This window comes from Streptomyces sp. AC627_RSS907, from assembly GCF_019049165.1.
Genome location: NZ_JAGMUE010000017.1, coordinates 57,518 through 143,160, shown reverse-complemented (window position 1 = coordinate 143,160; position 85,643 = coordinate 57,518). Strand labels below are relative to the sequence as shown.

Annotated in this window: 85 protein-coding genes and 5 pseudogenes; 51 read left to right on the top strand and 39 right to left on the bottom strand. The window is 69.7% G+C overall.

Annotated elements, in window-relative coordinates; genetic code table 11:
• The first annotated feature begins 147 nt into the window (after positions 1-147).
• The 4 genes from KUM32_RS05885 to KUM32_RS05870 all read left to right on the top strand — a co-directional run bounded on the left by KUM32_RS05885 (position 148) and on the right by KUM32_RS05870 (position 4,187).
• On the top strand, positions 148-1,251 hold the full coding sequence (locus KUM32_RS05885) for an LLM class flavin-dependent oxidoreductase (protein ID WP_217140716.1): 1,104 nt from the start codon (positions 148-150) through the stop codon (positions 1,249-1,251).
• Positions 1,248-1,850 (top strand): FMN reductase, encoded by a 603-nt coding sequence (locus tag KUM32_RS05880; protein WP_217140715.1) that lies wholly within the window; start codon positions 1,248-1,250, stop codon positions 1,848-1,850. The genes KUM32_RS05885 and KUM32_RS05880 overlap by 4 nt, the downstream gene beginning before the upstream one ends.
• 81 nt (positions 1,851-1,931) lie before the next feature.
• Positions 1,932-2,675: a response regulator transcription factor gene (locus tag KUM32_RS05875; RefSeq protein WP_217140714.1), complete on the top strand. Its 744-nt coding sequence runs from the start codon at positions 1,932-1,934 to the stop codon at positions 2,673-2,675.
• Complete coding sequence (locus tag KUM32_RS05870) at positions 2,676-4,187, top strand: HAMP domain-containing sensor histidine kinase (protein ID WP_217140713.1); 1,512 nt, start codon at positions 2,676-2,678, stop codon at positions 4,185-4,187. It begins immediately after the preceding gene.
• 298 nt (positions 4,188-4,485) lie between these two features.
• Here the strand turns inward: KUM32_RS05870 and KUM32_RS05865 are convergent, their stop codons facing one another.
• Positions 4,486-5,436, bottom strand: a complete 951-nt coding sequence (locus KUM32_RS05865) for a VCBS repeat-containing protein (protein WP_217140712.1) — start codon at positions 5,434-5,436, stop codon at positions 4,486-4,488.
• A gap of 312 nt (positions 5,437-5,748) precedes the next feature.
• Complete coding sequence (locus tag KUM32_RS05860; RefSeq protein ID WP_217140711.1) at positions 5,749-6,705, bottom strand: DUF748 domain-containing protein; 957 nt, start codon at positions 6,703-6,705, stop codon at positions 5,749-5,751.
• A gap of 174 nt (positions 6,706-6,879) precedes the next feature.
• On the opposite strand from KUM32_RS05860, the gene KUM32_RS05855 reads away from it, so the two are divergent.
• The 3 genes from KUM32_RS05855 to KUM32_RS05845 all read left to right on the top strand — a co-directional run bounded on the left by KUM32_RS05855 (position 6,880) and on the right by KUM32_RS05845 (position 10,112).
• Positions 6,880-7,158 carry a heavy-metal-associated domain-containing protein gene (locus KUM32_RS05855; RefSeq protein ID WP_217140710.1) on the top strand — a complete coding sequence of 93 codons (279 nt, stop codon included), beginning with the start codon at positions 6,880-6,882 and terminating at the stop codon, positions 7,156-7,158.
• 101 nt (positions 7,159-7,259) lie between these two features.
• Positions 7,260-9,512 (top strand): cation-translocating P-type ATPase, encoded by a 2,253-nt coding sequence (locus tag KUM32_RS05850; RefSeq protein ID WP_217140709.1) that lies wholly within the window; start codon positions 7,260-7,262, stop codon positions 9,510-9,512.
• A 189-nt stretch (positions 9,513-9,701) separates the two neighbouring features.
• A complete protein-coding gene (locus KUM32_RS05845) occupies positions 9,702-10,112 on the top strand; it encodes a four-helix bundle copper-binding protein (protein WP_217140708.1) in 411 nt (136 codons plus the stop codon).
• Positions 10,113-10,181: 69 nt separating this feature from the next.
• On the opposite strand, the gene KUM32_RS05840 is transcribed toward KUM32_RS05845, so the two are convergent.
• Positions 10,182-10,724 (bottom strand): DUF4396 domain-containing protein, encoded by a 543-nt coding sequence (locus KUM32_RS05840; RefSeq protein WP_217140707.1) that lies wholly within the window; start codon positions 10,722-10,724, stop codon positions 10,182-10,184.
• A gap of 259 nt (positions 10,725-10,983) precedes the next feature.
• Positions 10,984-11,421 carry a hypothetical protein gene (locus tag KUM32_RS05835; protein WP_217140706.1) on the bottom strand — a complete coding sequence of 146 codons (438 nt, stop codon included), beginning with the start codon at positions 11,419-11,421 and terminating at the stop codon, positions 10,984-10,986.
• A gap of 262 nt (positions 11,422-11,683) precedes the next feature.
• Between KUM32_RS05835 and KUM32_RS05830 the strand changes: the two are divergent.
• Positions 11,684-12,807 (top strand): annotated as a pseudogene (locus KUM32_RS05830) (IS630 family transposase).
• Between the two features lie 21 nt (positions 12,808-12,828).
• On the opposite strand, the gene KUM32_RS05825 reads toward KUM32_RS05830, so the two are convergent.
• A complete protein-coding gene (locus KUM32_RS05825; protein ID WP_217140705.1) occupies positions 12,829-13,239 on the bottom strand; it encodes a hypothetical protein in 411 nt (136 codons plus the stop codon).
• 741 nt (positions 13,240-13,980) lie between these two features.
• On the opposite strand from KUM32_RS05825, the gene KUM32_RS05820 reads away from it, so the two are divergent.
• From KUM32_RS05820 to KUM32_RS05805, 4 genes are all read left to right on the top strand, one after another.
• Positions 13,981-14,724 (top strand): NUDIX domain-containing protein, encoded by a 744-nt coding sequence (locus KUM32_RS05820; RefSeq protein ID WP_217140704.1) that lies wholly within the window; start codon positions 13,981-13,983, stop codon positions 14,722-14,724.
• Positions 14,725-15,888 carry a 5'-methylthioadenosine/S-adenosylhomocysteine nucleosidase gene (locus KUM32_RS05815; protein WP_217140703.1) on the top strand — a complete coding sequence of 388 codons (1,164 nt, stop codon included), beginning with the start codon at positions 14,725-14,727 and terminating at the stop codon, positions 15,886-15,888. It abuts the gene before it with no gap.
• Entirely contained in the window at positions 15,885-17,897 is a 2,013-nt protein-coding gene (locus KUM32_RS05810; RefSeq protein ID WP_217140702.1) for a hypothetical protein, read from the top strand. Before KUM32_RS05815 ends, KUM32_RS05810 begins: the two co-directional genes overlap by 4 nt.
• A gap of 94 nt (positions 17,898-17,991) precedes the next feature.
• Positions 17,992-18,525, top strand: coding sequence for a hypothetical protein (locus KUM32_RS05805; RefSeq protein ID WP_374227487.1), 534 nt, complete (start codon positions 17,992-17,994; stop codon positions 18,523-18,525).
• Between the two features lie 132 nt (positions 18,526-18,657).
• Here the strand turns inward: KUM32_RS05805 and KUM32_RS05800 are convergent, their stop codons facing one another.
• Positions 18,658-19,362, bottom strand: coding sequence for a hypothetical protein (locus KUM32_RS05800; protein ID WP_217140700.1), 705 nt, complete (start codon positions 19,360-19,362; stop codon positions 18,658-18,660).
• Positions 19,359-19,787, bottom strand: coding sequence for a DUF6415 family natural product biosynthesis protein (locus KUM32_RS05795; RefSeq protein ID WP_254405076.1), 429 nt, complete (start codon positions 19,785-19,787; stop codon positions 19,359-19,361). The genes KUM32_RS05800 and KUM32_RS05795 overlap by 4 nt, the downstream gene beginning before the upstream one ends.
• Before the next feature lie 338 nt (positions 19,788-20,125).
• Here KUM32_RS05795 and KUM32_RS05790 point away from each other — a divergent pair, with 338 nt between their 5' ends.
• Positions 20,126-20,521 carry an ATP-binding protein gene (locus KUM32_RS05790; RefSeq protein ID WP_217140699.1) on the top strand — a complete coding sequence of 132 codons (396 nt, stop codon included), beginning with the start codon at positions 20,126-20,128 and terminating at the stop codon, positions 20,519-20,521.
• Here KUM32_RS05790 and KUM32_RS05785 read toward each other — a convergent pair.
• Together KUM32_RS05785 and KUM32_RS05780 are read right to left on the bottom strand one after the other, a co-directional pair.
• Positions 20,499-21,215, bottom strand: a complete 717-nt coding sequence (locus tag KUM32_RS05785) for a 2'-5' RNA ligase family protein (protein ID WP_308408598.1) — start codon at positions 21,213-21,215, stop codon at positions 20,499-20,501. The two genes, KUM32_RS05790 and KUM32_RS05785, sit on opposite strands and share 23 nt — an antisense overlap.
• Before the next feature lie 19 nt (positions 21,216-21,234).
• Positions 21,235-22,557, bottom strand: a complete 1,323-nt coding sequence (locus KUM32_RS05780) for a M48 family metallopeptidase (protein ID WP_217140697.1) — start codon at positions 22,555-22,557, stop codon at positions 21,235-21,237.
• A 183-nt stretch (positions 22,558-22,740) separates the two neighbouring features.
• On the opposite strand from KUM32_RS05780, the gene KUM32_RS05775 reads away from it, so the two are divergent.
• Entirely contained in the window at positions 22,741-23,622 is an 882-nt protein-coding gene (locus tag KUM32_RS05775) for a helix-turn-helix transcriptional regulator (RefSeq protein ID WP_217140696.1), read from the top strand.
• Positions 23,619-23,804 (top strand): annotated as a pseudogene (locus tag KUM32_RS44905) (DUF397 domain-containing protein); the annotation flags it as partial. The gene KUM32_RS05775 and the pseudogene KUM32_RS44905, both read left to right, overlap by 4 nt.
• 21 nt (positions 23,805-23,825) lie before the next feature.
• On the opposite strand, the pseudogene KUM32_RS44900 reads toward KUM32_RS44905, so the two are convergent.
• Both KUM32_RS44900 and KUM32_RS05765 read right to left on the bottom strand, forming a co-directional pair.
• A pseudogene (locus tag KUM32_RS44900) lies at positions 23,826-24,290 on the bottom strand (mobilization protein); the annotation flags it as partial.
• 110 nt (positions 24,291-24,400) lie between these two features.
• Positions 24,401-25,027, bottom strand: a complete 627-nt coding sequence (locus tag KUM32_RS05765; protein WP_217140695.1) for a hypothetical protein — start codon at positions 25,025-25,027, stop codon at positions 24,401-24,403.
• A 317-nt stretch (positions 25,028-25,344) separates the two neighbouring features.
• On the opposite strand from KUM32_RS05765, the gene hemL reads away from it, so the two are divergent.
• From hemL to ccsB, 7 genes are all read left to right on the top strand, one after another.
• Positions 25,345-26,661 carry a glutamate-1-semialdehyde 2,1-aminomutase gene (gene hemL / locus KUM32_RS05760; protein WP_217140694.1) on the top strand — a complete coding sequence of 439 codons (1,317 nt, stop codon included), beginning with the start codon at positions 25,345-25,347 and terminating at the stop codon, positions 26,659-26,661.
• On the top strand, positions 26,658-27,383 hold the full coding sequence (locus KUM32_RS05755) for a histidine phosphatase family protein (protein ID WP_217140693.1): 726 nt from the start codon (positions 26,658-26,660) through the stop codon (positions 27,381-27,383). Before hemL ends, KUM32_RS05755 begins: the two co-directional genes overlap by 4 nt.
• Positions 27,384-27,537: 154 nt before the next feature.
• The gene (locus KUM32_RS05750) at positions 27,538-28,839 is read left to right on the top strand and encodes a polysaccharide deacetylase family protein (RefSeq protein ID WP_217140692.1); all 1,302 of its coding nucleotides are present in this window, start codon (positions 27,538-27,540) and stop codon (positions 28,837-28,839) included.
• Positions 28,840-28,905: 66 nt separating this feature from the next.
• Complete coding sequence (locus KUM32_RS05745; protein WP_217140691.1) at positions 28,906-29,547, top strand: TlpA disulfide reductase family protein; 642 nt, start codon at positions 28,906-28,908, stop codon at positions 29,545-29,547.
• Between the two features lies 1 nt (position 29,548).
• Positions 29,549-30,319, top strand: coding sequence for a cytochrome c biogenesis CcdA family protein (locus KUM32_RS05740; RefSeq protein WP_217140690.1), 771 nt, complete (start codon positions 29,549-29,551; stop codon positions 30,317-30,319).
• Positions 30,320-30,323: 4 nt separating this feature from the next.
• Complete coding sequence (locus tag KUM32_RS05735; protein WP_217140689.1) at positions 30,324-32,051, top strand: cytochrome c biogenesis protein ResB; 1,728 nt, start codon at positions 30,324-30,326, stop codon at positions 32,049-32,051.
• Positions 32,048-33,157, top strand: coding sequence for a c-type cytochrome biogenesis protein CcsB (gene ccsB, locus KUM32_RS05730; protein WP_217140688.1), 1,110 nt, complete (start codon positions 32,048-32,050; stop codon positions 33,155-33,157). The genes KUM32_RS05735 and ccsB overlap by 4 nt, the downstream gene beginning before the upstream one ends.
• A gap of 94 nt (positions 33,158-33,251) precedes the next feature.
• On the opposite strand, the gene KUM32_RS05725 is transcribed toward ccsB, so the two are convergent.
• The 4 genes from KUM32_RS05725 to KUM32_RS05710 form a co-directional block, all read right to left on the bottom strand.
• Positions 33,252-34,658, bottom strand: coding sequence for a condensation domain-containing protein (locus tag KUM32_RS05725; protein WP_217140687.1), 1,407 nt, complete (start codon positions 34,656-34,658; stop codon positions 33,252-33,254).
• A gap of 132 nt (positions 34,659-34,790) precedes the next feature.
• The gene (locus tag KUM32_RS05720; RefSeq protein ID WP_308408597.1) at positions 34,791-35,141 is read right to left on the bottom strand and encodes a hypothetical protein; all 351 of its coding nucleotides are present in this window, start codon (positions 35,139-35,141) and stop codon (positions 34,791-34,793) included.
• Positions 35,138-35,845, bottom strand: coding sequence for a DUF6232 family protein (locus KUM32_RS05715; protein WP_308408596.1), 708 nt, complete (start codon positions 35,843-35,845; stop codon positions 35,138-35,140). The genes KUM32_RS05720 and KUM32_RS05715 overlap by 4 nt, the downstream gene beginning before the upstream one ends.
• 395 nt (positions 35,846-36,240) lie before the next feature.
• Positions 36,241-37,095 (bottom strand): LysR family transcriptional regulator, encoded by an 855-nt coding sequence (locus KUM32_RS05710; protein WP_217140686.1) that lies wholly within the window; start codon positions 37,093-37,095, stop codon positions 36,241-36,243.
• A gap of 80 nt (positions 37,096-37,175) precedes the next feature.
• Between KUM32_RS05710 and KUM32_RS05705 the strand changes: the two genes are divergently transcribed.
• Positions 37,176-37,697, top strand: coding sequence for a cupin domain-containing protein (locus tag KUM32_RS05705; RefSeq protein WP_217140685.1), 522 nt, complete (start codon positions 37,176-37,178; stop codon positions 37,695-37,697).
• On the top strand, positions 37,694-38,056 hold the full coding sequence (locus KUM32_RS05700) for a DoxX family protein (protein WP_217140684.1): 363 nt from the start codon (positions 37,694-37,696) through the stop codon (positions 38,054-38,056). The genes KUM32_RS05705 and KUM32_RS05700 overlap by 4 nt, the downstream gene beginning before the upstream one ends.
• 121 nt (positions 38,057-38,177) lie before the next feature.
• Here the strand turns inward: KUM32_RS05700 and KUM32_RS05695 are convergent, their stop codons facing one another.
• Entirely contained in the window at positions 38,178-38,531 is a 354-nt protein-coding gene (locus tag KUM32_RS05695; protein WP_217140683.1) for a PLD nuclease N-terminal domain-containing protein, read from the bottom strand.
• 88 nt (positions 38,532-38,619) lie between these two features.
• On the opposite strand from KUM32_RS05695, the gene KUM32_RS05690 reads away from it, so the two are divergent.
• The 12 genes and pseudogenes from KUM32_RS05690 (at position 38,620) to KUM32_RS44895 (ending at position 48,668) form a co-directional block, all read left to right on the top strand.
• Positions 38,620-40,077 (top strand): menaquinone biosynthesis decarboxylase, encoded by a 1,458-nt coding sequence (locus KUM32_RS05690; protein ID WP_217140682.1) that lies wholly within the window; start codon positions 38,620-38,622, stop codon positions 40,075-40,077.
• Entirely contained in the window at positions 40,074-40,979 is a 906-nt protein-coding gene (gene mqnP, locus KUM32_RS05685; protein ID WP_217140681.1) for a menaquinone biosynthesis prenyltransferase MqnP, read from the top strand. The genes KUM32_RS05690 and mqnP overlap by 4 nt, the downstream gene beginning before the upstream one ends.
• Before the next feature lie 114 nt (positions 40,980-41,093).
• Complete coding sequence (locus KUM32_RS05680) at positions 41,094-41,774, top strand: UbiX family flavin prenyltransferase (RefSeq protein WP_217140680.1); 681 nt, start codon at positions 41,094-41,096, stop codon at positions 41,772-41,774.
• A gap of 80 nt (positions 41,775-41,854) precedes the next feature.
• Entirely contained in the window at positions 41,855-42,310 is a 456-nt protein-coding gene (locus KUM32_RS05675) for an Lrp/AsnC family transcriptional regulator (RefSeq protein WP_217140679.1), read from the top strand.
• A 57-nt stretch (positions 42,311-42,367) separates the two neighbouring features.
• Positions 42,368-43,531: an aminofutalosine synthase MqnE gene (gene mqnE / locus KUM32_RS05670; RefSeq protein WP_217140678.1), complete on the top strand. Its 1,164-nt coding sequence runs from the start codon at positions 42,368-42,370 to the stop codon at positions 43,529-43,531.
• A 244-nt stretch (positions 43,532-43,775) separates the two neighbouring features.
• Positions 43,776-44,426 (top strand): UdgX family uracil-DNA binding protein, encoded by a 651-nt coding sequence (locus tag KUM32_RS05665; RefSeq protein WP_217140677.1) that lies wholly within the window; start codon positions 43,776-43,778, stop codon positions 44,424-44,426.
• A gap of 104 nt (positions 44,427-44,530) precedes the next feature.
• Entirely contained in the window at positions 44,531-45,055 is a 525-nt protein-coding gene (locus tag KUM32_RS05660; protein ID WP_217140676.1) for a GNAT family N-acetyltransferase, read from the top strand.
• Between the two features lie 122 nt (positions 45,056-45,177).
• Positions 45,178-45,483, top strand: a complete 306-nt coding sequence (locus tag KUM32_RS05655; protein WP_217140675.1) for a DUF4229 domain-containing protein — start codon at positions 45,178-45,180, stop codon at positions 45,481-45,483.
• Between the two features lie 140 nt (positions 45,484-45,623).
• Positions 45,624-45,725, top strand: coding sequence for a putative leader peptide (locus KUM32_RS45205; RefSeq protein ID WP_374227486.1), 102 nt, complete (start codon positions 45,624-45,626; stop codon positions 45,723-45,725).
• Between the two features lie 73 nt (positions 45,726-45,798).
• Positions 45,799-47,097: a dicarboxylate/amino acid:cation symporter gene (locus KUM32_RS05650; protein WP_217140674.1), complete on the top strand. Its 1,299-nt coding sequence runs from the start codon at positions 45,799-45,801 to the stop codon at positions 47,095-47,097.
• 233 nt (positions 47,098-47,330) lie between these two features.
• Positions 47,331-48,120: pseudogene (locus KUM32_RS05645) on the top strand (IS5 family transposase).
• A 23-nt stretch (positions 48,121-48,143) separates the two neighbouring features.
• On the top strand, positions 48,144-48,668 hold the full coding sequence (locus KUM32_RS44895) for a replication initiator (RefSeq protein WP_308408599.1): 525 nt from the start codon (positions 48,144-48,146) through the stop codon (positions 48,666-48,668).
• Between the two features lie 113 nt (positions 48,669-48,781).
• On the opposite strand, the gene KUM32_RS05635 is transcribed toward KUM32_RS44895, so the two are convergent.
• Positions 48,782-50,233 (bottom strand): recombinase family protein, encoded by a 1,452-nt coding sequence (locus tag KUM32_RS05635; protein WP_217140673.1) that lies wholly within the window; start codon positions 50,231-50,233, stop codon positions 48,782-48,784.
• 65 nt (positions 50,234-50,298) lie between these two features.
• Here KUM32_RS05635 and KUM32_RS05630 point away from each other — a divergent pair.
• Positions 50,299-50,442 (top strand): annotated as a pseudogene (locus KUM32_RS05630) (dicarboxylate/amino acid:cation symporter); the annotation flags it as partial.
• A 133-nt stretch (positions 50,443-50,575) separates the two neighbouring features.
• Here KUM32_RS05630 and KUM32_RS05625 read toward each other — a convergent pair.
• From KUM32_RS05625 to KUM32_RS05615, 3 genes are read right to left on the bottom strand one after another with little or no spacing between them, the layout of a single operon-like run.
• Complete coding sequence (locus KUM32_RS05625; protein ID WP_217140672.1) at positions 50,576-51,232, bottom strand: class I SAM-dependent methyltransferase; 657 nt, start codon at positions 51,230-51,232, stop codon at positions 50,576-50,578.
• A gap of 37 nt (positions 51,233-51,269) precedes the next feature.
• The gene (locus tag KUM32_RS05620) at positions 51,270-51,584 is read right to left on the bottom strand and encodes an AzlD domain-containing protein (RefSeq protein ID WP_217140671.1); all 315 of its coding nucleotides are present in this window, start codon (positions 51,582-51,584) and stop codon (positions 51,270-51,272) included.
• A complete protein-coding gene (locus KUM32_RS05615) occupies positions 51,581-52,408 on the bottom strand; it encodes an AzlC family ABC transporter permease (protein ID WP_217140670.1) in 828 nt (275 codons plus the stop codon). The genes KUM32_RS05620 and KUM32_RS05615 overlap by 4 nt, the downstream gene beginning before the upstream one ends.
• Before the next feature lie 68 nt (positions 52,409-52,476).
• On the opposite strand from KUM32_RS05615, the gene KUM32_RS05610 reads away from it, so the two are divergent.
• Entirely contained in the window at positions 52,477-53,052 is a 576-nt protein-coding gene (locus KUM32_RS05610; protein WP_217140669.1) for a helix-turn-helix domain-containing protein, read from the top strand.
• 180 nt (positions 53,053-53,232) lie between these two features.
• Here the strand turns inward: KUM32_RS05610 and KUM32_RS05605 are convergent, their stop codons facing one another.
• Positions 53,233-53,436 (bottom strand): cold-shock protein, encoded by a 204-nt coding sequence (locus tag KUM32_RS05605; RefSeq protein ID WP_004984723.1) that lies wholly within the window; start codon positions 53,434-53,436, stop codon positions 53,233-53,235.
• A gap of 289 nt (positions 53,437-53,725) precedes the next feature.
• Between KUM32_RS05605 and KUM32_RS05600 the strand changes: the two genes are divergently transcribed.
• The 4 genes from KUM32_RS05600 (at position 53,726) to KUM32_RS05585 (ending at position 63,654) form a co-directional block, all read left to right on the top strand.
• Positions 53,726-54,574 carry a menaquinone biosynthetic enzyme MqnA/MqnD family protein gene (locus KUM32_RS05600; protein ID WP_217140668.1) on the top strand — a complete coding sequence of 283 codons (849 nt, stop codon included), beginning with the start codon at positions 53,726-53,728 and terminating at the stop codon, positions 54,572-54,574.
• A gap of 75 nt (positions 54,575-54,649) precedes the next feature.
• Positions 54,650-56,590, top strand: coding sequence for a serine/threonine-protein kinase (locus KUM32_RS05595; protein WP_217140667.1), 1,941 nt, complete (start codon positions 54,650-54,652; stop codon positions 56,588-56,590).
• Positions 56,591-56,763: 173 nt separating this feature from the next.
• Positions 56,764-59,085, top strand: coding sequence for a PQQ-binding-like beta-propeller repeat protein (locus KUM32_RS05590; RefSeq protein ID WP_217140666.1), 2,322 nt, complete (start codon positions 56,764-56,766; stop codon positions 59,083-59,085).
• Positions 59,086-59,181: 96 nt separating this feature from the next.
• Entirely contained in the window at positions 59,182-63,654 is a 4,473-nt protein-coding gene (locus tag KUM32_RS05585; protein ID WP_217140665.1) for an FtsK/SpoIIIE domain-containing protein, read from the top strand.
• 69 nt (positions 63,655-63,723) lie between these two features.
• Here KUM32_RS05585 and KUM32_RS05580 read toward each other — a convergent pair whose 3' ends face one another.
• From KUM32_RS05580 to KUM32_RS05570, 3 genes are all read right to left on the bottom strand, one after another.
• Positions 63,724-64,293, bottom strand: coding sequence for a hypothetical protein (locus tag KUM32_RS05580; RefSeq protein WP_217140664.1), 570 nt, complete (start codon positions 64,291-64,293; stop codon positions 63,724-63,726).
• Positions 64,294-64,362: 69 nt separating this feature from the next.
• Positions 64,363-65,823 carry a hypothetical protein gene (locus tag KUM32_RS05575; protein ID WP_217140663.1) on the bottom strand — a complete coding sequence of 487 codons (1,461 nt, stop codon included), beginning with the start codon at positions 65,821-65,823 and terminating at the stop codon, positions 64,363-64,365.
• 9 nt (positions 65,824-65,832) lie between these two features.
• A complete protein-coding gene (locus KUM32_RS05570) occupies positions 65,833-66,147 on the bottom strand; it encodes an SAV_915 family protein (RefSeq protein WP_254405073.1) in 315 nt (104 codons plus the stop codon).
• 118 nt (positions 66,148-66,265) lie between these two features.
• On the opposite strand from KUM32_RS05570, the gene KUM32_RS05565 reads away from it, so the two are divergent.
• Positions 66,266-66,568, top strand: coding sequence for a hypothetical protein (locus tag KUM32_RS05565; RefSeq protein ID WP_217140662.1), 303 nt, complete (start codon positions 66,266-66,268; stop codon positions 66,566-66,568).
• Positions 66,569-66,687: 119 nt separating this feature from the next.
• Here KUM32_RS05565 and KUM32_RS05560 read toward each other — a convergent pair whose 3' ends face one another.
• Complete coding sequence (locus KUM32_RS05560) at positions 66,688-66,948, bottom strand: WXG100 family type VII secretion target (protein WP_217140661.1); 261 nt, start codon at positions 66,946-66,948, stop codon at positions 66,688-66,690.
• Positions 66,949-67,167: 219 nt separating this feature from the next.
• On the opposite strand from KUM32_RS05560, the gene KUM32_RS05555 reads away from it, so the two are divergent.
• The 3 genes from KUM32_RS05555 to KUM32_RS05545 are packed head-to-tail and all read left to right on the top strand — an operon-like array spanning position 67,168 to position 68,934.
• Positions 67,168-67,428: a WXG100 family type VII secretion target gene (locus KUM32_RS05555; RefSeq protein ID WP_217140660.1), complete on the top strand. Its 261-nt coding sequence runs from the start codon at positions 67,168-67,170 to the stop codon at positions 67,426-67,428.
• A 46-nt stretch (positions 67,429-67,474) separates the two neighbouring features.
• Positions 67,475-68,323, top strand: coding sequence for a hypothetical protein (locus tag KUM32_RS05550; RefSeq protein ID WP_217140659.1), 849 nt, complete (start codon positions 67,475-67,477; stop codon positions 68,321-68,323).
• Between the two features lie 53 nt (positions 68,324-68,376).
• A complete protein-coding gene (locus KUM32_RS05545) occupies positions 68,377-68,934 on the top strand; it encodes a hypothetical protein (protein WP_217140658.1) in 558 nt (185 codons plus the stop codon).
• Positions 68,935-68,967: 33 nt separating this feature from the next.
• Here the strand turns inward: KUM32_RS05545 and KUM32_RS05540 are convergent, their stop codons facing one another.
• From KUM32_RS05540 to KUM32_RS05515, 6 genes are all read right to left on the bottom strand, one after another.
• Complete coding sequence (locus KUM32_RS05540) at positions 68,968-70,407, bottom strand: PE-PGRS family protein (RefSeq protein ID WP_217140722.1); 1,440 nt, start codon at positions 70,405-70,407, stop codon at positions 68,968-68,970.
• 26 nt (positions 70,408-70,433) lie between these two features.
• Positions 70,434-71,114 carry a hypothetical protein gene (locus tag KUM32_RS05535; RefSeq protein ID WP_217140657.1) on the bottom strand — a complete coding sequence of 227 codons (681 nt, stop codon included), beginning with the start codon at positions 71,112-71,114 and terminating at the stop codon, positions 70,434-70,436.
• A gap of 100 nt (positions 71,115-71,214) precedes the next feature.
• Positions 71,215-71,988: a hypothetical protein gene (locus KUM32_RS05530; RefSeq protein WP_217140721.1), complete on the bottom strand. Its 774-nt coding sequence runs from the start codon at positions 71,986-71,988 to the stop codon at positions 71,215-71,217.
• Positions 71,981-72,316, bottom strand: a complete 336-nt coding sequence (locus tag KUM32_RS05525; protein ID WP_308408595.1) for a DUF6406 domain-containing protein — start codon at positions 72,314-72,316, stop codon at positions 71,981-71,983. Before KUM32_RS05525 ends, KUM32_RS05530 begins: the two co-directional genes overlap by 8 nt.
• 13 nt (positions 72,317-72,329) lie before the next feature.
• Complete coding sequence (locus tag KUM32_RS05520) at positions 72,330-73,826, bottom strand: C2 family cysteine protease (protein ID WP_217140655.1); 1,497 nt, start codon at positions 73,824-73,826, stop codon at positions 72,330-72,332.
• Entirely contained in the window at positions 73,826-74,236 is a 411-nt protein-coding gene (locus tag KUM32_RS05515; protein ID WP_254405070.1) for a hypothetical protein, read from the bottom strand. Before KUM32_RS05515 ends, KUM32_RS05520 begins: the two co-directional genes overlap by 1 nt.
• 301 nt (positions 74,237-74,537) lie before the next feature.
• On the opposite strand from KUM32_RS05515, the gene KUM32_RS05510 reads away from it, so the two are divergent.
• Both KUM32_RS05510 and KUM32_RS05505 read left to right on the top strand, forming a co-directional pair.
• Entirely contained in the window at positions 74,538-75,890 is a 1,353-nt protein-coding gene (locus tag KUM32_RS05510) for a PE-PGRS family protein (RefSeq protein ID WP_254405069.1), read from the top strand.
• A 31-nt stretch (positions 75,891-75,921) separates the two neighbouring features.
• The gene (locus KUM32_RS05505) at positions 75,922-76,524 is read left to right on the top strand and encodes a hypothetical protein (protein ID WP_217140654.1); all 603 of its coding nucleotides are present in this window, start codon (positions 75,922-75,924) and stop codon (positions 76,522-76,524) included.
• 32 nt (positions 76,525-76,556) lie between these two features.
• Here the strand turns inward: KUM32_RS05505 and KUM32_RS05500 are convergent, their stop codons facing one another.
• Positions 76,557-77,135, bottom strand: coding sequence for a hypothetical protein (locus KUM32_RS05500; RefSeq protein ID WP_217140653.1), 579 nt, complete (start codon positions 77,133-77,135; stop codon positions 76,557-76,559).
• Between the two features lie 89 nt (positions 77,136-77,224).
• Entirely contained in the window at positions 77,225-77,524 is a 300-nt protein-coding gene (locus KUM32_RS05495; RefSeq protein WP_254405068.1) for a hypothetical protein, read from the bottom strand.
• Positions 77,525-78,647: 1,123 nt separating this feature from the next.
• Here KUM32_RS05495 and KUM32_RS05490 point away from each other — a divergent pair.
• From KUM32_RS05490 to KUM32_RS05480, 3 genes are all read left to right on the top strand, one after another.
• A complete protein-coding gene (locus tag KUM32_RS05490) occupies positions 78,648-79,454 on the top strand; it encodes a hypothetical protein (RefSeq protein ID WP_217140652.1) in 807 nt (268 codons plus the stop codon).
• 189 nt (positions 79,455-79,643) lie between these two features.
• Positions 79,644-80,753 (top strand): mucin-2, encoded by a 1,110-nt coding sequence (locus KUM32_RS05485; protein ID WP_374227485.1) that lies wholly within the window; start codon positions 79,644-79,646, stop codon positions 80,751-80,753.
• Between the two features lie 79 nt (positions 80,754-80,832).
• Entirely contained in the window at positions 80,833-81,381 is a 549-nt protein-coding gene (locus tag KUM32_RS05480) for a hypothetical protein (RefSeq protein WP_308408594.1), read from the top strand.
• An 8-nt stretch (positions 81,382-81,389) separates the two neighbouring features.
• Here the strand turns inward: KUM32_RS05480 and KUM32_RS05475 are convergent, their stop codons facing one another.
• The 6 genes from KUM32_RS05475 to KUM32_RS05450 all read right to left on the bottom strand — a co-directional run bounded on the left by KUM32_RS05475 (position 81,390) and on the right by KUM32_RS05450 (position 85,072).
• Complete coding sequence (locus KUM32_RS05475) at positions 81,390-81,557, bottom strand: hypothetical protein (RefSeq protein ID WP_217140649.1); 168 nt, start codon at positions 81,555-81,557, stop codon at positions 81,390-81,392.
• Positions 81,554-81,967 (bottom strand): hypothetical protein, encoded by a 414-nt coding sequence (locus tag KUM32_RS05470; protein ID WP_217140648.1) that lies wholly within the window; start codon positions 81,965-81,967, stop codon positions 81,554-81,556. The genes KUM32_RS05475 and KUM32_RS05470 overlap by 4 nt, the downstream gene beginning before the upstream one ends.
• A gap of 313 nt (positions 81,968-82,280) precedes the next feature.
• Positions 82,281-82,511 (bottom strand): hypothetical protein, encoded by a 231-nt coding sequence (locus KUM32_RS43235; protein ID WP_254405067.1) that lies wholly within the window; start codon positions 82,509-82,511, stop codon positions 82,281-82,283.
• Positions 82,512-82,539: 28 nt separating this feature from the next.
• Positions 82,540-83,571, bottom strand: a complete 1,032-nt coding sequence (locus KUM32_RS05460) for a hypothetical protein (RefSeq protein WP_254405066.1) — start codon at positions 83,569-83,571, stop codon at positions 82,540-82,542.
• Between the two features lie 47 nt (positions 83,572-83,618).
• Positions 83,619-84,290, bottom strand: coding sequence for a hypothetical protein (locus KUM32_RS05455; RefSeq protein WP_217140646.1), 672 nt, complete (start codon positions 84,288-84,290; stop codon positions 83,619-83,621).
• 377 nt (positions 84,291-84,667) lie between these two features.
• Entirely contained in the window at positions 84,668-85,072 is a 405-nt protein-coding gene (locus KUM32_RS05450; protein WP_217140645.1) for a hypothetical protein, read from the bottom strand.
• Positions 85,073-85,643: the final 571 nt, after the last annotated feature.

The window sequence follows — 85,643 nt, the reverse complement described above, 5'->3', positions numbered from 1 at the left end:
GTCCGGAACGGGGCAGGGGGGCGGGGCAGGAACCGGGCAGGGGGGGTGGGGCCGGAACCGGGCAGGGGGCGGTGTCGGAATAACGGCCGGGGGACGGTCGTTCGACGGGTATAGTTGAACGGTCAACAATTTGGAGGTTGAGCGACCATGCAGTTCGGCATCTTCACCGTCGGCGACGTCACCCCGGACCCGACCACGGGGCGTACGCCGACCGAGCGTGAGCGCATCAAGGCCATGGTCGCCATCGCGTTGAAGGCGGAGGAGGTCGGACTCGACGTCTTCGCGACCGGTGAGCACCACAACCCGCCGTTCGTGCCGTCGTCGCCGACGACGATGCTCGGCTACATCGCGGCGCGCACGGAGCGGCTGGTCCTGTCCACCTCCACCACGCTGATCACCACGAACGACCCGGTGAAGATCGCCGAGGACTTCGCGATGCTCCAGCACCTGGCCGACGGCCGGGTCGACCTGATGATGGGCCGCGGCAACACCGGCCCGGTCTACCCCTGGTTCGGCAAGGACATCCGCGAGGGCATCAACCTCGCCGTGGAGAACTACGCGCTGCTGCACCGGCTGTGGCGCGAGGACGTCGTGAACTGGGAGGGCAGGTTCCGCACGCCGCTGCAGGGGTTCACCTCCACGCCCCGCCCACTGGACGGCGTCGCCCCGTTCGTCTGGCACGGCTCGATCCGCTCCCCGGAGATCGCCGAGCAGGCCGCGTACTACGGCGACGGCTTCTTCCACAACAACATCTTCTGGCCCGCCGACCACACCAAGCGCATGGTCGAGCTCTACCGCAACCGCTACGCCCACTACGGGCACGGCACCCCCGAGCAGGCGATCGTCGGACTCGGCGGCCAGGTGTTCATGCGGAGGAACAGCCAGGACGCGGTGCGCGAGTTCCGCCCGTACTTCGACGTCGCCCCGGTCTACGGGCACGGGCCGTCGCTGGAGGAGTTCACCGAGCAGACCCCGCTCACCGTCGGCTCGCCGCAGCAGGTGATCGAGAAGACCCTGGCCTTCCGCGACTACGCCGGTGACTACCAGCGCCAGCTCTTCCTGATGGACCACGCCGGGCTGCCGCTGAAGACCGTCCTGGAGCAGCTCGACCTGCTCGGCGAGGAGGTCGTACCGGTACTGCGCGCGGAGTTCGCCAAGAACCGCCCGGTCAACGTGCCGGACGCGCCGACCCACGCCTCCCTGCTGGCGAGCGCGAAGACCGCCGCCGAGAAGGAAGGAGCGCGGGCATGAAGCTCGTCGTCGTCTCCGCGGGACTGAGCGTCCCGTCCTCCACCCGGCTGCTGGCCGACCGGCTGGCCGCCGCGACCGCCGGGCGGACCTCGGCCGAGGTGCGGGTCGTGGAGCTGCGCGACCTCGCGGTGGAGATCGCGCACACCTTCACCAACGGGTTCCCCGGACGGGAGCTGTCCGCCGCCTTCGACGCCGTACGGGCGGCCGACGGCCTGGTCGTCGTCACGCCGGTGTTCTCGGCCTCGTACAGCGGGCTGTTCAAGTCGTTCTTCGACGCGCTGGGCGCCACGGAACCGGACGCCCTCGCCGGGAAGCCGGTGCTGGTCGCGGCGACGGGCGGTACGGCCCGGCACTCGCTCGTGCTGGAGCACGCCCTGCGTCCGCTCTTCGCCTACCTCAAGGCCGTCGTCGTCCCGACCGGCGTCTACGCCGCCTCCGAGGACTGGGGCGCCGAGGGACTGGACGGGCGGATCGAGCGTGCGGCGGGGGAGCTGGCCGCGCTGATGACCGGGCTGTCGACGGTCGGGAAGCCGGCCGGGGACACCACCGAGGTCGTGCCCTTCGAGGAACGCCTCGCCGCGCTGCGGCCCGCCGGGTGAGATCACGTTGACGTCCTCCCCGGCGTGAGGTCCGGCCCGGCCGCGCGGTCGCAGCGCCCCCGGCCTTGGCAGACTGGACCCGTGCCCCGGACTGTCCTGCTCGCCGAAGACGACCGCGCCATCCGCCACGCCCTGGAGCGCGCCCTCACCCTGGAGGGGTACCGGGTCACCGCGGTCGCGGACGGTGTCGAGGCGCTGGCGCAGGCCCGCCGGGGGCGGCCGGACGTCGTCGTGCTGGACGTGATGATGCCGGGCATGGACGGCCTCCAGGTCTGCCGTGCCCTGCGCGCCGAGGGCGACCCCACGCCGATCCTGATGCTGACGGCGCTGGTGGAGACCGCCGACCGTGTCGCGGGCCTGGACGCGGGCGCCGACGACTACGTCGTGAAGCCGTTCGACGTCGAGGAGGTCTTCGCCCGGCTGCGCGCCCTGCTGCGACGCAGGGGCCGTGAGGAGGCGGAGCCGGACACCGCCCCGGCGGCGTACGCGGCGCGGCCGGCCCCCGAGGGCGAGGAGCCGGACGGCCGGTACCTGGAGGCGGCCGGGCTGCGCATGGACCCGCGGGCCCGCCGCGCCTGGCGGGGCGGGCGGGAGCTGGAGCTGACCCGCACCGAGTTCGAGCTGCTGGAGCTGCTGGTCCGCAACGCGGGCATCGTGCTGGACCACTCCACCATCTACGACCGTATCTGGGGCTACGACTTCGGGCCCGGCTCCAAGAACCTCGCCGTCTACGTCGGTTACCTGCGCCGCAAGCTGGACCAGCCGGGCGCGCCGCAGTTGATCCAGACCGTGCGCGGTGTGGGTTACGTGCTGCGGGGGGACTGAGTGGGCCCCTCACCGCTCGGGCGGCGGCCCCGGCTGCTGTCGCTGCGCACGACGTTCGCGGTGTCGTTCGCGACGCTCACCGCCGTGGTGACGGTTCTGGTCGGGGTGCTGTCGTACAACGCCGCCGCGCGGCTGGTCCGGGTGGACCAGGAGACCGTCTTCGCGCAGGTCGTGCAGGACCTGCGGGCCGAGGTGCGCCAGCAGCGGATGTCGCCCGGTGACTTCTCCTCCTCCGCGCCGGGCCACGACGTCGTGCGCCCGGCCCGGACGGACGTGCAGGTGCTCGGACCGGACGGCGAGGTCTCGGACCCGGCCGGGCCGCGGCTGCCGGTCACCGACGCCGACCGGCGGATCGCGGGCGCCGCCTTGGCCGGGCGGCTGGTGCAGCACGAGGACGTCGACGTCGGCCACGACGCCTACCGGGTGGCGACCGTCTCCCTCGGCGGTGGCCGGGGCGCGGTGCAGGTGGCACAGGAGTTCAGCGACACGGAGGACCTGCTGCGGGTCCTGCAGCGGCGGACGCTGCTCCTGATGGCCGTGGTGGTGACCGCGGCGGGCCTGTTCGGCTGGTGGCTGGCCCGGCACATCACCCGCCGCCTGATCGCCCTGACCTCGGCCGCCGAGGACGTCGCCCGGACCCGTCGGCTCGGCATCCAGGTCCCGGTCACCGGCCATGACGAGGTGGGCCGCCTGGGCCGTGCCTTCGACCGCATGCTGGGCCGCCTCGCCCAGTCGGAGGAGGACCAGCGGCGCCTGGTCCAGGACGCGGGCCACGAGCTGCGGACACCGCTCACCTCCCTGCGGACGAACATCTCGCTGCTGCGCCGCATCGACGAGCTCCCGCCCGCCGCCCGGGAGGAGCTGGTCGCCGACCTCGGGCAGGAGGCCCGCGAGCTGACCGACCTGGTCAACGAACTGGTCGAGCTGGCGGCCGGCCAGTCCTCCGGTGAGCCTCCGCAGCGGGTCGACGTGGCCGGGATCGCGCGGGAGGTGGCGATGCTGGCCCGGCGCCGCACCGGACGGGAGATCGGTGTGCGTGCCTGTGGCGAGACGACGACCGACGGCAGGCCGGCCATGCTGACCCGCGCGATCTCCAACCTGGTCGAGAACGCCGCGAAGTTCGACCCCGGCGGTACCGGGCCCATCGAGGTCGCCGTCGCCGGACCCGTCCTTCCGCACTCCCGGCTCCTGCCGCACGCCCGGCCGCGCTCGGGCGGGGGGACGCCCGTGAGCGGGGGGTCTCCCACCGGTGCGATCCGCGTCGAGGTCCGCGACCGGGGCCCCGGCATCGCCGACGGCGACCTGGCCCGCGTCTTCGACCGCTTCTACCGCGCCACCGACGCCCGCTCCCGGCCCGGCTCGGGCCTCGGCCTGTCCATCGTGCGGGAGGTGGCGCTGGCCCACGGGGGCGCGCCGTTCGCCTCGCGGCGGGAGGGGGGCGGATCGGTGATCGGCTTCACGGTGGGCGGTGACCCGACAGGCGACGACCCGCCCCACGACCGACCGGCCTGAGCGACGACGGCCTCCGCCGGCCCGCCCCGGGAGGGGCCATCGCCCGCCTCGGCCCGCCGTCACCCGCCGCCTCCGCCCGCCGTCGCCCCCTCCGCACGCCGCCGGTCGACGAGTGGCCGCCCGCCGTGGCAGGGGACACGTGGTCGTCCGCGCCCGCCAGGGACGACCCCGGCCAGGGACGACCCCGGCCAGGGACGACCCCGGCCAGGGACGACGCCCGCCACGGACGCCGCCGTCCCGGGCCGGGCTCCGGGTGCCTGGACCCGGAGCCCGGCCCGGCGCCCGAGCGTCCCGCTCGTCAGAGCAGGTTGTAGATCTGGAACCCGTGGCCGATCTTGACCGGCTTCTCGTAGACGGCCCGGGCGTCGCCCGTGCCCGAGTACCGGTACAGGTCACCGTTCGGCTGACGTGCGACGAGGTCCGACCTGCCGTCGGCGTCGAGGTCGCCGACCGACAGCAGCCGGTCGTACGTGTTCCAGCCGCCACCGATCCTCGTGCGGTCGGCGAAGGGGGCCTTGTAGTCGCCGGTGCCCTGGTAGAGCCACAGGACGCCGGACGTGTCCCGGGCGACGATGTCGGCCTTGCCGTCGCCGGTCAGGTCGCCCTGGCCGGCGAGCTGGGTGTACTGGCCCCAGCCGCCGCCGACGCGCTGGCGCGCGGTGAGGGTGTTGTCCGGGTGGGCGAGGTACAGCCACAGGACGCCGGCCTTGTCGAGGCCGAGGAGGTCGGCCTCCTGGGCGCCGCCGAGATTGCCGGGGGAGAGCAGCGTGGGGTAGATGTCCCAGCCCTTGCCGATCTGCTTCTCGTGGTACTCGAGGTTGTCGTCGATCCAGCTGTACTGCAGGGTGCCGTCCTTGTAGGCGTTCCAGGAGCCGTCGCTCCAGCCGTCCTTGTCGTTGTCGACGTCGATGGAGTCGGCGAAGGCCGCGAAGCTGGACGCCACGTGTTCCCGGGGCTGGAAGCCGCCCTGCCTGTCCGTGAAGTACATGTACAGCTCGGTGGTCTGCTTGTGCACGCCGAGCATCGCGAAACTGGGCGTCTCCACCGGAACGGCCGCGAGGCCGCGCGCCTGTGGGCTCCGGGCTTCCCGGGTGGCCTGCTGCTCGGCCTCGGCGGCGGCACGGGCCCGGTCCGCTCCGGCCGGGTCGCCGGAGGCGGCGGCCGTACCGGCCGTGGCGGCCAGCGCGGCCGTGACGGCGGTGGCGGCGAGTGCGCCCCGAAGCGCGCGGCGACGTGCGGATCCGATCATCGAGTTCTCCTCTGTGCATCGGCCGACAGCCGGTTTGCGTACCGGCGCCGGCCACGAATCTCTCACGTGATCTTCATGGAGACGATCAGATTATGTGCCCGTAACTGCGGCGGGTCTTGGGGCCTGCCCGGCATCCGGACACCGTCGCGCACTGCCGGTGACCGGCAAGGTGCCGCTCGTCGGCCCAGTTCGGCCCAGTTCGGCCCAGTTCGGCCCAGTTCGGCCCAGGTCGTCCCTGCCGGAGCCGCCGGCCGTCGAACGGCGGGGCGCGCGGGGCGGGGAGGATGCGGGCGGGGAGCGGGCGGGGCGGGCTCAGTGCCGGTGGCCGCCGTCACCGTGCTCCTCGCCGGCCGCCGGCTCCGGCGCGCTGTCGAGCGTGGACGTCCCGGCGTGGACGGTGAAGGCCGCGGTGCGGACGGTGCCGTTGTGCTTGAAGTCGAGGAAGAGGCGGTACACCCCGGCGCTGGGGGCGGTCGTCGTGAAGGAGATGCCGGGACCGGACTCGGTGGTGCCGTCCCCGGGTTCGCCGTTCGGGTGGACGTGGAGGTAGGCGAGGTCGCCGGAGCGCAGGGCGACCAGGTGCCCGTAGGCGCCCAGGTAGGGCTCCAGGTCGGTGACCGGGCGGCCGTCGCGGCTGACGTCGAGGGTCAGCTCACCCGCCTTGCCGGGGCGCAGGGCGCCCTTCAGGGTGACGGTGTAGCCGTCGACGGTGGTAGTGGCGGCGGCTCCGGGCAGGTCCGCCGCCTCGTACGGGCCGGAGACCGCGAGGTCCGCGCCCAGGGTGAGGTCGGTGGCGCCCTCGGTGTTCGGGGTGAAGTCGGCGAAGACGCGGTACGTGCCGGCGGCGGGCAGGTCGACGGGGGTGCTCCAGGTGCCGTCGGCTGCCCGCGTGGGGTGCAGGTGCCGGTAGGTGGCCAGGTCGCGTGAGGCGAGGACGAGGTGGAGTTCCTTGCCGTGCTCGCGCCGGTAGGAGGTCACCTGCCGTCCGTCCTGGTCCCGCACGGCGAAGCGGAGTTCGCTCTCTTCCCCGGCGGTCACACGGGGTGTCCTGAGGTCAAGGGTGTATCCCGCCTCGGAGATCTGGAGCCCGGCGGGGGTGGCGTCCGTGTGTGCGCCGCGGCCGGAGCGTGCCGGGCGGTCGTGCTCCGCGTGGGCTGCCGGCGCCTGGTCCGCGGCGGTGGGGTCGATCGCCGCGCCGACCCCGTAGGCGGTGCCGAAGCCGGCCGCGAGCGCGGCAGCGAAGACAGTGATCTTTACGCCGGTGTTCATGAGTGCCCTCTCTCGTCGGCGTCGCCGCTCCTGCGGAAGTGACACGACTATATACCCCCAGGGGGTATGAACAAGTGACTGGTCGGCGTTTGCCAGGAGTACCCCCAGGGGGTATACATGGAGACGTCAGAGGTACCCCCCAGGGGTACAAGGCGTATCTCCCTTGGAGGACCCATGTCCTGCTGCACCCCCGACGGCCGCTGCTCCACCGGCACCGGCACCGCCACGGCCACCGCGGGCACCACCACCGTCTACACCGTCTCCGGGATGACCTGCGGACACTGCAAGGCCACGCTCACCAAGGAGATCGGCGGCCTGGACGGCGTGCTGGCGGTCGACGTCGACCTCGAGGCCGGCCAGGTCGCCGTCACCACCACGGACGAGCCCGACGACGCGCTGCTGGCCAAGGTCGTCGACGACGCCGGCTACGAGCTCACCGGCCGAGCGGCCTGACGGGGCCGCACACCCCGCCGGGCCCGCCCGAGGGCCCGGCCGCCCCCTTTCCCGTCCCCTCTTCCCCGTCCCCCTTCCCCTGATCAGCCCGAGGAGCAGTGATGGCCACCACGGTCCCCGACACAGCCGAGGTCGAACTCGTCATCGGCGGCATGACCTGTGCCTCGTGCGCCGCCCGGATCGAGAAGAAGCTCAACCGGATGGACGGGGTCACCGCCACCGTCAACTACGCGACGGAGAAGGCCAAGGTCAGCTACACCGGTGACGTGTCCGTCCCGGAGCTGATCGCCACGGTCGAGGCGACCGGTTACACCGCGCGCGAGCCCGAGCCGGTACGCGCCGAGCCCACGCCCGGCACGGAGGGCGCCGAGCCCGCCGACGACCTGCGGCCGCTGAGGGAGCGGCTGGTCACGGCCGTGGTGCTGGCCGTACCGGTCATCGCGATGGCGATGGTGCCGGCGCTGCAGTTCGCGTACTGGCAGTGGCTGTCGCTGACCCTGGCGGCGCCCGTGGTGACGTACGCCGCCTGGCCCTTCCACAAGGCCGCCCTCACCAACGCGCGGCACGGCGCGGCGACCATGGACACCCTCATCTCGGTCGGCACGTCGGCGGCGTTCCTGTGGTCGTTGTGGGCGCTGTTCCTCGGCTCCGCGGGCACGCCGGGCATGACGCACCCCTTCGAGCTGACCATCGCCCGCAGTGACGGCGCTGGGAACATCTACCTGGAGGCCGCCGCCGGGGTGACCGCCTTCATCCTGGCCGGCCGCTACTTCGAGGCCCGCTCCAAGCGCAAGGCCGGCGCCGCGCTGAAGGCCCTGCTGGAGCTGGGCGCCAAGGACGTCACCGTGCTGCGGAGCGGCCGGGAGGAGCAGATCCCGGTCGGTGAGCTGAAGGCCGGCGACCGCTTCCTCGTCCGCCCCGGCGAGAAGATCGCCACCGACGGCACGGTCGTCGAGGGCACCTCCGCGGTCGACGCGTCGATGCTCACCGGCGAGTCCGTCCCGGTCGAGGTCGGCGTCGGCGACGCGGTCACCGGGGCGACCGTGAACGCGGGTGGCCGTCTGGTGGTCGAGGCGACCCGGGTCGGCGCCGACACCCAGCTCGCGCGGATGGCGAAGCTGGTCGAGGACGCGCAGAACGGCAAGGCCCAGGCGCAGCGGCTCGCCGACAGGATCTCCGGGGTGTTCGTCCCCGTCGTCATCGCCCTGGCGGTGGCCACCCTCGGCTTCTGGCTCGGCAACGGCGCCGGACTGACCGCCGCGTTCACCGCCGCCGTGGCCGTCCTGATCATCGCCTGCCCCTGCGCGCTGGGCCTGGCCACGCCGACCGCGCTGATGGTCGGCACCGGGCGGGGCGCCCAGCTCGGCATCCTCATCAAGGGACCCGAGGTCCTGGAGTCCACCCGCAAGGTCGACACCATCGTCCTCGACAAGACCGGCACCGTCACCACCGGACGCATGACCCTGCTGGCCGTGCACACCGCCGACGGCACCGAGGAGTCCGAGGCACTGCGCCTCGCGGGCGCCCTGGAGCACGCCTCCGAGCATCCGATCGCCCAGGCGGTGGCCACGGGTGCGGCCGGTCGTGTCGGCGCCCTGCCCGTCCCGGAGGACTTCGCCAACGTCCCCGGCCTGGGGGTGCAGGGCGTCGTCGAGGGCCACGCCGTCCTGGTCGGCCGCGAGAAGCTCCTCGCCGAGTGGGCCATGGAGCTGCCCGCCGGCCTGGCCCGCGCCAAGGCCGACGCCGAGGCGGCGGGCCGTACCGCGATCGCCGTCGCGTGGGACGGCGAGGCCAGGGCGGTCCTGGAAGTCGCCGACGCCGTCAAGGCCACCAGCGCGGAAGCCATCACCCGGCTGCGCGCCCTGGGGCTGACGCCGATCCTGCTCACCGGCGACAACAGGGCCGTCGCCGAGGCGGTGGCCGCGGAGGTCGGCATCGACGAGGTCATCGCCGAGGTCATGCCGCAGGACAAGGTCGACGTCGTCCAGCGCCTGCAGCGCGAGGGCCGCTCGGTGGCCATGGTCGGCGACGGAGTCAACGACGCCGCCGCGCTCGCCCAGGCCGACCTGGGACTGGCCATGGGCACCGGCACCGACGCCGCCATCGAGGCCGGCGACCTCACCCTGGTCCGGGGCGACCTGCGTGCCGCGGCCGACGCCATCCGGCTGGCCCGCAAGACCCTCGGCACGATCAAGTCCAACCTGTTCTGGGCCTTCGCCTACAACGTCGCCGCCCTGCCGCTGGCCGCGGCCGGACTGCTCAACCCGATGATCGCCGGGGCGGCCATGGCCTTCTCCTCGGTCTTCGTGGTCGGCAACTCCCTGCGGCTGCGCGGCTTCAAGGCCGCGAGCTGAGACGTCTCCCCGGAGGAAGGGGGCGGGCCTGACGGCCCGCCCCCTTCGGCGTGCCCGGGGGCGGCACGGCGCGTCGGCGAGGACCTGGGGCTCGGCCCGTTTGCGGTGCGCGGCGGGGTGATACCCGGCAGGCACCGAGGCGACGGGCGCTGTTCGGTGCCCTGCCGGCAGCAGAAGAGGAGCGGCACCATGACCACCACCGTCAACGACATGCTCCGTACCTACCCCGCCGACCTGGGCGGGGTGGACCGGGAGGCCATGGCCAGGTGCATCGAGGAGTGCGTCGCCTGCGCGCAGGCGTGTACGGCGTGCGCGGACGCCTGCCTGTCGGAGGGCATGGTCGGCGATCTGACCAAGTGCATCCGCACCGACATGGACTGCGCCGACGTCTGCAACGCCACCGCGTCGGTGCTGTCCCGGCACACGGGCTACGACGCCAACATCACCCGGGCCGTCCTGCAGGCCTGCGCCACCGTCTGCAAGGCGTGCGCCGACGAGTGCGGCAGTCACGCCAACATGCACGAGCACTGCCGGGTCTGCGCCGAGGCGTGCCGGAGCTGCGAGCAGGCGTGCAACGACCTCCTGGTCAGCCTGGACTGAGACGACAACGCCACAACGCCGGGTGGCCCCTGGATCTCCAGGGGCCACCCGGCGTTGTGCCGGCGCGGGTCAGTGGTAGGCGTGGACGACGGCGTGTCCCTTGCCGCGGCCGATCATCCACTTGTTGACCGGCGTGGTGATCACGAACGCCACGGCGAAGCCGCCGAGCAGCGCGTACCAGAACAGTCCGTCCGACAGGTGCGCGTCCATCGCACCCGGGACGAGGGCGATGATCCCGTTGTCGACCAGCTCCATCACCGCGATGGAGACGGTGTCGGCAGCCAGCGCGACCTTGACCGCGGCCTTCAGGGACACCCCGGCGCGCACGACGGCGAAGAGGGTGAGGGAGTAGCCGAAGACGAAGGCCAGGGTGACGGCCAGGATCATCGTCGGCACGTTGCCCCACATCAGGGCGGTGCCGATGACCATGCCGAGGATCTCGCCGATGGCACACCCGGTGAGGCAGTGCAGCGTCGCCTTCGTCGCCGTGGCCCAGGTCGCGCCGTGCCCGTGGCCGTCGTGGTGGCCGGCGGCGTGCCCGCCGTGCCCGTGGTCGCCGGCAGGCGCCGCGTGGTGGTGCGCGGTAGCGGAGTGGTGCGTGCTGTGGTCCATGACCTTCATCCCCAGGTCCGGGTCGACGTCCCGCGAGGCCCTGGCGGCCTCACAGAACCCACGGTATACCCCCCAGGGGTATACCGACAAGGCCGTGACCCGGCCCTGGCCGAGCAGGCGGGCTCAGGGCTTTCCGGGGAGCGGCCGGGTCCGCGACGTCAGCGGGCGGGCCGCGCCGGACGGGCTCCCGGGGCCGCTGCCCGCGCACACGCACCGCCCGGGTGCGACCGGAGGCACGGCCGCACGGTCGCTCGGCGGCTCAGTACCAGGACGTCCGGCCGCGGTCCGTGCACAGCGCCCAGATGACGAAGACGGCCACGGCGATGGACACGATCGCCCAGACCGGCTGGTAGGGCAGCCACATGAACTGGGCGACGACGACGAGGGCGGCGAGCGCGACACCGACGCCCCGTGCCCAGTCGGCCCCCTTGAGGACACCCCAGCCGGTGGCGGCGATCAGGACGCCGAGGACCAGATGGATCCAGCCCCAGGCGGTGAGGCTGAACTCGAAGACGTAGTCGCCGACGCGGGAGTAGACGTCGTCCTTGGCGATGGCGGCGATGCCGGTCAGGACGCCGAAGACGCCTTCCGTCAGCATCAGCACCCCGGCGAACACGGTACCGCCGGAGGCCCAGCCACTCCTCGAACCGCCTCGTTGCCGCGTGGGACGTCCGGTGTTCTCGGCGGCGTCGGCCATGACTGTCTCCATCCGTCGGTACGCCCTCCGGGCGGGGACTTCGAGCATCGACGGACGACAGACCGACGGCGAGCGGTCGGGGGCCGTTCGGGTGGAGCCTGCCGCGGGACCCGGGCCGGCCGGCCCGAGCGACCCGCATCCGCAGCCGTACCCGAAGCCCGGTCTCACCGCGCCGCTAGTGCTCTGACCGCATAGGTTCGCCGGGTCGGTGTTCGTGGCGGTTGGATGTGGAGTGACGTCCGATCCGACCGCTGGAGGCGCGGTGGCCGAGCCTGTCCGTGTGCGCAGACTGACCGACCAGGAAGGGCAGAAGCTGCAGCAGATCGTTCGCCGGGACAGCACAAACTCGGTGCGCTATCGGCGCGCGATGATGCTGTTGGCCTCGGCCGGCGGGAACCGGGTGCCGGTGATCGCCCAGCTGGTGCAGGCCGACGAAGACACCGTCCGAGTTGTGATCCACCGCTTCAACGAGATCGGCCTGGCCTGTCTGGACCCTCGGTGGGCGGGAGGCCGTCCCCGCCTGCTCAGTCGTGACGACGAGGACTTCGTCATCCAGACGGCCACTACCCGCCCCACCAAACTCGGCCAGCCTTTCACCCGCTGGTCGCTGCGCAAGCTCGTCGCCTACCTGCGTAACGCCTCACGGCCGGGTGATTCGCATCGGCCGTGAGGCGTTACGCGGCCTGCTCGCCCGCCGAGGTGTCACCTTTCAGCGCACCAAGACTTGGAAGGAATCCCCGGACCCCGAGCGCGAGGCGAAGCTGGACCGGATCGAGAAAGTCCTTGACCGCTTCCCGGACCGGGTCTTCGCCTTCGATGAGTTCGGCCCCCTCGGGATCCGACCCACCGGCGGCAGCTGCTGGGCCGCGCAGACCAGGCCCGACCGGGTGCCGGCCACCTACCACCGCACCCACGGAGTGCGGTACTTCCACGGTTGCTACTCGGTCGGCGACGACACCCTGTGGGGCGTCAACCGCCGCAGCAAGGGCGCCGCCAACACGCTGGCCGCACAAGAAGTCGATCCGCGCCGCCCGACCCGACGGCGCCCCGATCTACGTGATCCTGGACAACCTGTCCGCCCACAAAGGCGCCGACATCCGCCGCTGGGCCAGGAAACACAAGGTCGAACTGTGCTTCACCCCGACCTACGCCTCCTGGGCCAACCCGATCGAAGCCCACTTCGGACCACTGCGGCAGTTCACCATCGCCAACTCCCACCACCCCAACCACACCGTGCAGAGACGGGCATTGCACGCCTACCTGCGGTGGCGCAACGCCAACGCCCGCCACCGCGACGTCCTGGCCGCAGAACGCAAAGAACGCGCCCGCGTCCGCAGCGAGAAGGGCATCCGCTGGGGCGGACGCCTCAGCGCATCCGCAGCCTGACACCGCCCAACGGTCAGTGACTCAGAAGCTTCGGAAGACGCCGTCCTTGTCGACGGCGCCGGCGAACTCCTCGAAGTCCATGTTCGCGCCCGAGAGGTTGTTCTCAATGCTCCACAGCTGGGCTACCACAACGCGGACACCACGCCCACGCTCACCCTGCAGGTCCAGCACGAGGAGCGGCCGTTCAGTCGAGGCGAGGGCTACAGAGTCCGCTAAGACAAGAAGCGGATGCTGGTATTCCACGGGGGTCAGGTCGAGGGCCTGGTCGGATGTCAAACCCTCGTACATCCGGTCATCGACGACTGCGACGTTGGCCAAGAAACCGTCCTTGCTGGGCGAGAACAGCGACGCCCGCAGAGCGTCCCACGCACCGTCTACCGAGAAGTCGGTGCGCACAATGAGGGCTTCCAAAGTGCAGGGGAACTGATTCATGCGCGGACAGTACCGCCAACCCGGTGAACCAATCCGGTCACAGCACTAACGACGCCGCTTTCGGCTCAGGGCCACACCAGGCAGTACGGCTGATGCCTCGCCTCGTGTGATGTCCCGCCTCGTGCAGTCGGTGACTGGAGTCCTGCCACTGGTGCAGTGAATAGGAGGGGAGCATTCCTGACCTGAGGGGTCCTCGGCCAAATATGCGCAAGTGGCTCGGTGAGCACTCGACCTGGAGCACGTGCCTTCCGCTTCTTGACGCGCGAGATGGAGCCCTTGGTATCGAAGAACTGGCGAAGACCATGCACTCCGGCTTGCGAGCGACCACTGCCATGGCCCTGGCCCCACAGTCCACCACCACTGGGCCATCGCTACCGCCCGAGCCGTCCTCGCCGACTACCACTTCCGCTATGTCCCAACTGGGCACCTTGGATCTGAGCCGTCACCTGTCTCCGCCTCCCAGCGGGCGAGGGCATCGACTTCTTCTGCCTCACCGACACGGACGCGCCCCCGTCCGCCCGACCGTCGGGGCAGGCAGCCCTGCACACCCCACTGGAACGTAAGTACCAATTTCCAAGCCGCTTCGAAGCAACCCCCAACCAGCAGGTCGCGATCGGCCAACAGCTGTAACTGCGGAGCGGACGACGAGCTGACCGCTTGGAGCGCCTCCGCCATGCGACGCCAGCGACCCCCACGGCTCCTTCTTGTCAAACTGACAAGAACGAGAGTACCGTATTCGGCATGCAAACTGACGCGTGGTCACCCCCACCTGTCCTGCTGACGGTCGATCTCGTGATCCTGACGCTGCGCGAGGGGCGACTGTGTGTCCTGCTCGTGGAGCGGGGCGAAGATCCTTTTCAGGGCATGCTGGCTCTACCTGGTGGATTCCTCAATCACGTTGGTGAGGAGATCCTGGACGCCGCCCATCGTGAGTTGAGTGAGGAAACCGCTCTGGGTGCCGGGTGGGTGCATCTTGAACAGTTGGCCACCTACGGGGACGCAGGCCGTGATCCACGGGGACGAGTCGTTTCCGTGGCTCACTTGGCGATCGCGCCGGGGCTGCCCGAACCGGTGGCGGGGACGGACGCCATGGATGCGGCATGGGTTCCCGCGGAAGCCATCCTGTCCGGTGAGGTGGAATTGGCCTTTGATCACCGCCGGATCGTGACGGACGGGATCGAACGCGCGCGCACCAAGCTCGAATTCTCGGCACTGGCCACGGCATTCTGCAGAGAACTCTTCACCATAGCCGAGTTGCAGCAGGTGTACGAGGCGGTTTGGGGCACTGAACTCGACACCCGCAACTTCTACCGGAAAATCCAGGCCGTAAAGGGGTTCGTCATCCCCGCTGGATCGGGACGTAGGACCACGGGAGGACGGCCCGCACGACTGTATCGTGCCGGGCCGAAGACGGTGTTGTCCCCACCGCTGATCAGGCCTGTGCCGTCCACGATGGAAGAGAGCGCAAGAGAGGAAGAGGAATAGATGTCGAAAGACTTGGTGGTGATCCTCACCGCCCTCAATCTCGAGTACCAGGCAGTGCGCCGAAAGCTGGCCGACCCGCAGGTGCACCGTCATGAGCGTGGGACGCGGTTTGAGGTGGGAACCGTGCAAGACACTTCATGTCGTGTCGCGCTCGGTCTGACGAACAAAGGGAATCATTCCGCCGCGGTGATCGCTGAGCGCGCGATACAGGAGTTCTCGCCGGTGGCCGTGTTGTTCGTCGGCGTCGCCGGTGCCCTGTGGGACACCGCCAGACTGGGCGACGTGGTGATGGCGACACACGTGTACGCCTACCACGGCGGCACCAGCGAGGACGACGGGCTCAAGGCCCGTCCCCGGGTGTGGGAGGCGGCGCACAGTATCAGCCAGCTCGGCTCGCATTTGGCTCGCGTGAACGACTGGGCCGATGACGCGCCCGGTCATGGGCGCGCGCCACAGGTTCGCTTCGGAGCGATCGCCGCCGGTGAGGTCGTACAGAACTCGAAGATCTCCGCTCAGGCGCGGTGGATCCGGCAGCACTACAACGACGCGCTCGCGATCGAGATGGAGGCCGCCGGTGTAGCGCAGGCCGGTCATCTCAACGGGGCACCTGTGGCCATCATCCGGGGGATCAGCGACCGAGCGGACGGTACGAAGAGCAGCGCGAAGGACCGTGACTGGCAACCACGTGCCGCGGCGAACGCGGCGGCGTTCGCCACACGGCTGGCCGTGGAACTAGTGGGAGAACAGGAGCAGATCGCAATGTCGCAGGCGGACAGGGCCTATACGGCCGACAGACTCAAAGAGCAGGTCATCAACACCGCCCATAACAGCACCGTTGGCATCATGGCCGGCTCAGTCAAGGAGAGTAGCGTCTACTTGAGCGCACATCCGAAGGCGACCAGTCCGGCGGACCTGATTACGGAACTGGGCGTTTTCCGTGAGCAGATGAAGCGTCACCACGTCGAGGGCGCCCTCGACGACGATACCTATCGAGAGGCACTGGCCGAGCTGGGCATTGCCCGCCGGGCAGCAACGGAGAACACTCCCGAGGCGCCCAAGAGGGCCACCCTGGCACTCAAGAGGTTACGCGGTCTGATCGCAGAGTTTCCCGAGCTGGTGGCCAAGCTGGCACCACTGGTTGTCGCGGCGGGTGACTTGTCATGAACGACGTCAGCAGTGTCACGCACAATTCGGCCGGATACGGCTCCACCGTCGGAATGCAAGCCGGGGTCGTACACAACGCTCACGTCTCCATCGGCCACCAGGATGCGTCGCCTCAGGAAAAGTACAAGGCCGGCGTGCGGCTCCTGGAGGACGGCGTCCCCAGCCGTGCTCGTGACTTGATCAGTGACGCGATCGCCAACGGACACGACACCGCGGAGGTCCGTTTTCACTGGGTACTTGCCATGCTCAGTGGACGCGCCTACGACGACCTCAGCACCGAAGAGATCCGGCGGCTGAACCGTGCCTCCGGGCTCGTACGGGCCTATGCCGAGGGAGAGTGGAAAGACACTCTGCGCGTCGCTTTCGAACTGCTGGAGATGCTCAGCATCCCGGACGGCGAAACAGGACGCGTACTTGAGCGGTTACGAGCCCTGCCACCCAGCCGGCGTGACACGATCCTCCATCACTTCGACCTGGTGCTCACCGGAGGGTTGAAAGACAGCCTGTGGGCCGAGCGCCGAGAGCGGGCCGAGGCGGCTCGCTTTGGCAACCACCGGGTCCAACGGGTCTGGGCCTACTTCGAACCCGACCCCATCGGGCCACGAGCCCTGCCGCCCCGTCCGAGCACCGCTGCTGCCGCCCAGGCGGCCCTCCCGGTCCGAGCTGGCCTGTTCGTCGTCGCCACCGCATTCCTCAGTATCTTGGCGCTGATCGCGGACCCGGCCGCGGCAGCCATCGAGTTACTGGTGGCGCTCGGTGCGGGACTGACAGCGGCTCACTTCGGCCACCGATGGTGGTTCCAAGAACTTCGGCTGAAGACCAAGAACCAAGTGTTCCAGATCCCGCACCCGCGCGATCCTGCCTCTGCCAGGGACGGGTTCACCAACAACGTCCGTCATTCGTTCGACCACTACTTCAGCACCCGCGTGCCCCATGGACTCGCCCCGCACGAATGGCTCGGTCTTACCGTCCACTTCCGTAACAGCCTCGTCGCCGAGATCGCGGTTCTCTACCGCGAAAGCCGGACCAGCGTGGACAGAGTCAACTGGCTGATCCGCTATCTTGCCGAGGAGGCCCGAAACCGTTACAGCAAAGGCACTCTGTTCGATCACCACCAGAGCCAGAGCCAGAGCCAGAGCCAGAGCCAGAACCAGGCGCCGGCGGGGGCGAAGGTGCTGTGCGTGGTCGCCCTCGTCGCTCTCGGCCTCACGACTCTGGTCCTGCTCGGAACAGTGGCCGCAGGTGCCGGAGTGTCGCAGCTGCTGCTGGCCGTCCTGGCCGTAGGCGGCGCGGTCTGGTCCGGACGCGCGGCTGGCTTCTCGTGGCTGGAGGCCCGAGGTGAGGACCACCGACTGGCCGAGGAGACCAAGGAATACCAGGAGCAACTGGCCGCGCGGCAAGCCGCGTACCAGAACTGGAAGTCGTTCCTGGACGCCACGCGACCCAGTGAGCTGGAAATGGAGATCTGGCTCGCCTGCGACAAGACGCTGTTCGTCGACGAAGCACTCCGCCATTACCAGCTCACCTGGCGCGATGTGATCACCCACACCATCCTGGTGACACCCGCGCGTCCCTACAAGCGAGGGCGGGTGAAGGGCGGTCCTTGGCGGTACTCGCGTTATAGTTTCCGCCTTTTCCTGGTCACACAGGATGGCGTTCGTGAAGTCAGCTCAGAATTCGATTTCACCGACGCGAAACGCGGTAACCGGCAGCGAAGCAACTATCGATTCGATGCGTTGTCCTCCGTGCAAGTCACGGAACGTAGCGAAGCCGGCTATGACCTGGAGCTTTTCCTCACCAACGGGCCGGCCAGGAACATTCGCGTCAAAGACGCCGACGCTCACCAACTCGCGCCGGACGAGAACGCCGAGGAAGTCGCAGAAATCAACCTCGATGCGGCTGGTTTCATCCACACCTTCCGCCTCCTGGAGGGGATCGCGGCAGACGGAAAGGTCTGGATCGAACGGCACAACCCTAAAAACCAGCCGTCCTTCCGCGCTGTCGGCTGAGTCTCCTGCGCCTCCGGAGCGGGCAGGGTCCGGAGCGCCGGATCCCTGCCCGTCCACTCATAGGCCCAGCCGGACCCCGAGCTTAGGAATGACCGTGGCTGCCACAGAAGACGTCACTGAGAGCAGACTGCTGCTGGCCGAGTACGACCGCATCAAGGAAGAGCAGAAAACGCGGATAGGATTCCGTGACAACCTGCTCTACTTCACGCTCGCCGCTTCCACTGCGGTTCTGGCCATCTTCGTACAGAGTAGGCAGGCTCAACTGCTACTCGCCGTCCCTGTGATCTGCCTGGTCCTGGGATGGACCTACCTGGTCAACGACGAGAAGATCTCGGCGGTCGGCTGCTATATCCGCGATCAGTTGGGGCCGCGACTGGCTGAGCTCAGTGGCGCCCACGGCGTCGTTTTCGGCTGGGAGATCTACCACCGCGGCGATTCGAGTCGCACCATGCGCAAGCGACTACAGTCCGCTGTGGATCTGTTCACGTACTTGGTCTTGCCGATGATCTGCGTGACCGCATTCTGGTGCTCTCCCGCTGTCCAGCCTTTACTTGTGATCGTCTCCCTCGCACAGACACTTGCCCTGGCCGTACTGGGCTGGCAGTTCCTGCGATATGCGGAGCGGTAGTGCTGCTCTGCCGCCCCGCTCCACCTTCAATTCGCCGTCCCCACCTGGGAGCTCCTCGGACCCGCCCCGCTCACCGGCCGCCTGTCCGTCGGCTGGCCGGCCGATGAGGCTGGAGGGCCCCGACGCGGGGATCTACGAGGCAGTGGCCAGATCGTTGAGCAGTCCATCGAGGCTGACGACGCGGAACGACTTGAGGCGGCGAACCAACTGGGAGGCGAGGAACGTCCCGATGTTCGGATGGCCGTACGGCAGTGGCGCGTCCGGTTGTGCGATGACCTTCACGCCCCGCTCGTCCCGGCCGTACAGAGTGCCGTGTACGCCGTACAGGGGTGCGCTCCTGACCAGGAGCACCGTCGGGCCGTCCTCCAGGTGCGGACAGAGCCTCGCGGCGGCACGGGTGTGCCTACGGCATACCGGAGGTTGATTGGTGAGGATGCTCGGCTGACTTGGATCGTGATCCCGGGGGCCGGCGAGAAAGATGAAGCCGAGGGGCGTGCGGGCGGGACCTGTGCAGACCTGGCAGGTCAGCGTCTGCATACACACCATCTGCCGGTGCGGGTGCATCAGCTTCCATTGCGGCTCACCGGAGATCCGGCCTTCGGCGTCGACAGGGTTCCACCCGCAGCGGGCCCAGAGCACGCCCCGCGGGTCTCGGTCCCGGGGGTCCTCGTCCGCGTAGTACAGCCACGGGCCGGAGGAATGGCGCGTAATGACGAGGTTGTCCGGCGCCGCGTCCTCCCCTTCCCTCTGGGTGATGTACGGGACCAGGGAGAGACTCTTGTCTCTCGACTCGACGGCCCGCGGGTTGTACGTGAGGCGGAGGGGCGGGAAGGTCACGGCGCCTCCCCGAGGCAGTGGCGGGCCACCAGGCGTTCGAGGAGTTCGTCGAGCGTCCACGCCATGCGCCGGAGGTGTCCGACGGCACGAGGGAGGTCGGTGGGTACTTCCTCGGTTCGGATGGTGCGCCCGCGCTCGATGAGGACGACCACCTGCCCGTCCTGCTCGGCCACCTTGGAGACCATGGCGAGGTGGACGACTCGCACCAGGTGGCCACGGAGGCGCTGCGCGTGCTCGTCGACCCCGTGTTCGGTGGGTGTGTAGTCGTCCAGGACGGCTGCCATGTCATCGAGCAGCAGCCCATCGACATACGGGGCCCAGCGCTGCGCCTTCTCCAAGATCTGCCTCAAACCGGCCTCGGTGAAGGGCGGTACGGCGGCTCGCACGGAATGGGACCAACCGGGACGGATGGCGGTGGCCGTCATCGCCCCGACTCCTCTGGCACAGCGAGGCGGAACCGGTAGGTACCTCGTACGGGGGCGGGCACGGTGATCTCCTCTACGCGACGTCGGCGATTCGGACGTCCCTGGAGAGGGCCGGCCATCGGCTTCGAGGTTCCCGTTGCGGTAGTGGCGTCTCCACGCCGTCGCCACGCCGTCTCCCCGCCGTCTGGGTGGCGGACAAGCGTCGGTCGGACGGCGTGGAGGCGCGCTGTGGACAAGCGGAACCTGTGGGGTACGCCCCATTCGTACGACCCACCGGAAGAGCGACCGCGATGCTGAACGACTCACGCCCGGCAGTCCACAGTTCTCCCACGCACTGCGTGGCCCTGGCCGGTCGGCGCGAGCCGCTTGCCGCGGCCCGTGATCGGGTGCGTACGGTGTTGGCTGGCGTCGTGCCCTGCGTGGACGACGTTGTGCTGGTCGTGTCCGAGCTGGTGGGCAACGCCGTGCGACACACGACGGCCGGCCCTGACTGTCTGACCATCGAGATCGACGGGGATCAGGTCGTCGTCGCGGTCCACGACCCGGAGCCTGACGACGGTCGTGTGCACCTGTCGGAGACGGCTGCCGATCTGCTTGCCGAGTCCGGCCGTGGGCTGTGGCTGGTGCAGACGCTGGCACGTCGGTGGTACGTGGAGACCACCGCCGTCGGCAAGGCGGTCGTTGCCGTCCTGCCGCGCGGGGAAACGGCAGTCAGCCGAGCGGCAGGCTCTTGACGACGTTCCACCGATAGGCGCGGTCCTCGCGTCGCAGCTCCACCAACTGCACTTCCTGGACGTGCAGATCGACTGGTGCAAGGCCCCGGAGTGGGGTGACGGCCTCGATGACCGGGGCAGCGGGGCGTGGCCGGTTGTTGTAGGCCAGGCTCAGGTGGGGGCGGAACAGCGCGGTCGGCTTGCGGGGCGCCAGCCCGAGCGAAGCCATGGACTCGCTGAGGGCCGAGTGCAGCGCCAGTACCGGGCCCCAAGGGGCGACCGTCAGGCGTACGGCTCCCCGAGAACCCGCGAGCGGGACCGCCCGCAGGCGGAAGGCCGCCGGGAGAAGCGGGGCCGCCGCGCTGATGACGTCATCGAGATGGCTCAGCGGCAGCGTTGCGGCGGAACCGACGCGTGTGAGCGTGATGTGCAACCCGTCGTCGGGGACCGGGTCCAGGCCGAGCCGCGCGAGGTGCTGCTGGCAGCGAAGAGCGAGGTCGGCCAACGCTGGGCTGCCGGGGAAGGTGAGCATCCAGTAGTACGCCCGGGTCTGTGCCGTCCAGCCGGGCCGGTCCCAGTGATCGACCATGGTCTCCACGGCGTCGAAGGCGGCCTGGTCGTGTGCCGCGATCACCGCCGGGTCACTCAGGTCGGCCGGGGGGTGGGTAGGGAAGGCTGCGGGATCGGCGCTGAGCTGGACGTGCGGCCAAGACACCCGGCGAACTCCTCCGTGATCACCCCGCCTCGGCAGGCGGGAGCTGACAGCCCCAGACGCGGAGCTGTTCGCCATACTCGCGCACCGCCGACCGGGACCGCCAAGGGGCTGCTCGCTCGTACAGATCCCGAGAGCGCTGCCGCACCGAACTGATCGGCAGCGGGCTGGCCAGAGTGATCGCCTGTTGCCCGAGGGACATGGCGTGCTCCACATCCGGTGCTCGCTGTTGAAGCACCGCGGTGGCCACGTCGAGGCGGACCAGCGAGCGGCTCCACGCGGAGTCGGACTTCTCGACCAGGTCGTCGAGGTCCTCGGCGTCCCGCAGCACGTGCCCGGTGTCCTGCAGAGCGACACGGGCGGTCAGCGCATTTGCCAGGGTGCGGGCCCGCCCATACGGCAAGAAGGAGATGCATGAGGTCAGGCCGACGGGCACATCATGCCGGTCGGAGAGCTCCAGCGCTCGTTCGATGGCCCGCTCGGCCTGGTTCCGGTCACCGAGCTTGCCGAGCGCCCGGGCCCGGCCGTTGACCAGCAGCCGGATGGCCTGCGGGTGGTCCGGCGCCCGGTCCACCGCGGCGGCGGCCCGCGCGTCGGCCTCGTCGTAACGGCCTGCGTAGTACGCCGCGAAGGACTGGGTGGCGCAGGCCCACATCTCGGTGTCGAGATCGCCGATCGCCCGGCTCAGTTCCAGCGCTTCGGCGCAGTACGCCTCAGCCAGGCGGAACGCGCCGGTGTTGACCGCCATGTAGCCGAGCAGTCCGCCGGCGCGTGCAGTGATCCGGAACAGTTCCCTGCGTGCGGATGGAGGTTGCTGACCCGCGAGCAGGGTGTACCCCATGCTGTGCAGGCTCTTCGTCTGTCCCCACAGGCCGTCCGGCCCGTCCTTCTCGTACCGCTGGGTGATCACCTCGATCCGGCAGGCGAGAAAGGACAGAGTGGTCTGGTCGACGTTGCCGCAGGCCAGCTGGCGGGCTCGGGCGACGATCTCCGCCGGGTCGTCATCGTGGGCCGGTGGGCCGGCTTGGGGAGAAGCTGGAACGTCCGCAGGTAGTGGTTCTGGGGCGGCCGGCGGATGGGCCGAGGCCGAAGCGAACAGGTCGCGGGCGGCCTTGCCCAGCAGCTCCTCCAGAATGCGGCACGTATCGGGGCGGGGAAGCTGCTTCAGTTCCCCACTCATCCACCGGTCGAACTGTCGCGAAGAGACCGCGACCGAGGCCAGCCGAGGGTCACCCGCCTCCTCGGCCAGGTTCCGGGCCGCGCGGGAGAACTGCACCTCGAACGCCGCGTAAGTCGTGAGGTGGCGCTCTTCGAGTAACTGCCGAAGCAGCGTGTTACGGGGCATGGAAGACCTCCCAACACGTCGGCGGAACCAGGGGCTCCTCGGCGAACGGCACGCACGCCGGACCGTGCGGCGTACGGGATGTCCTACGTAAGAGTGCCGACGCAAAGGGCAACTAGGCAATATGTCTGGCTAAGTTGGCCCGTTCGGGTTGTCCGTCAGCGGGTGGATGGACAGACTGCCTCCATGGCACTGAAGAGGAAGCTGGTCCCTCAGTCGGTCTACCGACGTCAGCTCGCCACAAGGCTGCGCGAGTTACGGGAGGCGTCCGGCCTGACCCTCACCGAGGTGTCGAAGCAGATCGAAGTCAACCAGGGGTCTCTCAGCCGGATCGAGACCGGCGAGCGCGGCACCACCCCGGTACTGGTCCGGGCTCTCCTCGACTGCTACGCCGTCACGGACACCGAGCTGCGTGACGACATCCTGGACTTGGTGCGTGCCGACAAGGAACAGCAGAAGCCCTGGTGGCGCAAGTACTCCGCGGTTCTCACCCCGACCCGCTACGACGGTTACCTCGCCCTGGAGGCAGGTGCCATCGGGCTGGCCAACTACCAGCCCCTGCTCGTTCCCGGCCTGCTTCAGACGGAGGACTACGCTCGTGCCGTCATCGCCCAGATGCGCCCTGACCTGAGTCCCGAACAGGTGGACGCTCTGGTCAAGGTGCGCATGGAACGTCAGGAAAGCCGCTTGTCCGGTGAGCGCCCCGCCGAACTGCGGGCAGTCCTGGACGAAGCAGTCCTCCACCGTGTCATCGGCTCACCCACCGTGATGCGCCAGCAATTCGCGCACCTGGCCCAGGCCGGTGAACAACCGAACGTCACCATCCAGCTCCTCCCGTTCAGCCTCGGCGCCCATCCGGGCCTGTACGGCCCCTTTGTCATCCTCACCTTCCCCCAGCCCACAGCTCCGCTGGTCTGGCTGGAGAACCCCAACAACTCCGTGTATCTGGAGTCCCCAAGCGACGTCCAGAACTACACGGACACCTTTGACCAGCTCAGGGCCTCCGCCCTCAGTCCGGCCGAGACCCTTACCCACCTCATCCGCACTGCCGAGGAGCTCGAACCTTGAGCACGATTCCACCCCGCCGCCCCCGCACCGAGGAACTGCACAACGCGCACTGGCGCAGGAGCTCCTACAGCGGAGGTGCCAACGACTGTGTCGAGATCGCCGACCTCGGTGCGTACGCGGCGGTGCGCGATTCCAAGGTCCCCGACCTCTCGCCTGTGATCCTCAGCCGTCCCGCCCTGGACAATCTGCTGGGCCACTACACCCGCGGCCGCGATGGTGACCAGGATCGCGGCATCGAGGAGCATCGCCAGCGCCGTACCGTCGCTTGGCACGGGCTCGCGAAGCATCGCCCGTGTGACGCTTCGCGGGACGCGGGCATGATGGTGTTCACCCTGGATGCGGGAGCGCGTGGCGCGCTCGCAGGCGGAAGCGACTTCGCGGAGCTGGGCGCGGATGGATGCGGGGGCGAGGGGGAGGGGCAGGGCGACGCTTCACCGAAGGCGGCGAGGTGGGCCTGAGAGGCTCCAACATCGTGACCGGTGAGGTGGTGGGGATGCGCTCGCCTGAGGTGGTGGGGATGCGCTCGCCGGCGACCTTGTAGCCGCGTACGTCGCCGGAAGGGAAGTACACGGCTTCGACCAACACACCCTCGGTGCGGCTGAGCAGGCGGATGAACTCCTCGGTGTTGGTGGGGCGGCCACGGCAGTGCGGACGATGGTGCGCGGGCGGGCACATCGGTGCCCCAGCAAAACCAAAGTGCCCTGGCCGCCTGACGGCCCCTCCCGGCACAAGACGAGGGAGGAGCCGAAGGCCCCGCCTAACCGAAAGAAACCCCAGCTCAGGGCCACACCAGGCAATACGGCTGATGCCCCGCCTCATGCAGCCGATGGCTGAAGTCCTGCCACTCGTGCAGCAACCGGTACACGTCGAACGCGTCCCGCGGGCCGCCCCGGTCCGGCACCGTCGACCAGATGAAGGCCGCCGCGCCGACCGCCTCCTCGCCGATGCCGCGCAGGGGGTCGACGACGGTCATCGGGAGTTTCACCACCGCGTAGTCGGGGTGGAGGACCACCAGTTCCAGCGGGGGCACTCTGTACAGGGGGACGCCCTCGATGCCGGTGAGGACCATGGCGGCCATGGTCTCCGGCTTGATCTTGGTGAACATGCCGTTCATGCCGAGCTCGTCGCCGCCCAGCTCCTCGGGGCGCATCGAGATCGGGACGCGGGCCGCGGTCGCGCCGTCGGGCGCGCCGAAGTACTTGTAGGTCACCCCCACCCGACCACCATTCCTGCTCCCCGACCCCAGCCGGTCGGCCCGCCTGTCGAGCCGGCCGGGCTCGCCCGGTGCGCCGTGTGCCTGACGTGCTTCGGTCGCTTCCTCCGCCTCGCGTCGGTGCCTTCCGCGACGGGCGCGTCGAGGACCCAGGTCGTCGGTCCCCTCGCCCAGTCCGCCACCGCGATGCATATCTCCACCCGACTGCTTTTCTAGGACGCGTGGCCCCCGCCGCGCAACCCGATCATCGTGTCAGTGACCTCCCCCGCGGCCGCCCGCCGAAACGTGCGGTGGAACATATGACCGTCGCATACCCGTCATACGTCCCCGGGACGCCGGTAGCCCCTGTCCGTGCCGCCCGCATGAGCTGCGGGGACGGGCTCCAGTCTGGCAGACGGCACGGCGTTCGGGCGGGTTGTCTACCCTGATGAGGTCACCCTGGGCAACCAGAGGCCGAGCAGAGTCCGATAAGTCGGAGAAGGTCGAGAAGGTCGGAGACGTCGCAGGTCATGAGCGAACTGGCATATCCATACGAAGCACCGGCCTCGCAGGCTCTGTTCGACCGCGCGGCGGCCGTCACGCCCGGCGGCGTGAACTCCCCGGTGCGGGCCTTCCGCGCCGTCGGCGGCACGCCCCGGTTCATGGTGTCCGGCACCGGGCCGTACCTGACCGACGCCGACGGGCGGGAGTACGTCGACCTCGTCTGCTCCTGGGGGCCGATGATCCTCGGGCACGCGCACCCCGAGGTGATCGCCGCCGTGCAGGAGGCGGTCGCGCGCGGGACGTCGTTCGGCACGCCCGCCGAGGGTGAGGTCGCCCTCGCGGAGGCGATGGTCGAGCGGGTCGCCCCGCTGGAGCAGGTGCGGCTGGTGTCCAGCGGCACCGAGGCCACCATGTCGGCCATCCGGCTCGCCCGGGGGTTCACGCGGCGGACCAAGGTGATCAAGTTCGCCGGGTGCTACCACGGGCACGTCGACTCGCTGCTCGCCGCGGCCGGCTCCGGCGTCGCCACCTTCGCGCTGCCCGACACCCCGGGCGTCACCGGTGCCCAGGCGAGCGACACGATCGTGCTGCCGTACAACGACCTCGACGCCGTGCGCGCCGCCTTCGCCGCCCACCCCGGCGAGATCGCCTGCGTCATCACCGAGGCGTCGCCCGGCAACATGGGCGTCGTGCCGCCGCTGCCCGGGTTCAACCAGGGGCTGAAGGACGTCTGCGCCGAGAACGGCGCGCTGTTCGTCTCCGACGAGGTCATGACCGGGTTCCGTACCAGCCGGGCCGGCTGGTACGGAGTGGAGGGCGTCGTCCCCGACCTGATGACCTTCGGCAAGGTCATGGGCGGTGGTTTCCCCGCCGCCGCGTTCGGCGGGCGCGCCGACGTCATGGCGCACCTCGCTCCGGCCGGGCCCGTCTACCAGGCCGGCACCCTCTCCGGGAACCCGGTGGCCACCGCCGCCGGTCTCGCCCAGCTGCGGCTCCTCGACGACGCCGCGTACGAGACGGTCAACGCCGTGTCCGCGCAGATCCAGTCGCTCGTCACCGAGGCGCTGAGCAAGGAGGGCGTCGCGCACCGGCTGCAGACCGCCTCCAACATGTTCTCCGTCTTCTTCACGGACCGGCCCGTACGCACCTACGAGGACGCCAAGGCGCAGGATTCCTTCCGCTTCACCGCCTTCTTCCACTCGCTGCTCGCGAACGGCGTCTACCTGCCGCCGTCCTCCTTCGAGTCCTGGTTCGTGTCCACCGCCCACGACGAGCGGGCCGTCCAGCGCATCGCCGACGCCCTTCCGGCGGCGGCCCGCGCGGCCGCGGAGGCGACGGCATGAGCGAGCACAGCGGCAACAGCCTGAACAGCGGGAACGGCGCGGAAGCGGCCAAGGACATCACCGTCGTCCACGTGATGCGGCACGGCGAGGTCGAGAACCCCACCGGTGTCCTCTACGGCCGCCTGCCCGGCTACCACCTCTCCGAGCTGGGCCGCCGCATGGCCGACCGGGTCGCCGAGCACCTCGCCCCCCGCGACGTCACCCACGTCGTCGCGTCCCCGCTGGAGCGGGCGCAGGAGACGGCGACGCCGATCGCGAAGGCGCACGGTCTGGACCTCGCCACCGACGAGCGGCTCATCGAGGCCGACAACGTCTTCCAGGGCAAGACCTTCGGCATCGGCGACGGCGCGCTGCGCCGCCCCGCCAACTGGAAGCACGTGGTCAACCCGTTCAAGCCGTCCTGGGGCGAGCCGTACGTCGACCAGGTCGTGCGCATGATGGGCGCGCTGACGGCGGCCAAGGACCGGGCCCGCGGGCACGAGGCCGTGCTCGTCAGCCACCAGCTCCCGATCTGGATACTGCGGTCGTACGTCGAGCGGCGGCGACTGTGGCACGACCCCCGCAAGCGGCAGTGCACGCTGGCGTCCCTGACGACGTTCACGTTCCAGGGCGACCGGATCGTGTCCGTCGGCTACACCGAGCCCGCCCGTGACCTCGTCCCGGCCCATCTGCTCGCGGGAGCCAAGCCGGTCAAGGGGCAGGGCAAGGCCTTCGGAGCCTGACGGCGACCGGCCGGCCAGGCGACCGGCCGGCCAGGGGAGCGGCCGGTTCCGGCGGCCGCGCCCGTTACCGAATCCGCACAAACATCCGGAACCCGCACGTTCGTCACGTCCTCTGACTCAGTGACCACCAGAGGACGTGACGAACGAGGTTGCGATGCGCACTTCCACCCGCTCTCTCACCCGCAGGGGGATGCTCGGACTAGGCGCGGGTGCCGCGGCCGCCGTCGGGCTCGCGGGCTGCGGTAACGGCTCCGGCACATCGGCGGGCGGCTCGCACCGGGCCGGCGGTTCCGGCGAGCCCTCGCCTTCCGGCAGCGGCAAGCCCCCCGCCGAGCCCATCGGCGACGGCTCGACGTCGTACACCGGCAAGCAGCCCCACCAGCCGGACGCGCCCGTGCCGCTGGAACCCGGCCAGACCCCGCCGCAGTTCGTCGTCTTCTCCTGGGACGGCGCGGGCGAGGTCGGCAACGGGCTGTTCCCGCGCTTCCTCGACCTCGCGAAGGAGCACGGTGCGCACATGACCTTCTTCCTCTCGGGCCTCTACCTGCTGCCCGAGTCGAAGAAGCGTCTCTACGACCCGCCGAACAACCCGCGCGGCGCCTCCGACATCGGCTACCTCACCGACGCCCACATCAAGGACACCCTGGAGAACGTCCGGCGGGCCTGGCTCGACGGCCATGAGATCGGCACCCACTTCAACGGCCACTTCTGCGGCGGCAGCGGCACGGTCGGCAACTGGACCCCGGCGCAGTGGCGCAGCGAGATCGACCAGGCGAAGTCCTTCGTGAAGGAGTGGCGGACCAACACCGGCTGGACCGACCTGCCGTCCCTGCCCTTCGACTACGACAAGGAACTCGTCGGCGGTCGCACCCCCTGTCTGCTCGGCCAGGACAACCTGCTGCCCACCGCCCGCGAGCTCGGCTGGCGCTACGACGCCTCCTCGCCCGGCGGCCGTCAGGTGTGGCCAGTGAAGAAGGACGGGATCTGGGATCTGCCGTTGCAGCAGATACCTTTCCCCGGACACTCCTTCGAGGTCCTCTCCATGGACTACAACATCCTCGCCAACCAGTCCGTGAACTCGACCAAGGCGCCCGCCCACAACTACCCGGGCTGGCGCGAGCAGGCAACGAACGCGTACATATCCGGCTTCAAGCGGGCATACGAGTCGAACCGGGCGCCCTTCTTCGTCGGCAACCACTTCGAGGAGTGGAACGGCGGCATCTACATGGACGCCGTCGAGAACGCCCTCGAGCACATCGCCCGGGAGAAGGAGAAGGGCGGGGACATCCGCCTCGTCTCCTTCCGTCAGTTCACCGACTGGCTGGACGTGCAGAAGCCGGAGGTGCTGGCCAAGCTCCGTACGGTCGAGGTGGGGCAGCGGCCGGCCGGAGGCTGGAACGCCTTCCTCAAGGGGACGGGGGCAGGCACCGCGACGGGCTCGTCGAACGCCGCCTGAAATGCGGTTTTCCACCCGTGAGGGGGGTGCGCAAGATCCCCGGAACGGACATGCGAAACTTTTCACATGAGTGCCGCCAGTCGCGCCCCCCTGCGCTCGAACCGCACCACCGGCCGCGTCCGTCGCCGCGCCGCCCTGACCGCCGGCGCCGCCGCGGTCGTGCTCCTCGGCTCCGCCTGCAGCTCCGGAGGCACGTCCGGCGGAGGCGGCCAGACCGGTTTCATCACCGGCTCCGACGGCATCGCCACCGCCAAGAAGGGTGAGCGGGCCGACGCCCCCGAGCTGTCCGGCGAGACCGTCGACGGCGGACAGGTCGACGTCGCCGACTTCAAGGGCAAGGTCGTCGTCCTCAACGTCTGGGGCTCCTGGTGCCCGCCCTGCCGCGCCGAGGCCAAGAACTTCGAGAAGGTGTACCAGGACGTCAAGGACCAGGGCGTCCAGTTCGTCGGCATCAACACCCGCGACACCTCCACCGGCCCGGCCCGCGCCTTCGAGAAGGACTACGGGATCACCTACCCGAGCCTGTACGACCCGAGCGGCAAGCTGATGCTCCGCTTCGAGAAGGGCACCCTCAACCCGCAGGCCGTCCCCTCCACGCTCATCATCGACCGGGAGGGAAAGGTCGCCGCGCGCACGCTCCAGGCGCTCAGCGAGGAGAAACTGCGCAAGATGCTCGCCCCGTACCTCGCGGACGGCACGGGTAAGTGACGTGTCCGCAGTGACCACGCTCGCCGCCGACGGCTTCAACGGCACGGTGCTCAACGGCGCCCTGCTGGTGGCCCTGCCCATCGCCCTGCTCGGCGGCCTCGTCTCCTTCTTCTCGCCCTGCGTCCTGCCGCTCGTCCCCGGCTACCTCTCCTACGTGACCGGCGTCACCGGCACGGACCTCGGTGAGGCCCGGCGCGGGCGGATGGTCGCCGGAGCCTCCCTCTTCGTCCTCGGCTTCACCGCCGTGTTCGTCTCCAGCGGGGCGCTCTTCGGCTACTTCGGTTCGACGCTCCAGGAGGAACGGGGCGTCCTGACCAAGGTGCTCGGCGTGCTCATGATCGTCATGGGCGTCTTCTTCGTCGGCCTCATGCCCTGGTTCACCCAGCGCGAGTTCCGCTTCCACCGGCGGCCGGTGACCGGCCTGGTGGGCGCCCCCCTGCTGGGCGCGCTCTTCGGCATCGGCTGGACGCCCTGCATCGGCCCGACCCTCGCGTCCGTCCTGGCACTCTCCGCCGACCAGGGCACCGCCGGCCGCGGCGCCATACTGACCGTCGCCTACTGCGTCGGCCTCGGTGTCCCCTTCGTGCTCGCCGCGGTCGCCTTCCGCAAGGCGCTCGGCGCCTTCGGCTGGGTCAAGCGCCACTATGTGTGGGTGATGCGTATCGGCGGCATCATGATGATCGCGACCGGTCTGCTGCTGCTGACCGGCGTGTGGGACAGCATCGTCCAGGACATGCAGACCTGGTCCAACGGCTTCACTGTGGGGATCTGATCCGATGAGCAGTACTTCGAAAACGGCGTCGGACAACACCCCGAAGACCGCCGGCGACGACCAGGACCTCGGCGCCGCCGGCTCCCAGCTGTCCACCGCCCCCACGGAGGAGACCCCGAACCTCCCCTCCCTCGGCGTGATCGGCTGGGCCCGCTGGTTCTGGCGCCAGCTCACCTCGATGCGGGTCGCGCTGCTCCTGCTCCTGCTGCTCTCGCTGGGCGCGATCCCCGGCTCGCTGATCCCGCAGAGCGGCGTCGACGCCCTGCAGGTCGAGGAGTTCCGCAAGAACCACGAGATCCTCGCGCCGGTCTACGACAAGCTCGGCCTCTTCCACGTCTACAGCTCGGTGTGGTTCTCCGCGATCTACATCCTGCTGTTCGTCTCCCTCATCGGCTGCATCGTCCCGCGCACCTGGCAGTTCGTCGGCCAGCTGCGCGGCCGTCCGCCCGGCGCGCCGCGGCGCCTGACCCGGCTGCCCGCCTACACCACCTGGCGCACCGAGGCCGAGCCGGAGCAGGTCCGCGAGGCCGCCCTGACGCTGCTGAAGAAGCGCCGCTTCCGCGCCCACACCGTCGGTGACTCCGTCGCCGCCGAGAAGGGCTACCTGCGGGAGGCGGGCAACCTCGCCTTCCACATCGCGCTGATCGTGATGCTGATCGCGTTCGCCTGGGGCCAGCTCTTCAAGTACGAGGGCAACAAGCTGATCCTGGAGGGCGACGGCTTCGCCAACACGCTCACCCAGTACGACGACTTCAAGTCCGGGAACCTGTTCGGCCAGGACGACCTCGATCCGTTCAGCTTCACCCTGAAGGACTTCCGCGCCACCTACGAGCCGTCCGGCCCCAACCGCGGCACCCCGCGCATCTACGAGGCCCACGTCAGCTACACCAAGGGTGCCTACGGCGACGAGAAGAACGCCACCATCAAGGTCAACGAGCCGCTGGAGGTCGACGGCTCCAAGGTCTACCTCGTCAGCCACGGCTACGCGCCCATCGTCACCGTCAGGGACGCCAAGGGCGACGTCGTCATGGACAAGGAGGCCGTGGCCCTGCTGCCGCTGGACGCCAACGTCACCTCCTCCGGCGCCATCAAGGTCATGGACGGCTACCGCAACGCCAAGGGGGAGAAGGAACAGCTCGGCTTCAACGCGTTCTTCCTGCCGACCTACGGCGGCAAGGGCAGCGCGATGTACTCCACCTTCCCGGCGCTGATCAACCCGATGCTCGCGCTCTCCGCCTACCACGGCGACCTCAGCGTCGACGCGGGCATCCCGCAGAGCATCTACCAGCTCGACAAGAGCAACCTGAAGGAGTTCAAGGACTCCGACGGCAAGCTGTTCAAGAAGCAGCTGAAGGTCGGCGAGACCATGACGCTGCCGAACGGCGCCGGCTCGGTCACCTTCGACGGCATCCAGCAATGGGCCGGCTTCCAGGTCACCCAGCAGCCCGGAAGCGGCTGGGCGCTGGCCGGCGCCACCGCCGCCGTCCTCGGACTCGCCGGTTCCCTGTTCATCCAGCGCCGCCGGGTCTGGGTGCGGGCGGTCGAGGGCGACGACGGCGTCACGGTCGTCGAGATGGCCGGCCTCGGCCGCAGTGAGTCCGCGAAGGTGCCCCAGGAACTCGGCGACCTCGCCGCGGTCCTGTACGAGCAGGCGCCCGACGCCCCGAAGAACGACGCCACCCCCGACACCCCCGACACCCACGTCGTACCTGCCGAAAGGCCTGGGAAATGAGTCTCGCCGCAGCAACCGAGCTGGCCGCCGCGAACAACGAGAATCTCGCGAACATCAGCAACACGCTGATCTACTCCGCGATGGCCGTGTACACCTTGGCCTTCTTCGCGTACATCGCCGAGTGGCTCTTCGGCAGCCGCAGCAAGGTGGGCCGTACGGCCGCCGCACTGACCGCCGACGCCGACGCGAAGGCCGGGACGAAGGCCGCCCCGGCCGTCACCGTGAACACGGCCGGCGGCACCACCGTCCTGGAGCGGCCCAAGGTCGTCGTGCGGGCCGCGACCGGCTCCCGCGACGTACCCGACGGGCCGGGCGCGCACGGCGGCACCGAGAAGGGCGACCTCTACGGGCGGATCGCCATCTCGCTCACCGCGCTGGCCTTCGTCATCGAGGCGGGCGGTGTGCTCACCCGCGCCCTGTCGGTGCGGCGGGCGCCGTGGGGCAACATGTACGAGTTCAACATCACGCTCACGACGGTCGCCGTCGGCGTGTACCTCATGCTCCTCGCCCTGAAGAAGAACGTCCGCTGGCTCGGCCTCCCGCTGGCCACCACGGTCCTGCTCGACCTCGGCCTCGCCGTCACGGTCCTGTACACCGCCAGCGACCAGCTGGTCCCGGCGCTGCACTCGTACTGGCTGTACATCCACGTCTCCACGGCGATCTTCTGCGGCGCGGTCTTCTACGTCGGCGCGGTGGCCGCGATCCTGTACCTGTTCAAGGACAGCTTCGAGACCAAGCTCGTCTCCGGCGGCACCCCCGGCCGTTTCGCCAACTCCGTCCTGGACCGGCTGCCCTCCGCCGCCTCCCTGGACAAGTTCGCCTACCGCGTCAACGCCGCCGTCTTCCCGCTGTGGACGTTCACGATCATCGCGGGCGCGATCTGGGCGGGCGACGCCTGGGGCCGCTACTGGGGCTGGGACCCCAAGGAGGTCTGGTCCTTCATCACCTGGGTCGCCTACGCCGGCTACCTGCACGCCCGCGCCACCGCCGGCTGGAAGGGCCGCAAGGCCGCCTACCTGGCGCTGATCGCCTTCAGCTGCTGGCTGTTCAACTACTACGGCGTCAACCTCTTCGTCGGCGGCAAGCACTCCTACTCGGGCGTGTAGCCGAGGCCGCACCGAGGCACCGCCAAGGGCCGGTTCCTGTGACCCGCGTCACGGGCACCGGCCTTCGGTGTACCGCCGGGCGGGGCGCCCGGCCCTAGAGCAGGGGGGCGGCGCGGCCGACGCCGGTGATGATGTCCCGCAGCCGCTCCACGTACAGCCGCAGGTTCTTGTGCGCGACGTCGGTGTCCGGATACCGGCTGGCGAACCACAGGCCCTCCGGGAGCCGGGTGACCCACGCGCACACCTGGTCGCCGTACGACACCCTGAGCAGCGCGTACGCCGACAGGTCGGGCCAGCGGCCGGAGCCGGGGACGTCGCGGGCGTCGACGAAGGACACGATCGAGTACAGGTCCGGTGACGTGGGGTGGAAGTCCGTGCCGAGCAGGCGCAGCACCCGGTCGATCGGCATGCGGGACAGCCGCCGGTTGGCCTGGAGTTCGGCGCGCACGGTGCGCAGGGCGGTCGGGAAGTCGTGGGCCGGCGCCACGGGGATCTCGATCGGCGCGCCGCCGACGTACCAGCCCACGGACTGGGACCACTGCGACCGCGACCTGGTGTGGAACGGCACGACCGTGCGGTAGACGGACTCCCCGCCGATCTCGTGGACGACGAGCGCGGTCGCGGCCAGCACGCCGACCAGGCTGCCGCCGTAGGGGCGGCAGTACGCCTCGAAGGCGGCGGCGTCGGCCGCGTCCACCAGCGGCTCGCGCAGCAGCCGCTGGACGGGCAGCGCGGCACCGGGCTCCAGCCCGAGGTCGACGGGGAAGGAGGGCAGCCGTCCGTCGCACCGCTGGATGAACTCCCGCCAGCGGGCGACGATGTCGTGGTCGCCGTCGATCCGGTCCGCCTCCGCCCGCTCGGCCTCGCAGAAGTCGACGTAGCTGCCGACCTGCGGGTGGTCCACGGTCCGGCCCTCGACGCCGGCGGTGTACAGCTCGTGGATCTCGGCGGGGATGCGGTAGATGGAGTAGGCGTCGACGTTGCTGTGGTCGAAGCCCATGTACACGCTGACGCCGTCGTCGCGGACGACCGCCGTGTAGATGAGGTTGGGCCAGCGCAGCGCGTCCGCGACGCTGTCGAAGCGCTCCTGGAGGTGCTGGGCCAGGTCCGCCGCGTCCGGGAAGTCGCCGATGTCCTCCCGGTGCAGGGACACCGCGTCCGCGTCGAGCGTGAACCGGCGCAGCTCGTCGCCGTCCGCGCCGGTCCACCGGAAACCGCTGCGCAGCGTCTCGTGCCGCAGGGTCCAGGCGCGCAGCGCCTCCTGGAGCACGTCGAGGTCGACCGGGCCCGGGATGTCGAAGGCCGCGCCGAGCCAGGTCGGCACGAACAGCCCGTCCTCACGGACCGACCGGGCCGTCCGGATGTGCGACTCCTGGATGTACGCCGGTGGCCGCTCGTCCTCGGGCAGCCCTGCCGCGATGTCGAGGGTCCTGGGACTGAGCGTCCACTCGACGAGGCGTCCGGGCCGGATCTCGCAGCGCTGGATGTCGGTCATTCGCACGAGGGGGGTCTCCGTTCGCAGATGTAACAGACCCGACCAAGAGAATGCCGTGCGCGCGACCGTGCACCTGGTGTGTCGGCACTGTTCAGCGGAACGGATGGCTCCTCGAACGGCGGTACGGGGCTTCGCCGTTCACTGTGCGCCCAGGAGCCGGAGGATCCCGTTCACCGCTTCCACGATCGGCACGCCCAGCGCCCCGGCGGTCGCGGCGACGCCCGCGACGGCCATCAGGGCGCGGGTGCGGGCCTGCGGCTGGACCACGGCGTCGGGGGCGAGGACCGGCAGGGACTCGTCGATCGTCTGCGCGGCCGGCGGCGGCACCTGCGTGCGCAGGTCCCGCAGCTGTGCCGTCAGCGCCTCGACGGCGGAGCGCACTTCGGGGTCCAGGGCGGTCGGTGCCGCGTTCTTCACCATGCCGGTGTTGCCCGTCCCGCCGTACATGGTGACGTTGTCACCGAAGTAGTAGCTGTCGCCGTTCATCATGCCGCCCCCATTCCCACGTTGCCCGTTCCGCCGTACATGTTCACGTTGTCGCCGAAGTAGTAGTGCCTGGGGTTGATCGTGAGCGTTTCGACCCTCACCTGGAACTCGGCCTCGGGGTTCTCGATCGCGTTCACGACGTGGCCGACGAGCTGGTTCAGGTGCTGGGTGTCCTTGCTCGTCACCAGCGCCGTCGACGCACCGGACGTCTCCACGGCCAGCACCCAGTGCGAGGACGAGATCAGCACCGCCCCCAGGGACCCGGCGCAGTAGATCAGGGCCATGACGGTGCCGAGCCAGACCCACTTGATGATCGCCTCCGCGGTCTCGGCGTCGCTGCCCAGACCGGTGAGGCTGCCGAGGATCGTCATGGCGAAGGCCACCGGCAGGATGATCCCGACCCGCTTGAAGAAGAGCACGGTCGCCTCACCGCGTCGCGGGGTGAGCAGGAACGTGTACACCCGCGTGATGTTCCGCAGCGGGTAGGCCGCGCCGCCGACCCACAGCAGCCGCTTGCTGACCCGCATCTCGACGTGGCCGCCCGCCAGGTGCGGCGGAAGCGGCGGCGGGGGCGGGGGAGCGACCCGGTTGTGCCAGGGCCTGTCGCTGCCGGACGCCTGGGACGGCAGAGCCGGCGGAGGCTGTGGGGGTCGTGCGGGCTGAGCGGGCTGCTGCCGGGCCGCCTCCGGGTTCTCAGGTCTTTCCATGTCCTGTCCGCGCCCCCTGAGGTGTGTGATGCCCGTCACTGGATGACGAACATTAGCGGGACAGAAGAGAAAACCACCGCTCTTTTCCGGGCATGAGTGGCGCGACTCGGGACGGGACGCCGACGCGACGGACCGGGCCAGGCCGGTCGCGATCACCACCGGACGCTTGGCCCGGTGCTCGACCCACGGCCCGAGCGGGAACGCGACCACCGCCGCGACGGCGAGCCCGGCCGCTTCGGGGAACGACACGGCGAACACCGGCGCGTGCAGCCCCCGGACCGCGATCAGCGGCAACGCGCCGAAGTCGGCCCACGTGTCGTAGACCGCTTCAGAAGCCTGGCGCCGCTCCCCGGACCGGTCTGGCGCCCGTCCTGGGCGACGACACCACGGGGCCGTCAGCCCTCGCGGTAGGCGGCGATCGCGGTCCGGACGAACGAGCGGATCAGCGGGCCCGGGTCGCCCTCGGGCCACGCCACCAGCAGGCGGCTCGGCGGCATGCCGGTCAACGGCACCACGGCGAGCCCTTCCCCGGGCTCGTGGTCCAGGAGGGTCATGCCGACCGTGCCGTTCCAGAGCACGGCCTGCCGGCATTCCCGCACGGTGCGCACCACCGGGCCCGGGCGCGGCTCCCCGCCGTGCCAGTACGCCTGCCAGAGGGGATCGGTGCCCTCCGGGAACCGGAACCAGCGGCGGTCGGCCAGGTCGGCCGGCGCCAGGCTGTCGCGGCGGGCCAGTGGATCGTCGGCGCGCAGCTGCGCCCCCACCGGATCGGCGCGCAGCTCGCGCACGGTCAGGCCCCGCTCGTCGAACGGCCCGCGGGTCAGGGCCACGTCGACCAGTCCGGCGTGCAGCCCGCAGGTGGGGTCGGTCAGATCGGTCTCGCGGATGGTGACCTCGACGCGCGGGTGCCGCCGGCGGTAGGCGTCGGCCAGCCGGGCCACGCCCGGGTCGGTGCTGTCGCCGAGGATGCCGACGGTGAGGGTCGCGGAGCCGGCCGCGGCGGCCACGCGCACACGGACCCGGTCGGCCTGGTCGAGCAGGCCGCGCGCCTCGTCGAGCAGGACCGCCCCCACCTCGGTGAGCGTGACACCGGCGGAGTTCCGGTGGAAGAGCGCGGCGCCGACCTCCGTCTCCAGCCGCTTGACGGCCCGGCTCAGCGGCGGCTGGCTCATGTGCAGGCGGGCGGCCGCCCGGCCGAAATGGAGTTCCTCGGCGACCGCCACGAAGTAGCGCAGCGTGCGTAGCTCCATGGCGCGACGATACCCGTACGGTATCGAGGCCGCGGAACAGGTCTTGGACGGTGCCGGTGCTCCGGCGGTGGAATCGGGGCATGACCGAAGAACCCCAGACCAGCGCGCACCTCGCAGACCCCGCCGTGTCGGTGGTCGGCCCCGATGACGGCGAGGTGATCCTCCTGGGCACCACGCGGATGCGGGTCCTCGAGGACGGCAGCACCACCGGACACCGCCTCGGGATCGCCGAGTCCGTCCTCGCCCCGCACACCCCCGGCCCGCCGCAGCACCGCCACGCCCGGCACGACGAGGGCTTCTACGTCATCTCCGGCACGGTGCGGTTCACCGTCGGGGACGAGGAGCACGACGCGACGGCGGGCACGCTCGTGATGGTCCCGCCCGGCGCCCCGCACACCTTCGCCAACACCACCGACCAGCCGGCCGTCATGCTCAGCACGTTCACACCGGACCTGTACGTGCAGTACTTCCGGGACCTGCGGGACACGTTCGCCGGCGGTCGGGCCCCGACGCCCCGGGACAGCATCCGGACGATGCGCCGTTACGCGACCGAGCCCGCCACCGACTTCGCCCCGCGCTCCACCCGGGGGGCGGAGTCGTGAACGCCGTCTACTGGATCGTCGCCGGACTCCTCGCCGCCTTCTACCTCTACGGGGGCGGGCTGAAGGTGGTCCGCAGCCGTGAACGGCTCCGGCCGATGATGGCCTGGGTGGACAGCATGCCGATGCCGGCCGTGCGGGCCCTCGGGGCGGTGGAGGTGCTGGGCGCGGCCGGGCTCGTCCTCCCGCCGCTCACCGGCGTCGCGCCCTGGCTGGCCCCGGCCGCGGCCGTCGGGTTCGTGGTCCTGCAGACCGGCGCGACCGGGGTCCACCTGCGTCTCGGGGACCGCCGGATCGCCCTGAACCTCGCCCTCCTGGCCACCGCCGCCGTCACCGTCCCCCTCGCCACGGCCTGGCTGTGACACGCGTGGACGAGCCCGGCCGTGTCGCGCGCGGCCGTCGGCCGGGCGGCGGGGCGTGCCGGGCGGCGGGGCGTGCCGGGCGGCGGGGCGTGCCGGGCCGTGCCGTCCGGGTGCGCCGCCCTCAGTCGCCCCTGGGGTCCTCGTCCTTGCCCCGGCCGCCGTTGTCCTTGTCCTTGTCCTGGCCCCTGGCCTCGTCCTCGTCCTTGTCGAGGGACTTCAGGAACTCGGGATTGTCGTCCGGCGCCACCCACTGCCGCCGTCCGCCGCCGCCCTGCCAGGGCGACGCGCCGGCCGGATGCCGCTTCTTGCCGGCGATGATCCAGGAGATGGACCCGACCAGCGGGAACAGCAGCACGAGGATCGCCCACAGCGGCTTGGGGATGTGACGGATGTCCTCGTCCTTCGTGCTGATGCAGTCGATGAACGCGTAGACGCTCAGCGCGAGTGGCACGAGGAACATCAGCACCCGGAGCATGGGGCCTCTCCAGCTCAAGCGATGGGCGGGGACGCGTCACGGCCCCCAGGTACAGGGCCAGGGTAGCCGCTCGGGGATACTGGACCGCATGGCTTACGACGATCTTCGCTCGCTGCTCAGGGCCCTGGAGCGCGAGGGCGACCTCAAGCGCATCAAGGCCGAGGTGGATCCGCACCTGGAGGTCGGGGAGATCGTCGACCGGGTGAACAAGGCCGGCGGCCCCGCCCTGCTCTTCGAGAACGTGAAGGGCTCCGACATGCCCCTCGCGATGAACGTCTACGGCACCGACCGCCGCCTGCTCAAGGCCCTCGGGCTGAAGTCGTACACCGACATCTCGGACAAGCTCGGCGGACTGCTGCGGCCCGAGCTGCCGCAGGGCTTCGTCGGGATGCGCGAGGCCTTCGGGAAGCTCGGCGCGATGACGCACGTACCGCCGAAGAAGGTGAAACCGGACAGCGCCCCCGTCCAGGAGGTCGTCCTGCACGGCGACGACGTGGACCTCGACCGGCTCCCGGCCCTCTTCACCTGGCCGGAGGACGGCGGCTCCTTCTTCAACCTGGGCCTCACCCACACCAAGGACCCGGAGACGGGCATCCGCAACCTGGGCCTGTACCGGCTCCAGCGCCACGACAAGCGCACCATCGGCATGCACTGGCAGATCCACAAGGACAGCCGGAACCACTACCAGGTCGCCGCCCGGCGCGGCGAGCGCCTGCCGGTCGCGATCGCCTTCGGCTGCCCGCCGGCCGTGACCTACGCGTCCACCGCCCCGCTCCCCGGTGACATCGACGAGTACCTCTTCGCCGGGTTCGTGCAGGGCAAGCGGATCGAGATGGTCGACTGCAAGACGGTCCCGCTCCAGGTACCGGCGCAGGCCGAGGTGGTGCTGGAGGGCTGGTTGGAGCCCGGCGAGATGCTGCCCGAGGGCCCCTTCGGCGACCACACCGGCTTCTACACGCCGCAGGAGCCCTTCCCCGCCCTGAAGATCGACTGCGTGACGATGCGGAAGCGCCCGCTGCTCCAGTCGATCGTGGTCGGCCGCCCGCCGACGGAGGACGGCCCGCTCGCCCGGGCGACGGAGCGTTTCTTCCTCCCCCTCCTGAAGATCATCGTCCCGGACATCGTGGACTACCACCTCCCCGAGGCGGGCGGCTTCCACAACTGTGCGATCGTCTCGATCGACAAGAAATACCCCAAGCACGCCCAGAAGGTCATGCACGCCATCTGGGGCGCGCACATGATGTCCCTGACCAAGCTGATCGTGGTCGTCGACTCCGACTGCGACGTCCACGACCTGCACGAGGTCGCCTGGCGCGCACTCGGCAACACCGACTACGCCCGCGACCTGACCGTCGTCGAAGGCCCGGTCGACCACCTCGACCACGCGTCCTACCAGCAGTTCTGGGGCGGCAAGGCGGGCATCGACGCGACGCGGAAGCTGCCCGAGGAGGGGTACACGCGCGACGGGGGCTGGCCGGACATGGTGCTGTCCGACCCGGAGACGGCGGCGAAGGTCGACCGCCGCTGGAAGGAGTACGGACTGTGACGTCGGCTTCCGCCGCGCTACCGCAGCAGCCGGGGCGTACCAAGGCGTTCCTGCGCCTGGTGATGATCGAGCACTCGGTCTTCGCCCTGCCCTTCGCCTACATCGCCGCCCTCACGGCGATGTACGAGTGGGACGAGAACATCCACTGGGGCCGGCTGCTCCTGGTCACCGTCGCCATGGTCGGCCTGCGCACCTTCGCCATGGCGGTCAACCGGATCATCGACCGCGAGATCGACGCCCGCAACCCGCGCACCGCCCACCGCGAACTGGTCACCGGCGCGATGTCGGTGCGGCACGCCTGGACCGGCGCGCTGGTCGCCCTCGTCGTCTTCCTCGGCGCCGCCGCCCTGCTCAACCCGCTCTGCCTCGCCCTCGCCCCCGTCGCGGTGATCCCGATGGTGGTCTACCCGTACGGCAAGCGGTTCACGAACTTCCCGCAGGCCATCCTGGGCCTCGCCCAGGCGATGGGCCCGGTCGGCGGCTGGCTGGCCATCAGCGGCAGCTGGTCCTGGGACGCGGTGATCCTCGGTCTCGCGGTCGGCGTCTGGATCGGCGGCTTCGACCTGATCTACGCCTGCCAGGACGTCGAGACCGACCGGCAGGTCGGCGTGAAGTCGGTCCCGGCCCGCTTCGGCATCCCGGCCGCGATCCGGGGCGCCCGCGCCTGCCACACGATCACCACGGCCCTGTTCGTCTGGTACGCCGTCGCCACCGACGCCGGCGTCTTCTTCTGGCTCGGCCTGCTGATCGTCGCGGGCGCGTTCGTCTACGAGCACACCATCGTGCGGCCGAACGACCTGTCCCGGCTGAACCGGGCGTTCTTCAGCGTCAACGGCTTCATCGGCATCGCCCTCTTCGTGTGCGCGCTGCTGGACCTGCTGGTGCGGGGGCTGACGGTGTAGCGCGTCTGCGCGGCAGCGGACGGTGACGCGGAGCGCGCTCCACGAGGTCACGGCGACCGCATGCTTGCGCGGACCGGTCCTGAGGTCTGCCCCGTCCGCCGGTAGGCTCAAGATGTGAACCCAGGAGAAGCGCAGCGTACGCCTTGGATCGTGGGGGTCTCCGGAGCATCCGGCACCCCATATGCCGCCGCCGTCCTGCGCGCGCTGCTCGCCGCCGGTGAGCACGTCGACCTGGTGGTCAGCCGGGCCTCGCGGCTCACCCTGCTCGACGAGACCGGCATCTCCTTCCGCGACGCCCACTGGCAGCAGGACCTGCGCGCGTGGCTGGCCCGCGGAGCCGACGGCAAGCCCGACACCTTCGACGTCGACCTCGGCGGCGACCGGGTACGGCACTGGAGCGCGGGCGACCTCGCGGCCGGACCGTCCTCGGGGTCGTACCCCGTCAAGGGCATGCTGATCGTGCCCGCGTCGACGGCGTGCGTGGCGGGGGTCGCGCTCGGCCTGTCGAAGGACCTGCTGCAGCGGGCGGCGAGCGTCACCCTGAAGGAGCGCCGCAAGCTGGTCGTGGCCGTACGGGAGACCCCGCTGGACGGCCGGACCCTGCGGCACCTGGTGGCACTGGACGACGCGGGTGCGACCGTGGTGCCCGCCTCGCCCGCTTTCTACGCGGGGGCGACGCACATCCAGGACCTGGTGGACTTCGTCGCCGGACGCGTCCTCGACGCGGCGGGCGTCGGGCACGGGCTGTACCGCCGCTGGAGCGGCGACCTCGGCGGGGCGCGCCCCGCCGGCTGAGCACGATCCGAGCAGAACCTCCCCCCACACGTTTTGGTTACCCACATCTTCTGACCTCTTCAGTGGAAGGCTTCGATCGCATGGACGCGGTGGACAGGCAGCTCATCCAGGCCCTGAGGGAGAACGGCCGGGCCTCCTACGCGGAGCTGGGACGCCTCGTCGGACTGTCGGGACCCAGCGTCACCGACCGCATCAACCGGCTGGAGGCGGCCGGGGTCATCACCGGCTACCGGGCCACCGTGGACGCCGCCTCGCTCGGCCTCGGCGTCACCGCCCTGATCGGCGTCTCGCTCTCCGACGCCGCCGACCACGAGGACGTCGCACAGCGGCTCAAGGACCTGCGGGAGATCGAGGACTGCTGGTTCATCGCCGGCGACGACTCCTACATGCTCAAGGTGCGCGCGGCCGACGTGGACGGCCTGGAGAGCATCATCCGCCGGCTGTCGGGGACGAAGGGCGTGTCCCGGACCCGTACCACCATCGTGCTCTCCACCAAGTGGGAGAACCGGGTGGGCGAGCTGCCGGAAGAGGTCTGAGCGCCGGGGCGTACGGTTTACGGAGTCTGACGGATCTGTCGGAGAAAGAGGTATCGCATGGACGCCGGGCTCAAGCGCGAGCTGGAGCAGAAGGTCCGCTCCGGTGAGCGGCTGACCCGCGAGGACGGCATCGCGCTGTACGAGTCGGACGACCTGGCCTGGCTCGGCGGCCTCGCGCACGAGGTGCGGACGCGGAAGAACGGCGACGTCGTCCACTTCAACGTCAACCGCCACCTCAACATGACCAACGTGTGCACCGCCTCCTGCGCGTACTGCTCCTTCCAGCGCAAGCCGGGGGAGAAGGACGCGTACACGATGCGCATCGAGGAGGCGGTGAAGCTCGCCAAGGCGATGGAGGGCGAGAACCTCACCGAGCTGCACATCGTCAACGGGCTGCACCCCAACCTGCCGTGGCGCTACTACCCGCGCTCGCTCAGGGAGCTGAAGGCCGCGCTGCCGGACGTGTCGCTCAAGGCGTTCACGGCCACCGAGATCCACCACTTCGAGACCATCTCCGGGATGTCCGCCTCCGACATCCTCGACGAGCTGATCGACGCCGGTCTGGAGTCCCTCACCGGCGGCGGCGCCGAGATCTTCGACTGGGAGGTGCGGCAGCACATCGTCGACCACCGCACCCACTGGGAGGACTGGTCGCGCATCCACCGCCTGGCGCACGAGAAGGGGCTCAAGACCCCGTGCACCATGCTCTACGGCCACATCGAGGAACCCCGCCACCGCGTGGACCACGTGCTGCGCCTGCGTGAGCTCCAGGACGAGACCGGCGGTTTCCAGGTCTTCATCCCGCTGCGCTACCAGCACGACTTCGTGGACATGAAGGACGGGAAGATCCGCAACCGGCTCCAGGCGCGAACGCAGATGGCGACCGGCGCGGAGGCGCTGAAGACGTTCGCGGTCTCCCGGCTGCTGTTCGACAACATCCCGCACGTCAAGGTCTTCTGGGTCATGCACGGCGTCCAGACGGCCCAGCTGGCCCTCCAGCACGGCGCCGACGACATGGACGGCTCGGTCGTCGAGTACAAGATCACGCACGACGCCGACAACTACGGCACGCCGAACAAGCTCACCCGCGAGGACCTGCTCGACCTGATCCGGGACGCCGGGTTCCGGCCGGTGGAGCGCAACACGCGGTACGAGATCATCCGCGAGTACGACGGCCCCGACCCGGCGCGCCGTGACGCGCCGCAGCCGATGCGGGTCTGAGGTCCGGGTAGTTCCCCGGCCGCGGGCCGGTGGCGTCCGGCCACGTGGTTCCCCGCGCCCCTCGGGACGTGCACCCGGCGCCTCCTGAAAGGCGCCGGAACCGGTCCCGGCCCCGGGGCGCGGGAACGGCGCGACCGGCCGCGGACCGCCCGCGCCCGGCATGGGTTCTCACCTCCACGCGACCGGCCGCGGACCATCCCCGCCCGGCGCGGGTCCTCACCCCCACGGCGGGTACCCGACCCGCATGCCTGGCACCCGTGCGCCCGAAGACGCCTACACCGCGGAGCCCTTCGTACCCCGCCGAGGCGGCCTCCCCGCCCTGCGTGCGGCCGCCGCGGGATGCCGTGGCTGCCCCCTGCACAGGGACGCCACCCAGACCGTCTTCGGCGCCGGCAAGGCGACCGCCCGCGTCATGCTCGTCGGCGAGCAGCCCGGCGACCAGGAGGACCGTCAGGGCGAACCCTTCGTCGGACCGGCCGGCCGACTGCTGGACCGCGCGCTCGCGGAGGCCGGCATCGACCCCGCCGAGGCGTATGTGACCAACGCCGTCAAGCACTTCAAGTTCACGCGGGCCGAGCCGCGCAAGCGCCGGATCCACAAGGCGCCCACGCTGCGCGAGACGACCGCCTGCGGCCCCTGGCTCGCCGCCGAGCTGGCCCTGGTGGAACCCGAGCTCATCGTGGTGCTCGGCGCCACGGCCGGCAAGGCGCTGCTCGGCTCCTCCTTCCGGGTCACACAGGTGCGCGGCACGGTGCTGGAGGCGGAGATCCACGGGCGCCCGGAACGGCTCGTTCCGACGGTGCATCCGTCGGCGGTGCTGCGCGCCGAGGACCGGGACGCGGCGTATCAGGGGCTGCTCTCGGACCTGCGGGTGGCGGCGCGGGCACTGGCGTGACCCTCTGGCGTCACGGCCTGGCGCCAGGCATGGGGGAAGCTCTGGCGCAAGGCAGGGGGCAAAGCTCTGGCGTCAGGGCAGGGGGTAATGGTTACTATGCTGCCGTGTCCCTTACTTTCACGCTGGATCCCCTTCCCACCCCCGAACTGCGTGACGGCGTACTCGACCTGTGGGCCGACGTCTCCAACGCCGGCGGAGCCGTGGGCTTCGTCCCGCCGGTGACGCGCGAGACCGTCCGCCCCGAGCTGGTGAAGCACATGGTCGCCATGGTCGAGGGCCGCACCCGCCTGCTCGTCGGCCACGACGAGGAGGGCCGGGTGGCCGCCGCCGCGTTCCTCACCCGCAACACACACCGGCTGATGTCCCACTGGCTGTGGCTCTACACGGTTATGGTCCACCCGCGCCACCAGGGCCGGGGATACGGCCGTGACCTGCTGGCCGCGGCGGCGGACGCGGCCCGCACCGTCGACGGCATCGAGGCGATACGGCTCACCTGCCGGGGCGGCCTCGGCCTGGAGCGGTTCTACGAGTCCTGTGGCTACAAGGAGGTCGGCCGGGTGCCCGGCGCGATCCGCGTGGCGCCGGGCGACGACCGCGACGACATCGTGATGCTGCTGCCGCTCGGCTGAGCCGCGGCCCGCCGGGACCCCCCTTGCGGGGGCCCCGCCGGGACCCCCCTTGCCGGGCCGGGGTCCCGGCATGTTTCACTGGACAGTGCCTCTTTGTGCCAGAAACGGAAGAGTGGATTGAGATGCTCCGCTACACGCTGATGCGCCTCGGGATCTTCGCGGGCTGCCTCCTGGCCGTCTGGGGGCTCGTCTACGCCGGCGTGTTCCCGCGCGGCCTCGGTGACTCCAACGGCATGTGGATCCTGCTGCTCTCCCTGCTGATCTCGGCCCCCATCAGCTTCGTGGTGCTGCGCAAGGAGCGGGACCGGGCCTCGGTGCAGGTCGTGCACCGCGTGGACCGCATGAAGGCCAACCTCGAGGCCAACCGCGGCCAGGAGGACCTCGCCGACGACGCGGCCCGGGCCGCCGCCCAGGGGCAGACCTCGTAACGTCCGTCACACACGCGTACGCCCCGGTTTCCGAATCACAGGAAACCGGGGCTTTTTGCGTTTTCGGGGGCAGTGGTGCACTCCCGCCTCTCAAAGTGAGGCTTTGAGTGTCCCAAAGCGTAAGTGTTAAAGTCATACGCATGAAGCCAGCAGTCGCGCACCCCACACCGCCGAGCCTCGCGCTCGTCGCGCGCCTGCACGTGGACCTCTGTCGGTGCGCGTCCGCGACCTGTCGCCCCTGACGTCCCTTCCTCATCCGTCGTTCTCCACGTCAGTCCAGCGCGTCCGTCCCCGCGTCCCGTCCCCTTACGGAGCTTGTCCGTGTCTTCCCTGACGAAGTCCTTCAAGGTGCCCTTCTGGGCCCAGATACTCGCCGGTCTCGTCCTCGGTGTCCTGCTGGGCTGGCTGGCCCGCAGCCAGGACGTCTCCTGGCTGGTCACCACCCTGGAGAAGGTCGGTGACACCTTCATCGGCCTGCTGAAGCTGGCCGTCGCACCGCTCGTCTTCTTCGCGATCCTGGTCTCGATCACCAACCTGCGGAAGGTCAACAACGCGGCCCGCCTGGCGTCCCGCACCCTCCTCTGGTTCATGATCACCTCGCTGATCGCGGTGGCCATCGGCCTCGTCATCGGCCTGGTCACCAACCCCGGCTCCGGCACCGGCCTCACCCCGGCCGACGGCGCGAAGCCCGAGCACACCGGTTCCTGGATCGACTTCCTGACCGGCATCGTGCCGACCGACGTCATCACGCCGTTCACCGAACTGAACGTGCTGCAGATCGTCTTCATGGCCGCCGTCGCCGGTATCGCCGCGCTCCAGCTCGGCGACAAGGCCCAGCCGATCCTCAACCTGAGCGAGTCGATCCTCGAACTCCTCCAGAAGGCCCTGTGGTGGGTCATCCGCCTGGCCCCGCTCGGCACCGTCGGCCTCATCGGCAACGCCATCGCCACCTACGGCTGGGACCTGATCGGCAAGTACGCGACCTTCACCGCCGACATCTACGTCGGCTGCGCGATCGTCCTGTTCGTGGTCTACCCGACCCTGCTCGCCACCGTCGCCAAGGTCAGCCCCCTGCAGTTCTTCAAGGGTGCCTGGCCCGCGATCCAGCTGGCCTTCGTCTCCCGCTCCTCCGTCGGCACCATGCCGCTGACCCAGAAGGTCACCGAGCGCCTCGGCGTGCCGAAGGAGTACGCGTCCTTCGCCGTGCCGTTCGGCGCGACGACCAAGATGGACGGCTGCGCCGCGATCTACCCGGCGATCGCCGCGATCTTCGTCGCGCAGATCTTCGACATCCAGCTCGGTGTCGGTGACTACCTGCTCATCGCCTTCGTCTCGGTGGTCGGCTCCGCCGCCACGGCCGGCCTCACCGGCGCCACGGTCATGCTGACCCTGACCCTGTCCACGCTGGGCCTCCCCATGGAGGGCGTCGGCCTCCTCCTCGCGATCGACCCGATCCTGGACATGATGCGCACGGCCACCAACGTCGCCGGCCAAGTTGTTGCACCGTTGATTGTGTCGGCGCGTGAGGGCATCCTCGACCGCGACAAGTTCAACAGCGTGGCCTCGGCGCCCGTTGACGCGGAGGAACCGCAGGCTGTGCCGGTCGCTGCCTGACTGCTGGCTGGCAGCACAGTTGACGCCCCGCGCCAGTACCTGGTGCGGGGCGCATTTGTGATCTCGCTCAGAGGGCGTTCACGTAGGGCTCTTCCGGTATGCCTGCTTTACCCATGACCTATTTTGGGTGCCTTCGCCAGGTAAAGGTTATTCGTTCCCTGCAAGGTCGAGCACTCGGCTGTCCGCCTCATGTGGTTCTGCACTCGGAAACCCGTCTGATTTGAAGATGGGCCCTGATCGAGCCGACGTTGACGGCCTGGCGAAACGCCCGCCTCGAACGCCGGCCAACAGGACAGCCGGCCAAAGTCGGCTTGCGCGACGTGTTCGACGCACTCCTCTACCTGAACCGCACCGGAATCCCCTGGAAGTACCTGCCGCACGACTTCCCGGGCCACGGCACCGTCTACTTCTACTACGGCGCCTGGCGCGACGAGGGAATCCTCGCCCAGCTCAACTACGACCTGACCGGCCTGGCTCGCGTAAAGGAAGGCCGCAAGCCCGAACCGACCGCCTCCGTCATCGACACTCAGAGCGTCAAGACATCCATCAACGTGCCTCTGACCAGCCAGGGAACGGACGCCGCGAAGAAGATCGTGGACCGGAAGCGGGGGGCATCCTGACCGACACGATCGGCCTCATCCTCGCCGTGACAGTCGCCGGCGCCGGCCTCTCCGAGAACGCCATGGGAATACGCTCCTCGACCAGGCGAAAGAGACCTACCCGACCATCGCGAAAAGCTGGGTCGACACCGGCTTCAAGAACGCCGTCGTCGAGCACGGGGCCCGCCTCGGAATCGACGGTGAAGTCGTCAACCGCAACCCAGAAAAGCGCGGCTTCCATGTCGTGAAAAGGCGCTGGGTGGTGGAGCGGAGTGTCGGCTGGATCATGATGCGCCGCCGCCTCGCCCGCGACTACGAGACGCTCACGGCCAGCTCCGAGGCGATGATCCACATCGCCTCGATCGACAACCTCGCCAAGCGCATTACGGACGAGAGCACACCAACCTGGCGAGGAACCTACTAGGGCATACAGGGCAATACGCCTAGATCAAATGCCCTCTGAGTTGGGGCACGCAGACCGACGTTCGCGTCCTGCGTGCCGACGGTGACGGCCCCGACGATGACGCCGTTGCCGCCTACGTCGCCAAGTACGTCACCAAAGGCAGCAACGAGACGGGCGCTGGCACCGACCACAAGGTCACCACCTGGGACGATATCGACACGGCTCCCGTCAGCCGACACGTCCGCACCCTCATGTACACCTGCTGGCGACTCGGCGGCCTCCCCGCATACGTGCCCCTGCGCCTGCACACCTGGACCCACACCCTCGGCTACCGGGGCCACATCCGCACCAAATCCCGCGCCTACTCCACCACCTACGCCGCACTACGCGCCGAACGCGCCCACCACCTCGGCCACGCCGACACTTCCGACGCGATCACGGATGCGCACTGGCGCTGCATCGGCTCCGGCCACACCCCCGGCGCCGCCCTCATTGCCGCTGGCGTCGCTACGGACCTGGCAGAGAACCAGGAGGAAGCACGTAACCAGCGGGGCGCCCATGACCGGTGAGCCGGTACAGCCGCTTCCTGAATGGATCTCCGAGATCCTCTGCCGTTGGGTGCCGCCCAAGGACTTCGACACCCGCATGACGGCCGTCATCGACAGCTACCTTGCCGACCGAGTCAAGCCGGAGACTCCGGCGAGTCCTCATGCTCTGCGCCGATCGGCGTGATCTTGATGGACGTGATCTCCGGCGGCTTGCGCCTGCCACGGCCGATGCTGAAGACCTCGACAAGGTCGATCACGGACGCCACGATGGCGCGACGGCGTTCGAGGTTCTCGGGCGCGTCATCCTTCCAGACCGCAAGGACATCGGTCTCGACACGAGATCGACGGATGGTCGCTGTCGCTTCGCGTGTGCGCAAGGTTTGGAGCTCTGCGCGCAGGTGGGTCAAGGAGTCGAAGTAGTCTTCGTCCTCCATCTGGCCTTCCTTCCAGCGGCCTCGGAGCGCTCGGATACGGCTCTCCAGCAAACTGATCTGGCCCGTGAGGTCCTCCGTCTGTGCCACTTCTTTTTGAGGCATGCGGGACAAGAGCGCAGCCTCAATCACTTCATTGAGCCGTTCTTCGATCCACTCGTATTTGCGGCTCACCTTGCCGCAGCCCAGGCGACCGTTCTGGCCTCTCTGGCCGGAGTGACAGAACGTCCGCCGGAAGGTTCGTCCCTGGATGGTCGCCCACTGGACGCGCATGGCGGAGCCGCAATAGCCGCAGCGCAGGAACCCGGAGTACACGTGCTTCCGCTTGCCTGACCCTCGCGCCGCCTGGGTGGCTCGTCCATCGAGGATCGTCTGAACGTTCTCCCATTGCTCGCGAGTCAGTGGTGCGCCGTAGACGCTGTCCCCGATGTCCTGGCCCTTATAGGTGACGATCCCCCCGGTCCGCTCCGACCGGTACACACGCTTCACTGACTGGATGGTCCACGCGCCACCGTGTGGCGTCGTAGAGCCCTTGGAACCCCAGTACCGGGCCACATCACCAGGTGTCTTCGAGTTTCGGTCCATCAGCATGCGATAGCCCTCGCGGATGAGCTCGGCTTCGCCTTCGTCCAGCTGCTGGAAGTGCGTCCCCTCCTTGAAACCGAACTGCCGCTTCCCGCCGGCATGCGGCTTGCCCTGCTCCCGCCGCTGCAAGAGGGAGTTGTTGACGCGCTCCGACATGCGCTCGGTCTCCTGCTGAGCCACCGCACCCTTGATTGTCAGGATCATGCGGCCGTTGGCTGTCGCTGTGTCCTCGCCCTCCGTCGTGGCGAACGCGAACCCGTGTTCCTTCTGCTCTTCGAGGAAGCTGGTCAGCTCGCTGATCCGGCGCGTCAGGCGGTCGATGGAGTAGACGACGATGCCGTCGATGAAGCCGTCTCGTGCGTCTCTGAGCATCTCCGTGTACTGAGGGCGGCGACGCTTGCTCGTGGTCGACGCCGACACGTCATTCTCCGGGTAGACCTTGAGGACTCCCCACCCCATGCGTTCGCACAGCTCCCGGCATGCCTTCTCCTGGCGCTGGATGCCGAGTTCCTGACCTTTGCGGTCCTTGCTGATTCGTACGTAGATGCCTACACGCTTCGGCTTGGCCATGCCCCACCCCTGGTCACGTGTCAGATGCCTGTGCTGTCTGCAACGTACATACACAGAGTATGGTTACGGACGTCGCCGGCCAGGCCCTGGTCCCGGTCATCGTCTCGGCCCGCGAGGGACTGCTCGACCGCAAGGCCTACGCCGAGGCCCACAGCTCCCCGATCGACGAGCCGGAGCCGGAGCGGGACCGGGTGCCGGTCGCCGCGTGACCGCCGACTGACGAACAGACGACGCCCCGCACACACACCTGGTGCGGGGCGTCTTCCGTCGTTGTCGTACGCACCCGAGCCCGTTGACTGCGTCTCGCCCGACGTGTCGTGTGGAAGGGGGCGGGCGGCGGGCTCAGCGGCGGGCGATCAGGCAGGCCTGCGGGACCTGCGCGACGTTGGCCTCCTCCGCCAGGCGCACCGTCCGGGACAGGACCGTGAACCCGGCCTTCTCCAGCAGCTCCGCCATCGGCTCGGGTTGCCGCCGTTCGAAGTCCAGGGCGACCGGGTGGCCGAAGGGACGGTCGGGCCGGAAGGGCTCGTCGCCGACCTGGAAGGCGAGGAGGAAGAAACCGCCCGGCGCCAGCACGCGCCGCACCTCACCGAAGAGGTCCGGCAGCCGCTCCCACGGCGTGTGGATCGACGAGTACCAGGAGACCGCGCCCGCGAGGGCCCCGTCGGGCAGGTCCAGCTCCAGCATGGAGCCCTGCTCGAAGCGCAGGCCCGGGTTTTCGCGGCGCGCGACGGCGAGCATCGACGCGGAGAGGTCGAGGCCGAAGACCCGCAGGCCGAGGGAGGCGAGGTGGGCGGTGACCCGGCCGGGCCCGCAGCCGAGGTCGGCCACCTGCCCCTCCGGGCCCACGAACTCGGCGAAGGCGCTCATCAGCGCGCGGTCCAGCGGAGTGCCGGCCCCCAGGGAGCGGAAGCAGTCGGCGTAGTCCTCGGCGATGGTGTCGTAGAAGGTACGGGTGGTGTCCAGGAAGCCGGTGTCACGGCCGGTCTCGTCGGTCATGCCGGGGACCCTAACGGGGCCCACCGACAGCAGTGCCTCATTCCAGCCCCGCCGCCCGCAGCGCCGCCGTCACCGCCGCCGCACCCAGCACCACCAGCACGAACGGCGCCCGCCGCCACGCCAGTACGCCGCCCGCCAGCACTCCGGCCGGCCGCGCCCACCCGGCGAAGCCCCCGCCCTCGGTGAGCGCCCCCGTCGCCAGCAGCGCGACCAGTAGCACCACGGCACCGGCGGACAACAGGTCCCGCACCCGCACGGGCAGCGTCACCCGGCCGTGCAGCGCCGGGCCGACCAGGCGGAAGGCGTACGTCCCGACCGCCAGCACCAGGATCAGGGCGACCGTCGCACTCATGCGGCCCCCTTCCGGACCGGCGCGCGGCAGAGGAACAGGCCGGTCAGCGCCAGCAGGACCGGAACCCCCGCCGGGACGGACGGGGTCAGCGCCAGCGCCACCGCGGCACCGGGCAGCGCGGCCCGGCGCAGACCGGCGTCCTGGCGCAGCGCGGGCAGGACCAGGGCGACCAGCACGGCCGGGAAGGCGGCGTCGAGGCCGTACGTCGCCGTGTCGCCGAGCGCGGTGCCGGCCAGCGCCCCGAGGAGCACGCCCGCGTTCCACACGGCGAACAGCGCCACGCCCGACAGCCAGAACGCCGCCCTCCGCCGCGCCGGGTCCGGCTGGGCCAGGGCGAAGGCCACCGTCTCGTCGGTGACCAGGTGGGCGCCCAGCAGCCGCGCCACGCGACCGGTGCCGATGGTGTCCGCGACGGCGAGACTGAAAGCCGCCGTACGCGTGTTGAGCAGCAGCCCGGTGGCAGCCGCGGCCACCGGACCGCCCCCGGCCAGCAGCACGCCGACGGCGCTGAACTGGGCGGAGCCCGCGTACACGAGCAGTGACATCACCACCGGGACCCACACCGGCAGGCCGCCGGCCACGGCGATCGCGCCGAACGAAACGCCGACGATGCCGCCGGCGGCGCTGACGAGGGCGACGTCTCTGAGCAGTTCCGGGTCTTGGCGCCACCGGCCGGCCCGGTCGGCCGGTATGCCGGCCGGGCTGTCGGTCGAGCCGGTGGCCGGGTTGTCGGTCGGGCTGTCGGTCGAGTTGGCGACCGGTCTCTCGGTCGAGCCGGTGGACGGCCTCTCGGATGGCTGCGGGGTTCGCTGTACCGAACGCATGTTTTCTACAATGGACAGAGCCAGCTGTGTTCGTCAAGGCGAACGAACGTACCTACGGAGCGAACACCATGTCCGATTCGACCCCCGCCCGCCTGCCCCGCCTGCCCCTCGACTGGATCGCCGCCTCACTGCGGCGCGAACGGACGCGCGCCGGACTGTCGCTGTCCGAGCTGGCCAAGCGGGCCGGCATCGCCAAGTCCACGCTGTCGCAGCTGGAGGCGGCCGGCGGGAATCCGAGCGTGGAGACGCTCTGGGCGCTGGCCGTGGCCCTCGGCGTGCCGTTCAGCACGCTGGTGGAGCCGCCGACCGCCGCGGTGCGGGTGATCAGGGCGGGTGAGGGGCCCCAGGTGGCGTCGGAGCGGGCCGACTACGCCGCCACGCTGCTCTCCTCCAGTCCGCCGGGAGCGCGGCGGGACATCTACCACCTGCGGGCGGAACCGGGGGCGGCCCGTGCATCGGAGCCGCACATCCCCGGGACGGTCGAGCACCTGGTCGTCGGCAGCGGGCGCCTGCTGGCCGGACCGCGCGGGGAGGCCGTCGAGCTGGGGCCCGGCGACTACATGACCTACCGCGGGGACGTCCCGCACACGTACGAGGCGCTGGTGCCGGGAACGGCGTTCGTGCTGGTCATGCAGCACGTGTGAGCCGGGGCCGCGATCAGGGCCGGGTGTGCGGGGTGCACAGGGTGGGCGAGATGTGCCGACGGGCCGGCGCGGGAACGGGAAACGGCCGGGACCCGGGTGGGGGGTGTGGCCGGAAAAGGGCAAAAGGGCAGGAGCCCCGTCGCCGAAGACGGCGCGGGGCTCCTTGGGTACTGCTGTCAATCAGACAGGAGTGACATTCTCCGCCTGCGGGCCCTTCGGACCCTGCGTGACGTCGAAGGACACCTGCTGGTTCTCCTCGAGGGACCGGAAACCGGTCGCGTTGATCGCGGAGTAGTGGACGAAGACGTCGGGGCCGCCGCCTTCCTGGGCGATGAAACCAAAGCCCTTTTCGGCGTTGAACCACTTCACGGTTCCGGTAGCCATAAGCCCTCCTTGGGCTCAAAGGGTTGCCCTGCCCAGAACCAGCAAGTGTGAAGACTTGAATGCTGCACAACTGCCTATGTCTGAGAACGACGAGAGCCCGCGGTCACATGCTCCGCAGGCTCTGTACTGCAAGGGAAACCAAACTGCAACTTGCTGTGAGCCTAGCACGCAGGCCCCCGAGCGCAACAGAGGTCAAGATCACTTCACCCGGATGTTTGAACGCCTGGCCCGTTCGGCTGACGCCGGGGTCGGCGGCGGGCGGGCACCGGGGGAGAGCTAGCCTCGCGATGTGGACAATTCTCGCACCCGGCCGCGCGTCGGCCACATCCAGTTCCTGAACTGCCTGCCCCTGTACTGGGGGCTCGCGAGAACAGGAACGCTCCTCGACTTCGAGCTGACGAAGGACACCCCGGAGAAGCTCAGCGAGCAGCTGGTGCGGGGCGATCTGGACATCGGTCCCGTCACCCTCGTCGAATTCCTCAAGAACGCCGACGACCTGGTCGCCTTCCCCGACATCGCCGTCGGCTGCGACGGCCCGGTGATGTCGTGCGTGATCGTCTCGCAGGTCCCGCTGGAGAAGCTGGACGGTGCCCGGGTCGCCCTCGGGTCGACCTCGCGCACCTCCGTACGCCTCGCCCAACTGCTCCTCGCCGAGCGCTTCGGCGTCCAGCCCGACTACTACACCTGCCCGCCGGACCTGAGCCTGATGATGCAGGAGGCCGACGCGGCCGTCCTCATCGGCGACGCGGCCCTGCGCGCCAACATGCTCGACGGGCCCCGCTACGGCCTCGACGTGCACGACCTGGGCGCGCTGTGGAAGGAGTGGACGGGCCTGCCGTTCGTCTTCGCGGTCTGGGCCGCCCGGCGCGACTACGCGGAGCGCGAGCCGGTCATCACCCGCACGGTGCACGAGGCCTTCCTCGCCTCCCGCAACCTCTCCCTGGAGGAGGTCGACAAGGTCGCCGAGCAGGCGGCCCGCTGGGAGGCCTTCGACGAGGAGACCCTCGCGCGGTACTTCACCACCCTCGACTTCCGTTTCGGCGCCCCGCAGCTGGAGGCGGTCACCGAGTTCGCCCGCCGGGTGGGCCCGACCACCGGCTTCCCGGCGGACGTGAAGGTGGACCTGCTCCAGCCCTGACGTGCGGGGCGCCCCCGCGCGGGCGGCCCACTACCCTGCTGGCAGGTACTGGCGTACGGGGGAGGGGTGGACGCCATGCGGCCGCTCGACGTCGACGAACCCACCGTCGTGGGGCCCTACCGGCTGCTCGGCCGGCTGGGGTCCGGCGGTATGGGCCGGGTCTACCTGGGCCGCAGTGCCGGCGGCCGGACCGTCGCCGTGAAGATCGTGCACCCGCACTTCGCGCTGGACGAGGAGTTCCGGGCCCGCTTCCGGCGCGAGGTGGCCGCCGCGAGCCGGGTGGGCGGCGCCTGGACCGCGCCCGTGCTGGACGCGGACCCCGAGGCGCGCGTGCCGTGGGTCGCCACGGCCTACGCCGCCGGCCCGTCCCTGACGGCGGCGGTCGCGGACGGCGGCCCGCTGCCGGCCCACTCGGTACGGGCACTGGGCGCGGGTCTCGGCGAGGCGCTGGCGGCGGTGCACGAGCTGGGCCTCGTCCACCGGGACGTGAAGCCGTCGAACGTGCTGCTGACCCTCGACGGCCCCCTGCTGATCGACTTCGGCATCGCCCGCGCCACGGACGGCACCGCCTCCCTGACCTCGACGGGCGTCTCGATCGGCTCGCCCGGCTACATGTCGCCCGAGCAGATTCTCGGCAAGGGCGTCACGGGCGCGGCGGACGTCTTCTCGCTGGGGGCCGTACTCACCTTCGCCGCGACCGGCCGACCGCCCTTCCCCGGAGACTCCTCGGCCGCGCTGCTCTACAAGGTCGTCCACGAGGAGCCGGAGATCGGCGCGCTGGACGGGGAGCTGCGGGACCTGGTGGCGGCGTGCCTGACGAAGGACCCGGCCGCCCGTCCGTCCCCCGGTGACGTGGCCCGGCGCCTCGCTCCCCAGGGCGCGGCGCGGCTCGTGACCGGCGGCTGGCTGCCGGGGGCGCTGGTGGAGAGGGTCAGCCGGAGCGCCGTAGAGCTGCTGAACCTGGAGGCGGCGCAGTCGTCACCGGGTGAGGGGGCGGGATCGTCGGGTTCGGGCGCGGGGCCGGCGTCCGGTCCGGTGGGGTTCAGCCGGCCGTCGATCACCGCGGGGGCGGAGGCGGGCGTGGGGGCGAGGGCGGAGAAGACGGAAGCGGGCGACGGGGCGGCGACCGGGAGCGGCGGGGCGCCGGACGGGGACGGCCGGACGCCGACGGGGAACGGCGGGGGCGGCCGGACCACGATGGGGACCGGCGGGGGCGGCCGGACCACGATGGGGACCGGCGGGGACGCGGGCGCGTCCGGGGGCGCGGTGGCCCCCGGCGTCTTCGGACCGGCGCCGGTGATGCCCACTCCCGCACCGGCACACGCACCGGCACCCGCACACAGGCCGACACCCCCCACGCACGCACCGGCACACGTACCGGCACCCGCCACCCACGTACCGGCGCCGCGCGCGGGTGGCCGGTCGCCCGGCAGGCTCTCCGTCTCCGTCGCGGCCACCTCCGCGCGGGAGGGCGACGGGCGGCGCGGCCGCAGGCTCAGCTGCACGGTGGCCCTCGCGGTGGCCGGTGCGATGGCGGCGGTGACACTCGGGGCGGTGCTCGTCCTCGACGTGCTGCCGGGCGGCGGCAGCAGGAACTCCGCCGACGACGGCGACCGCTCCCCGTCCGCGAGCGCCCCGCCGGACGCCGGTGCGGGCCGCGGGAAAACCGTCCCGGCCCGTTACCGGGGCACCTGGGAGGGCCAGGCCGTCGCGGTCGAGGGCAACCTGCCCCTGGGCACCTTCCGCCTGACCGTCCGGGAGGCCGCGGTCGGCGAGAGGCTGGGCACCCTGCGCCACACCGACCTCTTCGGCGGCACGTGTGACGACGTACTGACCCTGAAGAAGGTGACACGGGAACAAGTCGTCGCGAGCGCCGTGGGAGCCGAGGGCAACCGCGACGTCTGCAACCAGGCCCTCCACACCGTCCGCCTCACCCCCGTCGGCGACGACCTCCAGTACGAGTCCGACAGCAGGGACTCGGGCCGGCCGAGGGCGCGGTTGTCGACGGCCGAGTAGCCGACGGCTTTCCACCTGGGGCCTACCGGCTCGTCGGCCTGCCGGCCCCCGCCCCGGAGATGACGCCCCCGCAACTCCCCCGTCACCGCTGTCACTACTGTGTCTGCGACAGCGAACGCCACCGCACGCACCGGGTGTTCGCGGACGCGGCGACACGACGGGGAAGGCCGGCCATGGAGACACTGCGATCGGACGATCCGCGGGAGCTGGGCCCTTACCGCCTTCTGCGACGGCTCGGCGCAGGGGGGATGGGCCGCGTCTACCTCGCCCGGTCGCCCGGCGGTCGTACCGTCGCCGTGAAGGTGGTCCGGCCCGATCTCGCGGCGGACGGGGACTTCCGCGCCCGATTCCGGCACGAGGTGGAGATCGCGAAGGCGGTCTCGGGCCGGTTCACCGCCCCCGTCGTGGACGCCGACCCGGACGCGCCCCTGCCGTGGCTCGCGACGTCGTACGTCCTCGGCCCCGACCTGACCGACGTGGTCGCGGCCCACGGCGCGCTGCCGGAGCGCACGGTCCGCGCGCTCGCCGCCGGACTGGCCGCGGCGCTCCAGGACATCCACGCGGCGGGACTCGTCCACCGCGACCTCAAGCCCTCCAACGTCCTGCTGGCCGCCGACGGACCGCGCCTCATCGACTTCGGCATCGCGCGGGCGGTGGACGGCAGCCGGATGACGCAGACCGGAGTCGTGGTCGGCTCGCCCGGATACATGTCACCGGAGCAGGCGCTGGGCAAGGACGTCGGCACGGCGGGCGACGTGTTCTCGCTGGGGACCGTGCTCGCGTTCGCGGCGACCGGGCGCAGCGTCTTCGGCGACGGCGCGGCCTCGCACGCCGCGCTGCTCTACCAGGTCGTGCACGGGGAGGCCGACCTGACGGGCGTACCCCCGTCCCTGCGGGGGCTGGTCCGTGCCTGCCTCATGAAGGACCCGGCGCAGCGCGTGGCGCCCGCGGAGATCGTGACCGCGCTGGCCGGGCAGGGCATCGACGCCGCTCTGCACGACTGGCTGCCGTCGGCGGTGGCCTCGACGATCGCGACCCACGCCGCGGGGATCCTGGACCTGGAGGCTCCCGAGGCTCCTCGGCCCGCGCCCGCTTTCGGCCCGGCGCCGACGATGCCGGCCGGGACGCCGCCCCCGGGTACCCCCTCGACGCGAACGCCGCAGACCGGACCGGCCGGTTACGGCACACCGCCCGGTGGTACTCCGGCGCCGGTGCCCGCGTACGGCACCCCCCTCCCCGGCACGGTCGAGCTCGGCGCGGGCGGGGCGTCCGCTCCGGCCCGCTCCCGGCGCCGGGTGCTCGGTATGGCGCTCGGTGGCGCGGCGGCCGTCGCGGTGGCCGGTGGCGGTGCCGCGTGGCTGCTCACGGCCGGTGACGGCGCCTCCGACGCGGCAACGGACGCGCCGGGAAAGGGCGGTACGGCCGAACCGGCGGACGAGGACTTCACGACCCCACCCGCCGGCGTGGCACCGCAACCGCTGTGGCACGAGTCGGCCGCGGAGGACAGCACCACGACGGGCGTACCGCTCCTCACGCACGAAGGACTGCTCCTGGTCAGCGGCGACCCGCTCGTGGCCTACGATGTCAGGACCGGAAAGGCCCGCTGGACCAGGCCGGGCATCTGCCGGCCCGGAGCCCAGCTCCTCTTCCACGACGGCAAGGTGTTCCTCGCCGACGGCGACTACGACGGCGCCCTGGTCGCCTACGACGTCAAGACGGGCGAGGAGGTCTGGCGCAGCCGCCTCGGCAAGCAGCTCTCCGTCGAGGACACGATCGCGATCGACGACGGGAACGTCTACGTCACCGCGACCGACTACGGTCAGGCGCAGAGCGCCACCAAGTACCGCACGGCCGTGGCGGCCATCAGCCACACCACGGGCAGGAAGGCGTGGGTCCAGCACCGGGACCGGGGCACCAAGGACTACGACGTCCAGGGCAGCGTCTCGGGCACGTACCTGGTCTACGCCGACTCCAACCTCAACCTCACCGCCCGGGACACCGCCACCGGCGGTCAGCTGTGGACGAGGAAGATCGGCGAGGAGTGGACCTGGCGGCCCACGGTCGCGAACGGCCTCGTCTTCCTGCCGGGTGACAAGCTCAGGGCCGTCGACGCGGACAACGGCAGCACCGTCTGGACCCTGTCACCGGCCGGCCGCCGGGGCTTCGGCAACCCGACGGTCGCCGACGGCGTGCTCTACACCAGCGACCACGACGACGGCGTGTGGGCCGTGGACGCGAAGACCGGCAAGCGGAAATGGCTGTGCGACGAACTGGACGTCGAGGGGCCGGAAACCTTCCTGCGGGCCGGAACGACACTGTACGGCGCCACCGGCACCCTGGACGGCGGCATCGTGGCCCTGGAGGCCGGCACGGGCAAACCACGCTGGACCTACAGCGACAACAAGGCCGTGGGCGAGCCTTGGCAGGCCGCCCTCTCGGGCAACCGGCTGCTGGTGACGCACGGGCACGAGATCTACGCGCTGCCGGCTGTGTGAGACACGGGCGGCCGGGCCCGCCGTCAGGGACGGACAGTAGTCTCCGTTGCCGGAGCAACGAACACGGCCGAGAGGCCGACGGGGAGGAAGACCACCATGCGGATGCTGGTCACGGTCGTCAGCCAGGGCGGTGAGCCGCACGACGTGGTCGTCACCGCGGACGACACCGCCACGGCCGGCGACGTCGCCCAGGCGCTGTCGACGGAACTGGGCCGAAGCGGCATGCCGACGAACGTCAGGGTCATGCCGGGCATGATGGTGCCCCCGATCCCCCCCGGCTACGGGGCGGCCGGGACCGGTGGTCCGTCCCTGTGGGCTGACGGCGTGCTCTGCGACCCGGCGGCCCCCGTCGCCCAGGTGCTCCAGGACGGCATGCGCGTCACGGTGGACGACTCCATCGGCCCGTTGCTGCGCAAGGGCGAGCCCGTCGGTCAGTTCGAACTGAGGGTGGCCGGCGGCCCCGCCTCCGGGCGGGTGGTCCGGCTCGGGGTCGGGGTGACCACCCTGGGCTCGGCCCCCACCTCCACGCTTCCCCTGCCGGGCACCTCGCTGCCGCCAACCGCCCTCAGGGTGGCGATCGACATGCAGGGCAACGTGCTGTTCAGCCCCGAGGGCGGGGCCGAGGTTCGGCTCGACGACGAACCGGTGGCCGCCTCCGGGACGCCCTGGCCGCCGGACGGCGTCGTCCGGATCGGTGACTCGCTGCTGGTCCTGGCCCGCGTCGCTGCACCGGACGCGCACCTGTCCGCGATGAGCGAGGGCGGCCTGGCCTACAACCGTCCGCCGAGGTTGTCCCCGCTGCGGCCCCGCCGGCGACTGGTGGTGCCGGTGGCACCGACCAAGGGGGAGCGGGCCCGCTTCCAGCTCCTTATGGCCGTCATGCCCATGGCCTTCGGACTGGGCATGTACTTCCTCACCAAGCAGATCTACATGCTGCTCTTCTGCCTGATGAGCCCGCTGATGATGGCTGCCCAGTGGATCAGCGAGAACCGCGAGGGCAAGAAGAAGCACCGCACGTCACTCAAGCAGTACAAGAAGGACCTCGCGGCCCACGAGGCCGAACTGGCTGCCCTCGCCAAGGAGGAGCAGCGCGCCCGCCGGGCCGACGCACCCGACCCGGCCGAGATCCTGCTCTTCGCCACCGGCCCCCGTCGCCGCCTGTGGGAGCGCCGGCTCACCGACCCGGACGTCATGCAGCTGAGGATCGGGGTCGGCGACCTGCCCTCGGACGTGGAACTCGTCCTTGGCCGCGGCGGCTCGATGTACGAGGAGGACGCCCCGGAACCGCCGGTCCTCGCCGATGTACCGGTCACCCTGCCCTTCGCCCAGCTCGGAGTGGTCGGCGTCGCCGGCGACCGGGAAAGGGCACTGGCCACGGCCCGCTGGCTCGCTGTGCAGGCCGCGGTCCTGCACAGCCCGCGTGACCTCTCCCTGGTGACGCTCACGGCCACCCCGAACGCCGGCGCGGCGTGGCACTGGGTCCACTGGCTGCCCCACACCAGCCCCGACCAGGGGCAGGACTGCGTCGCGCTGGTCGGCTTCGACTCCGAGACCGTCACCCGACGTGTCAACGAGCTGCTGAACGAACTGGCCCGGCGCAAGGCGGCCCGCGAGCAGAACACCACGACCGGCCAGCTCTATCCGGACCCCAACGTCCTGCTGGTCCTCGACGGGGCACGCCTGCTGCGCCGTGTGCCCGGCGTGCCGCAACTCCTCAGCGAGGGACCGCGGTACGGCATCCTCGCTCTCTGCGTCGACGAGGATGAGCGGCTGTTGCCGGAGGAGTGCAAGGCCGTCGTCGCCTGGTCCCCGGACGCCCCGTACCACGTCCGCGTGCGCGGACACGGGCTGGAGTCCGTGGGTGACGTCCTGGCCGACCAGGCGGTGCCCGAGTGGTGCGAGCTGCTCGCCCGCTCCCTCGCGCCGGTACGCGACGTCAGCCGCGACGACGCCGGCAGTGCCCTGCCCACCTCCGCCCGGCTGCTGACCCTGCTGGGCATGCCCGACCCGACCGGGACCGACGTGGAGCGTGTCTGGCGGGCGGGCGGCTCGACGACCGCCGCGCCCGTCGGCATCGCTGCGGACGGCCCGTTCGTGCTGGACATCCGCCGGGACGGCCCGCACGCGCTGGTCGCGGGCACCACGGGTGCGGGTAAGTCCGAGCTGCTGCAGACGATCATCACCTCGCTGGCTGTCGTGAACCGGCCGGACGCGCTGAACTACGTACTGATCGACTACAAGGGCGGCAGCGCCTTCATGGACTGCGCCCGCCTGCCGCACACGGTCGGCATGGTCAGCGACCTCGACGCGCATCTGACCGAGCGGGCCCTCGCCTCGCTCGCTGCCGAGCTGCACCGCCGGGAGAGGATCCTCTTCGACGCCGCCGCCAAGGACATCGAGGACTACAACGACACGCGCAAGCTTCGCCCGGAGCTGGAGCCGATGCCCCGACTCGTCCTGGTGATCGACGAGTTCGCCTCGCTGGTTGCCGAACTCCCGGACTTCGTCGCGGGCCTGGTCGACATCGCCCGTCGCGGCCGGTCCCTGGGCGTCCACTTGATTCTGGCCACCCAGCGGCCGGCCGGCGTCGTCAGCGCGGACATCCGCGCCAACACGAACCTGCGCATCGCACTGCGGGTGACGGACGCGTCCGAGTCCATCGACGTCATCGAGGCCCCCGACTCGGGCGCGATCGCCAAGTCGACCCCTGGCCGCATGTACGTCCGCTCCGGTGCACAGTCCCTGGTCGGCGTGCAGTCCGCCCGCATCGGTGGCCGCCGCCCGGCGACGGGCGGGACCGGCCCGAAGGCGGCCCTGTTGCCGCTTCCGTGGCACGCCTACAGCCGCCCGTTGCCCAAGCGGGACGAGGCGGAGGACGACGGCACCATGGTCACCGACCTGGCCGTCCTCGTGGATGCCGTGTGCGACGGCGCGCGGCGGATGGGCTTCGGCGAGCAGCGCAGCCCGTGGCTGGACCCGCTGTCCGAACTGGTCACCCTGGACGAGGCGACGGCGTACGCCCGGGCGTCCGAGGTGGAACCGGCGCAGGACGTCGCACCGATCCCGTACGGCCTGATCGACCTGCCGGCGAAGCAGACCCGGATGCCGTTGTCCCTGGACCTCGTGCACGGCGAGCACACCATGATCCTGGGCGGCGCCCGTTCCGGTCGCTCGACGGCCCTGCGTTCCCTGGCGGGCTCCCTGGCCCGCAGTACCTCTCCGCACGACGTGCACGTCTATGGCATCGACTGCGGCTCCAACGCGCTGCTGCCGCTCATGCGCCTGCCCCACGTGGGCGCCGTGGTCACGCGTGACGAGCCCGACCGGGTCCGCCGCCTCATCGAGCGCCTGCTGACGGAGATCGCCCGCCGGCAGCAACTGCTCGCCATGGAGGGCGCGTCGAGCGCCGCGGAACAGCGCGCGACGGCCGCGCCGCAGGACCGCCTCCCCTGGATGGTGCTGCTGCTGGACGGCTGGGAGGGATTCGCCTCGACCTTCGAGGCGTACAACTACGGTCAGCTCCTCGAAGCGGCCCAGCGCATCTTCCGTGAGGGCTCCGCGGTTGGCCTCAAGGTCGTCATGACCGCCGACCGCAGTGGCCTGAGCGGGCACGTCTCGTCCGCCTTCGCCGACCGGTTGGTCCTGCGTTTCGCCGATCCGAACGACTACTCCACGGCGGGCCTCCAGGCCCGTGAGGTCCCGAGGAACATGCCCCCGGGCCGCGCCCTGCGGATCACGGACACCGGCGTGGACGAAACGCAGATCGGCCTGCTTTCGGCGGACCCGGCGGGCCAGGCCCAGGTGCGCGCGCTGCGTGAGATCGCCGAGGAGTCCGCCGCCCGTCACGGCCGGATCCCCGCGGGACGACGTCCGATGCGTGTCGACGCGCTGCCCTCGCACATCACCGCGTCGGACGCTCTCGCCCTCGACCCCGACTTCACGCCGCCGTCAGCCCTGTGGGCGCTGATCGGGGTGGGCGGCGACGAACTCCACCCGATCGGTGTCGACCTGGAGGAGAACGGCCCCGGCTTCGTCATCGCGGGCCCGCCGAAGTCCGGCCGTTCGACGACCCTGCTGGCCGCGACGGAGTCCCTGCTGCGCGTCGGCACGCCGGTGGTCCTCGTAGCCCCCCGCCGCTCGCCGTTGCGCGACCTGGAGGGACGGGACGGAGTCCTGGGCCTCCTGAATGCCGACAGCCGGGAGGACGACCTCGAGGAACTGGTGGCCAAGGCTTCCGGCGGATCCTACGTCGTGATCGTCGACGACGCCGAACTCCTCTACGACACCAGCCTCGACGAAGCCCTGGAAACGGTGGTACGCAAGGGCGCCGACGGTGGCATCGGCCTCATCGCGGCCGGCTCCACGGACAGCCTCTCGGGCCAGTACCGCGGCTTCGCCGTAGAGGCCCGCAAATCCCGCAACGGCATGCTCATGACCCCGCAGAGTCCGTCGGAGGGCGAACTCTTCGGCATCCGTCTCCCGTCGAACGCCGGAGGTGGCCCGGCGGGAAGCGGGCTGTTCGTGACCGGGGGGTCGTTCATGCCGGTGCAAGCGGTGATGAACGGCTGAGCCGCCGCTTGACGGCACCACTGCGGGCCCCTGCCCGGGAGGCGGGGGCCCGGGGTGAGACTGGCGTGATCAGGGCTTGGTGAGGGAGACGGTCTTGTCGGGGGGACCGGGCCTTTCGGGACCAGCTGAGTCTGTCGCTGCGGGGTCGGAGGGCCAGTTGCGGAGGACCCAGCGGCGCCTGAGCACTGCAACAATTGTCCCGACCAGGAAAAAACCAGCGCCGGCCGACATACCGTAGGCGGGCAAGTTGGCGGGAGGGGCGCTGACCCAGCTCTTCGAAAGGACGCGGGACGGGTCATTGGGTTTGTACGTGACCAGCATCGAGTCGCCGTTAGCCACATCGGGGTACATCCCGGCGTAGTCCGACAGCTTGACCTCGGTACCTGACGCGGTGCCCGTGAGGAACCTGATTTTTACGTACTTGGGCTTGTTGTCGATTGCGATAACCACCGCGGCGGCGTTGGATCCGCTGGAGCGGAGGTCGTGGACTAGAGAGCGCGATGGGAGCCAGAAGGCGAAAGCCAGTCCAGCGCACAGGATAAATGAGCAGAAGATGCCCAGGAGCGTGCGGTTCGACGCGACGTACGGACGAGGCCTCAGTGCGGCGCGTCTTGTGTCGGCGAGTTGCTGTGCTGCCACGACCGAAGGCGGTAGTTGGTATTGACCTGCGGGACGTCTTCTTTTCTTCTTAGCCACTTTTGGTCCACCTCACGAGAACCATCCACTGACCGACTTCTTGACGCTGGACGCCGCGTCACCGAAAGATTTTCCAGCGCCCTTCACCGCGCCTGTGACCGCGTTGACGGCTTTCCTGCCAGCTGGGCTCTTAATGATGTAGGAAGTTCCGTAGCCGACGCCGAAACCGAGCGCGACGCCGGCCGCCACCCCCCACCCCACGGGGCCTCCCACCGCCGCTACTGCCGCCATGCCGGCCATGGTCATACCGGTTCCAGCAGCCATCCCTCCGACGTTGGCGGCGATGGCGACGTCCTTCTCCTCGTTATGTGCGACGTCCCACCCAATAGCCCCGATAGTGAGCACCGTTCCCACCAACGGTAACTTCCCACCCACGTGCAGAGCGCGGCCGAAGAGAGACGCCGAACTGGGTGGCCGGAGCCCCGGTACCTTGCCGACCAGCCAGCTGCCCCCATCCGCGACCGACGCCTCCATTAGGCGGGAGAACGACCCCATCCCGAATTTACCGAGGATCCGCTCCGCCTCACGCGCGGAGTGCCTGGAGGCCTGAGCCGCATGCTTGGTTGCGTTCTTGAACCTCCTCTTTTCCTTCTTGCTCATAGCACTGACACGCTGCTCGTACAACCGACTGGCCTCGTCGGAGAACTTCTGTGACTGCTCCCAGAAGTGCCCGGCATACTTGGCCTGCGTGCTGATGACGGCCGCCAGTAAGCCGGCCGTGTCGGACCACGTGTCCGCAGGATCTCCGAGCTTCTTCACGGCGATCTTCGTGTGCTTCCAGGCGATGGCCCAGAGATTCGGATCTTCACCCTGCATGAGCGCACGGTTGAACACGGCGGTGGGCTCGTCCTTGCCGATGTCGCTGTGGAACAGGGCGGTTGCCTTGTCGAAGCCCGGCGCGGGGGAATTGGCGTTGACAGCAGCCGTGAACGCGGAGCCGAAGACTTTGACGTCGTTCTCGGCGGTCGGTGCGTTGGCGGCGGCAACGGTCACCGGGAGCAGCTTGAGTAAATCCGGATTCATCTTGGCGTAGAACGCCGACGTGAAGTCCGGATCCCCCTTGTGCTTCGTCAGCTCCTCAGCGATCCGATGGAATGCGGCACCGGCCTCGGTCTGGTCGAGTTCAGCTACCTTGTTGACATCTTCGGCCAGCCTTTTCCCGCCCTCCCGTGCTTCACCCACGGTCGGCACAGGCTCGCGCAGCTGCACCATGGTGCCGGGCTTGAATCCCCCCTGGTCAAGTTCCATGGCCGACGCCAGAGCTTGTCTGCGGCGGAGCATGGGGAGCTCGTCGGCCACCCAGTTGGCGATCTTTTCGATCTCCGTCAGGTGGTGCGTGTCCAGGCCGAACTTGTGGAACCTACTCATATAGGCGGTTCGGGCACTGTGCAGGCTCTTGCTACCGCCTTCCAGGTTCTTGATCGTCCGCAGCAGGTTGTCCGGGTTGATGCCTGAGAAGTTCGGGTCGACCACCAGAGGCTCCTATTCCGTAACGTCGGCGAGTCGGGGATCGATCAGTACGGACCGTGCCCCCGAGCCTCTCAGTGCGCCCTCCAGTTCACTCGTACGGATTATCACCCACGGTTGCTGCTCACCCATGGCTTCCACCAGAAGGGGCACCGTGGAGAACGCGAGGGCGACGAGCTGCTCTGCACCGCTGTTTCCGGCCACCGGGACGAGCATCACATCGACGGTGCTGTCTGCCATGAGGGAGCCGTCAGGTAACTGCGGTACCTCCCCCATGGTGGGCAGGACGAGGTGTTCGGGAGCGCTCGGTGGCATGTCGTTGGAGGTCATCGGCTCAGATTATGAGTTGTTGCGAACCATGAGCAACGCATCAGCCTCTTCACCGGGAACAATCGCTTGGTACGGTGATCACCCGTTCGTGAATAGTTGAAAGGTGATCGGTGAGCCTGTGACGGATTCCGAACCGAAGGTTCCGAACCCCAGAAGAGCCGACTTGGAAAAGCTCCGCAACGACCTCGCCAAGGACGTGGAAAGCCTCCGCAAGGCCCTCAAGGGGCCGACGGAGGACATAGGCGGCGAAAGTGTCTGGGTCGGAAAGAACGCGCGAGCCTGGCACCGTGAGCTTGACGGACGGCACCGGAAGCTGGGGGAAGAGGTCGGCAAGCTGCTTCCCGTCATCGACGCGGCCATCCGCGGCGAACCCGAGAAGGTGTCGGCGACCGAGGCGCGCGCGTACCACCAGGGGCGATGAGCTCTCGTCCTTGCCCGGAACCCGAATCCCGAACGCCGTCGGGGCGCCGGGGTCACCGCCCTCGAGGCGGTGACCCCGGCGCCCCGGCCGGTCACCCGCTGCGCTTGATACGCCTGCGATCAGGTGGCGCGCTCGATGTTGTCGGCGCTGGTGTTCGCGGACTTGCTGGCATCGTTCAGCGTGTCGACCCACTTGTCGAAGGTCGGCTTCACGTCGCGCCAGTCGTCCCGGAACCGGTCGGCCTTCGGGCCCTTCCAGTAGCCGGAGCTGTCGGCCGTGGCCGTCTGCAGGTCCTTGATCAGGAGCTGCAGGTCGTGGGCCTTGCGGGCGTACAGCTTCGACAGTTCCCGGAGCCGTGTGAGATCTGCACCGCGATCCATGGCGTTCCTCCCCGTGTCAACAAAGGCAAGCGGACTGTCCGTTCGCAACAGTGGACGCTACAACACCGGCAGCAGTTCCCGTCCACCGCTGTTGCAGATGGGATCTTCCAGTGAACGCCCGGTGTGCGCGGAGTGGGAAGCGGCAGGTCAGGTCTCCTGCCGGGCCCGCAGGGGTGCGACAGTATCCTGGGATTTCGGAGACAGCGGGGGAGAGCTGCTATGGCAAATCCTGACATACAGGAACTCAACCGGCGCGCCGGTCAGTTGCGTTCACTGGCCGACCACATAGACGGACTCGTCGACGCCGCGAAGAACCACAGCACGACGGGCATGAAAACGTGGTCGGGGCCGAACGCGGACGACGTGCGCGGCAAGCTGAAGAGCTGGAAGACGAAGTGCGGCACGGTCGCCAAGGCCTTGCGTGACGAGGCGCAGAAGTGCACCCAGGACGCCAAGGACCTGCAGGACAAGAAGAAGTGACGGTGGCCGCCCCCGGTGCCGTCTTCGCGGGAGGAAACCCAGACCAGTGCCCTCGTACGACAGCTCCCGAGCACGCTTCCGGCTCGCCGATCGCCACATCGCCGTCTTCGCCCACCTCCTCGACGGCGAGACACCGCCACAGGAGCTGGCGGAGTCGCTGACAGAGCTCCAGCGCATCGGTCTGGTGGGGGAGGAGGGAGAACTGGCGCCGCTGCTGCGCGACCTGCTCGGCACGCTCGCCGACCCCCTGGTCATGATCCAGGTGGAGGTCACCGGCGAGCACGGCCCCGTGAACCACGGTGTCGTCGTGGGCCAGGACGCGGTGATCTCCCACGACGGGTGGCCGGGCGAGGAGGAGTCGGAGTACGTCTCCATCGAGCCCAACACCCTCGTCTGGGAGCTCGCCCGCAAGGTCAACCTGCACCGGGGCGGTGAGAAGCCCGAGGAGGGTGTCCCAGAGATCCGCGTCGAGACGACGATGGCCGCCCTGGACGCCGCGTTCGTCGCGCTGGAGGAGCCGGGGCCGGACGACGACGCCACCCGTGAAGGCGTTCGCGAGGCCCTCGGCGAGGCCGATCCCGATCTCAAGGGGGACGCCCTCGACCGCTTCCGCGACCTGGTCGCCTCCCTCAACGCGACCTGGCGCATCACCACGGCCTGGGACGGCCGGCACGACGGCGAACGCAGCGCCATGGTCCGCGCCCTCGCCGTCTGGGACTGCGGCCCGCTGGGCCACTGGATCCGCGAACAGCCGGAGGAGCCGATCATGCCGGGGCAGGTCGGCCCCGACAGCCGGCTGGCCCTCGTGCGATCCGATGCCGCCGAGGTCTGGAGAAAGATCACCGACCTGCTGCCGGACCGGGAGGAACTGCTGTCCGGGGACGCCGCCGAATGACGACCATGCTCGCCCCCGTCGTGGAAGCGCGTCCCACGCGGTCGCGAAGGCGGTTGGGGACTGTCTGGGTACTGATCGGCACGCCGCTGGTGCTGGTCGGCTGCGGGTGGCTGGCACAGAAGGAGGGCCTCCTCTGGATGCTGCTGGCCACCGTCCTCGTCCTGGCGGTGCTCGGCACGGCATGGGTCATGTGCGGCGCCGGTCCGGGCACGGGCGTCGCGGTGTGCGGGTTCGCGTTCCTGCTCTTCGTGGGCCCGGCTCTCGGCGACTACGTCCTGCAGGACCGCGGAGTGCGCCACGACGCCCTGGTCGTGGACGTCAGTACCTACCGAGGCAAGAGTGGCCGAGAACGCGCGGTGTGCACGGTTGTCCTGACCGGGGCCGGTCGAGGACGCACCGTAGAGGTCGGCGACACCGGCGGCTGCGTCGACGACTTCGAACGGGGCCGCCGCGTCACCCTCGTGGACGACCCGGACGGATGGCTTACGCCGCGGCTGGGCAGCGAGGTCAAGGGAGTCGAACCGTACCAGGGGTGGACACTCGCGGGACTGCTCGTCGCCATGGAGGCCTGCGCCCTCCACGGGCGGCTGCGACGACATCGACGCGGATAGGGCGATCCGAAGGGGCTGGCGGCACCCGGCCAGTCAGAACCAGTTCATCGGATTCGCCTTCGACTTGGCGATGCTCTTGCCCAGATCACTCGCCTTGTCGCCGGCCCAGTCGACCGCATGCCCCGCCCCCTTCTTGATGTCGTCCCAGTGCTCGACGACCTTGGCGCCTCCGTAGACGAGACCGGTGCCCACGGCGAGTCCGATGGTGACGGGGTTCGGGGCGACCATGGCGGCGGTGAGGGAGGCGTTGAAGCCGACCTCGGCGACGTCGGCGACGTATCCGGCGCCCCGCCTCTTGAACGCGTCGACCGGGTTTCCCTGGGAGATGACGTTGGCCGTGCTGAAGCCGGTCGAGACGACCCCGCCGACGATGCCTGCTCCACGCAGGAAACCGGCGCCCTTGGCGGCGGTGACGAGACCGGTGCGCAGGGCGCCGGAGCCCCGGGCGGCGTTCGGAAGGACTTCGGCCACGGAGTTCGCGAACCTCTGCGAGTTCGCCGCCTTGGTGAATATCTTGACGAGACTCGCGTTGCCGGCCCGGGCCACGGCCTGCCCGGAGTGAGTGAAACCACCGTACGTCCGGGCTACCTGGTCGGAGCCGACCAGGAAATCGATCACCCCGTTGGCGCGCAGAGTGCTCATCAAGGGGGTCGAACGCACCCAGTTGTAACCCTGGCCGAGCAGGTCGCCCCGAAGGCCGCTGGTGAGCGGTACCCGGGAGAGGTTCTGGTACGTCGTGCTCCGGCCGAAGAGGGACCCGAGTTGCCCAGGCAGCCAACTGCCGGGAGCGCTCAGCGAGCGGATCTTGGGGGTCCACTTGATGAGCCCGTTTCCGGCTGACCGGATGAGCCCGTTGTCCGAGCCCCGCAGGACCACGCCCAACCGGGTCTTCCAGGTACGCAGCGCTCCTGTCTTGAGTGAGTTGCCCAGTAGCACCTTGGTGAGCGAGGTGCCCTGGATGGTGACGACCGCGGTCGCCGCGGTGACCGCGGCCCAGTCACCGTAGAGACCGATCATGCTGGCGATCGTCTCTTCGTGCGGTTGCAGCCCCGGTATCCGGGAGACCGCATGGGCCTCGAGTCGCTCCACCCATTCCGCGAGCGACTCGTTGGGCTGTCGCTTGAAGTCGTACGCATGGGGATCGTCGCTGGCCGCGACGGAGTTGGCCAAGAGGAGCACGTCGGGCCCGAGGCCCTCCCCTTCGAGCTTATCGATCTCCTTGGCGCTGAAACCGGCCCACAACAGACCAGCTCGCGGATCACCGCTTTCGAGCCGCGCGAACACAGCGCGCTTGCGTAGGTCCGGCGCGGTGTCCGTGACCCAGTCGCGCAAAGGCCTGAGCGTGGCCAGCTGGCTGCTGACACCCAGCCTGGAAGCCCTCGTGAAGGCCTCGTCGACCTTGTCCTGCAGACCCCCACGACCGTCAAGGAGCTTCGCCAGCTGGTCCAGGTCGTCAGGATCGACGCTCCGGATGGCCATGTTTCATCCCCCAGTACGGCTCAACTGCTGCGCAAAAGGGCATAGGCGAAGACGAGACGTCGATCCAGCCACGCCGCCCGGATCAGGAACCTGGTGTCGTTCTCCGACGTCATGACGAGCTCATCGCCTGATCTCCATTCGACGACGCGTGCCTTCCTGGGTTGGTCACCGCCTTCCGCGCCCAGGTCGGAGATCGCCTGGACGACGCCGAGCACCAGCTTTCCGGCACCGCGTTGAACCATCTCGGAGGGTCCGTTCTTCGCCCACTCCGCGCTGCTCACCATTTCCGGGTGTCCCGGCTGGTCGATACGCCAGGTCGGTCGCAACGCGTGCTTGAGAGGAGCGACGCGACGGATGTGCCCCACCAACTCCCCCTGCGCGTCGCGGACGCCGTACTGCCGTGTGCCGTCACTGTTCCGCGGAGAGCCGACCGAGCAGAGCACCCGCCGGCCCTCCGGGTCCTTGTACAGCCGCTGGGGGCTGCCTTCCGAGGTGGCGTCCGGGGAGAAGAAGGCGCAGGGCGCGTTGACGCGCTGGAGGCCACCGCCCTGCGGAACCCTGATGGCGCGAGGGCCCTGTACCGCCCGCCTACGGTGCTCCGTGGCGGGCCGCTCCTCGTCGCTGACGGAGAACTCCCAGGCGTCGACCCAGGGAACGATGGGAACGGGGAGCTCGTCCTCGTGCTTGTTTCTGCCGAACATCAGTCAGTCTCCACGTTGCGGTGCGGGGCTCGGTGCATCCGCAGGCCCGCCGGACGACTCTACCCAGGCAGCGTCGCGGTACCGGTTTCCCGGACCCCTGCTACGCGCTCGTGCGGACGAGCCGTACTGCCTGGTCCGTGAGCTGCGACACCTCGAACAGCACGCCCGCGAACTCCACGGTCTCCCCGACCCGTACGTCCTTGTAGTCGGCGACGGGGATCGCGCCGCAGTTCGCGTCGATGCCCGTGGTTCCGGAGTCGGGGTCGATGTAGGAGACCGTCAGGGACAGGCCCGTGGGGAAGCGCTGTACCCCGCCGTTGTCGAGTAGCGAGAGGGCGGCGCCCCTGGCCGGGAAGCCTTTGGCGGCGGCGGCCAGGACGGTGCGGTTGGTGGTGAAGCAGAGGCCGGCGTCGGCGGGGCCCTGCTGGGATTCCAGGGACTTCGGTGCCGTGGCGAGGGCGGCGCGGTCCTCGGCGGTCTTCGGCTCCAGGACCACGCGGTAGGCGCAGATCTGCCGCACCGAGTAGCCGTGGCCGGAGACGGTGATCTCCGCTCCGGGCTCGACCTTCCACTGCTGCTGGCCGGACGCGTACGTCGCGCCGTCGCGCAGGGTCGCCGTCCGCGTCGTGCCGTCCGCGTCGGCCCCGGCGTACTGCACGCCACCACCGCCGGGCAGTTTGAAACCGCCACCGCGCAGGACGTGGGCCGCCCCGTCAGCCGGGGCGGTCCCCACACAGGCGGGGCCCTTGTCCCGCGCCGCAGGAGTCGCTCCGCCGTCGCCGCCCTCGTCGCCGCCGTCGGACGATGAACCGCATCCGGTCAGCGCCAGCAGGGCCAGGGCGGCAGCCGCTCCCGTGATGCCGTACCTACTCACCGGCATGAACACTGGTCTCCTCCTCGTCGGCGTCGGTCGCCCGCTCCAGGACGACACGGGTGCGGTAGTCGACCTCCGCGACCCTCCATGTGTCGCCGGTGATCTCCACGGTGTCACCCGCGGTCAGCCCGTCGTACTCGACGGGCGGCCGGCCCTCGCAGCTGACCTGGATGCGCCCGTGCACCGACGGCTGCGCGAAGACCGTCGCCACGATGCGGTGCGGGAGGCCTTCGTGCCGGACGGTGTACGGCACGTGGTACCGGAGCACCCACCGGCCGTCGAACTCGAAGGGATATTTGACCTGGGGCCGGTCGGCCACTGCACTCACCTGTGGAACATCGTCACGGGACATCGAAGGCCTCGGGTCCCTGGAAGTACTTGTCGAGCTGGTCCTGGCTGACGGTGATCGGAGGGTAACCCTGTACACCCCAGGGGTTGCCGAGGATGACCTTGCCGTCGTCGGTAAAGCCGCGGACGTAGTAGGCGTGGTTGCTGTGGTACGTGCTGCCCCACTCCGACGGGTGGTCCTTGTCCAGGCTCTCGTCGTCCGGCGTGGAGAGGGTGACGACCTTCCCGGATTCGTACGCCCTCCTCAGGGAGTCGATGTCCTTGTCGTCGTGCTCGCCGATGCCGAGGAAGCCGCCCGTCTCCAGGTCGTCACCCTCCTGGCCGGTCAGGTACGGGGCGGCCTTCTTCGGGTCGTCACCCTCGATGCCGCCGTACCCGCGCTCGCCGTCGCCGTCCTCCGAGTAGACCATCGCGAAGGCCTTCTCGTAATACGCCGGCCAGGTCTCGCCGTTGCCGTACGTGCTGATCGGGTTGCCGTTCTGGTCGGTCGGCAGATCGGCGGTCATGGTCACCCAGTGGTGATTGCCCTGCTTGTCCCAGACGCGGACGCTGACCGTGCCGTTGGGGTTCTGCTTGATGCCGTCCTGGATGAACTTCGGGTCCCTCTGGGCCAGGCCGGCCAACGAGGCCACGTACCAGCAGTCACCGAACTGGTTCTGGCTGACGTCGTCGGCGGAGACACCGTTCTGGAACAGCGGGTCGGAGGGGGGCGCCCAGTGGATGCCGTTGTTGGTCTGGCCGTTCTGGTCGTTGCCGCCGCTCTCGTAGGCGCCGGTGTTGGTGAACGTCGGCTGCATGCCCGGGAAGGCTGCCTGGAACTTGCCCACGTTCTCAGGGCTGATCTTGGACAGCATCAGGCTCAGCGTGTCCCGGCGCGCGGCCTCGGGCAGGCCGTTGTGGTCGAACGGGGTCCAGTTGGAGTCATCGGTGTCGGTGATCAGCTCGTTGTAGAAGGCGAGGTCCTTGGGTGACGCCTTCGTCATGAACGCGTCCAGCTCGGCCGCAGTCAGCCCGTCCAGCTCACCGGATACCTTCTCCAGGTCGTCCCGGTTGCCGTTGGCGCCGAAGTCTTTGCCGTCGAGGGCCTGGAGATTGCGCAGGGCGGCGTCGATCTTCTTCGCGTCGGGTGGCTTCTCGTCCAGGAATACGCTGCCGTCGCTGACCGGGTAGCCGCGCTTCTGCAGTTCCTGCAGGCCCTCCATCTGCTTGATGCGGCGCTTCATCGACGCCTGCATGTCGCCGAGCTCGCCCTGGAGGGAGCCGGGCAGGCGCCGGCGGCCGCCGAAGAACGACGGCATGGGGATCAGGTCGCCGACTAGCCCTTGGAGGTCGGGGTCGCGGGACGCGCTCTGGCCGGCCGGCAGGTTCTGCTGGGCGGTGGTGAGCAGGGTCGCGAGCTGGGTATGTAGTTGCCCCGAGTTACCGGCGAGACTGTCCAAGTCTCCGGCCAGCGCTCTCAGCTTGGCGGCGTCGAATCCCCTGAACGCCATCAGTTGCCGCCCGTCCCGGACTTGGTCTTGTCCTTCTCCTTGGCCTGCCGGTCCAGTTCGTCCGCCTGGCTCTCCCAGCGCGTCGCGTCCGCCAGCAGAGCCGTACCCATGCCGCTCAGCGTGCGCCGGCGCTGCTGGAGCTTGGCGGTGCACTCGTCGGCGAAGGGGCCCTGCCATATCGCGCCCTTGTCGTCACCGGTACGGAAGCCGGTGGCGCGCGGGGTGGCCTTCTTCACCGCGTCGTCGAGATACGGCCCGAGCCGCCGGGCTAGGGTGCGCGCCTCGCGGGCGCACTCACGCAACTGCTTGGCGCGCTTCTTCAACTCGGCGACGTCCTCGCTGGGCCCCACGTCCGCGTCCTCCCCCGTTCGCTGTGTCCGTACGGCGCCGAACTCACTGGACGGAGCCATGACACCGCTGGTGCAGCATACGGGGGCGGGGATCAGTACCTCGGAGGAGGCGTTTCGTCTCCACGGGTGACACACAACCACCACACTTGTCATCCCGGGCGAGGCGCGTCGACGCGACCACCCCGGCCGAGGGCGACGTGCGAGGGGCCCGGCCTCCGCGCCCACCGCATCCCTACGACAGTCGCGTCCCGCCCTGGCACCATGAGGTGACCCGCCCGGCGTGAGGGCGGGGTCGGTGGTCGACGGACGGGGGACTGGGCATGTCGTTCCGGGGGGGGCGAACCCCGAGGATCTGGAGCATTTGGCGGAGCCCCTGGACGGGCGCGGAGGTACGGGGGAGCGCCTGGACGAGGCCTTCACCCGGGCGTCCCGGTTGGGGGTGAGCGGGCAGCTGGCGGCCTTGAGGCCGATGCGGTCGTGGACGGCCGACGGGGCCAAGGACCTGCGCAAGCGTGCCGTGATCCTGCGTCTGGAGAACGGCGACCCGACGGCCGGCCTACTGTGGGCGGGCTTCACGGCTGAGGACCTGGAGAAGTACAAGGGCGAGGGGATCAAGCCGGAGACGCTGCTGCTGGCCAACTCGGTCGCGGCGAGCGACGATCCGGCGGCGAAGGACCTGGCGCGGCAGCCGGGGGAGAAGCTCGGCGACTGGGTGGCCCGGCTGGAGGCGCACGCCCTGTCGAAGATCCTCGGCCTGGAGCCGCACGAAGAGACCCTCACCGAGATGATCAAGTTCGGCAGCGACGCGTTCAACGTCGCCGCCGCGACCCAGGTCGTGGCGGCGACCGGTTCCTCGGGGACCAAGGTCCTGCTGGGCAACGCGGTCAAGACCGGCAAGCTCGGACCGATGAAGGACGCCCTCGCCGCCCGGTGGACCGCGCCCGGGAGCAATCCCCTCCTACGCTGGGCGGGCACGAAGCTGGGCAACTACAACCCGCCGATCCGCTCGCTGTCTGCCCCCGGCAGCTGGTTCCCCGGGCAACTCGGCAACATGGCCTCACGCAGCCAGACCTACCAAAGGGTCGCCAACGTCCCCCTGAGCTCCGGCTCCCTCGGCGACCGCTGGGGCGGCGGCTGGGACATGCTGCGCCGACGCGGCTTCATGAACGCCAAGTTGCTGGGCGTCACGCCCAACCAGGCCATCAACTTCTTCGCCGGGTCGGACGACATGGCCCGCATGTACGGCGGGCTGACCCACTCCGGGCAAGCGGTCACCCGCGCGGGACAGGCCAGCCTCATCACTGTCGGCAAGGCCGGCGGGTTCAGCGCGGCGGCGAAGACCGCGGGGCTGTGGCGGGGCGCGGGCATCGTCGGGTCGGCGGGCGCGACGGCGTTCTCCGTGGCCAACATCGCCACCATGGACCACGAGAAGGAGTGGGAGAAGAGCAAGGCCGGCTACCTGGCCAACTACGCGGAGGTCGGGTTCAACGCCTCCCTGACCGCCGCGATGGTCGCTCCCACCCCCCTGACGATCGGCCTCGCCGTGGGCACCGGCATCGTCTACGGAGGCCTGAAGGTCGTCGAGCACTGGGACGACATCACGGAAGGCGCCGAGAAGGCCGCCGACTGGGTCGGTGACAAGGCGAGCGACATCGGCGGCGACATCGCCGACGGTGCCAAGAAGCTGGGCAGTGCCCTCAACCCGTTCGACTAGTCAACTACGCACGAAACGAGCATCCGCCGCCATGGAAACGAGTAGCGAGCCCCTGAAGTTCGAGCTGTCGCCGTACACCGACCGACCCGAGAAGCAGTCACCCACGACCGGGATCAGGGGAGACGTGGGCCACTTCGGAGCCGTGGTGGTGCAGCGCTGCCCGCTGTACCAGCCGCTCGCGAAGAGCATGGACACCGTGCGGCTGGCGGGCCCCGCCTTCCCGGAGACGGTCTTCCGCGGCAAGCGCAGATCGGGGATGCCTTCGCTCTTCAAAGCCGGGCTCACTCTGGACGGTCACCCCGCAGACCTGCGGTTCAACGCCCGGGCCCTGCGCAAGGAAGACCGCGCGCTGCGCATCGCGTACGAGGGCCGGGAGTACGTCTACTCCGTGGAGGGCCTGGGCAAGGCGAAGGTCCTGGAGAGGGAGGGCATCCGGATCTCGATGCAGCCCGGCCAGTTCGTGCCGTCGGCCGGAACCGGCAGCACGGGCACCACCACGGGCCCGGCCGACGCCGTGGACCTGGCGATCGCCATCGTGCTGGAGCAGGTGGACACCGACGTACTCACCTTGAGCGGCGCGGCGCTGTCCTCGCCGTTCGCCTTGATGCAGCACCTTTCGGACCGGGCGGAGTAACCGGCCCGGCGAGGCCTTCGGGTGGCTGGGCGTCACGGAAAGATGTCGAGCCAGTCCAGCGACCTGTAGAAGAAGGCGCGAACCGCTCCTCCCCGGGTGAGGTTGCGGGTGTTGACGCCGCACAGCACGGCGGCGAGGGCGAGATCGGTGGCGTCCGCCGGGCCCAGGCCGGTGAAGGTGGCCTTCCTCCGCGAGCCCCTGCCGTGCCGGCACGTACGGACCTCCACACCGTCCCGGACCAGGGCGCGGTCCCGATGCCGGGCGCTGGTCGCGAGATAGCGGTACTCCCGCCCGGCGACCTGCATCCGCAGGGCCCGCCCGGCTCTGGTCTGCGCCCAGCGGTTGCGTTTGAGGCGGATGCGGTCCTCACCGGCGCTGAGCTTCCCCAAGTGGAACGAGGGCTTTCGTCCGTAGGCCCAGCCGCTGAAGGAGACGGCGGGGATGGCGTCCCCCTTGGCCTCGGTGACGTGGACGTCACCGAGCCGCTTCGCCGGGTAGGTCACCTCGATCCGCCCGAACTCGCCTGCCGTGCCCCGATACCCGAACTTCCAGGTAAGCCGGTGACCAGAATGGTCCTCCCAGTGGTCGAGGCTGTACGTGTGTCGCTGCATGCTTCCTTCCCCCCTCGCGTCGCGCCGCTCGGCGCGGATGTGCCATGCCCGGCGCCGCTAATCGAGCCGCGCCCAGGTGCCCCGCACGTTCAACCCCGCCGGGCCCGGGCCAGCGCGTCCAGCAGGGCCTCGCGGTCGTGGGTGGCGATCAGCAGCGACTCGCCCTGATCGGTCTCGACCACGATCTGGTCCATGCCCATCGGTACGGCCCATCCGCCACCCATTATCCGCAGCGGCCCGATCGCGCGGTTGGTCCGCCGCGACTCCGCGACCTCCGCACGGGACCACAAGGCCAGGAACGCGGCGAACTCCGCGTCCGTGGGCTCCTCACGGGCCTCACGAAGCGACTCGGCCGTCAACGCCTCCACCGCGACCGTCTCCCGCCCCACGGTCAGCCGACCATACTGGATGTGGATTCTGTGGTGTATGCGCTTGGAAATCGGCACTGCATTGAATACGAGCGCGAGAAACGTCGAGAACCCGAGAACGACGAACCAAACCGTCCGTCAGAGCGGTGCACCTGCCGCACACGCTCCCTGATCCTCCGCGCGCTCCACTACGGCTCCCTCATCTCACACAGGCTCTGCTGTCGGCAGGTTACCGACCGGCCCCCTCGGCCCGAGCGGAGCGGTGGACCGTAGGGGACAGAGCAGGTGGCGGCGCAGCTGCTGTCCCCCGACGTTGCGAAGCTGAACTCCGCACCGCCACGGGGTTGTCACACCGGCCCCTCGGGTGACTCACGGTGCATCGATTGCCTTTGCTTTACTGTTCTATGGCGCGGCAACCCGGCAGGGGGCGCGGAGATCAGTTGCCAGAGGTCCCGTTTCGTCCATGTCGGATTCATGGCTTGTTGGGTGAATGGCCGCGGTCAGGAAAACGGACGGACTGACCGAGGACGGAAAGGGGTCAAGCGAATGAGCGGGACCTCCTTCGAGCTACAGCGCGTGCCACCCACACGAGGGCGTCGAGGTGAGATCTCCTCTTGGGTCGGTCAGGTGGCCGGCCTCGGTCGTAACGAGCTGCGTTTTCCCACGGAGCACAGCGACTACCCGGCGGAGTACTGCGAGGTGGCGGCGGATGGTGACGGTTTCCCACTCGTCACCTATCTCGGGCTGCGGTATCTGCGCGGGCCCCTCCTCGACGGGGGAGAACTGCGGGTCGACTGGGAACCGGCGGGCCTTTCCCGCACTGCCTACCGGGCGGGCCGACAGGGACGGGCTCTCCATATCCACGTGAAGGGCCGTTCGTACTCCTATGTCCAGGTTGGTGGCAAAACGCCATCAACTGGCTCGGCCAGGCGCGGGCGTACTCATGAGACGTTCTGGTTGGAACAATCCACGGACCTTGGCCGGAGCCTGCTCCGGCGCGGCGGACGCTCTCGACATCGGCCTCGCCGTCGTACTGGAGGCCGTGTACACACGGAATCTCTCGATGCCAGGTGCTCTGGTGTCGATGCCGGGGCGTCTTCTGAACCGGTGCAATTTTCTCTGAACTTCTGGGGGACAGGACATAATGCCTTCTTTGGATGCGGCGCGGCGTCGACTGCGGCTGTCCGACGACCATGTCAGCGTGCTGGGAGTGCTCGTCGAGGAGGAGCGACTGCCGGACGAGTTGTCGCAGGCCCGGGAAGAACTGCGTGAAGCCGGGCTGCTCGACGCCGACGACAAGATCGTCGGTGATCTCTACCCGCTCGTCTCCACGCTGATGGAGCCTCGCGTCATCGCGCGTGTCGAGGTGACCGGTCCCCAGGGCGTGACCAGCAGCGGGGCTGTCATGGGCGACGAGTTCATTTTCGTCCACGAGGCCTGGCCCGGCGAGACGGAGTCGGAGTACGTGCCCGCCGAGCCGGAGACCCTCGTCTGGTCCCTGGCCAGGATGGTGGACCTGCACCGTGACCTCACCGACGAGGCCGACACCGGTGAGGTGATCGAGTCGACCATGGGCCTGTTCGATCAGGTGATCGAACGCATGGAAAACGGGGAGAACCAGGAAGCCGAGGCCGTGGCCGAGGCGACCGGCGCTTCTCTGCGGCTCGCGGAAGTCCTCGCCGAACTGAACTGCATGTGGCGGATGACGGTCGCCTGGCAGGGCGAGGGCCCGATCCGGACGGACTCCGGGCTGGCCGTCTCGGCGCTGGCCGTGTGGGACTGCGGCATCGAGGGCTACTGGGTTCGCGAACTGCCGGCCGAGCCGGTGACCGACGGGCAGGTCGACGCGGCGAGCGTGCTGCGGGTGCGGCGCGCTTCGGCCAAGGAGCTGTGGCAGCGCGTCACCGACCTCCTGCCGGACGGCACCCAGCTCGCCTCCTCGGCCTCCTGAGGGCCTGAGAACTCTTCGCTGTCCGGCCATCGCACGTTGTACCAGCTGACTTAACGGGGAAAAATGGGCGACAAATCCAAGCGCATGGGGAATCCGGAAGACCTCGAGCACCTGGCGAAGCTTCTGGACGGTAGGGGAAATCTGCAGGACAAACTGGATGAGGCGTTCACCCGTGCGTCCAATCTCGGGGTGCGGGACAAACTGAGTGCCCTGAAACCCCTGCAGTCGTGGACCCGGGAGACGTCCACGGATCTGAGGCGGCGTGGTGCCATCCTCCGTGCGGAGAACGGTGACCCGCTGGCGGCCGCCCTGTACGCGGGTTTCAAGCCGGAGGACCTGAAGGGCAAGCAGTTGCCTCCGGACATCATGCTCATCGCCAACGCTTCGGTCGCGAACGGTGACAAGTTCGACAGCGAGTGGCTGAAGCGTCAGCCGGGCGAGACGTACCAGGACTGGATAGAACGCGTGCAGTCCGACGCGGTGACGAAGGTGTCCGGGAACAAGAACCTGGGCGAAGTGGTCGGCGACTACATCGACATCACCGCGATGGCGTCGACGGTTCCGGGGGCGTTCAAGATGACGGCCGCCGGGACCATGGGGCTGATCAAGAGGTTCCGCAAGGGCGAGTTCCTGAAGGCGCCCGGGACGACCCTCGCTCAGATCCTAAAGGGAAAGGCGCCTTCGTACATCCCCGCGAGGATCGCCCGGCTGGGCGCGAGCATCGGTGCGCGTACTCCGTCGGCCGTGCTCAACGTACTGACCGGCAAGGACAGCTACGCCGTACTTGTGGGCAAACGCTGGTCCTGGGAAGCGAACCTGCTCAAGGTCGGCAAGAACGCGAGCGCCCTGAACAGGGCGGCCGGCGCGAGCAAGCTGTCCGCCTTCACCTCCGGAGCCGGCACCGCGCTCCGTACGGCCGGCTGGTGGCGGGCCGCCGGCGTCGGGGGAAGCATCGTGGCCACCGGTATCGGTGCGTTCGACGTCTACCAGGAAGGCAACCCCGTCGATGCCTTCAAGAGGGACAAGGCCGGATACGTCTCGAAGGTGTCCGGCGTGGCCTTCAACGCGTCGCTCACCGCGGCCATGATCGCGCCCAACCCGATCACGATCGGTGCGGCGGCGGTCACGGGCGTGGTCTATGGTGTCTCCTCCATCGTGGACAACTGGGACAAGGTCAAGCAGTTCCCCGGCAAGGTCGCGGACGCCGGAGCCTGGGCGGGGAAGAAGGTGGCCGAGGGCGCCGGGAAACTGGCGGACGGCGCCAAGAAGCTGGGCAGCGCCCTCAACCCATTCGACTGACGTGACGCGCCCATGGGCGCGAGATTCAAGGTGGACCATGTCTCAAGGGCCGTTCGAACTGCGACGTTTCACTAATTCCGTGACATCGCAGACCCAGCATCACGTGACGTTCTGGCGTGGCGAGGTGGGCGGGTTGGGCTCGGTGGAGCTGGTGGTTCCCGCCCTGGAGGTCGTGCCAGTCGCGGACCAGACGCGGACCTGCGGAGCGATGGTGGTCGGGGAGAGCGTCCCGACCACCTACTTCACCGGGATGCCGTACGGCGGGCGGCCCCGGCTGGCCTCGGGGCGGCTGAACGTCGCGGGACAGCAGGCGGCCTTCGACCGCAGCACCCTGCGGACGAGCAGGCAGGGACGGGCCCTGCGGATCTGGGCCGTGGGCCGCGAGTACCGGTACGCCGAGACGAGCAGTCGGCGGCACCACGTACTGGAGCGCGCCGAGGCGCGGATCGAGATGGCCCGCTCCAGCTGGGCCCGTCCCGACGTCCTCTCCGGTACCCCGCGAGGCGCCGTGGACTCCATCGACATCAGCCTCGCCGTCCTCTTCGAGGGCGTGTACACACGCAACCTGTCGCTGCGGGGGGCGCTGCTTTCGGGGCCGGGGCGGCTGGCGGACCGGTTGGGGGGATAGGAGGTTCACTAATCGACAGTAGGCTCGTTCCACCGGGGGCTGTAGAGCAGTCTGTTGAGCCGTCCAGATACTGCACCGGCTGTGGTCAGTTCCAGAGTGTCGACGCCTTCGAAGATGATGGCGAGGGCCAGGCCGAGGGGATCGGCCTCACCCGTGGCGGTGCTGATGCTGCTCATTCCCTTGCCGGTGCTGCTTTTGGCGCGTTCGAGTGACACACGGACGCCAGGCGGGCGAAAACGGCGATCTTCCCGTGGCCCGTCACGCAGTACTCATAGAACCGTCCCTGCCACGTGATGCGCAGGGCTCGTGATGAGCTGCGGAAGCCCTTGCTGTTGTAGCTCATCCCGCAGAGAAGTCCGTCCACGGTGAGGCAAGCATCCTTCAAGGTAGGTTCACCTGGACCTACCGATCGGTACGTCACTTCCGGCATGGCGTCGCCCCGCAGGCGAACCTCGCGATGCACTTCTGAAACTCTGTTGAACCCTTTACACCGCTCGACCTCTGGCGTGACCAGTCCGAATTCACCGACGATTCCCGCGTGGCCATGCACCCTTTTCCGGGTGTAGGGGAGAAGTCCGAATTTCATCACGCGCATGTTCAGCGGTGCTGGATCGAAGGCGTCACCGCGTGGGTCAGTGCGGTGAGGAAGGCCGTGCGGTCGCGGGTGGCGATGCGGAGGGGTTCCCCTGGTGGGTGCGGAGCACGACGCTGTCCATGCCCATGGGCACGCTCCAGCCGCCGCCCACCAGGCGGGGGTCGCCGTGATCTGAGGCCCGAAGGCCGGGGACCGGCGCGTCCACGGCGTTCAGTGAGCCGCGTACTGCTCAGGCAGGGTCGGGGGCGTGGCCTGGGCGGCTGCCTGGACCGACGCCGGGTCGACGGCCGTGAGCGGGATGCGCTCACGGCCGGCACGAAGGGTCGTCTCGTCGATCTGGATTCGGTGATAGACGAATTTCGAGAACGGAACGGCGAGGCAGGGGGAGCAGCAGCAGAAGGGACAGCGCGCACATGCCGAGCCACAGGCCGAACTCGTCGGGGATCGTGTCGAGCCCCATGTACGCCATACCGGCCACATACACGGCGATGCAGATCGCAGACCAGGTCTTCGGGGAATTCTCTACGTAACGCATGTTCCTCATCTGACTGTTACTGCTGTGTTCAACGGTTGATGGCCTGGATCTCCTGGACGGTGACCGCCTGGGCGTTCCCGAAGGTGCCGTCGGGCAGGTCGCCGCCCGCGCCGCCGGTGCCGGTCCATGCGATCTCCCAGGTGATGGTGGCCTGGAGGTTGTAGGTTCCGTCGCCGGAGGAGCGCAGGTACTTGATGCCGCAGGGCGGGGCCTGGTCCGCCTGGCCCTTGGCGTAGGGCTCGCCGATGGAGCCGTCGGCGTTGATGGTGCACTCGCCGGAGGCCGGGTAGGTCTCGGCGTCCGGCGTGCCCGGCTCCAGCTTCAGAGATACCGGCTTGGCGGTCGTGGTGGCCGTGAGGTTGAAGCCGGGAGCGTTGATCATGGCCGTGGCCTGGACCTCGTCGAAGACGGCCTTGTCGAGCCAGGCCCAGGTCGGCAGGTTCACCTTCGTGGTCGCCTCGGGGGCGAGGCTGACCTTGGTGTCGGGAAGCTGCATGTGCTGGTAGGCGAGGGCGGCGAGTATCTCCGGGGTGATGGCCTCCTCGTACTGGGGCGGCGGGGCCTCGCCGTTGTCCACCCAGAAGGGGAGGTCAGTGCAGGAGCTGCGCTTGAGGATGTCCGGTTCGTTGGGGTTTTCGACGCCGGCCCAGAACATGCCCTTGCCGTCCTTGGCGACGTTGTAGTCCTTGTAGCCGGGGGTGTCTTCCCAGCCGAAGTCATCCTCGTAATGTCGCTTTGTCTCGCCGATTGCCGCGGCGGCGGTCCCGCCCATCCCGGGTGTGCTCGCAGCCTCCTCGATCTGGGCGGACATCTTCTTCTTGAAGTCCTTGGCACCGAGGTAGGGGGCGTACCAGCAGGGTGGCGGAGACCAGTTGACGTCGGTGGACGCCACGTTTCCCGTGCCGCCGTTCGGGGCCACGGATCCTGAGTACTCGATGCGTGCGGTGGCGTAGATGCCGGTTTCGTCACTGCCACCCGTCTGTGTTGTGCTGGAGCCCTGGGTGTTGCTCGGCTGCTCTCCCGCGTAGGCGGCATCCGTGAGGGAGATACCCAAGGCCAATGCCAGGGCAGCCGCGCCGGTGCTGAGGGCTGTACACCGCGACCTGCTCACTGGCACCTCGCTGCCTCCCCCTCGACGTACACCTTGGACGCCTGCCACAGTCCCTCTCCGGTGGGGAACCTAGCCATGATGATCTTGAAGTAATCGAAGTCCGTGATGCTGGGCGTGCCCTTAAGGATTTTTCCGGTCTTGACCTCTTTGGAGTAGAACTTGCTTGAGTCCACGCAGAACGCGATCTCCACCGAGTTGCCGTTGGAGGCGGAACGGGTGGTGGCCTGGTAGTGGCGTCGGGTTCCGGTTGCCGTCCAGTCGCCTTCGAGTCTGGCTTCGATCTGCGTTCGCGCGTACTTCAGCCCATCACCGGTGGCGTAGGCGGCCAAGGCCGCATCCTTGGTCGTGCGCTTGTCCACCCCCCGGTAGATGGCGCGGAGGTAGTTCGCCGCATCGTCCATCGCGGCCGCTTCGTTCTTGTCCTTCGGCTTGTCCCAGTCGAATACCAGATTCATGTCCGCTGGCAGGGAGAGGTCCACGCCGTCCGGTTTGTCCTCCGCCGGCGCCGCCGAGGGCTCCGCCGACTCCTTTGGTGTCTCCGTTCCCTGGTCGGCCCCCGCGATCGCGTCGTTGTCGCTGGACTTGTCGTCCCCGCTGCCGCAGGCCGTCAGTAGCAGGGCTGCTGCCGCGGCGAGCGCGGTGGCAACGGGCAAAGGGCGGCGCTTCACAGTGAACTCCCCGTGAGACAGAAGTGCGGTCGAGGCTACTGACGGTATCTGTGGGGTTCCCGGTTTCGCCAGGGCGAACTACTGCGAGAATCAGGGTAATTCGGGGATTATGGGAATGGGCTCGGAAGAGGCCTCGGCCTGCGTCTCGACCTTGCGCTCGCTGTCCCTGCCCGTCCCCTCATCACTTCTCCGGGGAGAACAACACCGCGCGCCGGGTGGTCACCACGATGACGCAGCCCTATGCCTCGGGCCCGCGCCCTTCCCCACGCGCGATGGGGCCGGCTTCCGATCCCCGACCGACGTCCGCGCTGCCGAGGGAAGCGGAACAGCGCCCTCAGGGCAGACGCGGAGCGGGGCAAGGCGGGCCAGGAGCGCGGTCAGTGCGCACGTGCCGACTCCCGCACCCTGTCCACCAGTCGAGAGATCCCGTCACCGAGCACCGACAGCAGGCTGCCCTCCGGCTCGTCGCACGGCACCCGGGGGCTCGCCGGGCCCGGCAGTGTCAGCATCCGCTCGCGCAGTTCGCGCGGTGCGGCGACGGCCGAGTCCAGGCAGAGGGGGCAGAGCGACAGCATGCGCCTGCGGTTGCCCTCCGCGGAGATCCGTACGTGTCGGCGATCGACCGAAGGGCCGTGGAGCGGGTTGACGCCGCAGCAGCGGTTGTTGGTGTCGCCCTGGAGGGCGTCGCGGGCGGCGCGGGCGAGGACGATGACGGCCAGGAGAGTCGCCGGGTCGGTACCCGAGAAGCGCGGGCCGTCCACGTCGCCGTCGACGAGGAGCATGGGGGCGTCGAAACGGTCCCAGGCGGCAGCGATGCGGGACGCGGAGCCCTCACCCTCCGCGTCCGCCCGCCTCGCCGTCGGCGGTGAAGGCCAGTGCGGCTGCCTGGAGTTCCGTACGTGCCGCGCGGGCAGGCCTCCGACGGCTCCGTCCGTGCCCCCGGGGGCAACGCCTCCGCCGACAGCGGTGCCTCACTGCGCCGGCGCAGTACCGCGCCCACGATACCCAGGGCGCCCGCCACCAGGCCGAGCAGCAGCAGCGCCGCGACGACGCCGACGAACAGGCTCGGCCAGAGGTCGGTGGCGAAGAGCGGCGGGAGGTTGTTCTCCGCCTGGTGGCTGAGGGGGCGGGCAGGGGGGCCGGTGGTGGTCGGCTCGTCGGTGCGCGGCGACTCGTCGAGGTACGTCATCAGCGCGTCGAGGCGCTCGCCCAGTAAGGCCGCAAAGGGTGAGCCGCAGGCCAATCACGCCGCTCGCGCTGTGGCCGGTCCGCGCGGCTGTCCAGATGTCGTGGGTGTCGTCGCCACTCGCACTCCCCGGGCCCCCGTCGCGGTCGTGGGTTTCCTGACCGCGG

Coding starts and splice junctions, on each gene's coding strand:
- KUM32_RS05505 (WP_217140654.1), top strand. CDS start 75,922: ATGGAAACGAGTAGCGAGCCCCTGAAGTTCGAGCTGTCGCCGTACACC.
- KUM32_RS05765 (WP_217140695.1), bottom strand. CDS start 25,027: ATGCATCGCGGTGGCGGACTGGGCGAGGGGACCGACGACCTGGGTCCT.
- KUM32_RS05795 (WP_254405076.1), bottom strand. CDS start 19,787: ATGACGGCCACCGCCATCCGTCCCGGTTGGTCCCATTCCGTGCGAGCC.
- KUM32_RS05710 (WP_217140686.1), bottom strand. CDS start 37,095: ATGGAGCTACGCACGCTGCGCTACTTCGTGGCGGTCGCCGAGGAACTC.
- KUM32_RS05745 (WP_217140691.1), top strand. CDS start 28,906: ATGAGTGCCGCCAGTCGCGCCCCCCTGCGCTCGAACCGCACCACCGGC.
- KUM32_RS05500 (WP_217140653.1), bottom strand. CDS start 77,135: ATGCAGCGACACACGTACAGCCTCGACCACTGGGAGGACCATTCTGGT.
- KUM32_RS05755 (WP_217140693.1), top strand. CDS start 26,658: ATGAGCGAGCACAGCGGCAACAGCCTGAACAGCGGGAACGGCGCGGAA.
- KUM32_RS05840 (WP_217140707.1), bottom strand. CDS start 10,724: ATGGACCACAGCACGCACCACTCCGCTACCGCGCACCACCACGCGGCG.
- KUM32_RS05655 (WP_217140675.1), top strand. CDS start 45,178: ATGCTCCGCTACACGCTGATGCGCCTCGGGATCTTCGCGGGCTGCCTC.
- KUM32_RS05735 (WP_217140689.1), top strand. CDS start 30,324: ATGAGCAGTACTTCGAAAACGGCGTCGGACAACACCCCGAAGACCGCC.
- KUM32_RS05780 (WP_217140697.1), bottom strand. CDS start 22,557: ATGCCCCGTAACACGCTGCTTCGGCAGTTACTCGAAGAGCGCCACCTC.
- KUM32_RS05635 (WP_217140673.1), bottom strand. CDS start 50,233: ATGGCCAAGCCGAAGCGTGTAGGCATCTACGTACGAATCAGCAAGGAC.
- KUM32_RS05535 (WP_217140657.1), bottom strand. CDS start 71,114: ATGTTCGGCAGAAACAAGCACGAGGACGAGCTCCCCGTTCCCATCGTT.
- KUM32_RS05590 (WP_217140666.1), top strand. CDS start 56,764: ATGGAGACACTGCGATCGGACGATCCGCGGGAGCTGGGCCCTTACCGC.
- KUM32_RS05555 (WP_217140660.1), top strand. CDS start 67,168: ATGGCAAATCCTGACATACAGGAACTCAACCGGCGCGCCGGTCAGTTG.
- KUM32_RS05845 (WP_217140708.1), top strand. CDS start 9,702: ATGACCACCACCGTCAACGACATGCTCCGTACCTACCCCGCCGACCTG.
- KUM32_RS43235 (WP_254405067.1), bottom strand. CDS start 82,511: ATGCGTTACGTAGAGAATTCCCCGAAGACCTGGTCTGCGATCTGCATC.
- KUM32_RS05625 (WP_217140672.1), bottom strand. CDS start 51,232: ATGACCGACGAGACCGGCCGTGACACCGGCTTCCTGGACACCACCCGT.
- KUM32_RS45205 (WP_374227486.1), top strand. CDS start 45,624: ATGAAGCCAGCAGTCGCGCACCCCACACCGCCGAGCCTCGCGCTCGTC.
- KUM32_RS05605 (WP_004984723.1), bottom strand. CDS start 53,436: ATGGCTACCGGAACCGTGAAGTGGTTCAACGCCGAAAAGGGCTTTGGT.
- KUM32_RS05520 (WP_217140655.1), bottom strand. CDS start 73,826: ATGGCGTTCAGGGGATTCGACGCCGCCAAGCTGAGAGCGCTGGCCGGA.
- KUM32_RS05595 (WP_217140667.1), top strand. CDS start 54,650: ATGCGGCCGCTCGACGTCGACGAACCCACCGTCGTGGGGCCCTACCGG.
- hemL (WP_217140694.1), top strand. CDS start 25,345: ATGAGCGAACTGGCATATCCATACGAAGCACCGGCCTCGCAGGCTCTG.
- ccsB (WP_217140688.1), top strand. CDS start 32,048: ATGAGTCTCGCCGCAGCAACCGAGCTGGCCGCCGCGAACAACGAGAAT.
- KUM32_RS05515 (WP_254405070.1), bottom strand. CDS start 74,236: ATGGCTCCGTCCAGTGAGTTCGGCGCCGTACGGACACAGCGAACGGGG.
- KUM32_RS05475 (WP_217140649.1), bottom strand. CDS start 81,557: ATGAGCAGCATCAGCACCGCCACGGGTGAGGCCGATCCCCTCGGCCTG.
- KUM32_RS05885 (WP_217140716.1), top strand. CDS start 148: ATGCAGTTCGGCATCTTCACCGTCGGCGACGTCACCCCGGACCCGACC.
- KUM32_RS05825 (WP_217140705.1), bottom strand. CDS start 13,239: ATGAATCAGTTCCCCTGCACTTTGGAAGCCCTCATTGTGCGCACCGAC.
- KUM32_RS05820 (WP_217140704.1), top strand. CDS start 13,981: ATGCAAACTGACGCGTGGTCACCCCCACCTGTCCTGCTGACGGTCGAT.
- KUM32_RS05850 (WP_217140709.1), top strand. CDS start 7,260: ATGGCCACCACGGTCCCCGACACAGCCGAGGTCGAACTCGTCATCGGC.
- KUM32_RS05860 (WP_217140711.1), bottom strand. CDS start 6,705: ATGAACACCGGCGTAAAGATCACTGTCTTCGCTGCCGCGCTCGCGGCC.
- KUM32_RS05775 (WP_217140696.1), top strand. CDS start 22,741: ATGGCACTGAAGAGGAAGCTGGTCCCTCAGTCGGTCTACCGACGTCAG.
- KUM32_RS05750 (WP_217140692.1), top strand. CDS start 27,538: ATGCGCACTTCCACCCGCTCTCTCACCCGCAGGGGGATGCTCGGACTA.
- KUM32_RS05470 (WP_217140648.1), bottom strand. CDS start 81,967: ATGAAATTCGGACTTCTCCCCTACACCCGGAAAAGGGTGCATGGCCAC.
- KUM32_RS05490 (WP_217140652.1), top strand. CDS start 78,648: ATGCCTTCTTTGGATGCGGCGCGGCGTCGACTGCGGCTGTCCGACGAC.
- KUM32_RS05675 (WP_217140679.1), top strand. CDS start 41,855: ATGGACGCGGTGGACAGGCAGCTCATCCAGGCCCTGAGGGAGAACGGC.
- mqnE (WP_217140678.1), top strand. CDS start 42,368: ATGGACGCCGGGCTCAAGCGCGAGCTGGAGCAGAAGGTCCGCTCCGGT.
- KUM32_RS05835 (WP_217140706.1), bottom strand. CDS start 11,421: ATGGCCGACGCCGCCGAGAACACCGGACGTCCCACGCGGCAACGAGGC.
- KUM32_RS05880 (WP_217140715.1), top strand. CDS start 1,248: ATGAAGCTCGTCGTCGTCTCCGCGGGACTGAGCGTCCCGTCCTCCACC.
- KUM32_RS05705 (WP_217140685.1), top strand. CDS start 37,176: ATGACCGAAGAACCCCAGACCAGCGCGCACCTCGCAGACCCCGCCGTG.
- KUM32_RS05810 (WP_217140702.1), top strand. CDS start 15,885: ATGAACGACGTCAGCAGTGTCACGCACAATTCGGCCGGATACGGCTCC.
- KUM32_RS05450 (WP_217140645.1), bottom strand. CDS start 85,072: ATGCTCCTCGTCGACGGCGACGTGGACGGCCCGCGCTTCTCGGGTACC.
- KUM32_RS05570 (WP_254405073.1), bottom strand. CDS start 66,147: ATGACCTCCAACGACATGCCACCGAGCGCTCCCGAACACCTCGTCCTG.
- KUM32_RS05665 (WP_217140677.1), top strand. CDS start 43,776: ATGCCTGGCACCCGTGCGCCCGAAGACGCCTACACCGCGGAGCCCTTC.
- KUM32_RS05855 (WP_217140710.1), top strand. CDS start 6,880: ATGTCCTGCTGCACCCCCGACGGCCGCTGCTCCACCGGCACCGGCACC.
- KUM32_RS05865 (WP_217140712.1), bottom strand. CDS start 5,436: ATGATCGGATCCGCACGTCGCCGCGCGCTTCGGGGCGCACTCGCCGCC.
- KUM32_RS05615 (WP_217140670.1), bottom strand. CDS start 52,408: ATGCGTTCGGTACAGCGAACCCCGCAGCCATCCGAGAGGCCGTCCACC.
- KUM32_RS05695 (WP_217140683.1), bottom strand. CDS start 38,531: ATGCTCCGGGTGCTGATGTTCCTCGTGCCACTCGCGCTGAGCGTCTAC.
- KUM32_RS05720 (WP_308408597.1), bottom strand. CDS start 35,141: ATGATGAACGGCGACAGCTACTACTTCGGTGACAACGTCACCATGTAC.
- KUM32_RS05610 (WP_217140669.1), top strand. CDS start 52,477: ATGTCCGATTCGACCCCCGCCCGCCTGCCCCGCCTGCCCCTCGACTGG.
- KUM32_RS05690 (WP_217140682.1), top strand. CDS start 38,620: ATGGCTTACGACGATCTTCGCTCGCTGCTCAGGGCCCTGGAGCGCGAG.
- KUM32_RS05620 (WP_217140671.1), bottom strand. CDS start 51,584: ATGAGTGCGACGGTCGCCCTGATCCTGGTGCTGGCGGTCGGGACGTAC.
- KUM32_RS05715 (WP_308408596.1), bottom strand. CDS start 35,845: ATGGAAAGACCTGAGAACCCGGAGGCGGCCCGGCAGCAGCCCGCTCAG.
- KUM32_RS05585 (WP_217140665.1), top strand. CDS start 59,182: ATGCGGATGCTGGTCACGGTCGTCAGCCAGGGCGGTGAGCCGCACGAC.
- KUM32_RS05815 (WP_217140703.1), top strand. CDS start 14,725: ATGTCGAAAGACTTGGTGGTGATCCTCACCGCCCTCAATCTCGAGTAC.
- KUM32_RS05560 (WP_217140661.1), bottom strand. CDS start 66,948: ATGGATCGCGGTGCAGATCTCACACGGCTCCGGGAACTGTCGAAGCTG.